Genomic DNA, 115,343 nt, shown 5'->3' on the forward strand with positions numbered 1-115,343 from the left:
TCAGAAGGATCTCCTGCTCAATTTCCTGTCTGTGGGCTTCAAGCTCGTCGATGTGTGCGAGACATTGTCGGAGTTTGACAGCCTGCTCAGGGGAAATGGCACCATCGACAGCTGACTGTATTTCTTCAAGCGGAGTTTTACAACGTCCATCGACAAAAGGAGCAACGTCAAAGCGTTCACCCGGATGGTCGAGCATGTAGTTGGTGATAGATCTGGAAGATTTACCAAATACATCGCTGAAAACATCATCAAGCTTTAGATTTGAGACAGTAAGACAGTTCTGGGCACGGTTCTTTTCACCGGACAGCATATTTGTCAGCTTAAAGCGATAACGTATCAGGTCACGCAGCTGACGAACTTCAGGGGAAGGAATAAAGCTTGGTTTGATCATATCGCACATAAAAAGATCACAGATCCATCTGGCATCCTTGACATCGGTTTTATTTCCTTTTTGAGGCTTTGTATATTTCGGATGTGCAAGGGTAACAAAACAGGTTTTCTCAAGGATGTTGAATACAGGAATCCAATACTTGCCGGAGGATTCCATACAGACATCCAAACAGGAGTATTTAGCAAGCCATTCAGCTAATTCTTTTAGACCTTTAGAAAAGGAAGAAAAACGAGCCTGTTTGTACTCAGTACGTCCATTGGTATCGGTAATTCCGATGCAGGCATAGATCCAGGTTTTGTGGACATCAAGTCCACAGCAGTTTTTACGAAAGATTTTAAACATAGAGTTCCTCCTACAAAAAGAATGGTAGGGCTGGCAGGGACTGGTCATCCGGCGAAATCGAGTCAACTTCGGAAGAGATAAGTTTACGGGCTACTGTTTTGCGCCATTCATTGATGCCTTAACGGATGACCGACCTATATAACTATACGGGGTTGCCGCTATACAGCCTCGCCACTCACCTCCTCAGGTTCTGTAGTGTGCCAGCGACCTACAAGAGAAGAATAACACAAAAAAGAGCGAAAGGAAGATGGGAGTTGAAGGGTTTCATAACCCCATCGGTGCCTTTCGCAGAAAGGTGGATTATAACTATGAATAAATTTATAATTGAGTCACAACAGCAAATTGATTTGAGAACTTTTGATCCTAACGATACTGATGGATTATCAAAGGATTCCATTAATGAAGAATACTTAAATTTACAAAAGAAGTTTGCACACCTTCAGGATATTTTCTATGCTTCCAAAAAATTTGCACTGCTTATAGTACTGCAGGGAATAGACTGCAGTGGCAAGGATGGAAGTACCAGGAAACTACTCACCGGAATAAATCCCAATGGATTCAGAGTAGAAAGCTTTAAAGAGCCAACTCAAGAAGAATTAGGGCACGATTATCTTTGGAGAATACACAAATCAGTTCCCCAAAGGGGCATCATAACCATTTTTAACAGATCATATTATGAAGATGTACTGGTTACACGCGTACACGGGCTTATAGATGATAATACAGCTTTTAATAGATTCAAAGAAATAAATATGTTTGAAAAATTTCTTGTAAACAACAATACTGTAATAATAAAATTTTTTCTGCATATATCAAAGGACTTTCAGAAGAAAAAATTAGAAGATAGATTGGAGATTCCAGAAAAGCACTGGAAATTTTCAGCATCAGATCTTAAGGAGAGAAAGTTTTGGAATAAGTACCAGCAATATTACGAAGACTTGCTATGTAATTGCAGTACCGATGAAGCTCCATGGAATATTGTTCCTGCCAATAAAAGATGGTTTAGAGACTATATTGTGTTAAAAACTACGGTGAATGTACTTAATAATCTAAAGTTAAAATATCCAGATATAGATGAAAATATAAAAGAGCTCATAAATAAAGTTAAGGAAAGCAATTAGATTAATCCATACATTTATTTTATCTATGCTGTTTCTAAGCCATTTCCATTTAATATAAAAATCATTCAATTCTTGTTTGCCTAAATTAGAAGGGCTTATAATTAAGTAGAACTTACAATATTTGGCAAAGATTTAATAGAATATACACATAACACAGGGAGATGATATTTTATATGTGCACAAAAAGAGTAAGAACAATTATTGGAGCCGTACTTATGTCCTTGAACTGGCCTGAGGGGAGTGATAATGTAGTGCTGGTGTCTGGCGAAGGTTATGCGGATGCAGTAAGTGCTTCAGTATTGGACAAGAAACTGGATGCACCAATACTTTTAACCACACCTGACACACTGAGCTCGGATACCAGGACAGCACTTGATGCATTGAAACCAAAAAACATATATATTGTTGGTGGGGAGGGCTTTTCAGACGTTCTCTCAGCAGCACCAGCAGCTGCTGCAAAAGATGAAATATTACTTTTAGCTGATAATGATAAAACTTCAACTAAATCGACAATTGATTTTATAAAAGCAAATAATTCGAAAGTCACGGTTATTGGAACTTCGAATATAATAAATGATGATATGTACAAAACTTTCGGAGCAGCTCAGAGGGTAGATGGAGAAGTATACAGATTTGCAACAAACTTGAATGTATTGAACAATTTCAAAGAAATTTTCAAGACTGATAAATTATATATTGCAAATGCAAGTTCAGCTACACCGGATAATCTGTATGCAGATGTATTGGCAGCTTCAGCAGTTGCCGGAAAGTATTCAGCACCACTGGTATTAGTTGACACTGAAGGTTCAAGTGCAACAACAGATGCAATAGCGTATATCAGGAATAATACTGCAGACAGTACTGATTTGCAAATCTAAAAAAACCGATTCAATTTTGAAAGCATATTTTTATTTTGTGCCCATTAATGATAACGAAAATTTAAAAATTGAAAAGCTTAAAATAGATGAATTTAAACGTAATGGATTTACTGTTGTTGAATGGGGTGGTATTATAGTGCTGTAAAAGCGGGTAAAGGAATATGGTCCAATATTTATGTGGATAGCATCAGCAAGACCAGTATGATATCCTATACTGAACCTATATATTTAAAGAATCAATTGGTGGGAGTTGCCGGTATAGATATGTCCTTTGATGACCTAAAAAAATTAATATTGTCTACCAAATTATATGATACAGGAAATGCTTTTTTATTAAGTAATAATTATGATTTTTTAGTGGATAAGTACAGCAAGGATACAAAATTTGTTGATAATCTTATGAAAAAATTTAACTCCACATCAGAAGAATTATTAGCCACAATAAAAGATATATTAAAAGTTATAGAAAATGTGGACAAGGCGCCAGTAATGGAACAGCTGAAACTACAGATATTGCTCAAAATTTAATCTATATAACTTCAAAAGCCAATAAAATTTTAGATCTGGCAAAGGAATCAAAGAGTTCGTCAGAAAGACTAATGAAAGCTATTTTAAAATTCAAACTTTAGTCCATCTGAGTTGTTTTCACTCCTGATTCATGCAATATTGCAGCCTATTATAATAATCTTCATCAAATCTTCATAGATTTTGTAATTGATTCTTTAAAAATTTCCTTTAAAATGGAAGTTAGAATAAAGATCAAGAGGAGGATTGTCATGGAGAAATATTATAGGAAAGCTGCTTTGCTTGGAATTTTGATGAGTATACTGTGGTTGCTTTTGGTAAATACGCAGCCATTTTCAGATTTTGCCTATTACGATGGACTGGCCAGACAGATAGCTAACGGAGGGCTTTGGGGAGACACCTACACTTCTGTTGGGTATCCCATTGTGCTGGGGTTTGTATATAGAATTTTTGGCAGCAGTCTGACTGCAGCAAAAATTTTTAATTTAATGCTTACATTCGTAAACTATGTACTTTTTTATAAAATATTAAAAAAGGCAGATTTGAGTGAAAAGAAACGTAGATTTATATATGGTCTATTTGTTGTTTTTCCCAGCAATATATTTTACAATAGTATTCTGGCTGGGGAAATACTATTTACTACAATATTGTTTTTAATAACGTATTTGTATTTCTATGATGTTAAATATAAATATATACTGATTGGGATACTGACGGCTACAGGGGCCATGATAAAACCATTTTTCCTGGGGGTTTTCCTTCTGTTTTTTATAGTGGAACTGTCCTTGAAAATAAAGTTTTTGACGGTATTGAAACATTCACTTATCATATTTATGATAAGTGCCATAGCCCTATCTCCGTGGTTGTATAGGAATACCAGACTTATGGGGCAGTTAACTTTTATATCCAACAACGGAGGAATAGTACTTTATATAAACAATAATTCCCAGAACAGATATGGCATGTGGATGGATGCCGGAAATGTGGACAATTCTATTGTTAAAAAGACTGAGTATATAAGTGCCAATGCTACACAAAAAAACAAAATGCTCTCCAGGGCAGCCTGGAAATGGATAAAAGCACATCCTGCAGAATTCATTCAGCTTGGGTTCAAAAGGCTGTTTATTACCTACATTGGTTTCAGTGAAATAGGCTATAGTTTCAACGGCTCAAACATAAATCCAATTTTAAAATTTATATTTATATTTTATGCTTATGCTGTAAGATATATGATATTTATTCCAGCTCTGATTATGCTTCTTGTATATAGTATAAAGACAATTAAGAGATTTTCAAGCAAAAAATCTGTAGATTGCTATTTGATATACAATCTTATTTGTTTCTACATGTTTGCCCTTGTGTATTTTATTTCTGAAGGTCAGCCCCGATATTCGTTTCCCTGTACCTTTGTCATGATTTACTTTTTCTCATGTTTTTTGGATAAAATTTATTCTATAAAATTCGCAGGAAAGATCAGACGTTGAAAAATGTTATAATTAAGTTGAAGTTCAAACTTTGGACTGCAGAGAGGTGAATATTGGAATGAGGGGACACACTGTATTGGTAGTAGATGATGACAAGGATATTCTGGATATAATAAAAATTTATCTCCAGAATGACAGGTTTGAGGTGATTACTGCTTGCGACGGAGGGGCAGCAATAGAAAAATTGAAAGAGCAGGATGTGGATTTGATAATATTGGATATAATGATGCCTGGCCAAGATGGTCTGCATACCTGCCTTGAAATTAGAAAAGAGAAAAAGATACCCATAATAATGCTTTCTGCAAAAGATGATCCAAGCAGTAAAATATTAGGTCTTGATATTGGGGCTGATGACTATATGACCAAGCCTTTCAACCCACTGGAGCTGGTGGCCAGGGTAAGATCCCAAATCAGAAGATATTCGGAATTCAATGGGGAAAGTACTCAGAACAAAAGTAAAATTATTATAGACGATCTACTTATAGATAATGAATCCCATCAGGTATATGTAGGAGGAAATCCAGTGGAACTTACTCCCATTGAATTTTCTATTTTGAAGGTGCTTGCAGAGAACAGGGGAAGGGTACTCAGTACAGAGATCATATATGAAAATGTATGGAATGAACCTTTTTACAATTCCAAGAATACTGTGGCAGTTCATATAAGAAACATAAGAGGAAAAATAGAGATAAATCCGGAAAAGCCAGAATACATAAAAGTGGTCTGGGGAGTAGGCTATAGAATTGATAAATAGAGTTAAAACATTTTTTCTAAAAAGCATATCCAGGCAACTTCTTATTATCAATATATTTAGTTTCATGGTGCTGGTAATTGGAATAGTTGTTTCTGTCCAGATCATAATTTCTGATAAAAATAACACCCAAAATTTTGTCAATGCGTCAAATGATGCTTATGTACAGGTTGTAAGATATGTTAAGTCCACTGATCTTCAAAATAATTGCTATATAGATAATCTGGCAAAATTGAATAATGTGAATATAGCAGTTGCCGACATGAAGGGCAATGTAGTTCTTAAATCAAATGCAGTAAAAGACAGATATATGGATTTGAATTCTATAAGAGAGTGTATGGTGAAAGATCACACTGGGAAAACAGTATATGAATTATATGATTTGAATATATCAGGAAACAAGTATGCACTTGTTACATGGAAAGTTTCAGGATCTTACTATGAAATATTCAAACATGTATTTATAATAGCATTCCCAATTGTAATTTCACTGGGAATAGTTTATCTCTGGTCCTATAAAAAAGTCAGGTATATAAAATATATTTGCAGGGGTATAGTAAAAATTTCCCGGGAAAATTTCAAGTGTAAGCTTGAGGAAAAGGGCGATGACGAACTGGTAGTTCTGGCAGAGGAAATAAATAGGATGTCCTTTAATTTGAAAAATATGCTGAATCGTGAAAAATCTCTTCAAAGGTTTAAAAATAAATTGATAACGAATATGTCCCATGATTTGAGGACTCCGCTTACAGCTTTAATTGGATATCTGTATTTGTTAAACGACGAAAACACTTCCGTAAAAGATAGAGAAATCTACAGTAAAAAATCTCTGGAAAGGGCAGAAAAGCTCAAGCTGTTGATAGACAATCTGTTTCAGTATTCAAAGCTGGAAAGCGGTGAAGTAGAACCTGAGCTTTGTAATGTGAACATAGTTGAAATTATGGAACAGATTATAGGGGAGATGTCAATTCTAGCGGAGAAATCGGGAATTGAATTTGTAAAAAAATATGATATACCGAATCTGAAATTGAATGTTGATCCCTATCTTATTAGCAGGGCTTTTCAAAATATATTGTCCAATGCTGTAAAATACAGTGTAAAAAACAGCAGTGTATACGTTGATATAACTTCAGATAAAGAAAACACAGCGGTGAGCTTTCAAAGCAAGCCCATTCAGAATTTGTCAGATGAGCAAATTGGAAAGATATTTGAAAGGTTTTATATGGGGGACAAGTCAAGAAATTCACATGAAAATAATTCAGGATTGGGACTCGCCATAGTCAAGAATATTGTGAAGCTGCATAAGGGACAAGTATGGGCGGAAAACAAAAACAATACCTTTATAATATATATCAAATTAAGAAATAATATATAAAATAACAGGGAGGATTATAATGTGAAAGATGATGTGGATTTAATAAAAAAGCCGAGTATCGGGAAAATAGTATTTAATGTATTCATAGTTTCTCTAACAATATCAGTGCTGGGACTTGTCTTTAACTTTTACTATGCATTTGGATATTTGCTTATTTTAATCATTCATGAAGCAGGGCATTATGTTTCCGCAAGATTTTTAAATTTAAAAGTTGTTTTTGAAGGGTTTACGCCTTTTGGTGCATATATTGTTACTGAAAGTATTGAAAACTGCAGGGAAAATGCAATTGTTGCAATAGGAGGACCGTTGTTTGGAGGCATACTTGGATTTATTTACTATGCAATTTATTATTTTACCGGAGATACTACATCTTTGGTGCTGGGTTCTACTGCAATAATACTGAACTTGATGAATTTAATTCCTGTAAAACCTCTTGACGGCGGACATATAGCCGAGGCAATATCTCCAATTATATGTTATATAGGTCTTCCACTTATAGTGTATTTACTTATATCTATAAAGGGTTTGAAAGGCAAAATTTTATTGTTTTTTATTCTTGGAATAGGAGTTTATGAAACATATAATTTTACTAAAAAATATAAAAATAGTTCCTATTTCAAGCTGGATAAAAACAGCAGAATAAAATTCATAGTAATTTATGGTATAATGCTAGTGCTATTGGCAGTTAGCGGTATATATCTTTATACATTATTTGATTTTAATGAATTGTTTCAAAGCATTCTTCGATATAAATAATTATTGAAGATAAATGGTTTATAGTTATGTGTCTAATAGATTTTTAACATCATTTTCTTTTTCAAATAACAGACATCCACCCTTATGTTCTCCAGTTAGCATTTTATTATCATTAAGTTTTTTGAATAATGGTGATTTTAAAGCCTCTTTTAGGCTGGATTCTTTCAAATTTACATCTGAATAGGGTGAGAGCGGGCATGGTTCTGTGTTACCATTGGCACTTATGTGAAAAAATCCTCTTCCAGCCGCCAGACATCCACCCATGTATTTCTCATCACCAGGAAATGATAAAAATACCATGTTTTCAAATGCTTGTCTTAATTCTTCCAGATTTTTTCCCAGCAAGAGGCGTTCTTTGTTTGTAGGTGCAAGTTTTTCAGTGGATTTGATTACCGGAGTATACTCTACAAATATCAGTATTTTTGTTCCTTTATTATAAAGCTCCTGCACAAATCCTTTGTTTGTGACAGTTGTTATATTTTCGGTTGTTACAGTTATAGAACATCCAAAAAAATTCTTTTTTTATTTAAATTATCCACTGCAGCCATTATTGAATTATAGGTATTTTTCCCACGCCTGGAGTCAGTTTGACACTCATTGCCTTCAATACTTATCATTGGCACCAGATTTCTATTTTTATCAAATAAATTCATATAATCTTCATCAAGCATGGTTCCATTTGTGAAAATCGGAAAAACTATTTCTTTAACAGAAGAAGCTTTTTCAATAATACTTCTTCTCATTAAGGGTTCTCCACCTAAAAGCAATATAAATGAGATCCCAAGTTCCTTTGCTTCATTGAATATATTTTCCCATCTTTCTTCTGATATTTCGCTACTCTTTAAATTATCTCCGCAGGAGTTATTGGCCCGTGCATAACATCCCTTGCAGTATAAATTGCAGTTTGAGCAAATACTTGCCATTAAAAATGGAGGAATATGTTGTCCTTCACTTTCAAGAATATTTCTTCTATTCTTTGCAGCTGTTACCGATAGCATATACTTTATTAAAAATTTAGTTTCTTTTGGATTTTTTACAGATGATTTCAAAACGTTCTTTATTATAATTTCAATACCATTGCTCATATATTCAGATAAATTAAATGCTTTTTCCATTATTAACCTCCAAAGCTTCTGATTCGATCAATAGATTCAATTCCATATCGATGAGTTCATCTCTTTCTTTTTTGTTCATAATGTCAATTTTACTGAAAGATTTAAATTCATCTGCTCTATAAAATACCAGTTGCATAAATGAAATCAATTGATATGAAATAATTCTGCACTTTTTCTCACTTTTGTTTTCTTTAAAACAACTTTTGACCAAGGGAAGTATTTCCAGAGCTTGAATAAATTTTTCCTTTAACAAAATATAGGGAAGTATCTGTTTTGTATATTTTTCATAATTGACAATCATATCACTAATACTAATCAAGAAATTTCTAAGCTTATCTTTTGGTGAACTGCTGCTGTTTGTCATATTTTGAAAATATATATCTGCGGTGTCGCCTATTAATTTATTTACTGAAATATTTACCAGTTCATCTTTGGAATTAAAGTAGTAATTTATTGTTGATAAATTCACGTTGGCTCTTTTTGTTATTTTTCTTGAGGTTATTTCTGAAATATCATCACATTCCTGCAATAATTCTATTACAGTTTTTATCAATAGAGCCTTTGTATTATTTAATTGCTTCAATTTAATACCTCGCTTTCAAACATGTTTGATACATGTTTTATTGTAACTTAATTGTAATGATATATCAATATGTCATTTGAATGATTAAGAAAAAAGTAATTTAAGATTTGGTATTTTTGTAACAGGGTTTATAGTTTTAATAGAAATATATATTAAGAAAACCTTTTATATTTAATTTTAAAGCTTTAATTATGATCAGTTTGTTATTTTATCTAGCTTATTTACAGACAAATTAGTCTTTATTATGTGATAAATAATTCGTTTAACCTTACAAAATAAAGATACATAATTAGCCTGTTATACCATTGAAAATTATGTTGAAAACGATAGAATAATAAATGGGAGGTAAAAATAATGAAAAAAATGAATATTACAAAAACAATGTACAAATCAGGTGCGCTTGCAATTGTGAGAGCCGAAACATTTGAAAGAGCGTGTGAAATTGCGGAAGGATGCATAGAAGGTGGTATTCCTGTAATGGAAATGAGTTTTACACTAAATAATGCAGGTGACATCATCAATGGCCTAGTAAAAAAATATGGTGATAGTCTATGTGTAGGATCAGGTACAGTTTTAGATTCTGAAACTGCTAGATATGCTATATTAAAAGGAGCTGAATTTATTATTGCACCAAACTATTGCCTAGAAGTTGCAAAAGTATGTAATAGATATCAGGTTCCGTATGCCCCTGGGTGTACTTCTATTTCAGCTGCTGTTGACGCATTAAGTGCTGGGGCTGCATTTATAAAGGCGTTTCCTATTTCTGATTTTTATGGGCCAAAACTAGTTAAGGTATTTAAAACTCCAATTCCAGATATGCCTATATTAGCTAGTGGTGGAATAAATTTAAATAATTTATCTAAATGGTTGGAAAATGATGTTGATATTTGTGGTTTTGGTGGTTTATTAACTAAAGGTAGTTCTAGTATGATTGCAGAAAATGCAGCTAAAATTCGAAAAATCATTGATGATTATCGTAATAAGAAATAAATAACAATATTTTATGGATTTTAGATTTGTTAAGAGAATAGTGATAGAGGTATGCCTAAGTTTTATTATATTTATATGCAGAATAATACTCTATTAATTGGATGAGTTAGTTAATGTGAATTATTTACTAGTTTGAATGAAAACTTATACTAACATCATTAATTTGGGGACGTTAGGCTGCTGTATTAGAGTAATCCTCAAGGTACATTTTACAGTGGATTTTTATGAAATAAAATAGATATTCCATTTCTATATGTGATCTTATAACCTTATTTGTGACACGGGTATTAGTAATTTATGTAGCTATTTTCCAATGGGAATACATCAATATTTACTAGCATGGTTTTCCATTAGGCAAAGATAGAAAACTAAGTTAGATAAGATTAGTATACCCTACTGGGTAGAAAATCTTAAAATAGATGAGTTGTAATGTTTGTTAGAAGTCAAGATAGTTTTCTATTGAATGTTATGACTGAATTATACAAGGAGGAATAATAAAATGAGTATTGCTTTAACAAGAGTAGACTTTAGATTAATTCATGGACAAGTAATAACTAGATGGCTCAAGCAGTGTGAAATTAATGAAATCGTTACAATAGATACTACATTAAGTAAAGATGAATTCATGCAAGAAGTATTCAAGATGGCTGCACCTAAAGGAGTGAAGATCCGAATTTTATCTGTGGAAGAAGCTGTGAAAGCTCAACAAAATAATGACTTCGAAAATAACAAGGTATTGATCTTGTTTAAGAATGTCCAAGAGTTAGATAGTGCTGTAAAAACTGGTTTAAAGCTTAAAGAAGTTCAAATTGGAGGATTAGGTGGAGGACCAGGAAGAAAAGCAGTTAATAATGCAATTACATTAGATCGCAAAGATGCCGATATTTTATTGGCTCTTGAAGAGATGGGAATTAATATTTATTTACAAACAACTCCTGATTACCCGTCCGAAACATTACAAAAAGCTGTTGCGAAGCTTTAATTAAATGAGGGGGATAAGAAATGATTATAAAAGCTGCGTTAGTCGGTTTGATTTATTGGCTTGCTATGGGTAGAGCACAATATTATTTTTCATACGCATTTCGTAATCCGGTTGTATTAGGTGTTTTTATTGGATTAGTTTTTGGAGATGTAAAGACAGGCCTAGTATATGGAGCAACAATTCAATTGATGTATATGGGTACTATTGCGGCTGGAGGTAATATTCCTAATGATCCAGGCTTGGCCGCTTGTATTGCTATTCCTGCTGCTATTGTTAACCAGCTTACTCCAACGGCTGCAGTGGCAATTGCTGTTCCTGTTGGTATATTAGGTGTTCTAATAAACAATGTTCGTCGTACAATAAATTCTTTTTACAACACAAAAGCAGATTCATTTGTAGAAAAAGGGGAATATGATAAATTATCTACGTTTTCGTTTTTATTACCTTGGCTTACAAATGGCGTGTTATATATCACTCCAGTATTTATTGCCACTTTATTTGGGCCAAATGTAATAAAAGTCTTTCTTAAAGTTATTCCAAAGTGGGTTATGAATGGGCTTGGAAATGCTGGAGGAATGTTACCAGCATTAGGATTTGCTTTAACACTAGTAGTTATGGGTAAAAAACAATATATTCCATTCTTTGTTTTAGGCTTTTTCCTGCATGCTATTTTAGGATTTTCAATGTTAACTGGTGCAGCTATTGCTCTCAGTATGGCCATGATAGTTTCATTATTTAAACAAAATGAGGAAGGAGAATCGGCATGAGTGAGATATATGAAAAAAAGAATAATATTATTACCAGGATGGATTTAATGAAAGCTTGGTTGAAATGGATTACAGCAGTTGAAGTTCCTAATAGTTTTGATAGGATGCAAGCTTTAGCTTTTGGATTTTCATTGAATAAAATACTAAGAAAAGTTTATAAGGATGATCCAGAAGAATTAAAAGAAGCAATGAAGCGTCATACGTCAATGTTTAATACTAATTGTGATTGGGGAAGTCTTATTCATGGTATTGTAATTTCACTTGAGGAAGAAAGAGCAGCAGGTAATAAGAATGTTACACCTGAAATGATTGAATCTTTGAAGATTGGACTTATGGGTCCATTAGCTGGTATTGGTGATAGTGTTGACCAGGGAATTGTAGGTACTATACCACTTGCAATTTTTGTGCCATTAGCACTTAAAGGGTCAATTATTGCTGCCTTTATGCCAGGGCTTATTTATATGGCATGGTCATATGGATTCTCATGGTTTTTGTGGCAAAAAGGATATAAATTAGGTAAAAGTGCTGTACTGGAAATTTTACATTCTGGTAAGGTTAAGAAAGTTATTGATATTGCTAGTATTGTCGGATTATTTATGATTGGATGTTTATCATCAGCGTATGTTACATTCAAATTTACGTGGGTAATCAATGCGAGTACAGCGCAAAAAGTTGCAGTACAAAGTATTTTAGATGGTATGATGCCTAAATTATTACCTTTTACTTTAGTTATGGGTATGTATCTATATATAACTAAGATAGGCCCAAAATACTTACGTCTAATCATTTATACAATGGTTTTTGCATTAGTTTTAACGTTTATTGGAGTTATTTAAATTAATGTTCTAAGTTATAAACATGAGATATTACTATTATTTTGAAATGAAGGTGAAAAATGTGAAAGTTTTAATTACACCAAGAGGATTTGCAAATTATGGTTTAGATCAAGTTAAATATATGGAATCTAAGGGATTATCTGTTCATTATAACAATACTGGAAAACAATATACAAAAGAAGAATTTCACAAATTAGCTGCTGATGCAGATGCTATTATCGTAGGTGTTGATATAATAGATCGTGAGCTAATGGAGAAATGTCCTAAGTTAAAGGCTATTTGTAAATTTGGTGTAGGAACGGATAATATTGATTTAGATTATGCAAAAGAAAAGGGAATTTTTGTAGGTAGAACAGTTGGATCTAATTCCCAAGCGGTTGCAGAACATGTCATAGCTTTAATGCTTGCAGAATCAAAGAATTTATATTGCACTATTAAGGAAGTTAAGGAACACAAATGGAACAAGCCAACAGTAAAAGAAATTAGTGGTAAAATATTAGGCATTATTGGTTTTGGAATGATAGGTAAAAAACTTGCAAATTTTGCAAATGGAATGTCTATGAAAGTGTATGCCTATGATGCTTTTGGAATTCCTGATAAAATTGCAAAAGAATGCAATGTAGAGAAAAAATCTTTTGAAGAAATTATAAGCGAAAGTGATTATATTTCTTTACATGTGCCACTTTTAGACTCTACAAAACATATGATTTCCACTGAACAATTCAAAAAAATGAAAAAAGATGCTTGCTTGATTAATGCGGCAAGAGGAGAAATTGTTGATGAAAAGGCTTTATATGGAGCTTTAGCAAATAATGAAATTCGTTCAGCTTGTTTTGATGTTTATAGTTCAGAACCACCAAAATTTGATGATAATCTAACTACATTGGATAATTTTTTTCTAACACCTCATATAGCTGCAAGAACAGTAGAATCGGAAAAAAGAACTTGTAAGATGTCAAGCAAAATTATCGTTAAATCTTTGATGGGATAGGTGGTAATATTATGGATAACGAATTACAAAGCTTTTTAAGCAATCTTAAGGAAGAATTCAACAAAAGTATCAAAAGTGTTGGCGTAGAAAATATTAAAAAAGCTGCTGAGATCATATTACAAAGTGAAAAAGAAGGTGGACGTGTTCATGTAACTGGAATTGGTAAGCCAGGTCATGTTGCAGGATATATTGCTTCTTTGTTATCAAGCACAGGTACTAGTACTTACGAATTACATGGAACAGAAGCCGTTCATGGTTCAAGTGGCCAAGTAAAGAAAGGTGATGTTGTTATTGCCATATCTAATAGTGGTGAAACATTAGAATTAAAGGCAACTGTAGAAACTCTGATAGCAAATGGAGCACATATTATTAGTTGTACAGGTAATATAGCATCATGGTTAGCAAAACATTCTGAAGTATGTTTGCCGGCACATGTGAATAAGGAAGGTGATAATTTAAATAAACCACCACGTGCTTCAATTTTATCAGAAATTCTAATTCTTCAATGTTTAAGTATTGTACTACAAAATGAAAAGAAATTAGATTTAAAACAATATGTAAAATGGCATCCAGGCGGGAGTCTTGGTAAAAGTATAAAAGAAATGAACAGAAGGTAGGAAATTTTATGGCAAAGTTAAATATAGTAGTTGGAACACATGGAAGATTTGGTGAAGAACTTATAAAATCTGCAGAGATGATTGTCGGAAAGATGGAAAATGTTACATCAGTGTCCTTATTACAAGCAATGTCTTTTGAGGATTTTATGAATCAGGTGGATTCTGTCCTAAGTAATTTTCAAGGGCCAATTTTGGCATTAGTAGATTTATATGGAGGAACTCCATGTAATGTGCTTACAGCATTAACTAAGAAATACCATTATAATGTAATAACTGGTTTGAATTTACCTATGTTGATAAATCTATATCTTAATATTGCTGATAAGGAAACAATAGATATTGACGAGGTAATTAAAAACTGTATTAATGATTTGCAATCAAGTTGTGTACATACGAACAAGATGGTTAAATAGTCCATTAGTAATATTACACTAGTTAAATAAAATAATTGATAAGGAGAAAAAATATGTTCAAAGGTATTATTACACCAATTGTTACACCATTTAATCGTGATGAAGAACAGTCAATTAACTATGAGGCTACTGAACAATTAATAAACCATTTAATTAGGAAAGGTATTGATGGTATATTTATCCTAGGTAGTAATGGTGAATTCCATGTAATTGATGAAGATGAAAAGATAGCTTTTGCTAAAAGAGTAATTGAGATTGTTGATCATCGTGTTCCGGTTTTTGTAGGAACAGGTGCGTGTTCAACTAAAGAAACTACACGTTTATCTCAAAAAATGGAAGAAGTAGGTGCAGATGCATTATCTGTTATTACTCCATATTTTATTAAACCTATGGATGAAGAGCTTTATAAGCATTTTAAAGAAGTTGCAAGCAGTGTTAAAATTCCAATCGTATTGTACAATATTCCTAAATCAACTGGTTGTAATATTCCTAAACAAGTTGTAGTACGTTTAGCTGAGATTGATAATATTCAGGCTATTAAAGATAGTAGTGGTGATATTGAGAATTTGAAGGATTATATTGAATCAAGTAAAGGTAAGGATATGAGTGTATTGGTTGGTTCAGATTCTAAGATTTCTATTGGCTATAACTTAGGTGCAACAGGTGCGATTGCAGGCACAAGTAACGTTATCACAGATGTTTTAGTAAAATTAAATAAGGCTCTTAAAATAAATGACACTGAAACTGCTAAGTCTTTACAGGCAGATATTGATGTGTTAAGAAATGTCTTAAAACTAGGTACAGTTCCCTCAATTTTGAAACGATCAATAGAATTAGCTAATATTGCATCTGTAGGACCTGCTAGAAAACCAGTTAGAGAAACAACACGTGAAGTTGATGAAAAGATTAAAGAAATGCTTAGGCATTATCAATTGATTTAAAGTAATCAAGACGAATAGAAGTGAGCTATACTCGAATTGCTGAACACATATGAGTTATCTGTAATAATCATATTAAAGGAGATAAGAAATGTCAGGTAATGATAATAGATATAATATAGAATAAAAAAAGATGCAGTAAGGGCTTATACTGGAAGAAAGAAGATCTATCATAACTGTTAGGAGTAAATGATCAGACATTAAGAAACTGGCTAAAAAACAAAAATAGGATAGAGGATCCTTCGAGCTTAAGAATTGATGAACCTGAGGAATTAGTTGATGTACTAAAAAAGGCTGCTGCACTCTTTGCCGGGACAACCGAAGGTATCTATAAGTTTATAAGAAGTTAGTGTTATAAACATTCGGTTATAAAGATTCAAGCATTACGTAGTGGATATTATTTGTGGAATAGTCCATCAAAAAGCAAAACAAAAGCTGAAAAATGAGCATATACGGAAGATAGCACAGGAAAGTGTGAATTGCTCTACCCGAAAAAATATAAAATATAGAAAGAAGCAAAGCGTGATGTATTTTGGTATATTGAAATATATTATAATAACCAGAGGAGAAACCAGGCAATTAATTATAAGGTACATGCCACTGTTGATGACAGAATTTCAGTATGAGATTTAATTTATTCTCTATCTACTGTAACTATAATAGGTGATAAAAAATATATTAGAGATAGATTTTTTTAGAACTAAAATTGTGAAAGAAAAATCAATTTTATCTCCATTATATTAAAATTAATAGATTAGTATTTATTTGAATTTTCTTAAAGATATATAATGAATTTTTAAGTATAATATAACATTGTGCGTTAGATTATAATAATAAGTTATAAACCTATTACAAAAACATGATACAATAAAGTCAATATGGATAACATATATTATGATATCCATATTGACAAGTTAATGTTAATTTATAAGTAACTATCTTATGAACGAATTTTCTTAAAAAATATACTTGCATATATTTAAAAAAAGTTATTCCTAAATTTAAGATTTTAAATTTAATTTACGTTTATTTAAAGGTAAAGCTAACCTAAAAAAATTTGTATTATAAAACTAGCTTTAATTAGAGTTAATAACTTACAGTCCGTTCATTTTAAACAGCTGTGTTGAAATTATAGTTGGCCAGGACAGGAAAGGTAAAAAATATGATGTTAATTGATATTTTTAAAGAATTCATTAATATTGTTCGACAAAATAAAAAGTATATTATTGGTTTATTAAATCAAGGTGGAAATGTTATTTGTTGTAGTAAAGAAGAATATATAGGATATCATTTTGATATTAAAGATTCCAATACCCAAAATATGTTTTATGAAATTAGAGTTAAGAATAAAGATTATGGATATATTTGGGTTAGTGGTAATGATGAAAATCTTAAAATGATCAGTACTTTATTACTTGATACTTTGAAAACACGATTAATGTATGAGATAAACACTAGAACATTAAAGCAAAAAGTTACGAAATATGATGAATTAATAAAATACTTGATTAATGACAAATATTTTGATTTGAATCATATCTTAGATTTAATTAATCAATTAGGAATTGATAAAAACAAAACTAGAATAGCTGTATATATTGTTAATAATAAAGGATTTAACTCGGAAGAGATTATGCATTTAAAATTAAAACCTGATAGTAAAGAAATGATATATTCTTTGTTAGATAGAAACAGTTTATTACTATTTAAAGATATACCTAATGATTTAGATAATGTTAAAGTAAAGAAGTACTTTCAAAAGTATATTAGAAGCCTACGAGATTGGGGATTACAGGAATGTTCATATCTAGTAGGTTCCATGCAAAATAAGTTAAGACGTTATATTATAAGTTATCAGAATTGTTTGTGGTTAGCGAAGAATATACATTCTTCTATAGATAAACCGGTGTTCTTTACAAATTATTTATTTAAGTATTTTGTTTCGAAAATTCAGCTTGATAATATTCGAAACATATTTGATTTTTATAAGGATAGAATCAAAGGTTTTGATATTGATGAGTTTATTACTATTGCAAATCAATTGTTTATAAATGATTACAATATTACTCAGACTGCAGATGATTTATTCTTTCATAAGAATACTTTAATTTATAAACTCAAAAAATATGAGAAAATTTTTGATATTAATATTAGAGGTAGTTTCCAAGGAAAGGTTTTGATGATATTGATTGCTAGTGCATTAAAGGAATATCAAAGACAAAAACAGGTTGGTGAATGAGTATGAGTACAAGAATTAAGCTTACACGTATTGATCAAAGGTTATTGCACGCAACTGTGGCTTTAAATTGGAATCAGTTTGTAAATGCAAATTATGCTATAGTAGTAGATCCGAGTTATAGTAAAGATCCATTTATTACTAAAGTAATGCAATTATGTCTTCCTGAACCAATGAAGGTTAAAATTTTCTCCGTTGAAGAGTTAATAGATTTTATAAATGAAGATAGTAAGACAAAACGTAATTTAATGGTTATATTTAAAAATTTAGCTATTGCCAAAGAGGCGGTGGAAGCAGGATTTAAAACAGTTGAAATTCAAATACCTTATCCAGCTAGTCGTATTGTGATTAAGAAACTTTCAGATTTTTTTAATGAAAAAGAAATTCAGTATATACGTTTTATTCAGAAAAAAGGAATTAAACTTTTTTTCCAAACGGCACCATTAGATAATAAAGAGTATTCAGTTTTTGAAAAGTAAAAAATAAAATATTTTTAAAAATTAGTTAGGAATATATATTTATACATATAAAAATACTCAGAATACAGTAGAAATTTTTGTCTATATTATTCAACATTTGAGCATATTTATAAAATTGAATTCAATACTTATTAATTAAAGTATGTCTAAAGAGTAAATGTCAAATAAGAAAGTGCTCGAAAAATATGAGATAATCTTCTAAAATAAGTTTTAAAGTTTTTCAAGTTGGCTTTAAAAAACTTAAAAGAAGATTTTGCATGGATGTATAAAATACAACTCAAAACTATAGAATGAATGATTAGATACTTTTTATAAAAGAAAATTAAGCTTATAATCTAAGTAGGACTTGCAGCGTTTCGCAAAGGTTTAATAGAATATTGGAATGTAAACAGAAAACTAAATAACTTTTTTAAGGTTGTTTAACCTAAGCTAATTCTTAAATTCCCGTTTAACCAGATTATCTATTTTTAAATCATAGCATTTATCCATATGTGGGTTTAGCATCAGCAAGACTAGCATGATATTCTATAAGGTATTTAATGACGGCTGATGAAATAGGAGTGCTGAGACAAGATCTATAAAATCAATAGCAATCTTCTAAAAAATGCAGAATTTATAGCAAAAGATTCTCAGAAGGCTGTAAATAAAATTTTTGAAATTAATAAAAAAGGTATCAAATCAGTGGATGAATTACTGGGATATTCTCCGCAGCTTACAAAGGAAGAGATTAAAAAAATATATAATAATCTTTCACATGAATTTTCCGTGAAGTCCTTTGATGAAGCGATAAAGCAGTGTAACAAATTAATAAAAAAGTATTATTCATGCTTCCCTTTTTTGCTCTCCATGATTCAATTGTTATTAAATTACTCCATACTGGCAAAAACGGAAGCGGTAAAAAAACAAATTTTTCAACAGTGCATATTGCTGAGCAGGAGGGTAAAAGATGAGTCTGAGAATATTTCTGATATAAAAGATGCAAATACCAAGGAAGCGTTGGCAGAAATGGCATCGGGAAACAGTGAAGAGGTCATCCGCCTGTTGGATAATGAATTGGCTCCCTACAGCGGAGATGATGTCATACTTGTCAATGCATATAGGATGCAGGGAAAAGCTGACCAGGCAAAGCTCGTGAATCAGATACTGCTTTATAACAACATAATAAACACATTGACACTTTTAAACAATTATCTTTTCTTGAATGTGGGAAAACCAGTTCTATTTGAGAAGATCTATTCCCAGGGTCTTCAAATCATCGATTCCTTTCAGCTCACGGAGATTTTGACAAATGATGTTTTTGGAATTCATATCACTGCCGCGCAGGGATATCTTACGGAGCAAAGGAAAGAAAAGGCAATTGATGCTTTAGAGCGATATGTGGATACTGTATGCAAAATTCAATTTCCATTGTATTTTAAAGGAAATGAGTATTTTAACCAGGTAGTCGAATGGTTTGAGGACAATAATTGTATCGGAACAAATACTCCAATAGATGAGATAACAATCAAGAAAAATTTTGTTGATACCATTGCCAAAAATCCTGCATTTGCACCTTTAAAAGGAGATGAACGGTACAATTTACTTGTTGAAAAATTGAAAGGGAAATTAGGTGAGACAGATGGATGCCATAAATATAGAAAATCTTAGAAAATCCTATGATGGGAAGGTCAATGCTTTGAACAATGTAAGTTTGAGCATACCGAAAGGTGAGATATTCGGCTTTCTCGGACCCAATGGATCGGGGAAAACCACCACAGTCAGAATACTAAATGGGATTCTTTCAGCCACATCAGGTCATGCTGAAATTTTCGGAAGACCTTTGGGGAAAAATAATATTGAGATTCATAGATTGTGTGGAGTCATGACTGAAAGCGCTTCTTGTTATGAAAATCTCACTGCCAGGCAAAACCTGATATTCTTTGGAAAAATGCATGAGATGGGGGAAAAACTCATTGATGAACGGGTGGACTTTATATTAAAAAGACTGGAGCTGTCAGCTGTAAAGGACAATAAGGTGAAATCCTTCAGTACAGGTATGAGAAAGAGGGTTTCACTGGCTGTGGCACTAATTCACAATCCACAAATTTTATTTGTTGACGAACCAACTTCCGGTCTGGACCCGGAAAATGCACTGAATGTTACAAGGCTCATAAAAGAACTTGCAGAGGAAAACCAGGTTACCATATTTCTCTGCACCCATCAGTTAAAATATGCTGAGGATATTTGTACACTGTACGGTTTTATAAACAATGGCAATGTTCTCGGCCTGGGTACCTTTGACCAGCTTGCTTCAAGGAAAAATGCAGCTCTTCAGTTGAAGATAAAAGGGAAAAATATTTCGAGTAAATTTGGATTTATTAATAATGGCAATGACGCATACAGCAAATCTATTTCAGGAGACAAAGAGGTGAATACTCTAATACAAAGCATACTGGCAGACGGCGGTGAAATCTATGAGGCGGTACAGCAGAAATGGTCCCTGGAGCAGCTGTACTTTAAATATATAAAAGGTGTATCCGATGATACAACACTATAAGGTTGAGGTGAATGAAAGAATGATGAATAAAAGTGAAAAGGCATTGATATATAAAGATATAAATGAAATAACAAGTTCAAAACGGGTTATTCTTCCCATGACTATCGTACCAATTGTTCTGATTGTAATCATACCTCTGGTGATGCTTATCGGTGCGAATTTTATTGGAAATGATTCAAGTACGTTTACAAAGATGGCTCCTCTTTTAAAAAAGCTGCCTTCGGAATATGGTGCATATACTCCTGCCCAGCTTTTAATAAAGGTATCGTTGAATTTTATGTTTCCGTCATATTTCCTTATAATTCCGATAATGTGTTCAGGAGTTATCGGGGCCAGCAGTTTTGTGGGAGAAAAGGAACACAAGACCATGGAGTCCCTGCTTTACACGCCAATATCCATGGAGCAGCTGCTCAGATCCAAGATTTTAGGTGTCTTTGTGCCATCTTACATAATTACCTTTATTTCATTTATAATCTTTGGCATTATATTTGATATTGGAGGCTTCATCTATTTTGGAAAACTGATTTTCCCGGATATAAAATGGCTCGTAATCATATCTTGGATTGTACCTGCAGTTAATTTACTATCGCTGACATTTACTGTGATGGTATCTGCGAAATCGGAAACCTTCCAGGAAGCACAGCAGGTAAGCGGCTTTCTTCTCATTCCGGTAATTCTTTTATTGGTAGGCCAGATGACAGGAGTACTTTTGCTCAATAATCTTGTAATGTTTATAGGAGGCGGCGTTCTGCTAATACTTGATTACATGTTGATAAAAAGGATTTCCTCCAGGTTTATTCCTGAAAAACTGATTTGAATATATGATATTAAGATAGAATATATAAAATTTGTGAGATAAATAAAGGCAACAGGTTTAATTGAATTAAAAATTATTATGATTCCCACAAAGAATCTAATCCTAAAAAGTTTCTAGAAAATGTCTGGCTACAGAAGTTAAATAATGATTTTTAAGTCTTACTATAACGATATTTGTATTTAACTGAAGTTCCGGAATCTCTTTATACTTTAGGCTTTGACTATGTGTAAGATTAGTCCAATCCTTTGGTACGATTGCCACTCCAATTCCAAGTCCTGCCAATAATAATATTGATCTGGTATCTTCAATTTTACAAAGTATTCTTGGTTTTAATCCCTTTTTGTGAAAGAAACTTAATATGTCTTTTTCGAATCTTCTGTGTACTAATAGAGGCTTAGTGGAAAGTTCTTCTAAGGATATGTAATTATCACTTTTCCCTAAGTCTATTTGATTATTTGATACTGCAGTCATTGGTTCAACAAGTAAAGATATAGATTCGAAAATGTCTGAATTTAAAGGACTGCGTACAATGCCAATTTCTATAACGCCTCTTTTTAGTAATTCCAATATTTCATCTGTACTGCATTGACGTATTTCAAAATTTATATCTGGATACTTTTTATGAAAATCATAGACTTTTTGTGTTAAAAGATTTTCAGTAGCAGAAGATAAACAGCCAATCGATAAGGTACCCTTAATTCCTTCATTAATATCTTTTAATTCTTTAATGGTCTTTTCAGTCAAATCCAGTATTTGTTTGGCCCTGTATGCAAGCATTTTACCTGTTTCTGTTACTCGAAATTTACGGGTGGTTCTTTCTACCAGTTTTACTTCTAATTCATCTTCAAGGAGTTTAAGCTGCTGACTTAGATAAGGTTGGGCCAGATGCAGCTTATTAGCAGCTTTTGTAATACTGCCTTCTTCAATAATAGTGAGAAAATAGGACATTTGCCTGTTATCCATAATAATCACTCCTGTGTGTTATTTATAATTATTTACTTATATATTATATAGTTTTTAGATATTTTTCTTATATACCATTTCTTGATACAATAATACATAAGTCGTCAGATAAAGTCAAAATTTAATCAGGAGGATCTATGAATTACATTCAAAAAGATACAAGGGAATTTCGTATGACTAGTATTGCCCTATTTGCAGGTGGGTTTAATACTTTTGCCATCTTATATAGTACACAACCTTTAATGCCATACCTATCTAGGGAATTTTCTATTTCGCCAACTGTAGCTAGTTTATCATTGTCAGTGACAACTTGCATTTTAGCAGTAAGCATGCTGATCTTTGGTTCATTATCAGAAGTATTGGGACGAAAGCCAATAATGTCTTTTGCTATATTTACATCATCAATTCTAGCAGTGTTGACTGCATTTGTTCCTAATTTTCATAGCTTACTTGTACTGAGAGGTTTGCAGGGCTTTGTTTTAGCAGGACTGCCAGCAATTGCTATGGCGTATATCAGTGAGGAAATTGATAAGGCAAGCCTAGGTATGATTATGGGACTGTACATCAGTGGAAATTCTATTGGTGGAATGAGTGGACGTATTATTATTGGGGTTATTACTGATTTCTTTAATTGGAGAGTGGCACTAGCTTGCATAGGAATTTTGGGAATTATAGCTGGTGTTGTATTTTGGAGCAAGTTGCCGGCATCCAAACATTTTGAACCACGTTCTTTTGAAATAAATGAATTATTAAAATCTATGGGCAGTCATCTGAAAAGTCCTGATTTGCCTATATTGTATTGGTTTTTTGGTTATGGGAAGTTTTGTTGCTTTATATAACTTTATTGGCTTTCAGCTAGTTGAGCCTCCTTATAGTCTTAGTTCAACCCTGGTCAGCTTTATTTTTGTTATTTATGTTGTTGGAACATTTAGTTCTACCTTTATGGGACATTTGGCAGATAATCAGGGAGAATATAAGGTTCTTTGTATTGCTCTTTTAACAATGTTTATTGGGATAGTTGTAACATTGGATATGAATCTGGTGTTAAAAATTATTGGCATTGCTCTCCTGACTTTTGGCTTTTTTGGATGCCATTCAATTATTAGTAGTTGGATTGGTAAAATAGCAACGCATGATAAGGCACAGGCTTCATCATTGTACCTGCTTTTTTATTATGTAGGCTCTAGTGTTGGAGGAACTGCGGGTGGAACCTTCTGGTCATCTTACGGATGGCATGGAGTTGTTGGCATGATTGTATGCTTTTTAGTATTAGCCTTCTTTATTTCGATCCGACTGTCATCAATTACAACAGTTGTTAATGCAGAAAATCAAAGATAATATGGATAGGTATTATCCTATGTTCAAGATACTAACCTTTCTATTTCAAAGAAGAGAGAGAACTAAAAAGACAAATAATAGAATGGGAAAGTAAGTAAAATAAATTGTCATTTTAAAATTAAATAGTATAGTGGTATTATATGTTGCTAATTAAAAAGACTAGCTGCTGATTCCATTAAATTAGTGGAACTGGTAATCTGAAAAGTCAAATAAAATAGTAACGTCCTGGAGACTATTCTAATATTCCGAATAATATTTTTATGAATAAGAATAAAAATGTTATAAGTGCGGTGAAGTTGGAGGAGAGTATATACTAACAGATAAAGCAAGGATATGATGGGAATAGTGAGATAAAAGGTGCTATGATTGTTAGCAGATTTAAAGTTAATCCCATTAACAGGTATGATGTAAATTATGATTATAGTATATCTGTAAAATCTTTAAAAAATTTGTAGGAAAAATCACAGGAATAAAAAGGAATTTAAATAGATAAAATAAGGTACTTTAATAAGCCTTCGATAAAGTTGAATTGAAGGTTTATTGGAGTGCTTTAAATTATTTTACTTTCTATATAATAGGAAATTTCAAAAAATAATGGATAATTGGTTTTTAAGGAAAAATAATAGATTTTTTGCATATTTATGGAGAAAAAACAATGCTTATACTATAATGAAGACATAAACTATAAATATTTGAGAAATGGCGGGAGTTATATGTCTGAAGATAAGATGAATTCTGTATTTGATTATTACATAGATTATGAATTTGAAACAAGAATGATGGATAATTCAATTAAAGGTAAGGGTAAAGATGAACCTATTTCTATTTTAAAGGATGTAAATAAGATAAAAGGTATAATCAATAGCAAGAAAGCTGAAGCTATATATAATAAACTAAAGAATCAAAAAAGTATTAAAGAAAGTAGTTCTAAAGATAAAGTGAAGCATGTTTATTCAAAAATTAAATATATGTTAGAGAATAAGCTTGAATTAAATGATTTTGTTGATGAATTTGATTTTGACAATAAGGATAAATTGGTAGTAGAAATACAAGCTATAAAGGAAGATAATAGAATTACCGTATGTTATCCGCTAATAGAAAGATCTGGCAAGACAAGAATAAAAAAGCCTGTTGTTACATTTAACTGTACAATAGCAGAAAATAATTTAAAAGTTGATAAATATTGTGTTAACAAAGATAGTCTATTGACAATTTTGGCATATGCCCAGGATATCTCGCGTGGTGAATTTGAACTTGCAGTTGGAAATATATTTAAAAGTACATATGAAAAGATTAATAGTTTTGATGGACAGGATTCAATCCATGAAATACTTAAACTAGTTGATGACGAGGTGTTTGCTTCATTTAATAATAATAAGATCAAATCTATATTGGATTTTAACAGATATGAATATTGGGAAAAATTAAATAGGGTATTTATTACTTTGGAGGAACTAGATGAATTAAAATCACCTATATTTAGAGATGAATTAAAAGTATGCAAAGATAAATATTTAAAAGGAAAAGATGTGCCATCCGTACTTGAAAAATATATATTTGGAAATAGTAATGCTATTGAATATGAAAGTATTAAAGATAAATTTAAATTTCATTATGGTAGTTATACAGATAAATACCCTATAAATGAAAAGCAATGGGATATTGTAAAAATTTCAGATTATAACGAGCTGATTTCTGTAAATGGTCCTCCGGGAACAGGTAAAACTACTCTTTTAAAAGAATTAATTGCAGATAATATAGTTAAGAAAACTAAATCATTAGTAGATGTGTGGAATAAAAAATGGACAAAGTGCTCAAATGGGGTCTTAATAAGTCCATTGGGAGGAAAAAATAAAAGGTCAATTGTAGTAACAAGTACAAATAATCTTGCAGTAGATAATATTGGACTTGAGCTTCTAAAAGAAATTCCTTATTTTACTGATTTAGCTGAAGATATTAAAGATGATTATAAGGGTATAATTTGTGCAAGGCTAGGAAAATATGCGAATTTAGAGTGCTTTTATAATGAGCAGTTTAATAAGTTAATAGAGAGTCTGGAAAATATAAGGAAAACCACTTTTGATGAAACATCTGTAGAAAAATTTAAAATTTTATGGGATAAATTAGGAAAAATAAAGAAGGACATTTCAACATTTTATGATGAAAGGAATAAATTATATGAACTTTTAGGAGTAAAGGATATAAATAATGATCTACTTAATAAAAATGAGAATGTCTATAAAGAAAGATTAATTGAGCAAAAAGGTATTATAGATAATATTAGTATTGAAGAAGACAAAGTTAAAGAGAATATTCATAATGTTGATCATGAAATTGAAAAATGCAAAAAGCTGAAAGATAAGTACAATGGTGATAAGAGTATTGAAAAAGATAATAATAGAAATTTATTTAAAACTTTGGAAGAGTATAGAAAAAAGTCAGTAAATGGTTTTATAAAAAAGATAATGCTTTTTATATCCAATGAATGGAAAAATTTCTTTGAAAATTATCCTTCTGAGGAATATATACGTAATGAAATAGATAAATCAGATAAAAAATTAGAAAGACTGGAGATGGAAATTGATAAATTGGCATCGAATATTGATTCCAATGAGAACGAATATAAAAAGTTAATTGAAATGGAAAGTGTTTTCCCATCTAAAATTAAAGAAGCTGAAAATCTAAGTATAGATTTAAGTAAAAAAATAGAGATTATAAACTCTTTTAAGAAAATATGCAAAAATCTTGAGCTGACTTTGAAAATGGATGATTTGTCTAGCAGAAGCTTATATAATGTTTCAAATTGCAGTGAACTTTTAAAAATGCGCAAGAATATTTTTGATACAAGCCTTAAAGTGATGCAACTATATATAGTAGAGAATAGAGAAAGTATTGCAAATAATTTAGGAATAATCTTACAGAAGAATGGTCAAATGTTTAGATGGTGTAAGCCTTTTTATAGTTCTAAGGATGAATATTGGGGGCAACATAAGGTTGGGATATTTGCACTTTGGGAAACTTTTTTTATGTGCTTTCCAGTTATTACAACAACATTGCATTCATTTAGGAAAGATATGATTCAAATGATTCCTAACTTAATCGATTTGATAATGGTAGATGAAGCCGCTCAAATATTGCCTCACTATCTATGTGCTCCCCTCTATAGAACAAGTAGATCCATAATAGTGGGTGACACAAATCAATTGGAACCGATAAGGCTTCTAAAAAATGATTTAATCGAAAACTCTGGAGTTGACGAAGATCTGAGGAAGGATATATGTATTGAGAATAACAGTGCCCAGGATTATGCTGATAGAAATTGTGATGTGTTTGAAAAGTTAAAAAATAAAAGGACAGGTATTATACTAAATGAGCATAGAAGATGTGAAGAAAGTATCATAAAATTTTCCAATAAATTTGTATACCATGATAAATTGATAGTAACCAACAAAGATAATAATGAAAAATTATTTGGAAATAATCTTATAGCCTTTGATGTTAGAGGAATTAAAGGAGAACAACATTTTAATAATCTTGAAATAAGTGCATGTAAAAAAATAGTGGAAGAATACAAAAATTCATATGGACATGAAGTTGTAAAGAGAATAGCTATAATTTCACCGTTTAATAAACAGGTTAGACAATTAAAAAATGAAATACATGAGGTTGAGATAGGTACTGTACATACATTCCAGGGAAGGCAGAAAGACGTTATTATATTTACTACAGTAATTGATGATGTAAGAGGCAATAAAGCAGGACTTTCCAATTTTATAGGTGCAAAAGGGAATTTATTGAATGTTGCTTTTTCCAGAGCTATTAAGCAATTTATTATGGTAGGAAATTTGAAGGCCATAGGAGAGGGAAGTTATTTCTTAAAAAAAGCCCTTGATACTATTATGAAGAATGGCAAAATATACAGTTTTTTCAATATGACCTTTGATAAACAAAGTGAGAAGGATATAGAAAATTGGGAAAAAGCTTTTGATGTATTGTCAGGAGGAAATACTAATATTCACATTCATAATATGGAGTTAATAAATTTTCTTAAGATACATTGCCCTAAAAATATTGTAGTTGGTTCTGCAGCACACTATGAAATCCTTAAAGAAATAATAAGACTTGCAAATAAAAGTATCTACATTTTTTCGCCATGGATATCTGATTATGTTGTGGATTATAAATTCTTGAGATTGGTAATCAGTGCAATTAGAAAAGGAGTGAAAATATATATTTGCTTTGGATACAAGGGTAAAAATATTTCGCTGGATAGTAAAGAGAATATAAAAGATGTTTTAATAGAGAACGGTGGATTTTACTACGATATTGAAAAAATAACAGAATCAATTTTTTATATGAAAGAAAAATTGGGAGTGAAAATTGTATATTCACCTCCAGTACACACAAAGCTCCTGTTAATTGACGATGTATATATGTTGATTGGTTCCCATAATTGGTTATTGAACAGCGGTAAAGGGCGTAATGATAATTATAAGGAAATGAGTTGTCTTGTTAAGAGTACAGATTCAATTGAATATGTTAAAGACAGGTATATAAATAATTTTTTATGATTATGTGATTCAAAAAAAGAGCTAAGAGTACAGGTTAAATTAAACAGCCTTGAAGATCTGGTACCAAAAGATCATTTATTGAGAAAAATAGATAAATCTATAGATTTTAATTTTATATATGATGAAGTGGAAGAACTATATTCTGATTTTGGGAGGACAAGTATTGATCCGGTGGTTCTCATAAAGATAGTACTCATCCAGTATATCTTTGGAATACTTTCAATAAGACAAACTGTAAGAGATATTCAAGACTTACCTACATTTAACAAGAACTATGAGAGAAGATTTAAAAATACTGAAATATTCACAAACATATTTGTAAAAATACTTGAGACAGTTGAAAAAGAAGGATTTTTAGTACCTGAGCAGGTGTATATTGACTCAACCCACATAAAAGCAAGTGGTAAACAAGAAAAAATTCAAAAGAGTTAATATACAGGTTGAGGTGAAAAAACACAAAGATAAACTGGACAGCGAAATCGATGCCGACAGGCAGCATCATGGTAAAAAGCCATTAAAAAAACTAAAAAAATAGAAACAAGGGAAGTTGTGCAGAGCACTACCGATAAAGAAAGTTGAATGTTCTATAAAAATGAGAAGGAGAAATGCTATGAGTGTGGAATTCCGTGCGATTAAGCTAAAACAAATTATAATCGGATGGATGAACTGCTTCAAGCTGGCAGATATGAAAAGTACACTTAAAACATTAGATAAGTGGCTGAGAAAAAGGATTCGATTATGCTGTTGGAAACAATGGAAGAAAATCAAGACAAAGTATGATAATTTAAAAAGGCTTGGTATTGATGAATATAAAGCATGGGAGTATGCCATACAAGAAAAGGCTATTGGAGGATATCCAAAGCCCTATTTTGTCCAGAACACTATCTAATAAATCTTAAAGAGCAAGACTTTATAACATTAGCCGAGAGATATCTATAATTAGGTAATTCTTATTGAACCGCTGTGTACCGAACGATACGCACAATGGTGTGAAAGGTCGCTGAATAAAATAATTATTCAGCTCCTACTCGATTGTTAAAGACATTAGCTATAGTTGTAGTTAACAATTCTTCTTTATAATCAGCATTGTAAGAAAAAACAAATGTAATGCTTTTATAATAGAGGAGCAAAAAAAGACAGGATTTACACTGGCGGCTGATATATAATATAGAAAAACTTAGAGGAGGGAGTTGATCTTAGATGAATTATAATGTTTGTATTAGGAAATCCATTGAATATATAAATAGTAATCTGGATAAAAAAATAGGGCTTCAAGATATTGCAGGGAAGGTGTTTCTGTCGAAGTTTCATTTTCATAGAATCTTTCATGCTGCTACAGGAGAATCGGTAGCCGAATATATAAGGAGAAGAAGACTTGAAGAAGCTGCGAAGGAGCTTGTAAATACGGAAAGCAAAATTGTGGATATAGCATTGAAATATCAATTTAGTTCACAGGAAGCTTTTACGAAAGCATTTAAAAAACTTTATGGAGCACCTCCCAGGAAGTTCAGAAAAAATCCAAACAACGGTATTGTTTTTATGGCAGCATAAATACAGTAAAGGAGTGGTTTGATGAGTTATGTGCCAGTTGTTGTTGAACATACACATTCGGGAGAACGTTCCTATGATATATATTCCAGACTTCTAGAGGACAGGATAGTAATGTTGAATGAGGAGGTGACGGATGCAACGGCAAGTGTCATTGTGGCACAGCTTTTGTATCTCGAATCCGAGAACCCTGATGAAGATATCAATTTTTATATAAATAGCCCAGGAGGATCAACTACCGCTGGGATGGCAATATACGATACAATGCAGTATATAAAGCCGGATGTGTCAACCATATGTATTGGTATGGCCGCCAGTATGGCATCCTTTTTACTGATGGCAGGTACAAAGGGGAAAAGGTATGCGCTTCCAAATAGTGAGATATTGATTCATCAGCCATCAGTATATGGAGGAATGCAGGGCCAGGCTACGGATATAGAAATTCACACCAGGTGGCTTCTTGAAACCAAGAAAAAAATAAATGGAATATACAGTGAAAGAACAGGGAAGCCTATTGAAAAGGTAGAAAAAGATATGGAAAGGGATTATTTTATGTCTGCAAAAGAGGCTGTGGATTACGGAATAGTAGACGAAGTGCTTTCTAAAAAATAATATGATAGTTCAATATTAAAAAAGGGCCTTGAATAAAGGCCTTTTTTGTACTTAAATGGATTTTTTGAATTACTTATTATAATATGTAGGTATAAGAATTTTTAATAAATGGAAAAGAGGTAGATACTGTTATGGGAAATAAAATTCTCGTTGTATACTATTCACTTGAAGGAAATACAAAGTTGATAGCCGAAGCTATCTCAAAAGCTGTATCAGGTGATGCACTGGAGATAAAGCCCCAAAATGATATAGATCCAAACAGCAAGATGAGATATTTGATAGGTGGTAAAAAATCTGTGACCAGGGAAAAACCGGAGCTTTTGTCCTATGATATAAAGTCGGAAGAGTATGATGTTTTATTTATTGGAACTCCAGTCTGGGCGTGGAATTTTGCTCCTGCCATGAGAAGCTTTTTTGCCAGGACTAGTTTGAGACATAAGAAGATAGCTTTGTTTAGCTGCAACGGTGGAAATAATGGAAAAACTTTTGAAAATATGATGTGATATAATTATTTATGTTAAATTTATTATAGGAAAAGGGGGGAAGTCCGCTGAATGATAAAATTCTGCATATGCAGTCAGTTTTATTATTCGACGGTATTGTTATGAATTATAAAGATGTGTTAAAAAATGCACGGGAAAACTTGGAGGGAAGCTGCAGGGTATGTCCTGTTTGTAACGGCAATGCCTGTGCCGGCGAAGTGCCAGGTATGGGCGGCAAGGGAACAGGGGACTCTTTCAAAGAAAATTTTGATGCACTTGGCAGGTATAAATTGAATATGAGAGTCATACATAATGCCAAAAATCCGGACACTTCCATAGAATTGTTTAGGAGAAAGATGGATATACCTGTTTTGGCAGCTCCAGTTTCAGGAACCACGCTTAATATGGGAGGGAAGTTTACTGAAGAAGAATATATCTCCTGGGTCATAGGCGGATGTCTCGATGGTGGAATATATCCTATAGTGGGAGATACTGCTGTGGATTCTTTTTTGATAACTAATTTGGAAAAGTTAAAGCAGTATAATGGTAATGGTATAGCTGTAATAAAACCCTGGGAAAATAAAAACGTTATAAGCAAAATAAAAATTGCAGAAGAGGCAGGGGTTTTTGCTGTAGGAATGGATATAGATGCAGCAGGACTCATAACCCTGGCACTCCATGGAAAACCTGTAGGACCTAAAACTATAGAGGAGATAAAGGAGATTGTGGAAAGTACCGAACTTCCATTTATATTAAAGGGTATAATGACACCGGATGAAGCAGAACTTGCTGTGAGGGCCGGAGTGGACGCCATAGTGGTTTCCAATCATGGAGGCAGGGTTCTAGATCAGACTCCGGGAGTGGCGGAAGTGCTTCCCAATATAGCAAAGGCAGTTAAGGGGAAGATTACAATATTGGCAGATGGCGGAATCAGAAGCGGTGTGGATGTACTTAAAATGTTGGCACTTGGTGCAGATGCAGTACTTATAGGAAGACCTTTTGTAACTGCATCCTTTGGCGGGCAGCGAGAAGGTGTAAAATTGTATGTGGAAAGTTTAAAGAGTGAACTGAAGTCAGCCATGGTTTTAACGGGTTGTAACTCCATTCGGGACGTAAGCAGCAGGATATTGTATAGCACAAAATTATAATTGACTGGGTGCTTAATCGGAAAGAAAGGATAGAACTTATGAGTATCAATATTTTGGTTGTAGACGATGAACAGTCCATAGCGGATCTGATTGAAGTTTATTTAAAAAATGAAGGTTTTACAATATATAAATTTTATAACGGTCAGGATGCGCTGCGGTGTGTTGAGTCGGAACAGTTGGAGCTTGCAATACTTGATGTAATGCTGCCGGATATTGATGGTTTTACTCTCTGCCGGAAAATCAGGGAAAGTAATAATTTCCCTATTATCATGCTGACTGCCAAAGAAGAAGAGATTGACAAGATTACCGGATTGACATTAGGTGCAGATGATTACATAACAAAACCTTTTCGCCCTCTGGAGCTTGTTGCCCGTGTCAAGGCGCAGCTCAGGAGATTTACCAAATATAATTCTGCGGAGCCAAATCAGGAAGAACACTTGATTGCCTTTTCAGGACTGGTACTGGACATGGACACCCATGAATGTACGCTGAATGAAAAAAAGCTGTCTTTAACTCCTACAGAGTTTTCAATTCTCTGGGTTCTTTGCTCCAATTGTGGACGGGTGGTAAGTTCGGAAGAATTGTTCCATGAGGTATGGAAAGACAAGTATTTCACCAACAGCAATAATACTGTAATGGTTCATATCAGGCATCTAAGAGAAAAAATGCATGACAGCGCGGAGCATCATAAATATATCAAAACGGTATGGGGAGTTGGTTATAAAATTGAAAAGTAAGATAGATAAAAGAAGAAATGATTATACCAAATTAAAAGGGAAAGTATTTTTTCAGATGCTTCTGATTACAGTTGCCGCGGCTGTGATTGTTTATCTATTGCGCCATATTCTTCGCGGACAGATCGGAGATCGTATTGTTAGATATTTGGTCAGCGCTTTTCATTTTCAAAATTCGGACGCACAGGAAATCTATCAGTTGGTGATCCGCAACAATATGGAAATGATCCTTTTCGTTGTAATCCTAATATTTTTAGCCGTCCTTTTTCGATTTTCTGTTTCCTGGTTTACCAAATATTTTGATGAAATAAGTACTGAAATGGATAAACTTACTGAGGAGTCTGATGAAGAAATTACATTATCACCGGAATTGGATTTTATGGAAAATAAGCTTAATCAGATAAAAAGCAATCTGGAAAAGCAAAAGAAAGCTGCTCTTGATGCCGAGCAGCGCAAAAATGATCTGGTAGTTTACCTGGCTCATGATATAAAGACACCTCTGACCTCCGTTATAGGCTACTTAAGTCTTCTGGATGAAGCTCCTGATATGCCTCCTGAACAGAAGGCAAAATATGTTGGCATTACCCTGGAAAAAGCTTATCGATTGGAGCAGCTTATAGATGAGTTTTTTGAGATCACAAGATTTAATCTTCAAACTATTGTTTTGAATAAAGAAAAAATCAATTTACTGTTCATGCTCCAGCAGATGGCGGACGAATTCTATCCAATGCTGACTCCACAGGGAAAGCAGGTATCCGTCAATGTGCCTGACAACCTTATTCTGTGGGGAGATGCGGACAAACTGGCCCGTGTATTCAATAATATTCTGAAAAATGCCATAGCCTACAGCCATGAAAACAGCGTCATTGACATTTCCGCCGGGCAGCAGGATAAAAATATCGTTATAACTTTTACTAATAAGGGGAATCCAATTCCACGAGAAAAACTGGGAACGATATTTGAAAAATTTTTTCGGCTGGACACATCACGTTCCACCAATACAGGTGGTGCCGGGCTTGGATTGGCTATTGCCAAGGAAATCGTAAATGCCCATGGAGGTAATATTTCTGTGCAAAGTGATACAGAAAAGACAGTTTTTACTGTGGTGCTCCCACTTATATGTTAACTCTAATTTTAAATACGAATTGCAGTAAAGGTATTAAAAATGGGTAAAACACAAACAGCATACCGGCGAATGCAATGGCCATATAAAAGCATGCTTCTTCATGAAGGAGCAGGGGTATTTTTCCCGTATTGGTACTTTGAATAGAAATCCTGTCCTGCAGTTTTGATAAATACTTTTTCAGCAGCCTGAAAGTTACCCATCCAATTAACGCTCCGAGAGTATTCATCAGTAAATCATCAATATCCGTTATTCTTCTATTGAACAATTGACTCAATTCTATTATAAAAGAGAATGTGACACCTGATAATGCTGTTTTCCATAATACTTCATACTTTTTCCAAATACATGGGAGCATAAATCCAAGAGGTATAAAAAGCAATATATTTTCCATGTATGGGCGGGCGTTCTCCGCAATCCAGCGAAATGGAATCAGATTAATCTCATCCGGTGAAATATTCAATCCCTTTGGTGTTATTATTCCAAAGCTGTTACGGACAATATCTCCTATGGAAGCAATACCAGTAAAACTCAGCACGCCAGTAAGATAGTACACAAAGATATATACGATTATAATATGTTCAATTGACAGTTTACGGCCAGTCTTTTTGCTTTGAGAGGTCAGTAGTATATGGTATGGAATCAAGAATGGCAAAGTACCAATAAAACATGTAATCGACACTATAATAATAAACATTAGATTCACCTCCGTTGTAATTGACTCGTTCATAATAGCATATAAAAAAAAGAAATGTCTTAATAAAACCTTAAGAAATTCATAAGATGGAATTACAACATGGCTCTTTTTTCTGTGGTTAAATAATACCAGTACAGAATAAGGAGCTGTTTTATATGGTACAAAAAGAAAAAATGGAAAACTCAAAAATATACATACTTGTAATATTTCTATTGATGGCTGTCATTGTTGCTGGTGTTTATAAATTCATCATTACCTCGGAAAACAAAAATATCTTTAAGATAGAACCGGATTCAACTGTCTCCATATCTCCCGATAAGCTGAACAGCCCCAATGTTATTCTGATCCGTTTAAAAGATCATGCTATCCTGATGCAAAAAAACAGCGAAGAAAAAATCTATCCTGCTTCTTTGACTAAAATTATGACAGCCGTTGTTGCAATAGAAAACTTATCTGATCTCAATGAAGAAATAAGACTTACCAAGTCCACATTTCAGGGGCTGTACAAAGCAGATGCATCGATGACAGGCTTTCAACCGGGTGAAAAGGTAAGTACCATTGATCTTTTATATGGGGCACTGCTTCCAAGCGGTGCAGAGTCCTGTATTGGGCTTGCAGATCAAATTGCAGGTTCGGAGCAGGGATTTGTAACGATGATGAATCGAAAGGCGGCAGATCTTGGTATGGACAATACCCATTTTGAAAATGCAACGGGACTTCACAATGAAAACCATTATACAACAATAAAGGATCTGGCTATTCTTCTAAACTATGCATTGAAAAATGATACTTTCCGGGAGATTTTTACTTCGTCCCGTCATTCCACACAACCTACGAACAAGCACCCCGGAGGGATAACCTTTTATAGTACCTTGTTTCAAGAACTCAACAATCAAAACATTATTGGCGGGGAAATTTTAGGAGGGAAAACTGGATATACCGATGAGGCAGGGCTGTGTCTCGCCAGTTTTGCCAAAGTGGGCAGACAGGAATATATTCTGATTTCAGCTGGTGCGAAGGGGAATCACAATTCACAGCAGTATAATATTACCGATGCATTAGCTGTATACAACAGTATAGGAAAATAATACTATAGTATTTACATGGATAGACGATAAAAATATAAAGAATATTTTACATAAGGGGGGGAACTTTGAATATGATGATAGGTTCTGTATCAACAAGATCATTTTTTAATGAAGGGACTGTGAAATCACAGAATAATATGTATGATGCTGAAATCAAATCACTTCAGGATCAGAAAACACAAATTCAAAAGCAAATTGACCAAATAAAAAGCGGCAGTGCAAATACACAGATAAAAGAACAGCTGATATCTGCACTAAAAGAGCAGATGGAACAGATAGACTCTCAGATTCAGCAAAAACAAATGGAGAGGTTCCAGCAGCAAAAAACAAATGGCGACAATGAAAATTCCAATCAGGTTAATGCTGACAATGCAATGGATAAAAACGGTACTCATGATGATTATCTACTGATGGATATGGCAGCGTCTTATAAAAGTATAAAAAAAGTAGGCGGTATAAAAACTTCTCTTGAATCTTCGGCGGCTGTTTTAAGGGAAGAAGCTAATTTGGATGAGGGAAGAGACAAATTCCATCATGCGGGGAAACAAATTGCTGAAAAGAGAGCAAAAGCCAATGAAAATATTGCACACAGCAATACATTGAATTCTGAAATTTCCAAACAGTCATCCAGGATAGATGAAGATATTAAGTATACTGTAGAATACAAGGACGATTTAACCTATGGAAGTAATATTGAAAATGAGAATGATATAAAAAGCGATGATGGTAAGGTTAATGGTTCAAGAAATCTTGAAAAAATGGATAAAAAGAGCTTAGATACCCTAGCTTAATATGAAATAACTGTGAGACTGCAGAAAGAGCTTTTTATGATATATTAAAATATCATGGAGAGCCTTTTATTATGTGGAAAATTAATCAAGTCTTAAAATAACCTCAATTGTAAATTAAATTGCAACCCTTGCGATTCCAGTTTCACATAATCCATACAAAAATAAATATTTATAATATGTGGTTGCATCTTGGATTGCAGAAGATTGGCGATTAGCCAGTCTTTTTGTTTGCTAATTGTTATAATTTCATATATCCTTTATTAGTTGGCGGCAGAAATGGAGGATATATGTCAAAGTTTTTTATTTATGAAGCGAGATTAGATTTGCAAAAGTACCTAAAGGAAGGCCTTTCATTTAAAGAAATCGCTCGCCGTATGGGAAAAGATCCAACCACTATTTCCAGAGAAGTTCGTAAATACAGTTCTGAAGTAGCAACAGGCTATCCTGGATTTCCATTTAACGCTTGCAAGAATCGCTTTAACTGTAGATTAAAAAGCATTTGTGGAAAGGACTGTAGCAGGAAATCTGTAACCTATTGTAAACTATGCTCTTCCTGTAACACGAACTGCAAAGAGTACATAGAAGAAATATGTACTGCAAAATATCGTGTTCCTTATGTCTGCAATGGCTGTGAAGCCATTGGCAAATGCACTCTCATGAAAAGTATCTATGATGCTGAACATGCTCACATCAAAGCTCACGAGAAGATTTCTAACTCTAGAAGTGGTCTTTGCGTTTCTGAAAATGAAATTAGCAGATTGAATCGTATAATTTCACCACTCATTCAAAATGGGCAGTCTGTCAATCAGATTTACATTAATCATCAGGATGAGTTGATGTGTAGTGAAAAGACCATTTATAACTATATTGATGCCTGTCTTTTTGATATTAGAAATATCGACCTTCCACGAAAAGTAAGATTTCGTGAACGCTATAAAAAGCCGGAGTTCAAGGTGGATAAAGGCTGCCGCATTAGCCGCAACTACAAAGATTTTGAAACCTTTATTAACAAGAATCCTGATACTGCAATTGTGCAGATGGATTCTGTCATGGGAGTCAAGGGCGGTAAATGTCTTTTAACTATTCACTTTGTTGACTGCAGCCTGATGCTTGCGTCCCTGAGGGATGCCAACACTTCAAAGTCTGTTACTGATGTATTTAATCATCTTGATAAGATACTTGGCCAGGAATTGTTTTCAGAGTTATTTCCTATCATTCTTACAGACAACGGGAGTGAGTTTTCCAACCCAAAAGCCATTGAATATCGGGATAGATTTCCATTTTTGCGTACACATATATTTTATTGCGATGCAGGTAGTCCTTATCAAAAAGGTGCTATCGAAGTAAACCATGAATTGATTCGTCGGGTTCTTCCAAAAGGTAGTAGCTTTAATGAACTTACACAGGATGATATCAATCTGATGATGAATCATATTAATTCCTACAAAAGAAAAAAGCTGAATAAACGCAGTCCGTACGAAACATTCAGCTTTTACCACGGAGAAGAGGTTTTGCATAAACTTGGATGTTATCCGGTTGCCGCCGGAGATATCATGCTAAAACTAGCTCTTCTTAAAAAGTAATCTTTAAATAATCAGTGCCGCCAACCTATTATCTGACCAAAGATTCAAGGGTGGATTCTCCGATTACAAAAAAATCGAGAGGGAGTTGACCTCCATTTGGCATGCTTATTTTTCACAATCATACACCAGAAATGAAGAGAAATCAAACAGCATTTGAATTACAAATGTGGCTCTTCGCTTACAAAACTGGACTTTAGGTTACAAAAACTGCGTTTCATTTACAAGGATTAAGTTTTAAATTACAAACATAGTTTTTCGTTTTACAAAGTGGCATCTCATCTTTCAATTAATCAAGTCTTAAAATAATGCAATATATATTTGACATTGTATCTAATTTATATTACAATATGTAATATAAATTAGATATGACAATCAAGAGGGGGCTATGGATGAAAAATAAGCGAATGAAAATTGCCCGTATTGAACATGACATGAAACAGGAAGATCTTGCAAAAGCCGTCGGGGTTACACGTCAGACTATTGGTATGATTGAATCGGGAAATTATAATCCATCGTTGAAATTGTGTATTTCAATATGCAAAGCACTTGACAAGACATTGGACGAATTGTTCTGGGAGGGGATTGAAGAATGAGAAAAAAGCTAATTGAAGATGAGAGAATTGCAGCTCAAAGACGTAAAATTCAAAGTGATGCCTGTGGTATATTGCTTATTGTACTGCTTGTTTCAACACTTGTTCAGCAGTATGTTTTTGATGCACCTTTTTCACAGTATGCTGTAGAATTTGTGTGCTTTGTGGGAGTTTCCATATATATTGTAATTAGAAATATCATTTTAGGAAATGATCTCTATGGAACAAAAAATAATGGTAAGAAATTAGTGATGGTGAACAGTCTTGTAACTGGTATTACAATAACTGTTATTGTAGGAATTTCAAATTATATAAGATATAGTGAAAAATTTACACCCGGTTTGCTGTTTGCAACTTTGACAGTTACATTTGTCTGCGGAACTTTTGCAGTGTTCATGGTACTTTCATTTGTATATTTTTTAAGCAGGAGAAGACAGAAAAGAATATTGGAAAAACTGGATAAAGAGGAAGACGATATGTAATATGCAGCATATATCCTCCCCTTTCTTCAATCAATCTTTCAGGTTATTGTTTACCTCTGACGACAACCTGAATTTTAATTTTTCTATTTTTAAGTAGGATTTTGAAAGTATCTTTGGCCAGCATCTAACATAATCCATTATCTTATCAAAAGATAATATGGAGAAACCAGTTTCTGAAATTTTGCGAATTAAATATTTATGCTCGTATTTTGCAAGAATACCCAATTCTTCTTCTGTAAATTCAATAATTTCAGTGTCATCCATGCTGGATACGGAGATTAAGTCATAGTAGACTTCGTATAGCATGTCAGGAATAAGCTTTATATTGTCTCTAATAAATTTCTTTTGTACCTTGTCGAGTTTTTTCCAGCACTCGTCGGGATTGAGACTCAAATTGTCCATGCCTTTCTGTATTAAAATGTAGTTATAATTAAAGTCTATAGAGAGTTCATCGATTTTCTCATTGAAAAATTCTTCTCTCATTAAATGGCGATAAAACTCATCCTCGTCAACATGCAGTCTTAATTGATCTTTAGGCGGCAGACAGGATTGCTCCCATTTTTTTGAATTTGTCAGTCGACTCATTTCCAGTATTGCTTCCATGGATCTTGATTCATGCTTATATGTGCTTATTTTCAAGAGTGCCCGTAATACGCCTCTGTCTATCTGAGCTTCTCCTCTTTCATTTATGAGATGAGGTACTTTGCGTTCCATAAGGGATCTCAGCAGCATTGCCCTTCGGATAATGAACAGCTGATCACGCCGTTCATCTGTCTGATTGAGACCCAGGGTATTTACATAGCCTCTCAGTCTGCTTATGAAATCAGGACCTTTTGCACTTTCAAATTCTCTGTTGAATTGCTTATATTCAGTTTCATCTGTGATGTTTTCCCCGCAAAATTCTTCAAAGGTACTGCTGGTTCCACCTGCAAATACAAAAATGGCTTTCCCGACAGGATGTATTGAATTGTCTTCTCTGAATATACCATCCTGCATAGGAGCTAGGAAATACTTCAACCATCCAAGCTTTTTTTCGAAGGTTGAATCGAACTCATCGAAAAACACCAATGGAATTTTGCCCATGAGAGAAATATCCCTTACTTTATGAAAGCTTATAATTAAATCCGACAATGTTTGAAACTGGGATAAATTGAAGTCCAGCTTTTTAATCAGATTTGGAGCTACACAGGAAGCAACCTCCGTTACCCCGAAAGATTTTCCGGAACCAGGTGTTCCAAACACGGCAATGCAGAGAGGACGAACTACATTTCTGGAAAGTATGTATTCCGACATGAGATTTTTAATACTCTTGTAGGCCTCAAATTCATCTCTGTCAACAGTTTTTAGTTTGCCAAATTGTGCTATTGGTATATATTTAAGGGCACTCTCCTCTCCGTTTCTAACGATGTCATAGGCTATTTCAGCAAGGTTGGTGGAAGTCTTGTCTTTTATAATGTACCAGGATGATTGATATTTGGGATTATTTGAATTAGGTATTTCAACATCCTGTATATATTTTTTATATATGAAGTCATTTTCTCCTTCACTGAAAATTGAAGGACTTGGAAAAATGTCTTCTACGATATTTCTGCCAAAACCGTGTTTGAAATATTTTTGTGTGGCAACAATTCCCTCTCTTATACCATCGTCAATGGATTCATCAATAGATTTATCTTTGCGCCTTCCCAAAACCATGGATTTTGCCAGCCCGGCAACAAAACAGGAAGTAAGTCCGTACATTTTACCGTTGATCTGCTTTATTAGATCTCCCTCAAAGGCATATGTCAAAAAATACAGCTTGGATTTGGTCTCGCCGTTATTTTTATAATATATGGCACCTTCCAAACCAAGAGGAACAATCAGGCGGCTGCATTTTGACAGAAAAGTAAGGCTTGGATTGTTTTTTATCTGCCATACAAAGTCCAGTGCCGTTCTTTCCCAGGAAAGATTCTTGCTTATATTGACCTCCTTGGAACGCAGGTCATCTCCGTTTATAACTATTAGAGTATTCTTCATATGAAACTTTTCGAGATGCTTCCATAATTTCGTGGAACTGGAAGGGTTATCCATTTTGTATATAATTGTAGGATGGCTGCCGGGATCTTTTAAAGCCGAGGGCCAGAATTCTTCATTGTCGTTAAAACCATTGTTTTCGTCATCAAGTATAATCAGGTCGGCATTTTTATTATCAGTCACAATTGGAAACAATTTTGGATTGCCAAAAAGTATATCCGTAAAACCCAGAAATGATTTTACTCTATATATTCTGTTTTTATTTTTCTCATCCGATGCTGATGGAAAGAGCCCTAATTGTATGGTGGAATTCAGAAGCCCGTCAGGCAGATGATTCTTGTCATAGTTTATTTTTGGCGAAACAACATTTGCACCTGTGGACAGAGCTACAAATTTGGCCAGAAGCAATGCTTCTCCTTCACTTAACCTGCTGCATATATGTGGATACTGCTGCCAACTCAAGTCACTAATATACTCGTTGTTGATTTGCCAGAATAGTAGGTTGACACATACATCCCCTGATACAACAATATTAAAATTCTTGATTTCCATAACTTTTAATCCTTTCTTAAACTATAGGTTGTATTCAAAATAATAATTATATTATAACTCCAATTCTTTGGATTTTATATAGATTTTACAAATCCTGTTTTTAGTATGCAGGCTGCAGGTATCTATGATAAAATGAAGACAACAAAATTTTTTGGGAGGACAAAGATGAAAAAATTTTTATTGTGCTTTTTTGTATTGATTGCTATAGTTTTTTTCCTGCCGGCTAAGGCTTTAGCTTCGGATTCGGTCAATCTGTCTAAATTTTATATATACAGTACGATAAATGAAGATGGTTCCGTTTCCATGAAGGAATTAATAACTTTTGATTTTGATGGCAGCTACAATGGAGCCTATAGAGACATATCAACGAGGAATACAGATGGCATATATGGTGTCAATGTAGCTCTTGTATCTAAAAGTGCTTCGGAAGTACCATTCAGACATGTTGAAAGTGCCGAAAACGGAGACAAGGATGTGTTTGAACTTATAAAACAAGATGACGATTTGTATAGAATAAAAATTTATACTCCTTCGCGGAATGAAAAGAGAACTTTCCAAATAACATATACAATGAAAAATGTAGCAACAAGGTACAAAGATACAGGTGAATTTTTTTATGACTATTGGTCATCCGGAAATGAAACCGAAATAGATGATTTGAAAATACACGTTGTCATTCCAAAAGTTATGGAGACAGGGGACATTAAAGCCTATTATCATGGAGTGCTGAATGGAAGGGTGTCCGTCAAAAATGAAAGTGTGGATTATGCTTTCCAGCATGTTGGTTCAAATGAACTTGTTGAAACTAGAGTGCTCTTCCCTCAAGAGGCAATATCGAAATCTGCGAATGTTAAAAATGAGGATAAATTAAAAGATATTTTAAATGAGGAATTCAATTATAAGAAGCAGCTGGAAGCAAAGATGGCACGGAGTGCCTTGGTGGCAAAAATATTCAATGCAGTAAGTACAGCATTGGGATTGCTTTTTATTATCATTGTATTCAATGTATGGAGAAGATTGAAATATGATTCCCGTGATGAATACAGTGTTTACGTTCCATTTGATATTCCTGAAGAGTGTACGCCTGCAGTAGCGGCATATCTTGTGAACGGATCAGTAAATGGAAGAACACTATATGCCACCATACTGGATTTGTGGAGAAAAGATTATTTAAGCATACGAAAAGTGGAAACTGAAAGTAAAAAACATAAGGCCGACTTTATCATGACAAAAAATAATAAAAACTTAGAAGGGCTTCTGAAACATGAAATATATTTTATGGCCTGGCTTTTCGAGACCATCGGTGATGGAGAAACTGTTGCCCTGTCATCCATAAGAAAAGCCAGCGAAAATGGAGGCTTTGACAGTAAATTTGGAGACTGGACTTATAAGATAAAAGATGAGGCCAAGTCAAGAAATTATTATGATAAGAGGGCAAACAGTGCAGGTGTAAAGCTAATTGCAATTTCTATAGCAGCCATAATCTTTTCCATAGTAGCTATTGTATTAAAGGCTTATCTTGGTGTATTCTCCATGCTTGTATCAGTTTTTGTACTGATTTGTGGGATATACTATTGTTTCAGAAGAAGCCAATACGGGAAATCCCAGTATGAAAAATGGATTAAGTTCAGGAATTATATTAAAAATACGGAATTTACTTATAATGAAGATACTGGATATATAGAAAAGTATATTCCCTATGCAGAGGCCTTGAACATGGAAAAGAACAGTATGGGAAAACTCAAATCCGTGTTTGAAAATACTTCTCCCAATATGGGATGGATATACTATTACCTTATATTTGACAGTATGAATTTAGATGAGCATGAACAATTCAGCTATTATATGTATAATTCTTTCAATACAGGATCTTCAGGAGATTCAGGTACAGGAAGCTATGGAGGCGGTTCAAGCGGAAGTTCCGGTGGTGGAGGTGCCGGTGGATTTTAAGAAAATAAGGGTTATTGGAGAATAAGCTAGAGGGGACTGGGGGAGTAGTCCCCGGTTTAAGGACCTTCTATTCATCTAGCAGTGGATATAACTCTTTTTCTTCCCTGAAAATTCTATTTGACAGGACTTTAAAAATCTTTTTAGTATCTTCATAAAATTCATCAATGCTATTTTTGATCTTATTGGGAGTATTGTATTTCGATTTATAACTATTATATATTCCGGTAACTTCCTTCATTTCTTCACTGTATTTTTTGCCGAACATATTAAGTAACTTGTTTGGACTGCTTGAAAGGTGTGGATACAGGTATTTGTCCTCATTAAACAAATGTATTCTGAGTTTACCGCTTAAAGTATTTATGCTCCTGGCAATTTCAATTGAATTTTCATCTACAGTGTGATTTTTAACATTCTGAAGCACATAATCAGTCAAATTCATTATTTCATTATGTTGCCTTTCTAAATTTTTAACATCCATATTATAAGACCTTCCTTTCATCTTTTAATATGTTAACATATGATATGGTTAATTTCTGTAACTTATGTTACAGAAATATTTTTTATTGCTCTGGCCAACCTTTTGATACCCTCCTCAATCATTTCTTCATTGGAATTTGTATAATTCAATCTTAGCGTGTTGCTTCCATTTTTATTGATATAAAATGGATCACCGGGAACGAAAGCAACATTTTCTCCTGCTGCAACTTTAAATAAATCCAGTGATGAAATTTCTTCAGGAAGAGTTATCCAGAGAAACATACCTCCTTCAGGTTTTGTACTTTTTATGTTTTCAGGAAAATATTTTTCAATCATATATACCATGCAATCTCTCTGTCCTTTATATAGTTCTCTGATTTTTCTTATATGATCTTCAAGATCATTGTCTATCAAAAACTGATATACAACTCTTTGTGAATAATAATTGGTGTGCAGATCGGCCGCCTGCTTTGCGATTATTAATTTTTCCATGATTTCATCTCTGGCACATATCCAGCCCAGTCTCATTGCAGGGGCTACTATTTTGGAAAATGAACCAAGCATGATGGAATTATCTTCAAGATATGTTCTTATAGGAGGAAGGTCTTTTCCTATAAATCTCAATTCACCATAAGGATCATCTTCAATGAGAATTGTATTGTGCTCTTTCAGGATATCTGCAGTTGTTTTTCTATTTTTTCCTGAATATGTAATTCCAGAAGGATTTTGAAAATTTGGAACCGTATAAAATAATTTGGGACTGCAGGAGTCAAGACAATCTTCAAGTGCATTGGTATCCACGCCATCATCGTTTAGTGGCACGGAATTGAAAACGGGTTCAAAAAGTGAAAAGGCCTGTATTGCACCTAAATAACCGGGACGTTCAATAAGAACATTGTCATTTTTGTTCAGAAATACTTTTCCAAGCAAGTCCAACCCTTGCTGTGAACCATTTGTTATCAATATTTCATCAGCATTAATTCTTAATCCGAATCTCTCGAAGTATCTTTTAGCTATATATTCTCTTAAAGGGAAATAGCCTTCTGTAGTACTATATTGAAGGATATTACTGCCATTTTCATCTAGGACTTTCTTTGAAGCTTCTTCAATTTCTTTAATTGGAAAAGAAGATGGATTTGGAAGTCCGCCTGCAAATGATATTATTTTGGGGTTTTCTGTTACTTTAAGGATTTCTCTTATGAATGATTTCTGAACTTTATTCATTCTTTCGGCAAATGATATATTCATTGATATTACACCACTTTCTAAAGTTTATTGTAGGTTTTGCCCAATGCGCATTTGGAGAAACCTAAAAAACCCTTCGTCCTATTATAGGACGAAGGGTAGAATCCGTGGTACCACCTAATTTTGTACAAATGTACACTCTTTGTATAGTACGGGCATATATGTGCCGATACTATCTCCCTTTTAACAGTGGGATTCTGTTAAAGTCTACTTACCTATAAGGCTTTCGGTTTAAAACTCCGTGACTACCTTCATTACATCAATCATGAGAAGTTTTCACCTGCGTTCTCTCTCTTTGTTTCAAGTATGTAATTACTCTTTCACATCAATGTATTTACTATATTATATCATATGATATTGGAATTACAATATTTTTATATCATAGTTTTCTATTAGTATTGGAATTATATTTTATTTTGATAAAATGGATACTATAGTAATAATATAGGTAGTAAGGAGAGTGAACCATGAAGAGTATTGTATTTGCAGGAGGATGTTTCTGGGGAGTCCAGGCATACTTTGACAGTAAAAAAGGAGTTTTAAATACAAAGGTAGGTTATGCAAATGGAAATGGGAAAAAACCCGGCTATGAAGAAGTTTGCAGCGGGAATACGGGATTTGTTGAAGCCTGCTTTTTGGAATATGATTCCAGAATTATAGAACTTGAAAAACTGCTTGAGGTATACTGGAGGATAATAGATCCAACGCTTTTAGACAGGCAGGGAAACGACATAGGAAATCAATATAGGACTGGAATTTATTATATAGATAAAAGTGATGTCAATATTATAGAAAAATTCATAAAAACCCAGCAGAAAAATTATAGTAAGAAAATTGTAACGGAAGTTCTTCCACTTGAAAATTTTTATGATGCCGAGGAATATCATCAGAAATATCTTGAGAAAAATCCAGGAGGCTACTGCCATATACCAAAAGAGCTGATAAACAGACGCCTATAGAAAAGTACCGTCCCATAAACATTTTTTCATATCTATTTTACCATCACTTTTAAATATAATACCTTCTGATTTCAAGATATATCTTTGAATATCAGAGTTCCCAAAAACATGGTCCGGTGACAGTTCACCGGACTTTTTTACGACCCTGTGGCAGGGAAGATGAAGATTTTCAGGAGCTTTTGACATAGCCCAGCCAACCATTCTTGCATTTCTTGGTTCCCCAAGCATCATTGCTATCTGACCATAGGTGGCAACTTTTCCTTCAGGTATTTTTGAAACTATTTCGTAAACGCGTGAAAAAAATTTTTTTGGCAAATAAATCAGCTCCATTTCTTATAATTTATGAAGTCCGCTTGACACTGGTATTATACCAAAGTATATAGTAATTATTATAATGAAGAATTACTTTTTTAGGAAGGTGATATTTTGCAAAATTTCATATATTCTATTCCGACCAAAGTAGCATTTGGAAAGGGAATGATAGATAAACTCCCGGAATTTATTAATGAATTCGGCAGTAAAGTTTTATTGGTATATGGAGGAGGAAGCATAAAGAGAACAGGACTGTACGACCGTATTATTGGACTTTTGGATAATAACGGCATTGCTCACTATGATTTATCAGGTGTAGAACCTAATCCACGTGTAAATACGGTAGAAAAAGGAATCAAGATCTGCAGGGAGAATGGTATTGATGTAATTTTACCTGTTGGCGGTGGCAGCAGCATAGATTGTGGAAAAGCAGTAGCAGCAGGATACTATTATAGCGGAAAAGTATGGGATCTGGTACTGGATAATAGCCTTGTAAAAGAGGCCCTTCCAATTATTACTGTATTGACTTTGGCAGCTACTGGATCTGAAATGGACTGTTTTTCTGTAATTTCCAATGAAGAGACCAATGACAAGATGGAAATTGAAAATTATTTGTTATATCCCAGGTATTCTATTTTAGATCCGGAAAATACTTTTTCAGTGCCGGCATATCAGACTGCCTGTGGAACTGTTGATATTATCTCCCATCTATTTGAAGTCTATTTTAATGGTGTGGAAGGTACATATTTTCAGGAACGCGTAATTGAAGGAATGCTGAAAACCTGTGTGCACTACGGACCTATAGCATGTAAAAAACCTGATGACTACGATGCAAGAGCCAATTTAATGTGGACGGCAAGCTGGGCTATCAATGGATTTATAGCATGTGGTAAAATGGGACCCTGGCCGGCACATGCCATGGAACACCAGTTAAGTGCATATTACGATGTTACGCATGGACATGGACTTGCAGTAGTTATTCCAGCTTTAATGAAATATATACTGAATGAAAAAACGGCAACGATATTTTCAAATTATGGTAAAAATGTATTCGGGATAAATTCAGAACTGACCAATATGCAAATTGCGGAGAGAGCCATAGAAAAAACCAGAAAACTATTTGAAGACATGGGATTGAAGTGCAGATTGAGAGATCTTGGTATCAATACAAAGGACAAATTTGAAATAATGGCTGAAAAGGCCAGCGAATCGGGAACTGAAGAATGTGTTGTACCTCTGTATAAAAGTGATATTATAAAAATTTACGAATTGTGTTTTTAACTGTGAATGGATGGTGTAGATAATGGGAAAAAATATTGAATTTCTATATTTGAATGAAGAAGATATGATAGATGCCGGTGTGTTGGAAGCCGAACGCTGCGTAGAAGTTATGGAGGAAGCAAATGTCCTGTTGAGTAAGGGTGATTATTTGATGGGGGGCAGAGATAACAATGAACATGGTATTGAAGTAATATTTCCTAAAAAATCAGAAATAGAGGAGTTCCCGGTTGCAGATACAAGGGACAGGCGCTTTATGGCAATGCCGGCCTATCTTGGGGGAAGATTTCACCTTGCAGGAGAAAAGTGGTATGGTTCCAATGGAAGAAATAGTGAAAAAGGATTGCCGCGTTCTATTTTGATGATGATATTGAATGATGTAGAAACAGGCAAACCGCTGGCAATCATGTCTGCCAATCTCCTGAGTGCAATGAGGACAGGTGCCATGTCGGGAGTTATAGCAAAACATCTGGCAAGAAAGGACTCCAGGGTTATTGCACTGGTTGGTGCAGGAGTAATAAACAAGGCTTGCATTGCAAGTATTCTGCCATATTTTGGACATATTGAAAATATCAAGATAAAAGGGAGTTCCAGGACATCAAAAACAGCCAGGAATCTAATGCAGTTTATTCGTGAAAATTATCCATGGGTAAAGAATGTAGAAATCTGCGGGACTTTGCAGGAAGCAGTGGAAGATGCTGATATTATTAGTGAAGCTGTATCTGCAAAACAAGATGAATGGCCTGTATTTGATGGTAACTGGCTAAAGCCGGGATGTATACTTATTTCCTCAGGAACAATGGAAATAGACAGGGATTTTATTTGTAATAGAATAACCAAAGTAGTTGACAATATCCATATGTATGAGAACTATATTACGACCTATGAACATCATGATGAGAAAACTGGGAAAAGGATATCCACCGGTACGCCGGGAATGTTTTTTGTCGACATGATACAGGACGGAAAGATAACCGTAAATGACATAAAATCATTGGGCGATATTGTCAGAGGGATTACTCCAGGAAGGATATCTGAAGAGGAGATGTTTTTGATAAGCTCCGGAGGTATGCCGATTTTAGATATTGCATGGGGATATGAATGTTATAGAAAGGCATTGCTGCTTGGAAAAGGAACAAAACTGAATCTGTGGAACGAGCCCCATTTATTTTAGACATGTATTAAAATTCAACTGTCTCCTGTTTTTATGAGACAGTTGAATTTTTAAAGTTTGTATTCAGTCTTATACGTTTTTTGACGGGATTTACGGGTATCTGTATTTCGGTTATAAATTCCTCTTCGTCCAAAGTTTCATAGCAGTCTATATGGCCTATTTCAATAGGATGTGAAATAACTTCAAGGTTATGTTCTCTTGCAAAATCGAGCATTTTAGGGACATATTTTTTAGTCTGTTTCAAGTCACCTCTGTAAAATAAAGACAGATATTTCCCGGCGGAAAGAAAATAATTTCCTGCATAATTGGCATTTTTGGAATAGAAAAATACATTTTCTGTTTTATAGTAATCAGAATTTGGATTGCTGTTTTCTAAATCAAGGGTGTAACAGTCACAGGAACCTATCATGGGAAATTTCTGTTTTGTTTTATGCATGTATTCCGTGGCTGCGTATGTAACCATGCGATCTGGAAGATTCGTTTCACTGATCATGATACAGGATCTTTCCGGAAAACTTAAAATCTTGATCCGGTAGAATTCAATGGAATTTTCCAGAATTGCTTTAATTGAAGAAAGTCTGGCATTCAAGCTTTCCTTTATCTGATACAGGTTTACAATGGATTCATTCACGACATTTATTTCATGCTCCAACAATTCCATGGATGTGTTTAAATTCCTGTTCTTGCCCAGTTCCTTTATTTGCTTTGAGGGAAAACGCAGTTCCATGAGTTCACGAATTATAGCAATTTCACGAATGTCATCGAGAGTATAAATGCGATAATTGTTTATAGGATCTCTTTTGGGAGACAAGATTCCTACTTTCTCATAATAACGCAGAGAATCTAATCCTATGTTGAACAACTTTGATATTTCTCCAATTTTATAACAATTTTCATCAATCATAAAACAATCCTTCCTTTCGCAATAAAGTGGTATTATACTATGGATTCTGGAAAATAATTTTACTATATATATTGTCAAATATATTTTAAATTTATAAATACTACAAGAAAAAATTAACTATTTATCACCTCATATTGTTTATAATTAATAATTTAATAAATAATATATCATAATATATTATTTTGTCAACAAGTTTTATCTTGAAATATGATATTTAATATTATTGACACTGGTATCATACTAGACAATATAATGTAGGCATATAAGGAAATACAGAAGTGCATAAAAACCGGAGGAGATATTTATGGAAAGTGATAAAATTGATTTTTTATATTTGAATGAACAGGATATGATAAAGGCTGGTGTATTGGATGCTTCAAGATGTATACAAGTAATGGGCGAGACAATGGCACTGCTCAGCAACGGGGATTATATAATGGGGGGACCCAACCATAATGCTCACGGAATCATGCTTGAGTTTCCAAAGAAGTCGTATATTCCGAATTTTCCGTTAAATGATTCTAAAGACAGACGATTTATTGCCATGCCTGCTTACCTGGGTGGGAGATTTCATGTAGCAGGACAGAAATGGTACGGTTCTAACGGAAGAAATACTAGGCGAGGTCTGCCGAGATCTATACTTATGGTTTCCTTAAATGATGTAGAAACGGGGGTTCCAATAGCATATATGTCTGCAAATCTATTGAGTGCGATGAGAACAGGTGCTATGCCGGGACTTGCAGCCAAGCTTCTGGCGCGAAAAGATTCCAGAGTATTGTCTATTGTTGGCCCTGGTGCCATTAATAGGGCCTGTACGATGGCTATTATTTCATGTTTTCCGAATATTGAGTCTGTAAAAATAAAGGGAAGTTCGCCTGAATCAAAAACGGCCAGGAAGATGAAGGAATTTATTAAAAAGAGGTATCCCAACGTGGAAGATATCAAAATTTGCAGTACTCTGGCAGAGGCGATCAGGGATGCGGATATAGTCAGCGAAGCTGCCTCTGTGAGGGAAGGACAGTGGCCCAAATATGAGAGGGAATGGTTCAAGGCGGGGGCTGTAATTATTTCAGCCAGTACTTTCAACATGGACCATGAAAGTATTGTAGATATCAAGAAAGTAGTGGATGACTATGGTATGTATGAAGATTATTCCAATGAAGATCCTGTGGTGTTAGATGAAAATTCAAATAGAAAACCCACGGGATGTATGGGTGAGGACTTTGTAAACATGGTTAAGGATGGACTGATAAAGAGAGAAAGTATTATTAATTTAGGTGATATTGTTACGGGAAAAGCTTCAGGAAGAACATCCGATGATGAAATTATACTTGTGGCAATTGAAGGACTTCCCATAGAAGATGTAGCCTGGGGATATGAGTGCTATCAGAATGCACTTAAGAAAGGTCTGGGTACAAAACTTAATCTTTGGGACAGGTCAACTATGATTTAGATGATTATAAAGAAGGAGATAATTATATGTTGAGAATAGACAAGCATCCGATTCTTGGAGAATATACAGAGAAAAAAAAGATCTCATTTACTTTCGATGAAAAAAAACTGGAGGGATATGAAGGGGAACCTATTGCAGCTGCATTGAAGGCTGCGGGAATCATGGTACACAGATACACCAAAAAGAGGCATGAGCCGAGAGGAATTTTTTGTGCCATTGGCAGGTGTACCGATTGCATAATGATTGTAGATGGAAAACCAAATGTTCGCACATGTGTTACTCCTCTTGTCGAGGGAATGGTCGTACAGACGCAGTACGGTGTAGAAGCAAACAAAAGTTCATTTGAGGAGTGATTGATATGCAGAGATATGATTTAATCGTTGTTGGAGCAGGCCCGGCAGGCTTGTCCGCAGCTATAGAGGCTTCAAAGGCAGGTATGAATACAATTGTTTTTGATGAAAATGCAAAACCAGGAGGACAGCTTTTTAAACAGATCCATAAGTTTTTTGGCTCGAAGGAAAACATGGCAAAGGTTCGTGGATTTAAAATAGGAGAAGAATTGCTGAAAGAAGCGGAAGAATATGGAGTCGAGGTAAAATTAAATGCTGTAGTAATTGGCTTGTATCCGGAAAAAGAAATTACAGTGAGGGTGGATGATGAAGTATTTCATTATAAAGGTGACGCTGTTTTAATTGCAACAGGCGCAAGTGAAAATGCATTGAGCTTCAGAGGGTGGACTCTGCCCGGAGTAATAGGGGCAGGAGCTGCACAGACAATGATGAATTTACATCATATAAGACCGGGAAACAAAGTTCTTATGGTTGGAACGGGCAATGTGGGACTGGTTGTAAGTTATCAATTGATGCAGGCAGGCTGTGAAGTTACGGCAATGGTAGATGCATCGCTCAGAATAGGTGGATACGGGGTACATGCTGCAAAGGTGGCAAGATGCGGAGTGCCATTTTATCTTTCACATACCATTATACGGGCGGAAGGCAAAGAATGTGTGACAGGTGCTGAAATCGGAGAAGTGGATGACAACTGGAAAATAAAACCTGGAACGGAGAAACATTTTGATGTTGATACCATTTGTATTGCAGTAGGTCTTTCACCTATGTCACAGCTGTTGAAACAGGCCGGATGCCGGATGAAGAATACCAAAGGCGGATATATTCCTGTCTGCAATGAGTATGGTGAAACCTCCATTTGTGGCATCTTCGTTGCCGGGGATGTTTCGTCAATTGAAGAAGCGAGCTCAGCCATGATTGAGGGACGTATATCGGGAATAGATATTGCATATACTTTGGGATATTTAAGTGAGGAGAAAAGGCAAAAATATTGTACAAAGTTAAATAGGGACCTGGCAAATTTGAGAAAAGGCATGTTTGCCCCGGAAAACCGTGGAAAGTTATTGAAAAAGACAGATGAGAATATTGATATATCCATGAATCTTATGAATAAAGGCTACATGCTGGATAATGAAATTTTTCGCTATCCAGGGGTAGTTAAAAAATCGGGGATACATCCTGTAATGGAATGTACGCAGAATATTCCCTGTAATCCGTGTCAGGATGTATGTCCCAAGGGATGTATAACAATTGGCGAAAATATAACATCCCTGCCGATTGTTGATTTGGACAAGACATGTATTGGCTGCGGCATGTGCGTGGCGTCATGTCCTGGACAGGCCATTTTTCTAGTAAATGAAGATTTTGAAGAAGAATATGCAAGTGTGATGATTCCATATGAGTTTTTACCACTGCCTGAAAAGGGTGAAAAGGGAAAAGCACTGGATAGAAGCGGGAAAGTAATATGTGAGGCGGAAGTAATTGGAGTGAAAGCTGCAAAACTGTTTGATCATACAAATCTTCTTACAATAAAAGTACCCAGGAATATGGCAATGAAAGCAAGATTCTACCAAAATAGGAGGCCTTAAAATGTTTGATGTAAGTGAAAATTTGAAGAGAATCGGAAAATATATTCCAGAAGTGGATGATGATATTGTGATTTGCAGATGTGAAGAAGTTACAAGAGGTGAAATAAGAAGGGCAATTCATCAGGGGATTTTTACAATCGAAGAGATGAGGCGCTATTTAAGGACAGGTATGGGATTATGTCAGGGACAGACTTGTGAAAGATTGGTAAAATCCATAATGGCAAAAGAATTAAAAATGTCTTCACTTGAAGTTGAAGCAGCTGTTTCGCGGGCTCCCATGAGGCCAATGGAGATGAAAATATTAGGAAATGACGGAGGCAATCTGTGATGAAGAAAAATGCTGATGTTGTCATAATTGGCGGCGGTATTGTTGGAAATTCAGCAGCATATTACCTTGCTAAAAGGGGCATCAAAAATGTAATTGTACTTGAAGAGTCGGAGAGTATAGGCCATGGAGGTTCAAGCAGAAATGGAGGTGGAGTCAGGCAGTCAGGCAGGGATGAACGTGAACTGCCCTATGCAATATACAGTGTTGAAAAGTTTTGGCCGAATTTGTCGGAAGAACTTGGGATGGACGTAGAGTATTTTCAATCGGGCAATTTGAGGCTTGGCAAAACGGAGGCACATATGGCAAAATTGCAAAATCTTGCAGATGGAGCACAGAAACTGGGACTTGATGTGAGGATGATTGATGGAAAAGAAGTAAAAGAATTATGTCCGTATTTATCTGATGAGATTATTGGTGCAAGCTGGTGTCCTACAGACGGTCATGCAAATCCAATGCTGGCAACTCTTGCATATTACAAGAGGGCGGTTGAATTGGGCGTTGAATTTTATACAGAGGCTAAAGTTACAGCAATCAAGAAATTTCATGGAAGGGCACGTCAGATAATATTGGAGGACGGCATGATTTTTGAAGGGGAAAATATTATTCTGGCTGCGGGATATGGAAGCCGCCAAATAGCAAGGACAGTTGGAATTGACATACCAATGACAAAATATTTTGAAGAGGCACTTGTAACTGAAATGCAGGTTCCCATGTTTGATATGATGCTTGGAACGGCTGATGCAGATTTTTACGGACACCAGTGCAAGCACGGATCTTTTGTATTCGGGTCAGAGTCCGGGCTTGAGGAGGCAAATGACATGAAATTGTATGACTTGAGGACATCTTCTCTTACCATGTCTGCCGGCTGCCGTGCCATAATGGGATATATACCTTTTTTAAAAGATGCCAGGATCGTAAGAAGCTGGGGAGGATGGTTGGACTTAAGTATTGACGGGGTACCAGTTATCAGTTATATTGATGAAGTACCTGGATTGATACTTGCATGTGCATTTACAGGGCATGGATTTGGAACAGCTCCTGCAGTTGGATATATGCTGGCACAAATGGTGGAAGGAGAAAGGACTGCAGTTGATATTACAGCGTTGAGATATGACAGGTTTAAAAGTTTGAGATAGATAAAATATTGTATTGACAATAGTATTATACGATAGTTTATAATCATTTTTATAAAAATAAAGGTGGTTATTGGGGAGGTAAGTATTGTGAAAAAAATTGAAGTGATTATAAGACCGGAAAAATTAGATGATCTGAAAAAAATTCTATCCAGGAATGAATACAGCGGACTTACAGTAATGTCCGCCATGGGATGTGGACATCAAAAAGGATTTAAAAACCCGGAGTTTGAAAAATTGGGCTTGAGTATTAATTTGATACCAAAGTTATATGTTATGACAATTGTATGGGACGAGGATTTGGAGAGCATATTGTCTCAAATGGTGGAAAGTCTGTCAACAGGCAATGTAGGAGATGGAAAAGTATTTATATCGGATGTGGAGGATGTAATGAGAATACGTACAGGTGAGCGGGGCAAGGATATTTTATAAAATTGTTGAGTCTAATAATATAAGGGGTGGTTGCTATGGATTATGAAAATGCTGTTCCTATTGTACAAGTAAAAAATGTGAGTAAATATTTCGGAGACAATCAGGTTTTGAAAAAAATAAATCTGGATATCTATAAAGGAGAATTTTTAACCCTGCTTGGATCTTCAGGTTGTGGAAAGACTACGACCCTCCGCATTATAGCGGGCTTTGAAAGGCCCACAGAGGGAAACGTCATAATTGCAGATAAAGATGCAACTGATCTGCAGCCATACAATAGGGATGTAAATACGGTATTTCAGAGTTATGCGCTGTTTCCACATATGAATGTTTTCGACAATATAGCATTTGGACTTGTGGAAAAAAAGATGAAAAAAAGTGAAATCAAGAAGAAGGTTGAAGAAATTCTGGAACTTGTTCAGCTGAGCAATTTTGAAAAGAGGAAGCCAGGTGAAATGTCAGGTGGACAAAAACAACGTGTTGCCATAGCCAGAGCGCTTGTAAACAATCCGAAGGTTCTTCTTCTGGATGAGCCCTTGGCAGCACTTGATTTAAAACTGAGAAAGCAGATGCAGCTGGAGTTAAAGCACCTTCAGCAGCAATTGGGAGTTACTTTTGTGTATGTCACACATGACCAGGAGGAAGCACTAACCATGAGCGATCGTATTGCAGTCATGAACAGGGGGACACTTGAACAGCTTGGAACTCCGAAGGAAATTTATGAACAACCGAAAACCATGTTTGTAGCTGATTTTATTGGAGAATCAAATATATTTGAAGCAACAGTTTCAAAGAAAATCGGAAAAAACCTTCAACTTGTTGCAGAAGATGGAACTGTGTCAGCTGCTGGAGATAAATTTAAAGAGAATGAAATAGTCTGTATATCAGTCCGTCTTGAACACACCAAATTGTCAAAAGAACCAATAGAAGGATTTTGCTTAAGCGGTGTTGTAAAAGAACATATATATACAGGTTCCAATATAAAGACAGTAGTTCAGTTGCCAAGTGGAAAGTGTATAAAAGTAAACAACCACCCTGATATGAAACCTGATTCCAACGGTACTCTTGTAAATGTCTATTGGGATTTGGAAAAAGCAGTTGTAATGCATACTAAAGATGACTCACTTTATAATATAATCAACGATGCAGTATTCAAGTAAAGGAGGGAAGACTCATGGTTTTACAAAAAAAGGAGAATAGAGAAAGTAATAATAGATTGACAGTTTTATCCATGGTTGGACCTATAGGAATATGGCTTTTTTTATTTCTCTTGCTGCCTCTCGTCTATGTGCTTGCAATAAGCTTTGCAACGCGGGGACAATATGGAGGCGTGGAATGGAAGTTTTCCCTGGACAGCTACAAGCAGATATTTAATCCGTTGTATATGAAAGTAGTATGGAAGTCCATAGTTCTGGCATTTAACAGCAGCTGGATATGTCTTGTCATTTCTTATCCTTTTGCATTTTTAGTAAGCAAGGTGGAACCTAAAAAGAGGGCATTTTTGCTGCTGCTCATCATGCTTCCCTTTTGGGTAAATGGTTTAATAAGGTTAAATGGCTGGTCAAATATATTAAGGGATTCCGGGATAATAAATACCTTGTTGATGAAATCCGGGATAATTTCTTCTCCGGTTAAAATGCTGTATACGGATAACTCCGTATTATTCGGCATGGTATATGAATTTTTCCCATTTATGATTTTGCCGCTTCAAACATCCATTTCAAAAATAGACCCTACTTTGATAGAAGCTGCCAATGACCTTGGGGCAAAAAAGGTGCATACATTCCTTAGAGTTGTCTTTCCTTTGACGCTGCCGGGTATTTTTGCAGGTACAATCCAGGTGTTTATTCCAAGTCTGGGAGCATTTTATGTAGCGGATGTCATGGGTGGAGGAAATTCAACCTATCTTGGAAATTTGGTTCAAAATCAATTTATGGTAGCACGTAACTGGTGTTTTGGTGCAGCATTTTCAGTGTTGTTGATTGTGTTTACTCTGGTGATTATAAAGCTGTATTCCAAAGTTGGAAACATGGATGAACTGGCATAAGGGGGGAAAATAATGAAAAATGTTAGACGCAAAGAAAAGAAAAAATTAGGATTTTTCTCCTATACTATTATGTTTTTAGTATACTTGTTTTTATACCTTCCAATTATAATGGTAGTAATTTATTCATTTAATGTAAATGACAGCAATATTGTATTTAAAGGATTTACGTTGGAATGGTACAGGCATTTGTTTCAGGGAGATCAGTTGATAGACTATATGATTTTAACAATAGAACTGGCAGTTGTGAGTACAGTCATTTCAGTTGTTTTAGGTACACTTGCGACAATATGCATGTATCGATATGATTTCAGGTTGAAAAAATTCATCAATAATCTTCTCTACATACCAATTGTAATTCCGGAACTGATAATAGGTATAGCTTCTCTGGCAGCATTTACACTGATGGGTTTCAGCATGGGGTTTGCTACTCTGGTTTTTGCACACGTTACATTTTGTGTGCCATTTGTAATTATTACATTGAGAGCCCGTATTGCCGATTTTGACAGGTCAATTGAAGAGGCGGCAATGGATTTGGGGGCAAATCAGTGGCGTACATTGAAAAGAGTTACTCTTCCTATGCTGGTTCCAGGTATTGTTTCAGGTGCATTTTTGTCAATAACATTATCTGTTGATGATGTTATTATAAGTTATTTTGTCTGTGGAGCCGGACAAATTACATTTCCAATCAAGGTATATGGCATGGTAAGAGGGAAAATATCTACTGACGTGTATGCATTATCTTCACTTGTTGTATTCGTAATTGTATTTTCATATTTAATGTACCTGTTGGTGAAAAAAGTATTTCTCAGAAAAAGGGAGGCCTGATTATGGAAGCAGATCTTATTGTGAGAGGGAAAATATTTACGGCAGACAAGTTTCTGCCATTTGCAGAGGCATTTGCAGTAAAGGACGGTAAAATAATATTTGTCGGAAAGCAAAATGAAGTTTCAAGATATTTTGGACATGATACCAAAGTTGTTGACAGCAGGGAAGGAATTGTCATACCAGGAATGACTGACGGTCACGCACATGTTACAAGCACTGCCGATATTGTATTTGGAGTAAACCTTCATGAAGTAGAAACTGCTGAAGAGTATCTGGAAAAAATAGGCCGATTTTATCAAAACAATAGAAACATCGATATAATTTTTGGACAGGGATACCAGAACGGGGCTTTTGACGAGATTGGACCTACAGCGGCCATGCTTGATAAAATTTCAGATGAAATTCCAATAGTAATGGTAAGTGAAGACGAGCATTCCTTTTGGATCAATTCCAAAGTTATGGATATGGCTGGAATAGATGAAGAAACTCCCGAGGTTGATGGTGGAATAATAGTGAGATATCCATATACTGAAAAGCCTACGGGATGGCTGAAAGAGATGGCAGGCAATCTGATACAGGATATTATGCCGGCTTATACTAAAGACAATTATAAAAAGGGTATTTTGGCATATCAGGATATGGCTCTTTCAACAGGAGTAACCAACGTATTTGAACCGATGATTGACAAGAGAAAGGATTATGATTTAAGATATGAAGCTTATGCAGAACTTGCCAGGGAAGGGAAATTGAAAATTACCTTTACAGGAGCATATGCATTGGAGCCGGATGATGATTATGAAGAAGTATTTGAAAAAGCAAAGATTCTTAAAAGTAAAATTGACTATGACAAAGTACGTCTTACAACATTGAAAATATTTGTAGATGGCGTGGTTGAAGCCCATACTGCATTCTTAAAGGAAGAATACAGTGATGCACCGGGAGATTTCGGAAGAAGCCTGTTTACTCAGTATCAACTTAATGAACTGGTAACGAGGGCCATGAAAGAAGGATATGTAGTCCATACACATGCAATAGGAGATGCAGCACTTGATTATATTTTAAATGCATATGAATATGCCCAAAATAAAACTGGAATTTCTGACAGGAGAAATGCAGTTACACATTTACAGGTAGTTAAAAAAGAACAAATAGATCGCATGAAACAGCTGAACACGGTAGCAGTAATAAATCCATACTGGCATTTTAAAAATCCGATCTATTATGGAAGTCTGGAGGTTCCATTTCTTGGACAAGAACGTGCAGACAGGGAATATCCTGCAGCTTCTTTCATAAAGAAAGGTGTTGTTACGAGCCAGGCAAGTGACTGGCCGGTTACTGTTCCCGCAGATACGATGACAAGTCTTCATCTCATGGTAAATCGTGTGGAACCTGGCAGTAAAGGAATGGAAGCACTTAATCCTGACGAGAGAATTTCTGTAGAAGAAGCACTTATGGTGCTCACAGTAAATGGAGCTTATGAAAGCAACCTTGAGACTAGAAAGGGGACAATTTCAGCTGGAAAAGATGCCGATTTTGTTGTTCTGGATAAAGACGTGCTGTCTATTGATGCTCCTGAGCTTTATAAGACAAAAATATGTCAAACATATATAAATGGAAAATTAGTATTCAATAAGGGGGAATAATTGTGAAAAAGAAAATTCTTGTTGTTTTAATGTGTTGTATCATGATTATGGGAGTTTTTTCAGGATGTAAAAATTCCGAAGCCAAAAAAAACGGATATGCGGACAAAATTTATCTGTATAATTGGTCTGAATATATGACACAGGATGTACTTGACGGCTTTGAAAAGGAATATGGAATTCAGGTTGTACAGTCAACATATGAATCAAATGATGAGATGATGGCCAAATTGACTGCAGGGAAAAAGGGAGAATATGATATTGCCGTTCCGACCAATTACTATATAAGATCGATGAAGGAAAAAGGACTTTTGGAGCCTTATGACAAAAATGCAATTACGAATCTGAAAAATATAGATCCTAGTTATAAAAATTTACAGTATGATCCTGGCAATCAGTATACAGTGCCATATATGGGAACTGTAAGTCTGTGGGTTGGGAATAAAAAAATGCTGGATAAATCAGGTATAACCATAAAAAAGATGAGTGACCTGAAAAATAATGCATTGAAGAACAATATTGTTTTGACAGATGATCCGCAGGATGATGTATGTATCGCATTGACTGGAATGGGTAAGGATCCACTGACAAATGACTTGAATACAATTAAATCCACAGCGGATTATTGGATTGATATGAAGGATTACATTAAATCAATTTCAGATGTAAGTGATGCCAGAACCATGCTTGCAAGAGGCGAAATTGCCCTGGCCAATGTATACAGTGGAGATGCACTTCAGGCCATGGAAGAGAACAAAGATCTTCAAATTGTAATGGATGATGAAAAAAAATCATTCTCTGTTGATAATTTTGTACTGCTTAAGGGAAGCAAGCATAAAAAGGAAGCAGAATTATTTATTAATTACTGTTTGAGACCGGATGTATCGGCAAAACTTACAGAAGCTTATAAATATGTGTGTATGAATAAAGCAGCAGTTTCACATTTGCCAGATAGTCTTGCGAAAAATACAGCCTGTGTATTAACGGATAAAATGAAAAAGCAGTTGTTTTATATTAATGATTTTAATCCGGAGTCTACTTCTGCAATGGTAGATGTTATGACAAAGGTAAAATCTTCAAGATAAAATTAAAAAATCGGGACTGTTACATTTGTAATAGTCCCGATTTTTTAGAAGGGAAATAATATGGATGAAAACATGAAAGCTAGGGGAATTGGATATTTACTGATTTGCAGTTTGATATGGGGAAGTTCCTTTGCAGTCGTAAAAGATTCTCTAAAATCGTTGACACCAATGTGGAATCTGGCAGCAAGGTTCATATTTGCCTCAATTTTTATGGTTTTGTTTTGTTGTAAAAGTTTAAGGGGACTTTCAAAAAGAAATATAAAAGATGGAGCAATACTAGGGAGTATCCTATTTTGTGCGATGTTTTTTCAAAGTGAAGGAATTAACAGGACAACCGCAGGGAAAAGTGCATTTATTACAAATATATATGTAATACTGATTCCATTTACAGAGTTTCTTTGGAAGGGAAAAAAATTAAGATTGAAGGATATAGTTGCTGCAGTTATCTGTATGTCGGGAATTGGGTTCATTACTTTGGACGAAGGATTGGGCATTGGTTCAGGTGATATATTGTGTCTGGTTTGTGGAGTCATTTATGCATTTTATATTATAAAAATTGATGACATCCCACAAAAAGTGTCATCAGAAGGAATCCATACGATCCAGATTATAACATGTGGTGTTTTTTCAGTTATGGCTGCTTTTTTACTGGAGCCTTTTCCAAAAAGCATAGCTGGAAAAGCTGTATTAGGAACTTTTTACTGTGGAGTATTTGAACTTGGAATAGGCTTTTTATTTCAATTGAAGGGGCAAAAAATTATTTCACCTACAATATCAGGGTTGGTTATGTCATTGGAAAGTATAACAGCATGTATTTTTTCTTATTTTATATTAGGAGAAAATGTTTCTTTTAAGATGTTTATTGGTTGTATCATGGTTTTAATTTCAATTTTGATTCCAGATCAATCGAATATTAAAAAAAGTGAAATAATATAACTCGTTTTTTTTATTTGGACTAATTCAATAAAAATGATATAATTATTACACTAAAAAGGATTTAGTATGGAGTGATAAAATGGAAAGTTGCAATTCTAAAAAAAGCAAGGTAGTATTGCTTGAATGTGCGGAATATGATGAACACAAAGTATACAGTGCCGTTAAAACCGGACTGGACCTTCTGGGAGGAATAGAAAAGTTTATAGAAAAGGATGAGAAAATTCTTTTAAAACCCAATCTTTTGAAAAAAGCACTGCCGGAACAGGCTATAACCACTCATCCTGCTGTATTTAATGCCATAGCAGAAATTTTAAGGGAAGAAGGGTACAATAGAATATATTATGGCGATTCACCTGGAAATGGCAATCCTATAAAAATATCCAATTATGCCGGAATTTCAAAAGTGGCAGAAAAATTTGGAATTGAAGAAGCTGATTTCACCCAGGGGAAAAAGGTTGATTTTACAGAGGGAAAGGTTGCAAAAGAATTTACAATAAGCAGTGGAGTCCTGGATTCCGACTGTATTATAAATATATGCAAAATGAAGACCCATGCGCTGGAACGTATTACCGGTGCTGTGAAGAATACATTCGGATGTGTATATGGCTTCAATAAGGGACTGAGTCATGCCAGATATCAAAATGCAGACCGGTTTGCAAAGATGCTCTGCGATCTGAACAAAATGCTGAAACCGCGGCTTCATATTATGGATGGAATTGTTGCTATGGAGGGAAATGGACCTTCATCAGGGACTCCTGTAAAGATGAAGGTTATTCTAATGTCCAGTGATCCTGTTGCTCTTGACAGTGTTTTCTGCAGACTTATCAATCTTGATCCTGCTTCAGTACCAACCAATGTAAATGGTGAAGAATGGAGTGTCGGCAATTGGAGGGACGATTGTATAGAAATTTTAACTCCTCAAGGAGAAAAATCAATGGATGAGGTCGTACGGGAGTACGGCAGGAAAGATTTTGACGTTTACAGAGGTGACATAAAAAAATCGGCCTTTCACAGAATAGAATGGCTTATGAAGCTTATAAGCCAGAGACCATATGTAGTTGAGAAAAAATGTATCCGCTGCGGCATATGTGTAAAAAGTTGCCCTGTTGAGGGAAAAGCCATAAGCTTGAACAAATCGAATGGAAGAGCTCCGGAATATAACTATGACAAATGTATTCGGTGTTACTGCTGTCAGGAAATGTGTCCTGAAAAGGCAATTGAAATAAAAACTCCATTATTGAGAAAAATTTTAGATAAAGTGGTGGGCTTATGATATCATATGAAGACAAAGCATTTGAGGAATTATTGGCTTGGCAGGAAAAAGTTAGAAAGGAACCTGGTCTGGCAAATGAATTTGCAAAAAATATTCAAAATAAAATGACAGGTATAATTCCGGAAAAAGTCAACGATGCAATCACTGATTCTATAAAAAGCATGGTAAAGGCAGTCATATATGGCAGCGGATATAGAGCAAAAGCTCCTCTTCAGAGGATGGATCTGAAAACCAGGGAAGATCTGGTTCGGCAAAAGATAAAATTCTACAAAAAGACCGCCGCTTTAAGCGGTGCCGGGACAGGTGGAGCTGGAATTCTGCTTGGATTGGCCGATTTTCCAATACTTTTGGGGTTGAAGATAAAATTTCTCTTTGATACGGCAGGTATTTATGGTTTCAACATGAAAAACTACAAAGAGCGTCTGTATATATTGTATATATTTCAAATAGCTTTCTCAAGTGACAAGAGAAGAATTGCGATTTATAATATTGTATCTGATTGGGAGAAGTATTCCCAATCACTTCCTGAGGATAAGGATAGTTTTGACTGGAGAACCTTTCAACAGGAATACAGGGACTATATCGATATTGCGAAAATGCTGCAGCTGGTACCTGGAATTGGAGCAGTGGTCGGCGCATATGCCAACTATAAGCTTATGGATAAACTCGGTGATACGGCTATGAATGCTTATAGACTTAGAATTTTTAAATACTAGCTCTGATATAAACAGGGCTAGTATTTTATTTTCTCTGTTTTTATATGATGTTTTTTTGTCTTTTTTTCGATGCTCCATACACCTTTTGGATTGTAATTTATTTTAACATAGGACATTACACTTGGGGCTCCCTGCTCTATGCATATAAGCTGACATTTTTTTACTATGTCCATCAATTCATCATAGTCACCTTCAATAGTTGTCTCAAAAGGGCCTACAAACATGCTTACACCTCTGGATTTAATATAGGAAATAACCTTGTCCACAATAGGAATAACATTTTCATCCTCTACATTTGGTAATACTTGAATTGCTACGCTTGCATTCATTTTAAAAATCCTCCTTTATTTATTTTGTCTATTTAGCAAAACACCTAGATTACGGGAAAGCAAATAATAATATTCTATAAAATTGATTAACTCTAGTTTATTGTATGTTGTTTGTGAAAATTTATTTAATGGAGTTTTTGATAATATCATTTGTGTCTCCTGTTCATCGAATTCGGTCAAATTTTTTATGTGATTGATATGTTTTCTATTTACAGGACAGATAATTTGACACCTTATACATCCTATTACAGAGTTGTTCCATTTCGGGTTCAACCATTCAGGAAAATCTTTTTCACTTTCATTTTGCAGTGTAATGCAATTTCCCGCATGCACTATAAATCTATTCCTCTCAAGTGCTTCCGTTGTATTTCTTTCATATGCCTAATGGAAATAACTCTTGCTTTAAAACCATAAGATTCGATTTGTTTTATAAAATTACCAACATAATTTTTCATTTATTCCTCTTTTTATTACGGCTAGTATAACTGTTTATTTTGCATAATGTGGTTACATTGTTATAATAAAATAATAGCATGCATCTATGTAACGGTCAATATTATAAATGGGGGTTACAAAAATGGAATTCTTATGTATTGATTTTATTAATAGTCAGTGGTATAAAACGCATAAAATTTTTAAAGAACCTTTAAAGGACAAAAACTGGTTCAAAAATTTTTGCGTAAAGTGAAATTTATCATTTAACTATATAAATTATGAAGAAATAATTGATACATTATTGGAAATTAGAGATTTTTTGAGCAGTGCTGCAAATGATATATGTTCGAGAAACACAATAGATTTTAGAAGATATTAATAAAATAAATGAATATCTTAAAAATTTCTCATTTTGTAAAGTATTAAAAAAGGATAAAAATAAATTGTTTTTAAGAACAATTCCAATTGGTTCTGATTTAGATTTGATTATATTTGAAATTGTTTTTTCTTTTGCTGAGTTAATAACTAAATATGACATAAAAAGAGTTAAATTTTGTAAAAATCTTGAATGCAGATGGATTTTTTATGACGAAAGCAGAAATCATACCCGAAGATGGTGTGACAATACGTGTGCAACACTTATGAAAGTTCGAAGGTTCCGAGAAAATCGGAAATATGGAAAAGGAAAAAATTCAAACGAAACTTAAATTATATTGGGAGTATACACCAGAAAATTTAATTTCCCAATTGAGGGACTATGGAAGTGGCTAAAAGCTGACATAATTAACAATACCTTTAATTAAAATTCTGATGAAATATATAGTATTATATTGATTCTATCCGCAATTATGATATAATAAAATTATCACTTATATAAAAATTATATATACTTTAACTATATCATAAAAGAAAGAAAATGTCAAGCACTCAAAATTAAAATTTTAATGGGGGAAAATAATGTATTTGCCGGAAATTTTTAATTCAATAAGCATGTCTCGATACGACAGGACAAATGAAATTATAAAATTAAACAAACAATTGAAGAAAGAAGGTATTGTACTTACTGTAAAAGATGCAAAAGAAATAATTACAGAAAGAGACAAAACTTTAAAATCTACAGGCAGGATGGAAATCAATATGGATGTTATCCACTCTATTATAAAAGAAGTTGGAAAATCACCCTATGTAAATCAAGAAAATGCTGTGGAAACTGTAAATGATATTTATGAAGTTTTTCACTATTTAAAAAATTCCACATCTGATCTTCTGTCTGATAGTGAAATTCTTGAGAGTATAATGTTTTTTTATAATGAAATTTATAGAGGATCAATTGAACTTGTAATGGGAAAGGGAGTTGAAAAGATAGTATGCAATTTTAAAAATGGCAGAGATCTTATCAACACGAAAGAGGAGGAAGATTAATATTGAAAGAATCCATTTCATTTATTCTTCAGAATTTGATAAAAAGATATACGAAAGGAAAGTGCAGTTCTTTGAAAGAGGATACTGTTTTTCATATGTTAAATTCGATTTATTATACTATTGAAGCAGGAAAGAGAGAAAAGATATATGCTGAAGCTTTATATCCATCACATTTACAAGATGAATTTGATCTCTACAATAGAGGAATTAAAGTTATTGAAAAGACTGTAGATGAATGTAAATTGCTCTATGAGGATATAAAGGAGAACAGGCTTAATGTTCCCGTTCTTATATATAATGACACAATAGATAATGCACTTCCCGAGTTTTTCAAGAATTATGATATAGTTTTTGCAGCCCAGGACACAGTTTCCAGCATGGATTATCCTCTGATCTTTGATGATATGAGTATAAAAGGCATTTTTTATATAAAACAGTATCTTGAAGAGTTGAAACTTGAAACAGATTTCTGCAGACTTTTTGGAGATTGCCTTGTTAAAAAAATACTTTTGAATTATGGGAAAAAGTACAGGGCAGATGTTTTTGAATTACCGGTTAATATATTTCAAGTGGTTTTTGACCAGTGCTTTTTTCTGACTTTATGCGGAAGTTTTGAAAAAAGGACTGCGGTATCCATAGTTGAATTTAATATGTTAGAAAAGATTCTCTCAAGTAAAAATCAAGATAAGCTTCTTAATGCTGCAGATAATGTTTTAAAAAAAATTATAGACAAATATCATATTAAAGATTCATTACTTGTGGATTATCTGAATAAGTATGGAAATTCATTTAGGATAAGATTCTCCAAAACCTGCAGCAGTGGTAATCTTTCCAGTATGGTTATTGTAGAGGAACAGGAAAGCGTAGAGAAAAAATTTATTTTTCAAGATGGAGCGAGGATGAGTAATTATGAATTCAACAAAGTTGTAGATGAAATCTCAAAATCTCAGGATGTAAAAAACAAAGTTGCCATTATACAAGAAAATGTACATTCCCTGGAAGATTATATAGACATTTTGAATTCTGAATGCTTCTTTGGAGATGAATACAGTATTGTCATGCGAAATGCTGATGACATTTATCTTGCCTTGCTTGGTGCAAATGTATTCTATGATGATCTGGAAGATGACGATTTTAAGCTTTCCTTTGAGTACTTGACAAACTACAGGGAAAGTTTTGAAGATGAATGGAAAAATTACTACGTGGATTTTTTGCTGGTACAGAAAGAGGAGAGAATAGAGAATATATCAAAAATTATTATGGATATTCACACATAAAAAGTTAGAAGACTGCATCATTTTATCGACAATATATGGATATAAAGCTAATTTGCGATAAAAATAGGCAGAAGATCAATGAATTCATAAGGAATAACTGGTTTTCAACAGATATGGTAGTTAGAGGAAAAATAATAGATATGACAACGCTGAATGGTTTTGTTATGTATGACAATGAAATAATTGTTGGGCTTGTAACCTATAAAATTGAAAATTGCGAGTGTGAAATAATATTCCTGGACAGTTTAAGAGAAAATCGTGGAATTGGAACTACTCTTTTGAAGAATGCAATTCAAGCAGCAGTGAAACAAAAATGCAGAAAATTGAATTGGAAATAAATCTGCTGGAATAGAAACTATTTTGAATGGAGAATGAAAATATGATTGACTATGGTAAAATTTTAAAAGATGACTGGATGCAAATGATATAGTTGAAAAGGGGAATTGCTGATGGAGATTAATTTTAGTTTGCTTGAAAAGGAAATTTTTAACTTGCTTGATGACAAGAGAGTAATGGTTCTTGCAACGAGTTGCAATGATCTAGTCACAGCTGGAAGCATGAGCTGTGTAATAATTAAAAATAAAATTTACTTTCAAACTGATAAAACATTTTTAAAATATAGGCAGATACTTGAAAATCCCAATGTGGCATTATGTGTAGATAATGTTCAAGTTCAAGGTGTTGCATCCATAAAGCAGCATCCTTTTTTAGGTGAAAACAGAGAATTTATTGATAAATTCAGAGAAAGGTATAGAAGTTCCTATGATAAATATTCACATATGACAAATGAAGTAGTTATAGAAGTTGAACCTACGTTTATAGTTGTTTGGAAATATGAAAATAATCAGCCTTTCAGGGAGTTTTTAGATATTAGAAATCATAAAGCATACAGAAAAAATTATGATATTACTGTTTAAATTTAGAAAAGAAGGTTAAAATTTATGTGGGAAAAATTAAAAATAAAATTATTAGAGAAAAAATTCTGTGTTTGCAGGTTAAATAAAAATGATACTGTCCCTGAATGGACAAGAAATAACGACTTTTGTTCAATAACAAGAACTTCAGAAGAGTTATCTATCGTTTGTATGCAAAATAATGTTCCCGATGATATAAAATGTGAAAAAAATTGGAGAATTTTAAAAATTGAAGGACCACTTGATTTTTCATTGGTAGGTATTTTAGCTTCAATTAGTGAAATATTGTCGCAAAGCAAAATAAGTATATTTGCAATTTCTACATATAATACAGATTATATTCTTGTCAAGGATTCAGAAATATCAAATGCTGTGAATGAACTTTCAAAGTCGGGATATGAAATTATACAGAAATATTGATAAAGGTAATACACAATAACATAAACTAGGGGTTAGTTTGATTTTAAAATTAAAAGATGTTGAAGGGAGATTTTATAAATGAAATACTATGTAGTTGATGCGTTTACCGATCGTGTTTTCAAAGGAAATCCTGCAGGGATATGTGTACTTGATAGAGCAATAGATGAAGAGTTGATGCAGAAAATTGCATATGAAAACAATCTGTCGGAAACAGCATTTGTAGTTAAAAACGGAAACAGCTATGACTTGAGGTGGTTTACACCAAAAGCTGAAATAGATTTATGTGGACATGCAACCCTTGGAACGGCGTATGTTATATCCAATTATGTTGATGTTGGAATAGATGAAATGAAATTCAATACTGTGAGTGGAGTTCTTGGAGTTAAGAGAATAAACGATCTTTATGAGATGGACCTCCATTCAAGGGAACCCAGAAAAGTTGAAATTTCCAGAGTAGAAATTGAAGATGTTTTGAAGACAAAAGTTGAAGGCATATATTTGTCCAGAGATTTATTTGTCCTGCTTCAAAATGAGCAGCAGGTAAAAAATATTTCACCGGATTTTTCTAAAATGATAAAAGTGAAGGAAGGACTTGGGGTTATTGTTACTGCGAGGGGAAATGATGTGGACTTTATATCACGATGCTTTTACCCGAAACTTGGAGTAAATGAAGATCCTGTAACAGGTTCCGCACACAGCAGCTTGATACCATTTTGGTCGAAGAAACTGGGAAAAGAAAAAATGCTGGCACAGCAAATTTCAAAACGCGGTGGAATGCTATATTGTGAAATGGCTGAAAGCAGGGTCAAAGTCAGCGGGAAAGCTGCAATATACATGGAAGGGAATATAAATATCTAGAAGGAAAAAATCCTATGGTATTTATATTTTAAGGAGGAGAGAAATTGAGCAACATAAAAGCATGCGATGGTATCCACAAAGCTGAAATAACAGACTTGGCCCGATTAACAGAAATCTATAACCAGGCAATTTTAACACAGCGCTGTACCTGCGATATACGAACTTTTACAGTGAGAGAACGTCAACTGTGGTTCAGCGAACATCAAACAGGCAGGTTCCCAATTTTTGTTTATGAAATGAAAGGGAAAGTTGTAGGTTATTCATATATTTCTCCATATCGTCCCGGTCGGAAAGCATTATGTGATGTTTGCGAAATAAGTTATTATATCGACTTTGACTACCATAGAAGAGGAATTGGAAGCCGATTGATGGAGTATACTATTCAGAAGGCCGTGGAGAAAGGTTTCGTAAATATGATAGCCATTTTATTGTCATGCAATAGTGGAAGTATTGCCCTCCTGAAAAAATTTGGGTTTTCAGAATGGGGTGCATTGCCTGAAATTGCACAGATGGACAATGCTTTGTATTCGCATCTTTATTATGGTAAGAAACTTAAAAAATAAAGGAGTTATTGAAATGGCCAATAGTAAGTATCATTATTTAGTTCAGTATATGAGAATGCTGATTGGATGTATAATAGTGGCATTGGGGTTCAATTTGTTTTTAAAACCCAATCAGATAGCTGGTGGTGGAATTGTGGGAATATCTTTGCTGACACAAAGATTATTCAATATAGAACCTGCAATTGTACAATGGAGTGGAAATATTCCAATACTTTTTTTGGGACTATTTATAATGGGTAAAAAGTTCACTGCAAGGAGTGTATTTGGATCATTGATTTTGCCGTTATGTATATTTTTTACAAGAAATATGCATTATGTAACCTTGAATCCACTTTTGGGAACTATATTTGGAGGACTGCTTTCTGGAATAGGGCTTGGACTTGTATTTAAAAGCAATGGCTCTACCGGGGGTACTTCCATAATAGCCAGCATTGTCAATAAATATACGGGAATAAGTATGGGAAATTCTCAAGGAATAATAGATGGCATTGTAGTAGTTGCTGCAGGATTTGTATTCGGTGCAGACAGGGCACTATATGCCATAATAGCATTGTTTATAACCAGCAGGTCCATTGATTTGATACAATTGGGATTTACAGCATCAAAAATGGCTTTTGTAGTTTCCGACAGAATAGAAGATATAAGAATTGCAGTATTGAAGAATTTAAATAGAGGAGTTACAAAGATTTCAGGTTTTGGAGGATATACCGAAGAAAAACGTATGATACTAATGGTTGTTATGAGTCAATCAGAATTAAATAAATTTGAGGAATTGATAAAAAGTATTGATCCAGGTGCATTTGTAATAATAAGTAACACCCATGAAGTGCTGGGACAGGGATTTAACATAAGTAGAAAAAGCAGCCCGGAAAATTAAGTTACCTTCATAATATCTCCATATCTTTTTGATAAAATCCTACTGTAATTAATACTTAAAATTGTTGGAGGTTAATAATTATGAATATGACACACTATATGTCACTGCTGATGGACAACCAGCCCTGGAATTTGATTATATTTATGGCTGTGCCTGTAATATGTGCGGAAGCTCTTACTATTACAGAATTTTTCATAATATACAATAGGGTTGAATCAGGTGGAATAAGAACCCTAAATAAAATTGTGGGAATTTTTGATGGTTTCTATTTTACAGGAATATTCATCTATTTATTTATAAATGCAGTTGTACCGCTTACAAGCGGGGGTGGATGGCACACTTGGGTTGATGTGGTTGCAGTAGGATTTTATTTAAGTGGAGTAGTCTTCCTGCTGCCAATAGCACTTATGGAATTGGGTATAATATATAGAAACAGGACCAGTGAAGAAAAACTGAAAATCCATTTTATCCTTGTAGGAGGATTTTTAATAGTTGCACATGTTGCAATGATATTTGGAATGGTAAATCCTGAAATTATAGGTACCATGCCGGGTATGCACTAATATATAGGAAATAAATGAAAAGTTAAAATAAAAGGTCATAAGCAGCTTGAACTGCCAATGGCCTTTTATTTATGTCAAAAACTTTTATTGAGGATGTTGTAGGTGTTATAATAATTATATATTTTTTGTATTTAATCTGATTACACAAGAAGATTTAAAAATGAGAAGATTTAAATGGAAGAGAGAAAAATTATGGAAAAACAATTGACTGTAGTTAATCCCAAGATACTTTTGCTGTTTGGTGTGTTTGGAGTATCATTTTCATCTATATTTATAAAATATTCAGAGGCTCCAAGTCTGGTAATAGCAACCTACCGTCTGGGCTGGACGGTTTTCATCCTGCTTCCGATAGTAGTAACAAAATTTCGAGGTGAAATCTCGAAGTTAGAAAAAAATGATGTGCTTTGGAACATACTGAGTGGATTTTTCCTTGCAATTCATTTTTCGGTATGGTTTGAGTCCCTGAAATTTACATCAGTTGCCAGTTCAACAATATTGGTAAGTACAGAGGTTATTTTTGCTGCTATTGGATTTGTAGTTATATTTAAGGGTAAAATAAATAAAAAGGGAATACTTGCAATGGCAATTACTTTTGCAGGCAGTGTTGTAATTGCCATGAATGATTGCAGCGGCGGTAAAAATGTATTGTATGGAGATTGCCTGGCATTGTTGGGGGCTGTTATGGTTGCAGTGTATACATTGATCGGGAAAAAACAGAGGGATCATATTAGTACAACTGTATATACATTTATAACCTATAGTGCATGTCTTGTGACACTTTTGTTATTCGACTTTTTCACTGATACAGCAATTTATGGATACGGAATCAAGGAAATTATTCTTGGACTTTTGCTTGGAATTTCCTGTACATTATTAGGACATAGTGTATTCAGCTGGTGTCTCAAATATTTAAGCCCTTCTTTTGTATCTTCCACTAAATTATTGGAGCCGGTATTTGCTTCTGCTTTAGCAGTTCTTATTTATGGAGAGGTTCCGGGTGTTTTGCAGATTATAGGAGGTATAGTGGTCATTGGTGGAGTGTATTTGTATTCCCAATATGAGTAAATTCTATTCAAATATTTTTATAACATTTTTCAATTCCCTGCGAATTGATATATTTTGTGGACAATGACTTTCACAGATTCCGCATTCTATACAGTTTGATGCTTTTTCTCGTTGCAAAAGAAATCGATCATAATCTTCTTTTTTGCCGAACATATTATAGTTGTTGTAAAAAGTAAAGCACCTGGGAATACAGACTCCGTTGGGGCATGGCATGCAGTATTCGCAGCCAGTGCAATTTACTTTGATTTTTTTCATAAATATGGTTTTGACTTTATCAACTATATCAAGTTCTTGTTTTGTCAATGAATTTGGACAGGCTTCATTTGCTGAATTTATATTCTCTTTAATTTGATCCATTTCATTCATGCCGCTTAAGACTACTGATACCTCGGGATGATTCCAGACCCATCTCAACGCCCATTCTGCCGGAGTCCTTTTTATATCCGATTTATTAAAAATCATTTTGGCTTTTTCAGGCAGGCTATTGACAAGATTACCTCCCCTTAAAGGTTCCATGATTGTGATTCCAAGTCCCTTTTGAGACGCATACCTTAGGCCTTCCGTCCCGGCCTGGAAATTTTCATCCAGATAATTGTATTGTATCTGACAGAAAGACCAGTTGTAATGATCTATTACTTCTTTGAAGAGATTCAATTTATCATGAAATGAAAATCCTGCATAGCTTATTTTCCCGTCTTTTAATGCTTGATCCAGAAATTCATTAATTCCGGCCTTTTTTAGTGTGGACCACACTTTGCTGTTTATATTGTGTACAAGATAAAAATCTATGTGGTCTGTTTCCAATCTTTCCAGCTGCTCATTTAAATATTTATCCATGTCCTCCCTTGTCTTTATAAGCCAGCTGGGAAGCTTGGTGGCCAGGTTTATTTTTTCCCTATAACCATCCTTTAATACTTTTGCGACGAAAGGCTCACTTTGACCTCCTTTGTTCATACCTGTGCCGTGATAAGGATACGCAGTATCTATATAATTTACTCCATGATCAATTGCATAGCGGATAAGCTCTTTTGATTTTTCTTCATCTATTTTGCTCGGGTTTCCTCCGGACAGTAGAGGAAGCCTCATACATCCAAAGCCTAGAATTGAAACCATTTCATTTGTGTTGCCGAATTTTCTATACAGCATTATATTCCTCCTTTAATTTATTCATCATGTATAATTCTAACCGGTAAATATTGCTTAAGTCAATACTATTGACAGTGTAAAAAAAGTAGTATAAAATCAAGTAAACTAATAGTTTACTTTACAACACTCAAGTAAATCAAGAGAGGTGTATATTATTGGGAATCAATGAGCGCAGGGAGAAAGAAAAGGAGATTCGCAGAAAAGATATTATTGAAGCAGCCGAGAGAATTTTTTTTGCAAAAGGATATGACAATACTACCATGGATGATGTGGCCAAAGAGGCTGAGTTCAGTAAGAGAACAGTGTATGTGTATTTTAATAGCAAAGAGCAGATTTATTTTGAAGTTATGACAAGAGGATATAAGTTATTGATTGATATGCTTCAGAAGAAATTAAAGGAAGGAGAGAAATGTAATGCAATTGGAGAAATTAAAAGGATGGCTCTTATAATATATAAATTTAGTAATGATTATCCAGAATATTTTGATGCAATTATGGAATATGAAAATGGTGAAATGGACTTTCAAAAGGGGATTCCAGACCAATCACGAGAAGAATGTTATGCTCTTGGGGAAAAAATACTGGGATATTTGACAGGAACATTGAAAAAGGGTATTTTGGAAAAATCCATCCTCAGTGATCTGGATGTTGTAAAAACAGCTCTTGTCTTGTGGGCTTGTATGCTGGGGGTATACAATACTGCAAATAAAAAGAAGAACTATATTGAAAATTATCATGGGACAAAACCTGAAGAGTTAATATCATTCGCCTTTGAGCTTATTATGAGGTCAATAAAAACTGCAAATGGAGGAATTGTCAATGGATAGAAAGAAGGTTAAAAAAATGATAACTATTATATTTTCCTGTTTTGGAATAATACTTGTTGGTGCCTTTGCTTCCTTATTTTTGGTAAGTGGAATTTTTGAAAAGCCAAAATACTTGGAGCCGTGGCAAAAGACCTATTCCCAGAAATTTGATGATCCCAGGATACGTCTTGTGGCTCATGGACTGTTATCCTCAAATGGGCATAATATGCAGCCGTGGAAAATCAGGCTGGACAAAAATAACGACAGGATATTTTATTTATATGCTGATAATGAAAGATTGACGAGTGCAGTGGACCCTCTTGCTCGGCAAATGATGATTACACAGGGAACATTCCTGGAGTATGTCAGTGTGGCAGGAGATGAGCTGGGATACAGAACTACAATAGATTTATTCCCTGAAGGCGGTTATGATGAAAAGGAATTATTGAAAAGCATGGCAAACAAACCGGTTGCAAAAATCACATTGACAAAAACAAATCCTATAAATAATTCTTTGTATAAATTCATGTTTTTACCTGATACTAACAGGCTGGCATATTTGTCCGCCAAGTTGTCCCCTGAACAAGTAGATCATTTGGAAAGAATCAATGGCAATAATGAAATGTCGGTAAAAGTTTTTCAAGATAAGAAAAATGTTGAAAAATTAAGTAATTATGTAATGAGGGGAGCAGTCATCGAAGCAGGTGTAACTGATGCAATGAAAGAATCACAAATTATATTTCGTCCCAATGAATACCAGAAAAACAAATATCGCTATGGCTTTTCTGTTGAAGGTCAGGGAACTTCTGGAATTATGAAGCACCTTGTTCAGGGGGTGGTTACTATTTTCCCGGGGATGAATACTGGAAAAGCTGCATCGGATAATTTTATCAAGTCTACCCGTGTATCTGTTGATAATACGCCCGCTTATGCAATGATTATTACAAAAGACAACAGCCGTTTGAGCCAGGTAAAAAGTGGCATGCTTTACAGCAAATTAATACTGGAAGCTCATGGAATTGGACTTGTCATGCAGCCGCTCAGTCAGGTACTAGAGGAATATCCTGAAATGAAAGAGCCATATAAAAGTATTCATCAAAGCTATGCTCCGGATGGATATACCATACAGATGCTTGTGCGCTTGGGTAAACCGTCAAAAGAAGTTCCTCAAAGCATGAGAAGGGATGTGATGGATCTTATTATAGCGAAATAAATTTTACATTGTTTTAACGCATATTGAATTTTTAAATGATACAATGATTTAAAGGGAATTCATTATGTTGGAGGTTAAGATAATGATGGTATTGATGCATGAATTTGATATGTGCATAATGCTTTTTATAAGCAAATATTTAAAAAACAAATATATGGATGTATTTATGCGGATGATGACAAAGCTGGGAAATGCGGGAGCTGTCTGGATTGCCATATCCAGTTATCTATTAATGAACAGGCAGTATAGATATGAGGGAAAAGTTGTACTGATAACCTTGATAATAAGTACAATTATTGGAGAGGGAGTGCTGAAAAATTTGATAAAACGTTCCAGACCTTTTAATGTGTCCAACAATATCAAGTTGATAATTGCAAAACCAATAACCTATTCTTTCCCTTCCGGGCATACTTTATCATCTTTTGCTGCAGCAGGAGTTCTTTCCGAATATTTTGCAGAGTATGGACTGATTTTCATGAGCCTGGCATTTTTTATATCCATTTCAAGAATATACCTATATGTTCATTATCCTACTGATATTATAGGGGGTATTATAATAGGAACGGTAGTATCAAGGGTCATTCTTGCATTCTTGTAGTATCAGGTTTAAAATGATATTACAATATTATTGATTAAGGAGAATTTTATGAAAATTGTGGCAGTGTACGGCACGGAACATCGGGGAAGTACCTATAATATTTCACGACTATTTTTGGAAGAATTAAAACCGGAAACAAGTGAAGTTATAGAATTTTTTCTTCCTAAAGATATGTCTGATTTCTGTTGTGGATGCAGCTCATGTTTCACCATAAGTGAAAAATCATGTCCCCATTACAGTCAGGTTAATCTAATAAGGGAAGCAATTGAAAAATCGGATCTCATGATTTTTGCGAGTCCCGTATATGTTTTTCATGCAAGTGGACAGATGAAAGCACTGCTCGATCATTTTGGCTTTCAATGGATGGTGCACCGTCCCAATAAAACTATGTTTTCCAAAATTGCTCTGGTTGTTTCAACGGCTGCCGGAGGGGGTATAAAATCGACCAATAAAGATATAGTGGATAGTCTGACATTTTGGGGTGTGGGCAGGATATTTACCTATGGTAAAGCAGTTGCAGCTGTAAATTGGCAGGGAGTAAGTGAAAAGAAAAAGGCCGGAATTAAAAAAGATGTAGCAAAGCTGTCTGCCAAAATTCTACGTAAATCCAATAATGTAAAACCGAGTACGAAAGTAAAAATTCTCTTTTATATAATGCGTTTTGTGCAGAAAAAATTTACTATCAATCCTGTTGATAAAGAATACTGGCAAAATCAAGGATGGCTGGGAAATAAACGTCCATGGAAATGATATGGTAAATTGATGAAGTGTTGTTATTATGGTATTATTGATTTATAGTATACAAATACATGTATAAGGTTTGGAGGATGATATTATGGGCTTTTTTTCAAGATCATCGGATAGACGGCGCTATGGAGATTATAAGAAAGGCAGCAATTATTACAAACGAGAAGGATTTTTAAGACGGCTTTTGAGTGGCTTTGCCTCATTTTCTAGGTCCTATTCTGATGATTCCACAAGAAGACGTAGAAGGTACTACAGAAGTTCACGGTCATGATTTCGTTTTTTAAGAAAAAGATATGCCCACCAGGTTCTTTTTATGGTGGGTATGTAATTGTAAAGTTTTTAGGAGAAGGACGGTTTGGAATATGTTATCTGGTTGAATTGAATGGAAGACAGTATGTACTTAAAGAAATAAAACCTAAAATAATGAAAAGGCAAGAGTACAAGATCCTGCTCGAAAAGGAGATACTTGCCTCAATAAATCATCCTTCAATTCCCAAAATATTTGATATAATAAAAAATGGTAGAACCTATGCCTATATTATGGAATATAAGAAGGGAAAAACTCTGGAAGATATGATATTTAATGATATGTATAAGTTTAACCAAAGAGAGATTTATAAAATAGGAATTGAAATAATAAATATAATGCAGTATCTTCACGAAAGGAATATTGTGCACAGGGATATAAGAATACCCAATGTAATTATAGATAAGAATAGAATAAGTCTTGTAGATTTTGGGCTTGCAAGACACGTTGATAATATAAAATATAAATTTTATGATGATTTCTCATATTTTGGGCATTTACTTCTTTATTTATACTATTCTTCTTTTGTAAAAAAGTCGAGAATAAAAAAACCCTGGTATGAAGAATTGGAATTGTCACACCGTCAGATAAATTTCCTGAAAAAATTATTTGATTTGAATGGGGGATACAAAAGTATTTATGGTATAAAGGAAGAATTCTTAAAACTGTACTCAATGAGCTAAAAACAATTATTTATTATAAATCTGTATATATGTGTTATCATTTAATATTATCAATACAGCCTGCAGTCCTCCACAGACGTCTTTGGTGCAATTTTTTATAGAAGATAATTCCACCTCAAATTTATTATCTTTCTTTACCGAATCCACTATAATACTAGTATCGTCTTTATAAAATACAGGATTGTCATAGGATAATAATCTGCTTGATTCGCCCTCTATACTTATGCTTATATTCTTGTCTTTAAAATATTCAAGGTATTGTTCCAGTTTTTTAATTATATTTTCATTCTCAACCAAAATGGTTCCTCCGCAAACATAGACATATTAATTTTATATCTATTATATCATACTTTGAATATTGACTTAAAGTATTTATTTCACTATATTTTAGTATATATTTATATTGTGATTGGGGTAGTAAAATGAAATTATTGATACATGATTTGAAAGTTAATGAGTTTGAAAAAATATTTTTTAAATTATCAGATGAAGTAAAAGTTGTTTCAAATGATGATATGATACATCACTGCATAGGATGTTTTGGATGCTGGGTAAAGACACCAGCAAAGTGTGTGATACGTGATAAGTATAGTGATATGGGAGAATATCTTTCAAAATGTAAAAATTTTATCATTATAAGCAAGTGCTGTTATGGTGGATATAGTCCATTTGTGAAAAATGTGCTGGACCGGAGTATTTCATATCTGCACCCGTATTTTGTGGTGAAGAATGGAGAAATGCATCATAGAAGGCGCTATAACAACCATATGGATATGAAGGTATGGTTTTATGGTGAAGATATAACGGAAAAAGAAAAATGTACCGCACAAAAGCTGGTGAGGGCAAACTCCATTAATCTGGCTTGCAGTGCAAATGAAGTTACATTTATTCATGACATTAATGAAATGAAAGGACAGATATTATGAAAATAGCTCTTATTAATGGAAGTCCCAAAATTGAAAATAGTGCCTCTGGTTGTATATTACAGGATTTGAGGCCACTTTTAGATTGCAGCAACAGTATAATTTCTGAATATCACTTTAACAAAGGACAATTGGCTGTTAAAGAAATGAAAAAATTAGCTGACTGTAATATTCTTGTATTTGTTTTTCCTCTATATGTAGATGGAATTCCATCTCATTTGTTAAGCTGTCTTGTTCAGCTGGAAATGTTCTTTGCATCTATAGGGGAAAAAGAAATTACAGTTTATTGCCTGGTGAATTGTGGATTTTACGAGGGCCATCAAAATAAGCTGGCAATTGAAATAATGGAGAATTGGTGCATGAAATCAGGGCTTAAATGGGGACAGGGGATTGGAATCGGGGCAGGTGGAATGCTTATATCGTTAAAAAATGTCCAAATTGGACATGGACCTAAAAAGAACCTGGAGAAAGCATTTAAGCAGCTTGCAGATAATATATTGAAATGTACTTCAGAAGAAAGTATATTTATTACAGCAAATTTTCCAAGATTTTTGTACAAACTTGCTGCTGAAATGGGGTGGAGAAGGTTAATCAGGGCAAATGGGTTAAGTACACGATATTTGTTCCTGAAAAAATAAAGCTAAATGAGTGGCAGGGGAACTACAAGATATGATACTTCAAAAAATGATTGCAGATAAAGTTGGAAAAAGTTCTTGAGTAGTGAAAAAAGGTTACTGCAGCTATAAATTAAGATTATTGTAATTTTGCTGTAATTTTTCTTGACATGTTTCCCCAAAAATCAATAGTTCTTATTTCATATTTTGATTTTAATGGAGCATTCTTGTATATAAATTCTCCCCAGGGCTGCTTTTTATTGCCGCCGTAGTTTCTTTGGACTGTGGAAGAGTAAATTTCCTCCCCGTTGCAATACAATTTGTAGCCTGCTGCATTTCTGGATATTTCCCATTGAATCAAAGTGTTGTTATTTACTTTGCCGATTTTAAACCACTTTGGTGTTTCAGGACGTCCGTCATAAATTTTATGCTGGTATATGTATGTTTTATAGGCTCTATGGAAACCGTTTTTTATATTATTCGGGCTGTAGTAGTGGCTATAGGAAAAGGTAATTATATTGTCTACAAAGGGATTTTCAATTCTCATCTGTCTTATGAATCTCTTCATGGGTGCACTGCACCAGTTATTATGATCAAAGGTTTCAACATTAGCCCAGAATAAGAGTTCCTTTGTTGATCTTACAGCTTTATTAAGATGTTTAAACCATTCTCTCAATTCTGATATATTCAGACCACCTCCTCCTATGGAATCCTGGGGACAGAAGATGTCTCCTTCTTTAAAATTGCACAGTTTGAAAAAATATCTCCAGTTGTCGGCATAAGTTTCTGGAGATGAATATTTTGAGTTCATAAAAGGTGATATCATAACGGGCAGTCTTGTATTACTTTTTCCCATATAATTCAAGTTTATATTGACAGCATTGGCCAGTATCTTAAAATCATTCCGCTTTTTAAAATTGAGATTATCAACTTCATACACCCAGTACCAGCCAAAGAAGGCATTTTTATATTTTTTATGGTATTTTTCGTATAATTCCTGAATTGCAAAATTATCCTTTCTCATTTGTTTATACAGCCAGGTGGGTTTCCTGGGTCCTATTTTCCACCACATGGTATTATAATTGATTCCAAGGAATACTTTAAATCCAGATTTTTCACAGTTTCTTAGACATATATCCACTGTATCAAGGGAACCCGTTTCAGATTCATCTTTTATTGAAGTCTTGTATACTCTTCTAATACTTTTATTCTGGACGATAAAAGTATTTATGACAATGTATTTCATTCTGACTTCCTTTAAATATGAAAGCTCCTTCTGCCACTTTGAATCATCCCAGTCCAGTACCATGTCCGGCTGAATAAATGTACCGGATGCTTGTGGAAAATGTTTATTTATTAATGCATTGAGAAATTTATTAAACATATCATGCCCTTCGGATAACCTTTCAATTAATTTATATCTTCTACAATATAAATATTACTTTTATTGATGTTATAGAACACAATTTAACTTTAAATCAATGTATTTATGGTATAATTTAACTAATAGATAACCTTTAAATCCGGATGTATGAAAAATAAATGAGGAGATGGACTGTTGTTTGCAATTATAGTATATTTGATAATAGTATTTATAATACTTGCTGTTATTTCAATTATATCAAACTTAAGAAATAATGGTGAAATAAGACGAAAAATAGAAGAACAGTGGGGCAAAAGATCGGATAAAAAGTATAATAAAGAAGAAATCAATGATATATCTGGATATTTTAAAAATATGAGGCTTTATAAAAAGGATAGTTTTTTTATTGATGAAATTACATGGAATGACCTGGGGATGGATGAAATATTTAAGGATATAGATACTACATTTAGTACACCTGGAGAGGAAGTACTCTATCTCATATTAAGAAAACCCATATATAATGATGAAAATTTCAAATATAGAAATAAAATTATACAATATTTCATAGAAAATCCTGACAAGAGGGAAAATATACAGTATATACTTGGTAAACTCGGAAGGAAGAGAGGAATTTCCATAACCAACTATTTTTATAATGATAATAGTTATGAACCCAGGCGTTCTTTTCTGCATATGTTTAGATTATTTAGGCTTCTGCCTATTGTTTCAATTGCACTGATCTTTGTAAATGTATATCTTGGAATATTCTGTGTAATTACATGCTGTTTTATAAATTTAGCAATTCATTATTTTTTTAAAAGGAAATTGGATTATAAGCTTAGAGATTTTGCCTACATAATCAATATGGTAAAGTGCTCCAATTCAATATTGAAAGCGCAGGTGGAAGAATTGGGGCAATGTGTCACTAAGCTCAAAAAAGCTACTGATTCAGTAAAACAAATCAGGAAATTCTATTTTAATTTATTCAACGATGGCACAGATGTTGCAATGTTAGTGGAATACAAAAATATATTGTTTTTAACTGATTTAATAAATTATGAAAAAATGAGTTCTATACTTATGAGAGAGAGCGATGAATTCAAAACCATTCATTCTGTAATTGGAAATATAGACAGCTGCATAGCAATTGCTGCATACAGAGTTAGAATAAAAAACTATGCTATCCCCAAACTACATATGTGCAATAATAAACAAAATCAAAACATTATAATTAAAGAGGCAGTTCATCCACTTATAGAAAAAGCAATACCTAATTCTTTGAAAATTGCAGATTCTATTTTGATTACAGGTTCCAATGCATCAGGCAAATCTACTTTTTTGAAGACTGTAGCTTTAAATATAATATTTGCACAGACTATATGTACATGTACCGCCAGTTATTTTGAGGGCTTTTATGTAAAAATCTACACATCAATGGCTTTGAGGGATGATGTATTGAGTAGGGAGAGTTACTATGTAGTGGAAACCAAATCATTAAAAAGAATTATAGACAATATAGATGAATCACTGCCGACTATTTGTTTTGTAGATGAAATACTTAGGGGGACAAACACCGTTGAAAGAATAGCAGCTTCATCACAGCTGCTTAAGTATATCACCTTGGAAAATTGTATATGTGTAGCTGCAACTCATGATGTGGAATTGACTTATATACTCGAGAATTATTTTGAAAATTATCATTTTCAGGAAAATATCGTGGACAATAAAATATTGTTTGACTACAAAATTTACAGAGGAAGATCCATGACTCAAAATGCCATAAAGCTTTTAAGTATTTTGGGATATAAAGATGATATAGTAGATAGAGCACAGAAAAAAGCTGAAGATTTTTTGAAAAGCGGCATATGGAAAGTGGAATAAGATTTATTAAAAGATAATTAATTTAAATTAATCATATTGGGTTTAAATAGAAAAGAAGATACTGTATAATTAACTTATGAGGGGAGATGATTTCAATGAATTTTAAGTTAAACGATGAACAGAATGCAATTAAAAATACTGTGAGGGAATTTGCTGAGACGAAGATACAGCCTATTGCTTTCCAGCTTGATGAAGAAAATATGTTTCCAGAAAAAATTGTAGAAGAAATGGGACGATTGTCTCTTATGGGGATTCCATATCCGGCAAAATATGGCGGTGCAGGTAAGGATGTGCTGAGTTATGCTATTGCTGTGGAGGAATTATCACGAATAGATGCAGGTGTGGGTGTTATTTTATCTGCACATGTTTCCCTGGGGTCATGGCCGATTATGGAGTTTGGGACAGAAGCTCAAAAAGAAAAATATCTTGTACCACTGGCCTCCGGGAAGAAAATTGCCGCTTTTGGTCTGACTGAAGACAATGCCGGAAGTGATGCCGGTGGAACCGAGACTACAGCTGTTCTTGAAGGTGACCACTATGTTCTTAACGGTTCAAAAGTTTTCATAACAAATGGTGGCTATGCAGATACTTATGTTATATTTGCAGTTACAACTCCCGGAATAGGTACAAAGGGAATCAGTGCATTTATAGTTGAGAAAGGCTGGAAAGGATTCACTTTTGGAACACATTATAACAAGATGGGAATCAGATCTTCTGCTACTGCAGAATTGCTTTTTCACAATGTAGAAGTTCCAAAGGAAAACCTTCTTGGGAAAGAAGGAGAAGGTTTTAAAATTGCCATGCAGACCTTGGAAGGCGGACGAATTGGTATTGCGGCCCAGGCGCTTGGAATTGCACAGGGAGCTTATGAGAAGGCACTTGATTATGCTAAAAGGAGAATTCAATTTGGAAAACCTATTGCGAGACAACAGGCTGTTGCATTCAAGCTTGCGGATATGGCAACCAAAATCCGTGCAGCAAGGTTTATGGTGTACAGTGCAGCTGAATTAAAAGAGGAACATACATCATATGGAAAAGAATCTGCCATGGCGAAATTATATGCTTCGGATATTTGTCTTGAGGTTGTCAATGATGCTGTACAGATATTCGGAGGATCAGGATACATAAAAGGATTTGACGTTGAACGTATGTATCGTGATGCTAAAATATGTACGATATATGAAGGTACGAATGAAATTCAAAAATTGGTTGTTTCAAACTTTATTATAGGAAGACCCAAGAAAAAGCAGCCTGAAAAAGCAGCCAAGACAGGTCCGAAGGCTATAACCGGAGACCGCAAAAAGGTTGTTATAAAAGAAGGATCGCCAGAAGAAAGAGTAGCTGAATTCCTGAAATATCTTCAAAATGAAAATATCAAGGTTAAATCGGATTCAACTGTAGATGGAAGTATAAGCAGTGCTGATATAGTTTGCAGTGCAGGACGGGGATTTGCTTCAAAGGAGGATCTGCCTATAATACAAAAATTGGCTGAAACCATGGGAGCGGCAGTCGGGTGCTCAAGACCTGTTGCAGAGCAGAACAAATGGATGCCGCTTGATCGTTTTGTAGGTATATCCGGTCAGAAATTCAAGGGGTCATTATACATTGCTGTAGGTATATCCGGCCAGATTCAGCATCTGGGTGGTATTCGTGATGCAGGTATAATTGCTGCCATCAACATTGATGAAAACGCCCCGATATTTGCCCAGGCGGATTATGGCATTGTAGGTGATTTGTATGAAATTGTGCCTCTCCTTACCAAAGCTTTGACGGATAAAGGATTATAAAATATCTGCTGCCCAAAATAGCTGTATGATTATATTCATGCAGCTATTTTGATTATTTCAATTGTTCTCTTTATTCAGGAGGCTGTTTTTCATTCCATACAGAAAATAAATGGCAAGGCCTGCACCTGTCCAGATCAGAAATCTTATCCAGGTAACTGATGGCAGACTTATCATAAGATATATACAGAACAATATTGTAAGTATTGGAGTAAATGGTACACCGGGACACCTGAATTTTCTCTGTATATCAGGCATTGTTTTTCTCAGGACAATGATACCGGCAGATACGAACAAAAATGCCGACAGCGTACCAATATTGCAAAGCTCTATTATTATATTAAGCGGGAAGAAACCACATATGAGAGCCGTTATACATCCTGTCACTATAGTACAAATACCTGGAGTTCTGTGGCTTTCATTTATACTGGAAAAGACTTTGGGAAGCAGTCCGTCTCTTGCCATCACCATAAATATTCTGACCTGCCCGTATAGTATTACGAGGATAGTGGAAATCATTCCTATGACGGCACCCGTACCGACCAATGCGGAACCCCAGTTGATGCCTATTTTTGCTAATGCTCCTGGTAGAGCATTGTTTACATCTATGTATTTAAACGGAACCATTCCTGTAAGTACACATGCTACAGCTATGTACAGTATGATTGTAAGTCCCAGGCATATAGCCAGTCCGATTGGCACATCTCTATATGGATTTGATGTTTCCTCTGCTGCAGTGGATATAGAATCAAATCCTATAAAAGCAAAAAATATAATTGCAGCACCCGACATTATTCCATTTATGCCATAAGGGGCAAAAGGATGATAGTTTACAGGATTTATATGTGTCACACCAATGAATATAAAGACCAGTATTACAAATATTTTTATAAATACTATTATTGTATTTATTTTACTACTTTGTGTTACACCTATGTATAATATCCACGTTATTATGGCTACAATTAACATTGACGGTAGATCCACAATGCCGCCTGAAAATGGAGAATGTGTCAGTTGTTCCGGTAAATTGACACCACCTGATTTCAAAAGATCCACGAAGGTACTTGACCATCCTGAGGCAACTGCTGATCCTGAAACGAGATATTCAAGCATTAGATTCCATCCAATAATCCAGGCAATGATTTCACCAAATGCCACGTAACAATAAGAGTAGGTACTTCCTGCAACAGGAAACATGGTTGCAAGTTCCGAATAGGTGAGTGCACAGAGAGCACATGTCACAGCGGCAACTATAAATGATATTATGACTGCGGGACCGGCCAGCTTGGCACCTTGTCCGGTAGAAACAAAAACACCCGTACCGACTACCGAACCAATACCGAGGCATGCGAGATCAATGTAGTTCAATTCCTTTTTAAGATGACTTTTTTTAATGGAAGTTTTAAAATCATCTATACTTTTTTTCCTAAATAAGTTCATGTTTAATCCCCTTCTGATTATGTAGTGATTTAAAATGATAAAGTTATGATGCTTTACTACACAATTATATTATTAATATGTACAAGTGTAAATATTTCAATCTGTATTTTATTTATACTTGACATTAACAAAATAATCTAATAAAATTATATTGTAATAAGGATGCTATAATTATTTTATGTGGAGGTATAAATATATGTTAATGGAAAAAATGTATATGGAAAAAGAAAATAATTGTAGTTGCTGTATGTGTTGTTGTGAATTGTTTGTTGACTGTAGTAGTATTTGTATTTTCTTATAAATATGAATATTGCTGCAGTTTTTGCGCTTGAATTAAAACGGCTGACTAGAAAAACTAGAGGCCTAACGATATAAAGAGTATGATGTTATTGACTAGAAAAACTAGAGATAAACTTACTGGATGTGCCAGAGGTAAAGTTATACTTGTGATTATGAAAATATAATAAACAGTATAATTCTATAGTGATTGAAATAAACTAGTCGTGAATTGTACTGGAAAGTAAAATGGAAAGTGAAAGTATAACGGGTAAGCTGACTGGATATACCAGAGGTAAGAACTATTTATACTTCAAACAAATTAAATTTGTAGGAGGAATAAAAAATGGAAATGACAAAAATGAACATGATGATGGGAAAGAGAATGATGATGAACAATAATATGGGTATGGATATGTCGATGCCTATGAATCAGATGAACATGATGATGATCCCACGTGCAACCATGAAGATGGAAAAATGCGAAAATGGAATGAAAATGATGTGCATGACTAAAGATGAAACTGCGGCTGCAATGATGCAGAACCTGTGCTCTATGTTAAATGGCGGAATGACAAGCGTATGCATGATGATGAACGGAATGAAAATGATGGAATGCAATATGATGATGGGAATGTGCAAATGCGAAATGACCATGGACGGTATGATGATTACATGGACTAGTGGAGATGAAATGATGTGCAACATGATCCAAAAATGCTGTGACTGTATGATGAAAATGATGGAATGCGGCTACACTGCAGTAATGTGTATGAATAATACACCGGTTTGCTGTTGTTGTTAATGAAACATAATGTGGTTTTGAAATATGATTATTGATTTAAGAAATTAAAGGGGTTTCTTACTTGTAATGGCAAAGTATTGGCAGATACTTTGCCATCTTTTTTTATCAAAAAACAACAGCAAACTTAAAACTAAATAAATTGCAAATTAAAAAGTGCTATCTCCATATAAGGAAATAGCACTAAATACCCGTACCAATAAAAGTATTATTACTAATATCCTTATCTGTCAGGAATAATATCCTGCAGGAATTGACACCACTGCATTCTAATGAAAAATGCTGGTTGTCGGGTTTCATCGGGCCAGTCCCTCTACCTCTCTTGATAAGTTATTTTGTTTATGAACTGATTATATAATAATTATTTTATAATGTCAATACTTAAAAAGCAATTTGGCAGGGCATAAATTATTATAGCAGTGGCCAATATGATATAATTTATTTATAAATTAATTTACAGCAGTAAGATTGTTGTGTTATAGAATAGGAGGTAACAGGATATATGGGAAATAAACTTAAAATATCAATAACTATAATAATAATTTTATTATTAGGTTTAATAAGTTTCAGAATTAACTCTTTCAAAATATCCAATCAAAGTCCAGAAGCTAAATCACAAGCTAAAACCTATGATTTGATTAAATACAAAGACTCATATGTAGGCGATAATAGCTCTGTAGGTAATATAATATCAAGGTTACCTGCTAATGCTTATAATACAGGATTTAGTCTGCAAACCAGTAAAAAGCCCTATGGAATAACTATAAATTATAAAGCAATCCAAGATTTGAAGGAAAAGGATTATAATAATTTTTTAGAGAAAAATGCAGCAGTATTATTTTTTCTTATACAAAATGCTGATTTTGTAGAATTTAATGTAGAAAATATAAATGAAAAATCTTATAAATATAATAGAAAAAATTTAGAAGAAAAATATGGTATCAATTTGAAAAAATTATTCACAGATGATATTTCAATTAAGAAATTTTTAAATAGCTAATAGTTCATGGTGTTGTAGATGGAGAATTGTATGGGAGGGTGGAGATTATGAAAGAAGTAATCGGCATAGTAATGTTTATGATACTTGCAATTTATTTTTTTATAAGATTTGTTGAAAGTAAGAAAATATATAATCTATTCATAGTAGGTACTTCACTATGTGCTGTATTTATCAATACACCATTTGCAAAAAATATAAGTGAATTTATTGAAAATATAATAGTTTCTGGTGTACTCATATTTGGATTTCTTGCTATATATTTAAAAAATCAAGAAGATAAAAGTTTATAATTTTAAGGTGGGATTATTAGTCTAAAAGTATTAAGCAAAAAGCAGTTAAGGACATATAGTATCAAGTTAGAAAATCTGTATGAAGGTGAAAAATAATGAAGCACATTCCCAACTTAATTACACTAATGAGAGTATTAGGAACAGTGGTTTTAGTGTTTATAGAACCATTTTCAGGATTGTTCTTTATTATATATTTTATATGTGGTATCAGTGATGTTTTAGATGGAATTATTGCACGAAAAATGAATCTGGTAAGTAAAAAGGGGCAAATCCTTGATAGTATTGCAGATTTTTTCATGGTTATAGTATTGTTGTTCATATTTGTGCTTAATTTTAAGTTTCCTTTATTAATCATATATTGGGTAATTATTATTGCGGTTATTCGCTTGACATCGTTGGGTATTGGTTTTATGCGTTATAAGCAGCTTGCCTTTTTACATACTTATGCCAATAAGCTGACAGGAATGATTTTATTTTGCTCACCATTTATGTATATTGGATTAGGATTGTATACAACAACTGTTTTAGCTTGCTGTATTGCAAGCATTTCAGCGCTGGAAGAATTAATTATCAACGCTGTTTCTAAAAAATTACATAGAGATATTAAATGTATATTTTCAGTTTTGAAGGGAAGGGGAATATGAAAATAGTTGATGGAAGAATATATCTGACACAAATAAAAGATTTAATTATCGAATATACAAAATCACTTAATAGGGACTTGACTTTTCAACACCTGACAGAGGAATTAAATGATTTGAAAAGCAAATATACAAAGCCTAATGGAGAAATTTTGGCAGCTATTTCTGATAAAGGAAATGTAGTTGGCTGTGTTGCATTTTACAAGCATACTGATAAACGCTGTGAAATGAAAAGATTATATGTAAAACCGGAATATAGAAAATTGAAAATTGGTCAGAAACTAATAAAAGATATAATTGAATTAGCTTCTAAAGATGGATTTGAAGAAATAGTTTTAGATACAATAAGACCATTAAAGAGAGCCATTTATTTATACAAAAAATTTGGCTTCCGAGAAATTCCAGCATATTATGATAATCCAATGGATGATGTTATATATATGAGGCTAGTCCTGAGTTAGTAATTCTTAATAATGAAAGAAATTGAAATTTATTTTACAAGGAGATGTAAATGAAGATTAAAAAGAATAAATACGACATTGTCGTTAATTTTTTAAGTTTACTGTGTCTGGTAGGAACAGTTATTTTCTTGATTATTTCATGGGAAACAATACCAGCTGAAATACCAGGACATTATAATGGTGCTGGTGAGGTTGATAAAATAACAGATAAAAATTCCCTGATTGTGCTTTTGGCGGTTGAATGGATTATGTTTATTGGATTATCCGTTGTAGAAAAATTTCCGCAAATATGGAATACGGGAATACAAGCAACGGAGCAAAACACGGAAAAAGTATATAGAATTTTAAAAACCATGATAGGTACTATAAAATTGTTATTTGTCCTGGTATTTTCATATTTAACGATACACTCAACCACCGGGGAAAATTTATCATTCTTATTCTTACCGGTTGTTCTAATTTTGATATTTGGAGCGATGGCATTTTTTATATTTCAACTAGGAAAAGAAAAGTGGATAAATGTTTAAATCTCAAGCAGTTTAGCTATATTCTCCCCCAATACTGCATCTTTAGGATGGTATGTGGTTTTTTGTGATATACTATCGTAAAGGAGAGTAATAGTATGCCGCAGAAATTATGTTATTTGGGAAACAAAGAACCATTCGAATATACGCTATCTGTCATAGGAGGAAAATGGAAACTCAAAATCATTTATGTTCTTGCATGCATGGAAACTGTGAGATATGGTGTTTTGAAAAGAAATATCGGTGGAATTACACATAAGATGTTAAGTTCACAGCTTAAAGAGCTGCAGAGTGAGGGTGTCATATCAAGGAAACAATACTCACAAATTCCACCTAAAGTAGAATATTCACTTAGTAAAAAGGGAGAAAGTCTTATTCCTATTGTAAAATCCATATGTAAGTGGGGAAAAGAATATAATACGGTGAATCATTGAATTCAATTGACGAAGGGGATGTGAATTAGCGAAAGGAGTAATATTAGGTTGTACGGAAATACCTTTATTCATAAAACAACAGGATGTTAGTATTCCGATTTTTGATACGACAACAATACATGCTGTTGTTGTAGCTGAATTTGCTTTGGATTTGATATTAGAGGGCTTAGAAAATATGCTGGATTTTGAATTATAAAAATAGTAAAAGTATTTGTTGATAATATGAAAGTCAATGAATGCTTTATTTTTTTATTTGGATGAGGGTAGGTGTGTTGACCTTATAGAATCCTTATAATTATCTGTTATCATCTTTGTACAGGAAAGGATGATTGAAATGGATAATTTGATTTTGGAAACCAGTGATCTCTGTAAAGCCTTCAAGGGAGAATATGCGGTGAAGAACATATCCCTCAAGATAAAGAAAAATTCCATCTATGGACTTCTGGGACCCAATGGGGCGGGAAAATCCACCACACTGAAGATGCTGACAGGCATGCTGCGTCCCACAAGCGGGAAGATCTTATTTGAAAACAAGTCCTGGAGCAGGAGCAATTTAAAGGATATAGGGGCACTTATTGAGTCCCCGCCTCTTTATGGAAACCTTACTGCCAGAGAAAATCTCAAGGTGAGAACTACAGTTTTGGGACTGCCGGAGAGCAGAATTGACGAAGTTCTGGGTATGGTTGACCTTGAAAATACGGGAAAAAAGAGGGCACATCAGTTTTCCATGGGTATGAAGCAGCGCCTTGGTATAGCTCTGGCCCTTATAAACCATCCGAAGCTTTTAATTCTGGACGAGCCCACCAACGGACTTGATCCTTTTGGAATACAGCAGTTAAGAGAGCTTGTAAGATCATTTCCAAAGCAGGGTATAACAGTTATACTGTCAAGTCATATACTTAGTGAAGTAGAACAGGTGGCCCGGGAAATAGGAATTATTTCAGGTGGAGTTTTGGGATATCAGGGAGATATGAAAGCAGGAGAGGATCTGGAAAAACTTTTTGTGGAAGTTGCAGGAAAATACAGAAGGGAGGGCGAATAACATGGCAGCATATTTTAAGTCCGAGTCTTTAAAGATAAAGCACGGATTTTCAAAAAAACTTGTTTTTTTGGCACCTGTTTTTACAATAATAGTGTCCCTTTTTCTTTCTGCAGCTTATTTCCATGAGACTGTCTATAACTGGTGGTATGTAATGATACTTCCGGGAATGATGTCCATACTGTGCACCCTTGTGGCGAAACAGGATGGCAGAATGAAAAACATGGCGGTGATACCACTGTCGGTGGATCTTAAAAAAGTGTGGATGTCAAAGATATTTTTGTGCATGATTATTATGGCGGAGGCTTCAGCTGTTGTTCTGGCAGGTGCTGTAGTTATCGGCAACCTCCTGGGTATAGGTGTTTTCAAATTGCCTCTTTTAAATCAGTTTGAAGGAATTTCAGTGCTTGCACTCACTTTTTTGTGGCAGATTCCACTCTGCCTTTTTCTTGGAAGCAAAATAGGAATGTTCCCCACAATTATCATAAATATGGCAGCTTATATGGTGCTTGGGATATTGTGTGCGGTAAAAGGTTTTCTCTGGATGATACCATATGCCATTCCCGCAAGGCTCATGTGTCCCATTTTAAAGATTCTTCCAAATGGCCTGCCGACTGTTCCGGGAAATCAGACCTTCAGGCCGGAGCTTCTTTCAAAGGGTGTCATTTTACCTGGAATTGCAATTTCTCTGGTTTTGTTTTTAGTACTTGCATTTGCAACTTCAAAGTGGTATGAAAGACAGGAGGCAAAATAGATGGTTCAGTTGTTTAGGCTTGTCAGGGCGGATTTCCAGAAAATAAAGAGGAGCTCTCTTTTGTGGATTCACGTTCTTGTACCATTTTTTATATCGGCGGCATTTGTGGCCTACTATTCAAATTCCACTGTAAATACAGTTTCGAAGATATCCGGATATTTCCAAGTATTCTCCATAGGGTTTCCTCTCATAATAGGAATAGTGACAGGTAGTGCAGCGGAGCAGGAAGCAGATGCGGCAAATTTTCAGCAGCTTTTGACGGCAGAGTACAAGACGGCCGGATTTTTAAGCAAAATAGTCATGCTTTTCTTGCTGGAGTTATTTTCCCTGTCCATTGCAGCAGGTGTTTTTGCAGCTGGAATGAAGTTTTCAAAGGTTGATAATCTCATTTCTGCAGCAATTTATGGAAAAATTGTTTTACTGCTTTTTTCAAGCATGGTATTCCTATATTTTCTCCATGTACTCTGCAGCCTGAGATTCGGCAGCGGGGCGTCCATAGGTCTTGGAATCGGGGAAAGTCTCATTTCAGCTCTGATGCTCACAGGCCTTGGAGATGGAATATGGAAGTGGATTCCCTGTGCCTTTGGAGTGAGATTTTCCTATTATTATATTGGTTTAAATGCAAATACTGCAAACAGTGCCTATATTATAGAAGATTTTAAAAGTGGAATTTATACCTGCACTGCAATGACAATTGCTATAATTATAATAAGTGTGGTTTTCTTTCATTCTTTTGAGGGAAGAAACGGAGATTGAGCAGATGAGGTGATAAAATGGCTAGGATACTGGCAATTGACGATGAAGAGGGTATTCTTGAAATTATAAAAGCTGCACTTTCCAGGGAAGGACATGAAGTTACTGCTGTCAGCAATTTTTCAAATTTTACGGTGGAAAAATGTCAGGATTACGATCTGATACTTCTGGATATAATGATGCCGGATATGGACGGATTTACCCTCTGCAGGAAGATCCGGGATATGGTGGATTGCCCTATTATATTTTTGACGGCGAAGACCTCTGAAGAAGACATTATAAAGGGACTTGGACTGGGTGGAGATGATTATATTACAAAACCTTTTGGAATTGGAGAGCTCAGATCCCGTGTGGCAGCTCATCTAAGAAGAGAGCACAGGGAGAAACACAACAGTTTTGCCCTGGGAAAAATTAAATTTAAAATGTCCGCAAAAGAAGTTTATGTAAAAGACAAACTGGTGTCTCTGACAAAGGGCGAGTATGAAATCAGTGAATTTTTAGCACTAAACCACAGCCAGGTGTTTTCCAGGGAGAAGATATATGAGTCCGTATTTGGATTTGACGGGAAAAGTGACAGCTCTGCCGTAGTGGAGCATATAAAAAACATAAGGGCAAAGTTTGGCAGCGTTAATTGCAATCCAATAAGGACAGTCTGGGGGATTGGTTACAAATGGGTTTAAAGAATAGTAAAAGCTTTAGAAGTTTATTTGTGGAATATATTATATATTTTATTTTCAGCACTTTTATACTCTTTCTGTTTGTCTTCTTTGGATTTGATTTTATGCTGAAAGCAAATATTGTATTTCCAGCCAATTATTTTGAAAAGAAAATCCAGCAAAATGGGAATGAAATTGCAAGGGCGGAGAAGGTAACTGAAGCTCTGGTGCCTGAAGGCTGCCAGTATGGTGTTTACAGCAGACAGGGCAAAGTTCTCTATGGAAATTTTAAAGCCGGGGAATTTCAGGAGGTCTGGAGGGATTTTAAAAACAATAAAATGAATTCAGGGAGAAATGGCTATTACAAGTTTTTTTACAGAAATGATGAAATCTGTATTGTCAGATATCCACTGACGGTGCAATTTACAAATTTATTTCTCAGGAAATATTTTCCTAATGTTGAAAATGTCTCATATATTTTTGTATTCTTAATTTTTATAGTGGGGATACTTTTACTCTCCGGGAAATTTGGCAGGTATTTCTCAAAAGAGATGGATATACTGATGAAAATTGTAGAGCGGATAAAACAGCATAATCTTGATTTCAATCCCCGGCATTCAAGAATCCATGAAATTGATAAGGTCATAAATTCTTTGGATGAAATGAAAAGGACACTGAAGGATTCACTGGAAAAACAGTGGGATATGGAAAGTGCAAGAAAAAATCAAATATCTTCACTGGCCCATGACATAAAGACACCACTTACCATTATAAAGGGAAATGCAGAACTTATGAAAGAGAGCTGCAGTGATTCTGCGGCTATGAAATACAACCAGCATATTCTTGAAAGTGCCGGTGAAATTGAACGTTATCTGGAATTGCTTATGGATATGATAAAATCGGAAAGCAGTATTGATTTTAATCCGGTTAAAATAGACACGAAAACATTTTTTAAAAAGTTGGAAAGCCAGGGGAAGGCTCTTGCAGCTAGGAGGGATCTTCAATTTGAGATCAGCAAAGGGGAAAATGTACCGGAATTTTTTCGTGGAGATGAAAATTTACTGTACAGGGCCCTTTTAAATGTTATATCAAATGCAGTTGAATATTCTTCAGAAGGTGGAAAGATTAATTTCAAACTGGAGAGAAAGGATCACAGGATAAGTTTCTCAGTTGAAGATAGTGGCATGGGATTTTCAAAGGAGGAGCTGCAGCTCGCCGTGGAACAATTTTACAGGGGTGACAGCAGCAGAACCTCAAGAACTCATTATGGCATGGGGCTTTTTATTGCAAAGTCCTTTATGAAACTTCATGGGGTCTGTATGAAGCTGTTGAATTCTGAAATTACAGGGGGAGCTCTTGTAATACTCGAGATGCCACTTGATGTACCAGAGTAAAATTTTACTCTGGTTTTTGTCTTCCAATGAAAAAACGATTTCACATACAATCACATATGCCAGAATTATTGACAAATATATTAAAAAAGGATATTATTATAATAAATCATACAAATCATACTTATCACACCAAAAAATAAATTTTAGGGGGAATAAAGATGGCAGGACCAAAGGGAAAATATGCGTGGACAGTTAAAGTTGGAGAAAAAGGGCAGATTGTAATACCAAAAGAAGCAAGAGATGTTTTCAACATTAAACCAGGTGACACACTGATTTTGCTGGGGGATGAAGAGCAGGGGATTGCAATTCCACCTCAAAGTATGTTTTCAAAGCTTACACAGATGATTTTTGACGGAAAACTGCCCGATTCCCACAAGGAGGAGAAAAAATGAGCATTTTATCAGTTATGGATTTAAATAAAAAATATGAACGCTTTGAACTGAGCAATGTTTCGTTTAGTTTAGAAAAGGGGACAATTACCGGTTTTATAGGTCGTAATGGTGCAGGAAAAACCACAACTCTGAAGTCACTTCTGAATTTTGTCCATCCGGATAGGGGTGAGATCGTGTTTTTCAGCAGGAAATTTAAAGACAGTGAATTTGAAATAAAGCAAAAAGTAGGGTTTGTTTCAGGGGGAATTAATTATTATCCCAAAAAGAAGATAAAGGTAATTTCAGCAACTACCCGCCGTTTTTATAAGCAGTGGGATAATAGGGCATATAGTCATTACATGGACATGTTCAAACTGGATGAAAATAAAACTCCTGATGAGCTATCAGAAGGGATGAAAGTAAAGTATTCACTTGCTCTGGCGCTTTCACATAATGCTGAGCTTTTAATTCTTGATGAACCCACAAGCGGGCTTGATCCTGTATCAAGGGATGACCTGCTTGGTGTTTTTCTGGAACTTGAGGCAAAGGGTATTACAATTTTATTTTCTACTCATATTACCTCTGACTTGGATAAATGTGCAGACAATATCCTATATATTAAAAATGGAAAAATTCTTGCAAATGCCCATATGAATTCATTTTTATCACAATATAGAGTATTGGAGCTTACAGAGGAACAATTGACGGATGACCTCAAATTAAAATTGATTGGGTGCAAAAAGAGCAAGTATGGATATAGTGCTTTAATTAAAACTGCAGATTGCAGGAACGTAAACGCAAAAATGTCAGATGTTGATTTGGAATCAGCTATGGTCCACTTGGAAAGGGAGTGATCAAGATATGAAAAATATGCTTTACAAAGAATTTAATCTTGCCATGCATCCAACATCCATTATGTTTCTATTGCTGTCAGCGATGCTGCTTATACCCAATTATCTTTATTATGTGACATTCTTCTATACTGCTCTGGCAATTTTTTTCACTTGTTTGAGCGGCAGGGAAAATAACGATATATTTTATTCCATGACACTTCCTGTGCGTAAAAGGGATATTGTGAAATCCAGGTTTTTACATGTTGTCATACTGGAGCTTGTTCAGATTTTAACTGCTGTTCCCTTTGCGTTGATTAGGAGAACATATACTTTGCCTGGAAATATTGCCGGTATTGATGCCAATGTTGCATTTTTCGGGTTTTCATTTATGATGCTTGGTATCTTCAATCTTGTTTTTTTCACCAGGTATTATAGGAATACAGATAAAGTCGGAACAGCCTTTGCTGTGGGGAGTACTGCAATTGCCGTATTTATGCTGGCTGCAGAATCAGGTGTTCATATTGTACCTTTTATGAAAAATGTTCTTGATACCAGAGATCCGGATTTCATTTTATACAAGGTTGCAGTGTTAATTGGAGGAATCATTTTATATGTGCTGATGACATTCTTCTCGTATATGAAATCCGCCAGGTCTTTTGAAAAATTGGACCTGTAAGTATATTTTGACAATGAAGAAACACCAGAGTAAAATTTTACTCTGGTGAAATTTTAAAATCACAGTTTTTTGTCATCTATTAAATTGAACCAGCCATTTATGGAGTTCATGATTGAATCTATGAAGAAAGAATCGATGATGACCTTGAGAAAGTCAATAATTACTGCTGTATTTAAAGCAGATATTAAAAAAGAAACTGGGAGAATAAATTTTATACAAGGCCATTTTTATAAAAGATCCGTACATCGAATAACGGTGCACGGAGAAATTATGGTATGTTTCAAGCAATTATGCTATAAATCTTTACATCCGGATCAGCATTCCAGAGTGTCTTGAGACCAGCAAAGACATTATTTTTGAACAGTGAGCTAGATAAGTAAGCCTGTGCATGTTCTACGCTGTCGAAGCCGTGAAGTACCTGAACATCTTCGGTACGAATCAGTAGGTCTTTAGTCAGAGCACCTTCAATTGTTTTCAGAAACGGGCCGCGATAATCAGTATAAACCTTGGCAGCATCTGCACGGTTGGATTCTTCGATTTTCATTGTAATTTGCAAATAAGCATTTACTTTCATAAATTTACCTCCAAGTTTGTGATATGACTCATTTTGTCCATCTGAGCCTGATATAATTATACTTCAATCGCTTCAAAAGAAAAATATATTTACAAATTTATGAGTTACTAATAAATTTCATAGTTACTTGCTAATATGTATACAGCCTTCTATAATAATATTACATTTGTTTTAACACAGGAGGTTAAAATGTCACTAGCAGTTTTTTGGACAATGTTGATATATATGCTGATTTGTTCTTTTACACCTGGTCCTGGGAATATTTTAGCTCTAAATACTACAACTCACTTTGGCTGGCAAAGAGGAAAACGACTAATATTTGGTATTTGTGCAGGTTATGCCTGTGTACAGATTCTTTGTACCTTGGCAATATACGGATTGAATACTTTCCTCACGCCAGCACTTCATATTCTCAAATATATTGGGAGTATATATATGGTATGGCTGGCAGTACATATTCTTTCGAGTAAGCCATTAAAAAATGGGGAGAACGAACAAGCATCATTTAGAGATGGATTCTCTCTTCAATTTGTAAATGTAAAGATCTATTTTTATATTATAACTTTGTTGATGAGTTATCTTGTCCCCTATATTAGCACTTTGTATGTCTTACTTTTGGCAGGTATCGGGGTGGTTGCTGTTGGAGGCACAGCTTGTTTAACATGGGCATTACTTGGAATTAAGATGCAGCGTATTTACGAAGAACACTACAAATTTATTAATTCTATATTGAGCCTGTTTTTGCTGTATTGTGCTTGGGATATTGCAAGGGGGTGAAATTTGATGTATCAACATAAAATGCAGAAGGACATTCGATGTCCTCTTGAATATGGTCTTGAAATTTTTGGCGGAAAATGGAAATCACGAATCATATGTGTTTTAGCTGAAAAAGGCACTTTACGATACAGTGTACTTCGAAAAGAAATGAGCAATATAACGGATACAGTTTTGACATCTACTCTCAAGGAACTAATTGCAGATGGTATTGTACATAGAAAGTCATTTGATGAGATTCCGCCTCATGTAGAGTATTGCCTTACAGAAAAGGGCAATTCTGTAATTCCTATTTTACAGAGCATCTGTAAATGGTCTGGAGCTTATCACAAGGAGGATAATGAAAATACAATGGCACACTGTAAAAAATGTGACTATAAATAATAAAAAGGAGAGATTCTCTAATAATGATTACTTATACAAAGGAAAAAAAATTTAACCAAGAAGAAGTACAGCAATTATTCTTATCAGTTGGATGGATATCTGGACAGTACCCAAGTCGATTGTATAAGGCATTGATGAATTCTTCCACAGTACTGACAGCTTGGGATGGAAATAAACTTGTAGGTCTCATACGTGTACTGGATGACAGCGAAATGGTGGCATATATGCACTATGTTTTGGTGCATCCCGATTATCAAGGACAGAAAATTGCAGGAACAATGATTGAAATGATTAAAGAGAAATATAAGGATTATTTATATATTGAAATTATGCCAGAACAGAGCAAAAATTCAGTTTTTTATGAAAAGTTTGGTTTCAAAATTATGGCAGATGGTGTAGCAATGCAACTTTGTAATTTTAATAATCAATACTAGCAGATATAGAAAAGCCCTAATTATTGAATTCTATACAATACAAATGATAAATAAGCATGGTAGTAAAAACTCTGTAGTCATACTTGCTGGAATAAATTTTATGATGTAACTTCGTAAATTTCTTAAAATGAGGAACAAAGATTATTTAAAAGTAATATACAGACAAATAATAGAGTTAGAGTCTAGTATTATAAATAGTAAGAAGATTATATTTCGCCTATATGGCCAGAAGAAGAAGGCAATATTTCAATTTGGTGGAAGTGAATGGGTTACTATGATAGATCCTGCAGGACACCCTTTTTGCCTTTGTGCTCAAGAAAATAAAGCATGATTATAGCTAATTTCAATTAAGTCATTTGAGAAAATTTCCAATTTAAGTTTGAGTAATATAAAATAGTAAATTTCAAAGGAAGTTTTATTATGTTTGAAGGGATAACCTATTGCTTACCAAAAAATCGGCACTATCGTCATTGTAAAAAATAAGATGCAGTGATGATAGTGCTTATTTTTTGGATTAAATTCCAAGCAGCTTAGCTATATTCTCTCCCAATACTGCATCTGCAATAAATTTGGATTCAGCAGTTTTAAGTATGGCTTCTATGGAAAGTTCAAGGTCACCAAAAGGTCTGTCTACTCCAAAGATACATTTTTCAGGGATTTCATTGATTACAGTTTTCAGTACGAATGTAGAATAGTATGCAGAAGTATCAAGAAATAAATTGGAAGTTTCTTTTACAATATCCATTGTCTCAAGCCAGTTAACTCCTCCCAGATGTCCTAGAATAACAGGTACCGAAGGATAGTTGTGTGCAAATATAGATATGGATTTAATATCTTCAAGTGTAGTCGGGAAAAAGGCATGTATCCAAATAGGAAGGTTATTGAATTCACTTGATACTTTGAATATATTTTTTAAAAGATGAGACTGTCCGCTTCCCAAAGTAAATTCTCCAATACCAGCTAAATGATTCTTGAAAATAGTATTATTTACATATTCAGTTGTATCTTTTAAATTTAAAACTGGAGGTACGGCACCAAATCCAACATAACGATCTGGGTATTTTTTTATAGCATTTACTAATTCATGGACTGATTTTTTGCGTACTTCAGTCATATTTCCTTTCCTGCCAGCTAATAAGTCATTTAGATATTGCATTGAATCTTTCACCTGTATTGCATTTTTAGCTAATTCAGGATGAAAAGATGTAGAAAATAGCACTGTTTTATCGACTCCTGCCTTATTCATGGTTTCTATATGATTTTGGATAGGTAGAGTAAGATGAGAATGTCCGTCAATAATCATAAAATCTCATTCCTTTCTTAAATTGAAGTTATCTTAATTATAGCTAATGTAAATATAATTAATAGTATGCACTTTTTTGTAATATACTATGGCAAAGGAAAGTAATAGTATGCCGCAGAAATTATGTTATTTAGGAAACAATACTCACAAATTCCACCTAAAGTAGAATGTTCACTTAGCAAAAAGGGAGAAATCTCGACCTTCAATATTTTTGTAATGCATCCAAAAGATACTTCAGATACTTATGTGCCTTAGTCTTAGAACATACACTTCCTCGAAAAAAGCTCCATTCTAAAATGAGAAATACGGTATTGCTGTAATGATCTGCAATAATCTCATAGGGAATTTCATAGTGATCCTTGCACGAAGACTGCCGAAAAATTTCCCGCATTTTGGTACTCAGATATCCACGGAAATGATTCAGCAAGAAACTTTCCGTGGAATTGAATTTCAGAATGCATTGGATATTTTTCAGATAAGTAGATGCAAAATCATATGCACGGTTGAAAATGATATATAGACATTCCTTAGGATCAAGCTCTGCATATTGCTCAAGATGGATCTGCCTGCCGATGGTGTACCAGCAATAATTCAGTAAATCATATTTATCATCAAAATAGTTGTAAAACGTAGCGCGGGGATAATTGCTTTTCTCACAAAGCTCGTTTACCGTGATCTCCTCAAAAGGTTTTGCCGTGAGCAGTTCAAACATCTTATCTGAAAATGCACTTAATGTCCTTTCTGCTCCTTTAGTTGATTTTTTTGTAATATCATATTTCATAAATATATCCCCTTTGCAGATTCATAATTTTGTCTAAATTTAAACAAAAACTATTATCTGATTCTTGTTATCTTTTGTAAATTAGTTTATCATAAAGTACAAAAAGTTTGCAACTGACTAAAATTTTTCACATGAAAATTATTTATAATTGCACCAATTTTCCATCTGTCCCGATCTGATACAAAATTTCACGTCGATGACAAATGCATGGCTGTTTGTCTATATCCAATATTCGGATGGAGAATGACAGACTCGTCTGGTATTTAGGTACTGTGGGAAAATGAAGAAATTAAAGTTATAAAGAACAGAAAGGAGTCACTACAGATGTCTATTGTAGTTATAACTGCTTTGCCAATGTGATTCGCCGCTGAATAGTCCTATAATTTTGGTGTTATATTAGAAAGATAAGGAGGATACAAGTATGATCTTTTATTTTTCAGCAACAGGAAACAGCAAATATGTAGCTTTAAAAATCGTAGCAGGGACAGAGGAAGAAATCATTGACATTGCAGATTGTGTTAAAAATTGGAGGTTCACATTTGCGATAAGGGATAAAGAAAAAATTGGATTTGTTACACCAACCTATTTTTGGGGAGTACCTTCCATTGTATATGAGTTTCTTGAAAAATTGAAACTATGGATTCCGGATTCATACGAACCTTATATTTATCATGTGGCGACATTTGGAACCACAACTGGGCAGGTGGGACGTATGGTCAATGAGCTTCTAAAAAAAAGAGGCTTGTACTTAAACAGCAGGTTTAGTGTGCGGATGCCTGATACATGGACTCCGGTCTTTGATCTTACCGATAAAAAGAAAATAGAGAAAATCAATCACGAGGCCGAGAAGCAGATTGAGGAAGTGGTCGGGAAGATCAAGCGGGAGATTGACGGAGATTTCAGTCACCGAAAGATGCCTATGCTAGCGGTCAAATTATTATATCCCCAGTATGAAAAAAAGCGGCAGACAAAGTATTTTACAGTGGATGATAGTTGTATCAGCTGCGAGCTCTGTGCTAAAAAATGTCCGATTGCGGCTATTGAGATACAGAATGGCAGGCCGGTATGGGTTAAGGAAAAGTGCACATTATGTCTTGGGTGTCTGCATCGCTGCCCGAAGTTTTCAATTCAATATGGAAATAAAACTAAAAATCACGGCCAGTATGTCAATCCAAATGTAACAATATAAAATTCTTCCCCATGATTTGATGGCTTCGTTTGCAAAAGGGTAAATTAACTGTCACAAAAAGATCAGAACATGGAGGTTCATATTATAAATGGAAAATAAATCACAAGATAATAATATTATGAAGAAAATTTCAACATTTATTGTGGATAAACGGCATGGATTTTTTCTGATGTTTATCGTTGCCATAATCTATTGCATTGTTTCGATTCCAAAAGTCTCGATTAACAATGATATTACCAGCTACCTGCCGGCTGATTCTGAAACACGCCTTGGCCTGAACGTAATGAACAAAGAATTTACTACATTTGGTACAGCCAGTGTAATGGTATCTAATATCAGCTACGATCAGGCAGAAGAACTCAGTAAAAAAATAAAGGAAACAGAAGGGGTTTCTTCTGTTGATTTCGATAACAGCAGCAAGCATTTCAAATCGGCATCTGCCCTGTTTGACATTACATTTGACGGACAGGAAAAGGATAAAATAAGCATTGATGCCATGTCCAATATCAGAAAAATGCTTTCAGGATATGATTTTTACGTATCAAGTACTGTGGGGGCAGATAGTGCGAAGGACCTGGCAAAAGAAATGACCTCTGTCCTCATAATTACGGTTATAATTGTTTTGGGAGTTTTGCTGTTTACCTCCAAGACATATATGGAAATTCCTGTTCTATTAATTGTATTCGCTGTTGCAGCTGTTCTGAATATGGGGACCAATTATTTATTGGGCACAATATCTTTCATTACAAATTCCATAGCTATTGTGCTGCAATTGGCCCTTGCTATTGACTATGCTGTTGTTCTATGCCACCGTTATACCGAAGAAAGAGAAACAAAAGAACCAAGGGAGGCCACTATTACAGCATTGAGCAAGGGTGCTATAGAAATTGGCTCCAGCAGTCTTACCGCTATCGTAAGTTTGGCTGCTCTAATGTTTATGCGATTTCGACTGGGTTATGATATGGGAATTGTCATGATCAAGGCCATTGTATGCAGTCTTATGAGCGTTCTTCTTTTAATGCCTGGATTACTCATGCTTTTTCATAAAGGAATTGACAAAACCGGCCACCGGACATTTGTACCTACAATAGGTTTTATTGGAAAGCTGGCTAACACGACAAAGTATATCGTGCCTTTGTTATTCATACCTCTTCTGATTGTAACTTTTTATCTGAGCCGTCAAACTGAATTTGCCTTTGGTCAGAAGGACATCCCGACAATTAGACAAAGTGAAACACAGATTGCCGATCGGAAAATAAAAGAAACTTTCGGGCAGCCGAATATTCTGGCAGTGGTTGTTCCTTCCGGGGATTATGAAAAAGAAGGGGAGCTGCTTACTGCTCTGAGCAAAATAAAACATGTCACAGCAGTCACTGGTCTTGGAAATATAAAAGTAGACGATTATGTGCTGACAGATAAGATGACTCCGAGAATGTTTGCCGAACTTACAAATATGGACATTAATGACACAAGACTGCTTTATGCAGCCTATAGCCTCGAGCATGAAGAATATGGGTATCTGGTAAACGAGTTTAATAATCGGAGTGTAACACTTTATGAAATTTTCATGTATGCATATCAAAAGGTTCAGGAAGGCTATGTGACACTGCCTTCCGATACAGGAGAAAATTTAGATGAAATCCATAAGCAGCTTGTAATGGCGACAAAACAACTGCAGGGTAAAAATTATTCTCGAATGGTTATTAAACTGGATCTGCCGGAAGACAGTGAGGAAACCTTTGAGTATCTGCCGACCATACGGAAGGTGGTATCGGAATTTTACAAGGAAAATACTTTCCTTGTAGGAGAGTCAATTAATAATCATGATCTGGCAACCTCATTTGAAATTGACGATATAGTTATATCTGTATTGACTTTATTGTTTGTTGTATTTGTTTTGCTGTTCACATTCAAGTCTGCAGGATTACCCATACTTTTGGTCACTACGATTCAGGGAAGCATTTGGATTAATTTTGCGATTCAGGCATTATCCCATAATCGTGTTCATTTTATAAGTTATCTGATTGTTTCAGCGATTCAGATGGGGGCCACCATCAACTATGCTATTTTTATAACAAACAGATATCTTGTGGCAAAGAAACATATGTCTATTTCGGAAGCAATCGGCGAGGCAGTCAATGGAGCCTTTCCAACGATTATGACGTCGGGTTCTATCCTCTCGTCAACTGGAATTCTGATAGGCCTCCTCAGCTCGGACCCTGTCATCTCTGCCATAGGCAGCTGTCTTGGGAGGGGAACAATCATTTCCATTTTTCTTGTTTTATTTGTTCTGCCTCAGATACTGCTCCTCGGTGATATTATTATCGAAAAAACAAGATTCACACTACAAGCGGACACTTATCAAAAAGTCCAAAGCGGCAATGTACGTCTGAACGGGCATATTAGAGGCTATGTTTCGGGTATGATAAATGCCAACATCAAGGGAGACTTGAAAGGAAAAATTGATGCGGTGATTGACAGCCAAAATACATCAGTAGAACGTATTGATGAAACCGAAAGTACAGCACAGGAGGAGAAAAATCAGGATGAAACTTAAAAAGAGAATTGCAGTTTTATTGATAATTATTGCAGTATTTATTAATATTGCCGGTATTCCTGCAATGGCGGCACAGGATGAAAAAACTATTTATATAAATTCCGTAGAGGATCTTGTCAAACTCAGCAATGACTGTTCTTTGGATACATATTCGCAGGGAAAAACGGTATATCTGAAGCATGATCTGGATGTTTCCAATAGTAAATTTGCCGCCATTCCGACGTTTGGAGGAACTTTCAATGGTGGCGGGCATACAATCAGCGGATTGAAGATTACAAAAGCAGGTTCTGTACAGGGGTTATTCAGATATATACAGAACAGCGGCAAAGTTATTAATTTAAATGTATCGGGAACTATCCAGCCATCTGGAAGCAAGCAGGAATTGGGAGGAATTGCCGGAATCAATTATGGAGAAATACTGAAGTGCTCTTTTTCAGGATCTATTGTAGGGAGTAAGTCTGTTGGAGGCATTGTAGGTGTAAATGAAACTACAGGCTCAATCAAAGGCTGCAGCTCCTCTGCTTCGATTACGGCTGACCGTTGGGCGGGAGGCATTACAGGTAAGAATTTGGGTTCTGTTTTTTATTCCGCCAATAAAGGCAAAGTTAATGCAGTCTATACGCAAAAGCGCACTCCCAATACGACTGTCGATTCTAAAAACAGTAATTCTGATATTCTTCCAAAGTTTGGTGTGGGAACCGATGCTTCAAAAAATCAAACATCGGAAACCGATACAGGAGATTTGCTGAATGAGCCGGGAAGTTATATGGATGCCGGTGGGATTGCTGGGCATTCTTCCGGAATAATACAGTATTGTAAAAACTCAGGGAAAATAGGCTATCCACATGTAGGCTATAATGTAGGTGGTATTGCGGGCAGACAAAATGGTTATCTTACAAACAGCAGCAACCAGGGAGAAATTCAGGGCCGTAAAAATATAGGCGGTATCGTGGGGCAGATGGAGCCTAACCTTTCTCTTCAATATTCAGAGGATACCTTTCAAAAAATAGGAAGCCACCTTCAGAAGATGTCAGGTCTGTTTGACAACCTGCTGGATGATGTACACGGCAGCTCGAATTCCATATCAAATCAGATTACTGACACTATGAGAGCGGTTGACAGTGCTTTGACGACAACAAACACCCTGGCCCATCAGACAACCGACTTGATTTCGGAAGGTAGTGAGTCCATCAATAACTCAAGCGAGAGAATAACAAACTCCCTGGCAAAATCAGAGCAGGTTTTCGAACAACTGGAAAGCGCAGCAGACAACATGTCGGCTGCTGCCAAAAACGCTGCAGATGGATTTGATAGTTTTAAGGGAGGCAGTTCCAAGGCAGCTGAGGCAATGGATGATTTATCAGATGCTTTCGATAAATTCGGAGATGGTTCAGATAAGCTTCAGGATGCTTCGGATAAAGTTGTTGAAGCTCTTGATAAACTGATAGCAGCACCAGACGAGGACGAAAGAAAAGCTGCCCTGGAAAATCTGCAAAATGCTCTGGCTAGTGCCCAGTCTGCTGCTGAAGATATGAATTCCGCTCTTCAGAATGCAGTGACTGCTCTACAAAAAATACGCGAAGAAGATCCTGAAGCTTATGATGAACTCAATCAGGCGCTTGCCGATTTGTCTTCCGGTACTACGAAGCTCATTACAGCTTTTTCACAGATTAGTGCCGATTTGTCCGCTGTTATTGGCAATTCATTACCCTCAATCGATCTTGATGGTTTTGCAAGTAGAATGGCTTCTGCTTTGGAATCTTTTAATGAAGCGGTTGATAATGTGACCGAAGGTTTCGATAAAATTAGTGGTGCTTTTAATGAAATGTATAAGGCAAGTAATGATCTTGGTGAAGGTCTTGGATCTTTTAAGGACGCATCAAACAACCTGTCTTCCGCACTTGCCGATTTGAGTGATGCCTCTGCAAAAATGGAGCAAATTATTTCAGAATTGACAGAAGAGCCGATTATTCAGCTTCCAGTTCCTGATGAATCCTATTCTGATCATCTGGATCAGCTTTATGAATCCCTTTCTGAAATAACCTCCGGCATTGAAACAATAAACAACCTTGCGGCAGATGCTGGCACTGCGGTAACAAATGATCTAAAAGCGATTACTGCGGAGATGAATAATATTGGTGAAGAATTAGCCAGCTCCAATGAACAAAAGGAGGATGCCAACCTTTTTCAAGACATTTCGGATAAAGAACTGGCCGATGCTAAGGAAGGAAAGGTTGCCTTCTCTGAAAACACCGGTGTTGTGAGCGGAGATGTTTCTGCAGGTGGGATAGCGGGTTCCATGTCAATATTTTATGAATTTGACCGGGAGAATGATGTTCTCAATCCTCAAACTACTGGAACAAAATCACTGAATTTCGCATACAAAACAAGAGCTGTCATTTATCAATCCTATAACAGAGGAGAGATTACTACAAAAAAGAACTGCGCCGGCGGAATTGCAGGAGAAGCAGATTTAGGAACGGTATATGGCTGCCAGAATTATGGTAATATTAAAAGCACCGATGGAAATTATGCAGGAGGCATTTCTGGCAGTTCCCTGTCCACAATTCGCCTTAGCTATGCTCTCACGGAGATTTCCGGAAAAAGCTATGTTGGAGGCATTGCAGGTTCGGGAGAAAATATTGATAACTGTTATGCTTTCGTTAGAATAAACAGTGATGGAGAGCACACGGGATCTATTGCAGGAGCTGGTGACGGGAACATTACTGATAACTATTTTGTTGAAAATCAGTGGAATGGGGTTGACGGAATAAGCTATAGTGGAAAAGCGGTTCCTCAGGAATATAATAATTTTATCATGGCAGAAGACATGCCGACTGAATTTAAAAATCTAAAACTCCGCTTTCTGGTGGACGGCAAGGAAATAGCCGTAATTCCATTCCATTATGGGGAGTCTATCTCCACCAAGATGCTGCCTGAAATCAAACTAAAATCCGGGTATTCTGCGAAATGGCCTGATTATGATTACAGCAATTTGACTTTTAATGAGACATTTGAAGCAGAGTATGACCCTCTGGTTACTGCCATTGCCAGCAAGCGAACTCGAGGGAAACCTGCACGCCCAATTCTTATAGCGGAGTCCTCTTTCGAGAAGGGCGCAGTCATTACCCTGTCTAAAGCAGAAACGAAAAGCAAAATGATTTCAGTAAATGATCAGAGTATCCTGGAGTCTTGGAAGGTGGCGGTCAACGGCCTACACGTAAGTGCAACAAAAATCAAATTTCGATACCTTGCACCCAAAACAAGTGGTAAAATTCATATTTTGGTCAAAAAGGGTTCTGGTTGGGAAGAAGAAGCTTATAAAGCGGATGGCAGCTATCTAGTTTTTATGATGGAGCCACAGAGCGTGTTTGCTGTTACGATGCAGCCCAATATTTTTCTGGAATATCTGGCTGCCTGGATAGCTTTAGCTAGTTTGTTCATCATTATTACGATACTGTTCCTGTTGTATCGCAGAGGAAAATTGATTCAGATAAAGGCCTATTTTAAGAAACTAATAAAAAAAATGGGAAATAGATAAAGTCATAGGAGTATTGAAGTATTTTTTATGGGTTGGGGAATAAGTTTAACTACAAAAAGAGTGTTGTAAAAATTATTGTTTATAAATTGAGAGCAAAGGATACTGAGATTATTTATAGGTGGGTGAGAAAGATGTATAAGATATTAATTGTAGAGGATGATCCTGAAATCAATAAAATGCTGCAAACTTTGTTGAGAAAAAATAAATACACAGCGGAAGCTGCATTTTCTGGCACAGAGGCGCTTTTGTTATTGGGAAAAGAGTCTTTTGATTTGATTTTATTGGACTTGATGCTGCCCGGATTGAGCGGGGAAGAGATTTTAACGAAAATTAACGAACAATTCCCAATTCCTATTATATGTGTATCTGCAAAAGATGATTTAGACACTAAACTTGGACTGATTCGAGATGGGGCAGATGATTATATAACAAAACCCTTCAATAATGAGGAATTAATTGTGAGAATAGGCGCAGTATTGAGAAGAGTGAACAAGGATACAAACATAGATAAATCCAATATATTTCAATTCAAAGATATGATTTTGGACAGTGAAAATCATATCGTAACTGTCAAGGGCCAGCCCATTGAACTTACAATGAAAGAATATAGTATATTGCAATTGTTAATTAGTAATCCCAGGAAAGTATTTACCAAACAGAATATATTTGAAAGCGTCTGGTCTGAGGAATGTATTGTGGATGAAAGAGTAGTTACGGTACATGTCAGTAATTTGCGCAATAAATTAAAACATGGAGAAGTATACATAAAAACAGTTTGGGGAATAGGATATAAAATGCAGGACAGTTAATTTATAAACTTTATACTTTCTTGATAAATTCTAAACCCTATTTTAATATCTTTTATTTATTATTTAAATGTAGGCTTAAATAATATTTTGATTACAGAAAATAGGAGGCAAAATATATGGGGTTGGTATTACAGACTGATGGACTGACTAAAAAATATGGAAAACAAACAGCTGTAAACAAGGTTGACTTGAATATTGAGAAAGGTGATATCTACGGACTAATAGGGAAAAATGGTGCAGGCAAAACAACAATTATGAAAATTGCCTGTGGATTGATTTACCAGGATGAGGGTGACATCCAGCTGTTTGAAAGCAGTAATTTAGAAAAAAGCAGAAAAAGAATGGGATGTGTTATTGAACAGCCGGCACTTTATCCTGACATGACAGCAGGGGAAAACCTGATTTATTATGATAAACTGCTTGGTATTACGGACTATGGAAATGTGGATGAGGTTCTAAGCCTGGTTGGTTTACAAAATACAGGCAAAAAGAAAACTAAAGCCTTTTCTCTTGGCATGAAGCAGCGTTTATCTATTGCAATTTCCTTATTGGGCAGTCCTGATTTTCTTATTCTGGACGAGCCTATCAATGGATTGGACCCTTCTGGTATCAAAGAAGTTAGAGAACTGCTGTTAAAACTCAATAGTGAAAATGAAATTACTATATTGATTTCCTCTCACATTTTAGGAGAGCTTGCCAGGATCGCAACAAAATATGGAATTATAGATAAAGGAGTACTTGTGGATGAGTTTCAAGCAGTGGAATTGGAAGAGCGCTGTAAAAAATGTCTTGCCATTTCGGTAAATGATTCTGAAAAAGCAGCCTACATTTTAAAAAACAACATGGAAAGTGAAGATTTCAAAGTATTTGATGAAGGGAAAATCTGTATTTATGACTGCCTGGATACACCTGAACAGATCAATAAGGAATTGGTTGAAAATGGTGTTTTAGTATCAGAAATTTGCCTGGAAGGAAATGATACAGAGGCATATTTCCTTAAGATGATGGGAGGCAGTCAATAATGATGAATGTTGTTTCCAGTGAATTCTATAAAATATTTAAAAGCAGGGTCTTTTATGCCATATCAATTATATTGCTGGCAATGAATTGTATTTCTTTTGCAGCCTCTGTTTCTCTCAAGGTAAAAGGGAAGATGTCAGGAACGGGATTTTCCAATTATCAAGGATCCTATAGTGCAGATTTTATCTTCTATATCATCCCTATTTTTATAGCCTGCCTAATTACTGCTGAATATTCAAATGGCAGTATACGGCAAATGGCCTGTCATGGAATAGCCAGATGGAAATTGGTTCTTGGACAGTATATAGCCATGTCTTTTGTTATTACGATAATTCTATTGGGGTTTGGAATTTTAAATTTATTATCATGTACAATATTATCTGAATTAGGAGAAGTTGATACAGCTGCATTTATTCGGATGAATATTGGGGTGATTTGCATGTTCTGGGGTACTGCAGGAATTGGCACTTTCTTATCTTATCTATTAAAAAACGAAGGTATTGCAATTATAGTTTCTATTTTACTAGTTACAGGCAGTAATTTTATAGCAAATCTGCTTGCTTTATTAACCAGAAATGATGTTTTTACAAGATACTCTCTTACAAATATGCGTAAGACTATAATTGATTTCACTTCAAAACCAGAGGAGGTTATGAAGTATTCAATTGTATTTTTCTTAATTGGAATAATTACAATTCTGGGGTCCAGTTTGTTGTTCTCAAAAAGAGATGTAGATTGACTGACAAGAAAAAGAGAGGAGAGAATATTTTGAACATATTAAAAACAGAAAATCTTTCAAAAATCTATGGAATTGGTGATACAAAGGTTACTGCATTAGATAATCTAAATTTAAAAATAAGTAAAGGTCAATTTGTTTCAATAATTGGACCAAGTGGATCAGGTAAATCTACACTTCTTCATATATTAGGAGGTGTTGATCGTCCTACAAAAGGGAAAATATATATAGAAGGAACAGATATTTCGTCAATGAATGAAACTGAATCAGCTTTATTTCGACGAAGAAATATAGGATTAATTTATCAGTCTTATAATTTAATTCCTACACTTAATGTGGAAAAGAACATACTATTACCCATGCTGTTAGATGGTGTAAATCCTAAACAAGAAGACTTTGATAAAATTGTAGATATGCTTGGTTTAACACAAAGACTTAATCATTTGCCAAACCAACTTTCTGGTGGACAGCAGCAAAGAGTTGCTATAGGACGAGCATTAATTCATAAACCGGCCATTATTTTGGCTGATGAACCTACTGGTAATCTCGATAGGAAAAATACCAAAACAACTCTTGACTTGTTGAAACTTTCAAACAAAGAATATAATCAAACAATTGTGATGATTACACACGATAAAGAAATTGCCTTATCAGCTGATAGGATAATTAAAATTGTTGATGGAAAGATAGTGTCAGACGAGGTGAACAAGAAATGAATATTATGAATGAATACACATATCACCAAATAAAAAAAATAAAAGACATACTATTTCCATATTAGTTGCTATAATAATTGCTTCTGCATTATTGTGTTCATTATGTATATTTATGTATTCTATATGGGATGCGAAGGTAACATCAACAGTTGAAAAAACAGGTTATTGGCATGGAGAATTATGGGACTCTATATCTGGTGATAAATTAAAATATATTACAAAAAATCCAGATGTTGAAACTACGATGATTAAAGGAAATTGGGTCACTGCTGAACTTTCTAATTCCAAACGTCCATATCTGTTAATGAGAGATGCAGATAAAAATTTCTGGAGTGACATGAATTTGAAAAATACGCTTACAAAAGGTCATATTCCTAAAAAATCCGGCGAAATTGTTGTATCAAAATTATTCTTTACAGATAATCCCACACATAAAATTGGTGATAAGTTAACACTTCCCATGGGAAATCGTATGTTAAATAATAAAGTAATTAAAACTCAAGATTATAAACAGACAGGTGAAACTTTTAAGATAAAAGAAACTAAGACTTATACAATAGTTGGTGAATTAGACATTTCTGGAATTTCAGCTTATCCAGGATATATTGCTATGGGCTATTTAAATGTTTCAGACATTCGACCTACTGATGAACTTACAGTTTATATGCGTTTTAAGAATCCTCGTAAAATATATAAGACATTACCTAATATTGCAAAATCTGTTGGATTAACCAAAGACGAATATGGACAGTATGGAGTTATGTATAATACCCAGTTATTAACTTTATATGGAATTAGCGATAAAAGCAATACAAGTACTCGGCTTATTATAATTTTAGCTATAGTAGCAATCCTATTTTTACTAGTTATGGGTGCATTTGTTCTTATTATTTATAATGCATTCTCACTATCTGCTAACAGTCGGATTAAAGAATTGAGTATTCTAAAAAGTCTAGGAGCAACTCCAAGACAAATCAAGTATTCTGTCCTTTATGAGGGATTCTTGCTATGGATTGTTCAATTACCAATTGGTTTAATTATAGGATATATATTTAGTTATATTGTCTTCTCTAAAGTTAATAGAATCCTCAGCATTACAGAAAATTATAATAATATACATGTTTCCTTCTCATGGATAGTAATTGCTTTTTCCGTAATAATGTCATTAATTACTGTTTTACTATCAGCATATATTCCTGCAAGAAAAGTGTCAAAAGTGTCAGCTATTTCTGGAATACGTCAGAATAGCCAAATTATAAAAATCAAAAAGCTAAAACGTCATTCAATAATCAAGAAAATATTTGGTATAGAAGGTGAACTGGCAAGTTCTCAATTTTCAGCTAATAAAAAAAGTTTACGTACAGCTGTCCTATCTATTTCAATATGTTTTATCTTAATAGCAGGTTATATTAATATTATTTCAATATATAATTTAGCCGACTCTAAGAATGATAAAGAAGTCAGTCATGATATTACACTTAATCTAGATATTGTTGATGAACCAAGTGATAAAATGATTAATGAGATTATATCATTGCCCGAGATTAAAGATAGCGTAATTAGAAGAAAGGTACGTACTTCAACCTATGTGACATCAAATCAAGAGTCAGCTATTTTTGCTAAATCTGGTGGATTTGCTGGAGTAGACTTCAATAAATACAATGTATTAAAAGAAAATGGGAAGTATAGAATTATAGTAAATTTAGTAGGATTAAGCGATAAATCATTTAAAAAATATTGTGGAGATATTGGAACTGATGCTGAACAATATTATAAAAAAAGTAACTCAACAGGCATATTGTTAAATAGCTCATATCATAAACCCGCCAATTCAAAAGTTGTACAAAAAATACCCTTGTTAAATACAAAACAAGGAAGTAAAATGCTTTTATATGAAAAAGTAGACGATGATATGAAAACAAACAATAAATTTTATGTTAATATAGGTGACGTTACAGAAAAATCTCCCAGTGACCTGGATGGTAATAGATACAGCTTAGCATTTATTGTTCCTATGAAAAATTATAAACGGATAATTGGTGACTTTTCATCAGATCGTAAGCTTGAGTCTAATATAATGTCAATTGATTTGTTAGTTGGAGATAAGGCAAGTCCAAACGTAAATAAAAAATTAACACGAATCTGTAATTCTTACCTAGGATCACAAGATTTTAGAATATGGAGCTTGTTGGAAGAAAAGAATCATAAAGAACTTGTTCAGAGAGCTGTTGCATTTGCTGTTTTTGCTGTTGCATTAATGATTGGAATAATTGGTATTTTTAATGCATTTTCTACTATATCAAATAATATCAGACTGCGTAGGAAAGAGTTTGCCATGCTTCGGTCAGTAGGATTAACACCCAGAGGATTAAATAAAATGTTGATATTGGAAGGTCTGTTATTTGCATTAAAACCAATTATTATTGGCATTCCAGTCGTACTTGTTATTTGTTGGTCAATGTTAAGATTAACATTGATAACATGGAATGAGTTTATAGCTGTTTTTCAAGGCAAAGCAATTTCAATTTATATTACACTAATATTTATAGCTATATTTTTGTCATATTGGTTTTCTGCTAAATCTGTTAAACAAAGTAATATTATAGAAGCAATGAAAGACGAATTAGGGTAATTCATATAAAGGAGTCAATATGGAATATATCTGGGTAATCACAACTTTTTTATTGATATTTATGTTTATCATACTTGTTTTTTATCATCTGTATTACCGCATGAATATTAAATATATTACAAAACAGCTAGAGGAAATTATGAATATAAAAGATACCAACCAGCTGCTGACAGTAACAGCAAAACAAAGGGATATTACAGAGATGGTTAATCAGCTCAATAATTTAATTCGGGATGTAAGACTGTCCCGCATAGGGATTAAAAGGCTGAACAGGAATTTCAGACAAAGTATAATTAATATTTCACATGACTTGCGTACACCGCTTACAACTGCCAGTGGGTACGTTCAAATGCTCCAGGCAAGTGCTGCAGATAAAGAACAGCAAGAGTATCTGGCAATAGTACTGGAACGGCAGAATAT

117 protein-coding genes, 4 pseudogenes, 1 riboswitch and 1 other annotated feature (2 of these 123 running past the window's edge) are annotated in these 115,343 nt (G+C 34.5%); of the genes and pseudogenes, 103 read left to right on the forward strand and 18 right to left on the reverse strand.

All coding sequences use genetic code 11. The features are described from left to right. Positions 1-733 carry the 5' portion of an IS110 family transposase gene (locus tag LKE46_RS03370; protein ID WP_291718422.1) on the reverse strand. Its footprint begins 521 nt before the window's first position, so the window shows 733 of its 1,254 coding nt (coding positions 1-733); its start codon is at positions 731-733; its stop codon lies beyond the left edge, outside the window. Between the two features lie 308 nt (positions 734-1,041). On the opposite strand from LKE46_RS03370, the gene LKE46_RS03375 reads away from it, so the two are divergent. The 7 genes from LKE46_RS03375 to LKE46_RS03405 all read left to right on the forward strand — a co-directional run bounded on the left by LKE46_RS03375 (position 1,042) and on the right by LKE46_RS03405 (position 7,620). Next, entirely contained in the window at positions 1,042-1,854 is an 813-nt protein-coding gene (locus LKE46_RS03375) for a PPK2 family polyphosphate kinase (protein ID WP_291718424.1), read from the forward strand. Positions 1,855-2,027: 173 nt separating this feature from the next. Beyond that, positions 2,028-2,732, forward strand: coding sequence for a cell wall-binding repeat-containing protein (locus LKE46_RS03380; RefSeq protein ID WP_291718426.1), 705 nt, complete (start codon positions 2,028-2,030; stop codon positions 2,730-2,732). A 177-nt stretch (positions 2,733-2,909) separates the two neighbouring features. Further along, positions 2,910-3,260, forward strand: a complete 351-nt coding sequence (locus LKE46_RS03385) for a hypothetical protein (protein ID WP_291718428.1) — start codon at positions 2,910-2,912, stop codon at positions 3,258-3,260. A gap of 248 nt (positions 3,261-3,508) precedes the next feature. Further along, complete coding sequence (locus LKE46_RS03390; RefSeq protein ID WP_291718430.1) at positions 3,509-4,741, forward strand: hypothetical protein; 1,233 nt, start codon at positions 3,509-3,511, stop codon at positions 4,739-4,741. 58 nt (positions 4,742-4,799) lie between these two features. Beyond that, the gene (locus tag LKE46_RS03395) at positions 4,800-5,495 is read left to right on the forward strand and encodes a response regulator transcription factor (protein ID WP_291725551.1); all 696 of its coding nucleotides are present in this window, start codon (positions 4,800-4,802) and stop codon (positions 5,493-5,495) included. Continuing rightward, entirely contained in the window at positions 5,485-6,864 is a 1,380-nt protein-coding gene (locus LKE46_RS03400) for a HAMP domain-containing sensor histidine kinase (protein ID WP_291718432.1), read from the forward strand. The genes LKE46_RS03395 and LKE46_RS03400 overlap by 11 nt, the downstream gene beginning before the upstream one ends. Before the next feature lie 21 nt (positions 6,865-6,885). Next, positions 6,886-7,620 (forward strand): site-2 protease family protein, encoded by a 735-nt coding sequence (locus tag LKE46_RS03405; RefSeq protein WP_291718433.1) that lies wholly within the window; start codon positions 6,886-6,888, stop codon positions 7,618-7,620. Between the two features lie 24 nt (positions 7,621-7,644). Here LKE46_RS03405 and LKE46_RS03410 read toward each other — a convergent pair. After that, positions 7,645-8,735, reverse strand: a pseudogene (locus LKE46_RS03410) (radical SAM protein). Beyond that, positions 8,719-9,318 (reverse strand): TetR/AcrR family transcriptional regulator, encoded by a 600-nt coding sequence (locus LKE46_RS03415; protein WP_291718435.1) that lies wholly within the window; start codon positions 9,316-9,318, stop codon positions 8,719-8,721. Before LKE46_RS03415 ends, LKE46_RS03410 begins: the two are co-directional and overlap by 17 nt. A gap of 354 nt (positions 9,319-9,672) precedes the next feature. On the opposite strand from LKE46_RS03415, the gene LKE46_RS03420 reads away from it, so the two are divergent. From LKE46_RS03420 to LKE46_RS03480, 14 genes and pseudogenes are all read left to right on the forward strand, one after another. After that, on the forward strand, positions 9,673-10,308 hold the full coding sequence (locus tag LKE46_RS03420) for a ketohydroxyglutarate aldolase (RefSeq protein ID WP_291718437.1): 636 nt from the start codon (positions 9,673-9,675) through the stop codon (positions 10,306-10,308). Positions 10,309-10,807: 499 nt separating this feature from the next. After that, positions 10,808-11,290 (forward strand): PTS system mannose/fructose/N-acetylgalactosamine-transporter subunit IIB, encoded by a 483-nt coding sequence (locus LKE46_RS03425; RefSeq protein WP_291718439.1) that lies wholly within the window; start codon positions 10,808-10,810, stop codon positions 11,288-11,290. Positions 11,291-11,310: 20 nt separating this feature from the next. Further along, positions 11,311-12,057: a PTS mannose/fructose/sorbose/N-acetylgalactosamine transporter subunit IIC gene (locus tag LKE46_RS03430; protein ID WP_291718441.1), complete on the forward strand. Its 747-nt coding sequence runs from the start codon at positions 11,311-11,313 to the stop codon at positions 12,055-12,057. After that, entirely contained in the window at positions 12,054-12,893 is an 840-nt protein-coding gene (locus tag LKE46_RS03435; protein ID WP_291718444.1) for a PTS system mannose/fructose/sorbose family transporter subunit IID, read from the forward strand. Before LKE46_RS03430 ends, LKE46_RS03435 begins: the two co-directional genes overlap by 4 nt. A gap of 46 nt (positions 12,894-12,939) precedes the next feature. Further along, positions 12,940-13,884 carry a phosphoglycerate dehydrogenase gene (locus tag LKE46_RS03440; protein ID WP_291718446.1) on the forward strand — a complete coding sequence of 315 codons (945 nt, stop codon included), beginning with the start codon at positions 12,940-12,942 and terminating at the stop codon, positions 13,882-13,884. A gap of 11 nt (positions 13,885-13,895) precedes the next feature. Beyond that, positions 13,896-14,501: an SIS domain-containing protein gene (locus LKE46_RS03445; protein WP_291718448.1), complete on the forward strand. Its 606-nt coding sequence runs from the start codon at positions 13,896-13,898 to the stop codon at positions 14,499-14,501. Between the two features lie 8 nt (positions 14,502-14,509). Further along, positions 14,510-14,914, forward strand: a complete 405-nt coding sequence (locus LKE46_RS03450) for a PTS sugar transporter subunit IIA (RefSeq protein ID WP_291718450.1) — start codon at positions 14,510-14,512, stop codon at positions 14,912-14,914. Positions 14,915-14,967: 53 nt separating this feature from the next. Beyond that, positions 14,968-15,855, forward strand: coding sequence for a 4-hydroxy-tetrahydrodipicolinate synthase (gene dapA, locus LKE46_RS03455; RefSeq protein WP_291718452.1), 888 nt, complete (start codon positions 14,968-14,970; stop codon positions 15,853-15,855). A gap of 458 nt (positions 15,856-16,313) precedes the next feature. Next, positions 16,314-16,478: pseudogene (locus LKE46_RS17780) on the forward strand (IS3 family transposase); the annotation flags it as partial. Between the two features lie 509 nt (positions 16,479-16,987). Then, positions 16,988-18,091 (forward strand): PucR family transcriptional regulator, encoded by a 1,104-nt coding sequence (locus tag LKE46_RS03460; RefSeq protein ID WP_291718453.1) that lies wholly within the window; start codon positions 16,988-16,990, stop codon positions 18,089-18,091. 2 nt (positions 18,092-18,093) lie between these two features. Continuing rightward, positions 18,094-18,567, forward strand: coding sequence for a PTS sugar transporter subunit IIB (locus LKE46_RS03465; protein WP_291718455.1), 474 nt, complete (start codon positions 18,094-18,096; stop codon positions 18,565-18,567). 678 nt (positions 18,568-19,245) lie between these two features. Then, positions 19,246-20,214: pseudogene (locus LKE46_RS03470) on the forward strand (transcriptional regulator); the annotation flags it as partial. Further along, entirely contained in the window at positions 20,186-21,103 is a 918-nt protein-coding gene (locus LKE46_RS03475) for an ABC transporter ATP-binding protein (RefSeq protein ID WP_291718457.1), read from the forward strand. The pseudogene LKE46_RS03470 and the gene LKE46_RS03475, both read left to right, overlap by 29 nt. A gap of 22 nt (positions 21,104-21,125) precedes the next feature. Beyond that, on the forward strand, positions 21,126-21,920 hold the full coding sequence (locus tag LKE46_RS03480) for an ABC transporter permease subunit (protein ID WP_291725553.1): 795 nt from the start codon (positions 21,126-21,128) through the stop codon (positions 21,918-21,920). A gap of 102 nt (positions 21,921-22,022) precedes the next feature. Here the strand turns inward: LKE46_RS03480 and LKE46_RS03485 are convergent, their stop codons facing one another. Continuing rightward, positions 22,023-22,883 carry a LysR family transcriptional regulator gene (locus tag LKE46_RS03485; protein ID WP_291718459.1) on the reverse strand — a complete coding sequence of 287 codons (861 nt, stop codon included), beginning with the start codon at positions 22,881-22,883 and terminating at the stop codon, positions 22,023-22,025. Positions 22,884-23,020: 137 nt separating this feature from the next. Here LKE46_RS03485 and LKE46_RS03490 point away from each other — a divergent pair. The 10 genes and pseudogenes from LKE46_RS03490 to vanS all read left to right on the forward strand — a co-directional run bounded on the left by LKE46_RS03490 (position 23,021) and on the right by vanS (position 34,442). Then, positions 23,021-24,221: pseudogene (locus tag LKE46_RS03490) on the forward strand (MFS transporter). Positions 24,222-24,934: 713 nt separating this feature from the next. Beyond that, a complete protein-coding gene (locus tag LKE46_RS03495) occupies positions 24,935-28,792 on the forward strand; it encodes an AAA domain-containing protein (RefSeq protein WP_291718461.1) in 3,858 nt (1,285 codons plus the stop codon). Between the two features lie 78 nt (positions 28,793-28,870). Beyond that, the gene (locus tag LKE46_RS03500; protein WP_291718463.1) at positions 28,871-29,224 is read left to right on the forward strand and encodes a transposase; all 354 of its coding nucleotides are present in this window, start codon (positions 28,871-28,873) and stop codon (positions 29,222-29,224) included. A gap of 178 nt (positions 29,225-29,402) precedes the next feature. Further along, on the forward strand, positions 29,403-29,681 hold the full coding sequence (locus tag LKE46_RS03505) for a group II intron maturase-specific domain-containing protein (RefSeq protein WP_291718465.1): 279 nt from the start codon (positions 29,403-29,405) through the stop codon (positions 29,679-29,681). A 311-nt stretch (positions 29,682-29,992) separates the two neighbouring features. Then, positions 29,993-30,343, forward strand: coding sequence for a helix-turn-helix transcriptional regulator (locus LKE46_RS03510; RefSeq protein ID WP_291718467.1), 351 nt, complete (start codon positions 29,993-29,995; stop codon positions 30,341-30,343). A 21-nt stretch (positions 30,344-30,364) separates the two neighbouring features. Beyond that, positions 30,365-30,952, forward strand: coding sequence for an ATP-dependent Clp endopeptidase proteolytic subunit ClpP (clpP, locus tag LKE46_RS03515; protein ID WP_291718469.1), 588 nt, complete (start codon positions 30,365-30,367; stop codon positions 30,950-30,952). Positions 30,953-31,083: 131 nt separating this feature from the next. Continuing rightward, on the forward strand, positions 31,084-31,455 hold the full coding sequence (locus tag LKE46_RS03520) for a flavodoxin family protein (protein WP_291718471.1): 372 nt from the start codon (positions 31,084-31,086) through the stop codon (positions 31,453-31,455). 101 nt (positions 31,456-31,556) lie between these two features. Next, positions 31,557-32,582, forward strand: coding sequence for an alpha-hydroxy-acid oxidizing protein (locus LKE46_RS03525; RefSeq protein WP_291725554.1), 1,026 nt, complete (start codon positions 31,557-31,559; stop codon positions 32,580-32,582). Between the two features lie 38 nt (positions 32,583-32,620). Beyond that, positions 32,621-33,319 carry a VanR-ABDEGLN family response regulator transcription factor gene (gene vanR, locus LKE46_RS03530; RefSeq protein ID WP_291718473.1) on the forward strand — a complete coding sequence of 233 codons (699 nt, stop codon included), beginning with the start codon at positions 32,621-32,623 and terminating at the stop codon, positions 33,317-33,319. Then, positions 33,297-34,442 carry a vancomycin resistance histidine kinase VanS gene (gene vanS, locus LKE46_RS03535; protein WP_434735207.1) on the forward strand — a complete coding sequence of 382 codons (1,146 nt, stop codon included), beginning with the start codon at positions 33,297-33,299 and terminating at the stop codon, positions 34,440-34,442. The genes vanR and vanS overlap by 23 nt, the downstream gene beginning before the upstream one ends. Here the strand turns inward: vanS and LKE46_RS03540 are convergent. Beyond that, entirely contained in the window at positions 34,432-35,136 is a 705-nt protein-coding gene (locus LKE46_RS03540) for a VanZ family protein (RefSeq protein ID WP_291718477.1), read from the reverse strand. The genes vanS and LKE46_RS03540 overlap by 11 nt on opposite strands. Before the next feature lie 155 nt (positions 35,137-35,291). Between LKE46_RS03540 and LKE46_RS03545 the strand changes: the two genes are divergently transcribed. The 5 genes from LKE46_RS03545 (at position 35,292) to LKE46_RS03565 (ending at position 39,670) form a co-directional block, all read left to right on the forward strand. After that, positions 35,292-36,224, forward strand: coding sequence for a D-alanyl-D-alanine carboxypeptidase family protein (locus LKE46_RS03545; protein WP_291718479.1), 933 nt, complete (start codon positions 35,292-35,294; stop codon positions 36,222-36,224). Between the two features lie 71 nt (positions 36,225-36,295). After that, complete coding sequence (locus LKE46_RS03550; protein ID WP_291718481.1) at positions 36,296-37,015, forward strand: FlxA-like family protein; 720 nt, start codon at positions 36,296-36,298, stop codon at positions 37,013-37,015. Between the two features lie 287 nt (positions 37,016-37,302). Continuing rightward, on the forward strand, positions 37,303-38,598 hold the full coding sequence (locus tag LKE46_RS03555) for an IS30 family transposase (RefSeq protein WP_291725556.1): 1,296 nt from the start codon (positions 37,303-37,305) through the stop codon (positions 38,596-38,598). 389 nt (positions 38,599-38,987) lie between these two features. Beyond that, positions 38,988-39,191 carry a helix-turn-helix transcriptional regulator gene (locus LKE46_RS03560; protein ID WP_291718483.1) on the forward strand — a complete coding sequence of 68 codons (204 nt, stop codon included), beginning with the start codon at positions 38,988-38,990 and terminating at the stop codon, positions 39,189-39,191. Next, positions 39,188-39,670, forward strand: coding sequence for a DUF6773 family protein (locus LKE46_RS03565; RefSeq protein WP_291718485.1), 483 nt, complete (start codon positions 39,188-39,190; stop codon positions 39,668-39,670). Before LKE46_RS03560 ends, LKE46_RS03565 begins: the two co-directional genes overlap by 4 nt. 30 nt (positions 39,671-39,700) lie before the next feature. Here the strand turns inward: LKE46_RS03565 and LKE46_RS03570 are convergent, their stop codons facing one another. Then, positions 39,701-42,235, reverse strand: a complete 2,535-nt coding sequence (locus LKE46_RS03570; protein WP_291718487.1) for a Ryanodine receptor Ryr — start codon at positions 42,233-42,235, stop codon at positions 39,701-39,703. 165 nt (positions 42,236-42,400) lie between these two features. Between LKE46_RS03570 and LKE46_RS03575 the strand changes: the two genes are divergently transcribed. After that, complete coding sequence (locus LKE46_RS03575; RefSeq protein ID WP_291718489.1) at positions 42,401-44,185, forward strand: DUF2207 domain-containing protein; 1,785 nt, start codon at positions 42,401-42,403, stop codon at positions 44,183-44,185. 67 nt (positions 44,186-44,252) lie between these two features. Here the strand turns inward: LKE46_RS03575 and LKE46_RS03580 are convergent, their stop codons facing one another. Beyond that, positions 44,253-44,663, reverse strand: a complete 411-nt coding sequence (locus tag LKE46_RS03580) for a hemerythrin domain-containing protein (protein ID WP_291718491.1) — start codon at positions 44,661-44,663, stop codon at positions 44,253-44,255. Between the two features lie 62 nt (positions 44,664-44,725). Next, positions 44,726-45,910 carry a PLP-dependent aminotransferase family protein gene (locus tag LKE46_RS03585; RefSeq protein WP_291718493.1) on the reverse strand — a complete coding sequence of 395 codons (1,185 nt, stop codon included), beginning with the start codon at positions 45,908-45,910 and terminating at the stop codon, positions 44,726-44,728. Between the two features lie 81 nt (positions 45,911-45,991). Next, positions 45,992-46,245: a binding site (T-box leader), on the reverse strand. 129 nt (positions 46,246-46,374) lie between these two features. On the opposite strand from LKE46_RS03585, the gene msrA reads away from it, so the two are divergent. Beyond that, positions 46,375-46,866, forward strand: a complete 492-nt coding sequence (gene msrA, locus LKE46_RS03590; RefSeq protein WP_291718494.1) for a peptide-methionine (S)-S-oxide reductase MsrA — start codon at positions 46,375-46,377, stop codon at positions 46,864-46,866. On the opposite strand, the gene LKE46_RS03595 is transcribed toward msrA, so the two are convergent. Beyond that, positions 46,861-47,181: an MGMT family protein gene (locus tag LKE46_RS03595; protein ID WP_291718496.1), complete on the reverse strand. Its 321-nt coding sequence runs from the start codon at positions 47,179-47,181 to the stop codon at positions 46,861-46,863. The two genes, msrA and LKE46_RS03595, sit on opposite strands and share 6 nt — an antisense overlap. A 111-nt stretch (positions 47,182-47,292) precedes the next feature. Between LKE46_RS03595 and LKE46_RS03600 the strand changes: the two genes are divergently transcribed. Both LKE46_RS03600 and LKE46_RS03605 read left to right on the forward strand, forming a co-directional pair. Next, a complete protein-coding gene (locus LKE46_RS03600) occupies positions 47,293-48,459 on the forward strand; it encodes an iron-containing alcohol dehydrogenase (RefSeq protein ID WP_291718498.1) in 1,167 nt (388 codons plus the stop codon). 22 nt (positions 48,460-48,481) lie between these two features. Next, entirely contained in the window at positions 48,482-49,630 is a 1,149-nt protein-coding gene (locus tag LKE46_RS03605) for a tyramine oxidase subunit B (RefSeq protein WP_291718500.1), read from the forward strand. 31 nt (positions 49,631-49,661) lie between these two features. On the opposite strand, the gene LKE46_RS03610 is transcribed toward LKE46_RS03605, so the two are convergent. Then, positions 49,662-50,534 (reverse strand): MerR family transcriptional regulator, encoded by an 873-nt coding sequence (locus LKE46_RS03610; protein WP_291718502.1) that lies wholly within the window; start codon positions 50,532-50,534, stop codon positions 49,662-49,664. A gap of 304 nt (positions 50,535-50,838) precedes the next feature. Between LKE46_RS03610 and LKE46_RS03615 the strand changes: the two genes are divergently transcribed. The 14 genes from LKE46_RS03615 (at position 50,839) to LKE46_RS03680 (ending at position 64,335) form a co-directional block, all read left to right on the forward strand. Next, positions 50,839-51,987, forward strand: coding sequence for a tyramine oxidase subunit B (locus LKE46_RS03615; RefSeq protein WP_291718504.1), 1,149 nt, complete (start codon positions 50,839-50,841; stop codon positions 51,985-51,987). A 26-nt stretch (positions 51,988-52,013) separates the two neighbouring features. Continuing rightward, positions 52,014-52,340: a (2Fe-2S)-binding protein gene (locus tag LKE46_RS03620; protein WP_291718506.1), complete on the forward strand. Its 327-nt coding sequence runs from the start codon at positions 52,014-52,016 to the stop codon at positions 52,338-52,340. Between the two features lie 5 nt (positions 52,341-52,345). Next, positions 52,346-53,923 (forward strand): FAD-dependent oxidoreductase, encoded by a 1,578-nt coding sequence (locus tag LKE46_RS03625; protein WP_291718508.1) that lies wholly within the window; start codon positions 52,346-52,348, stop codon positions 53,921-53,923. 1 nt (position 53,924) lies between these two features. After that, complete coding sequence (locus LKE46_RS03630; protein WP_291718509.1) at positions 53,925-54,251, forward strand: (2Fe-2S)-binding protein; 327 nt, start codon at positions 53,925-53,927, stop codon at positions 54,249-54,251. Next, on the forward strand, positions 54,251-55,387 hold the full coding sequence (locus LKE46_RS03635; protein WP_291718511.1) for an NAD(P)/FAD-dependent oxidoreductase: 1,137 nt from the start codon (positions 54,251-54,253) through the stop codon (positions 55,385-55,387). Before LKE46_RS03630 ends, LKE46_RS03635 begins: the two co-directional genes overlap by 1 nt. A gap of 87 nt (positions 55,388-55,474) precedes the next feature. Beyond that, complete coding sequence (locus tag LKE46_RS03640) at positions 55,475-55,816, forward strand: P-II family nitrogen regulator (RefSeq protein WP_291718513.1); 342 nt, start codon at positions 55,475-55,477, stop codon at positions 55,814-55,816. Positions 55,817-55,851: 35 nt separating this feature from the next. Further along, positions 55,852-56,973 (forward strand): ABC transporter ATP-binding protein, encoded by a 1,122-nt coding sequence (locus LKE46_RS03645; protein ID WP_291718515.1) that lies wholly within the window; start codon positions 55,852-55,854, stop codon positions 56,971-56,973. Positions 56,974-56,987: 14 nt separating this feature from the next. Then, positions 56,988-57,860, forward strand: a complete 873-nt coding sequence (locus tag LKE46_RS03650) for an ABC transporter permease (protein WP_291718517.1) — start codon at positions 56,988-56,990, stop codon at positions 57,858-57,860. Between the two features lie 12 nt (positions 57,861-57,872). Next, positions 57,873-58,685 (forward strand): ABC transporter permease, encoded by an 813-nt coding sequence (locus LKE46_RS03655; RefSeq protein WP_291718519.1) that lies wholly within the window; start codon positions 57,873-57,875, stop codon positions 58,683-58,685. A gap of 2 nt (positions 58,686-58,687) precedes the next feature. Next, positions 58,688-60,328, forward strand: coding sequence for an amidohydrolase (locus LKE46_RS03660; protein ID WP_291718521.1), 1,641 nt, complete (start codon positions 58,688-58,690; stop codon positions 60,326-60,328). 2 nt (positions 60,329-60,330) lie between these two features. Beyond that, on the forward strand, positions 60,331-61,410 hold the full coding sequence (locus LKE46_RS03665; protein WP_291718522.1) for a polyamine ABC transporter substrate-binding protein: 1,080 nt from the start codon (positions 60,331-60,333) through the stop codon (positions 61,408-61,410). 60 nt (positions 61,411-61,470) lie between these two features. Then, positions 61,471-62,346 (forward strand): DMT family transporter, encoded by an 876-nt coding sequence (locus LKE46_RS03670; protein WP_291718524.1) that lies wholly within the window; start codon positions 61,471-61,473, stop codon positions 62,344-62,346. Between the two features lie 79 nt (positions 62,347-62,425). Further along, complete coding sequence (locus LKE46_RS03675; RefSeq protein ID WP_291718526.1) at positions 62,426-63,619, forward strand: DUF362 domain-containing protein; 1,194 nt, start codon at positions 62,426-62,428, stop codon at positions 63,617-63,619. Further along, the gene (locus tag LKE46_RS03680; protein ID WP_291718528.1) at positions 63,616-64,335 is read left to right on the forward strand and encodes an EcsC family protein; all 720 of its coding nucleotides are present in this window, start codon (positions 63,616-63,618) and stop codon (positions 64,333-64,335) included. Before LKE46_RS03675 ends, LKE46_RS03680 begins: the two co-directional genes overlap by 4 nt. Positions 64,336-64,352: 17 nt before the next feature. Here LKE46_RS03680 and LKE46_RS03685 read toward each other — a convergent pair whose 3' ends face one another. Continuing rightward, positions 64,353-64,664 (reverse strand): thiamine-binding protein, encoded by a 312-nt coding sequence (locus LKE46_RS03685; protein ID WP_291718530.1) that lies wholly within the window; start codon positions 64,662-64,664, stop codon positions 64,353-64,355. A gap of 917 nt (positions 64,665-65,581) precedes the next feature. On the opposite strand from LKE46_RS03685, the gene LKE46_RS17670 reads away from it, so the two are divergent. The 11 genes from LKE46_RS17670 (at position 65,582) to LKE46_RS03735 (ending at position 73,058) form a co-directional block, all read left to right on the forward strand. Then, positions 65,582-65,806 carry a CGNR zinc finger domain-containing protein gene (locus LKE46_RS17670; RefSeq protein WP_363316085.1) on the forward strand — a complete coding sequence of 75 codons (225 nt, stop codon included), beginning with the start codon at positions 65,582-65,584 and terminating at the stop codon, positions 65,804-65,806. 250 nt (positions 65,807-66,056) lie between these two features. Continuing rightward, a complete protein-coding gene (locus LKE46_RS03690; RefSeq protein ID WP_291718532.1) occupies positions 66,057-66,521 on the forward strand; it encodes a DUF6323 family protein in 465 nt (154 codons plus the stop codon). A 2-nt stretch (positions 66,522-66,523) separates the two neighbouring features. Further along, positions 66,524-67,798 (forward strand): DUF6179 domain-containing protein, encoded by a 1,275-nt coding sequence (locus LKE46_RS03695; RefSeq protein ID WP_291718534.1) that lies wholly within the window; start codon positions 66,524-66,526, stop codon positions 67,796-67,798. A 35-nt stretch (positions 67,799-67,833) separates the two neighbouring features. Beyond that, positions 67,834-68,136, forward strand: coding sequence for a GNAT family N-acetyltransferase (locus tag LKE46_RS03700; RefSeq protein WP_291718536.1), 303 nt, complete (start codon positions 67,834-67,836; stop codon positions 68,134-68,136). 111 nt (positions 68,137-68,247) lie between these two features. Then, the gene (locus tag LKE46_RS03705; RefSeq protein ID WP_291718538.1) at positions 68,248-68,715 is read left to right on the forward strand and encodes a pyridoxamine 5'-phosphate oxidase family protein; all 468 of its coding nucleotides are present in this window, start codon (positions 68,248-68,250) and stop codon (positions 68,713-68,715) included. 24 nt (positions 68,716-68,739) lie between these two features. Further along, entirely contained in the window at positions 68,740-69,132 is a 393-nt protein-coding gene (locus LKE46_RS03710; protein WP_291718540.1) for an ACT domain-containing protein, read from the forward strand. A gap of 78 nt (positions 69,133-69,210) precedes the next feature. Then, positions 69,211-69,990, forward strand: coding sequence for a PhzF family phenazine biosynthesis protein (locus LKE46_RS03715; RefSeq protein WP_291718542.1), 780 nt, complete (start codon positions 69,211-69,213; stop codon positions 69,988-69,990). A 44-nt stretch (positions 69,991-70,034) separates the two neighbouring features. Beyond that, on the forward strand, positions 70,035-70,553 hold the full coding sequence (locus LKE46_RS03720; protein WP_291718544.1) for a GNAT family N-acetyltransferase: 519 nt from the start codon (positions 70,035-70,037) through the stop codon (positions 70,551-70,553). Positions 70,554-70,566: 13 nt separating this feature from the next. Continuing rightward, the gene (locus tag LKE46_RS03725) at positions 70,567-71,430 is read left to right on the forward strand and encodes a YitT family protein (protein WP_291718546.1); all 864 of its coding nucleotides are present in this window, start codon (positions 70,567-70,569) and stop codon (positions 71,428-71,430) included. An 80-nt stretch (positions 71,431-71,510) separates the two neighbouring features. After that, a complete protein-coding gene (locus tag LKE46_RS03730; RefSeq protein WP_291718547.1) occupies positions 71,511-71,993 on the forward strand; it encodes a DUF6803 family protein in 483 nt (160 codons plus the stop codon). Positions 71,994-72,167: 174 nt separating this feature from the next. After that, positions 72,168-73,058, forward strand: a complete 891-nt coding sequence (locus LKE46_RS03735; RefSeq protein WP_291718549.1) for a DMT family transporter — start codon at positions 72,168-72,170, stop codon at positions 73,056-73,058. A 3-nt stretch (positions 73,059-73,061) separates the two neighbouring features. On the opposite strand, the gene LKE46_RS03740 is transcribed toward LKE46_RS03735, so the two are convergent. Next, positions 73,062-74,204: an aldo/keto reductase gene (locus tag LKE46_RS03740; RefSeq protein ID WP_291718551.1), complete on the reverse strand. Its 1,143-nt coding sequence runs from the start codon at positions 74,202-74,204 to the stop codon at positions 73,062-73,064. 155 nt (positions 74,205-74,359) lie between these two features. Between LKE46_RS03740 and LKE46_RS03745 the strand changes: the two genes are divergently transcribed. The 6 genes from LKE46_RS03745 (at position 74,360) to LKE46_RS03770 (ending at position 78,558) form a co-directional block, all read left to right on the forward strand. Beyond that, entirely contained in the window at positions 74,360-75,031 is a 672-nt protein-coding gene (locus tag LKE46_RS03745; protein WP_291718553.1) for a TetR/AcrR family transcriptional regulator, read from the forward strand. Beyond that, a complete protein-coding gene (locus tag LKE46_RS03750) occupies positions 75,024-76,223 on the forward strand; it encodes an Acg family FMN-binding oxidoreductase (RefSeq protein ID WP_291718555.1) in 1,200 nt (399 codons plus the stop codon). Before LKE46_RS03745 ends, LKE46_RS03750 begins: the two co-directional genes overlap by 8 nt. An 82-nt stretch (positions 76,224-76,305) precedes the next feature. Then, positions 76,306-76,821 (forward strand): phosphatase PAP2 family protein, encoded by a 516-nt coding sequence (locus LKE46_RS03755; protein WP_291718558.1) that lies wholly within the window; start codon positions 76,306-76,308, stop codon positions 76,819-76,821. Between the two features lie 48 nt (positions 76,822-76,869). Continuing rightward, positions 76,870-77,571 carry a flavodoxin family protein gene (locus tag LKE46_RS03760; protein WP_291718560.1) on the forward strand — a complete coding sequence of 234 codons (702 nt, stop codon included), beginning with the start codon at positions 76,870-76,872 and terminating at the stop codon, positions 77,569-77,571. Between the two features lie 85 nt (positions 77,572-77,656). Continuing rightward, positions 77,657-77,839: a hypothetical protein gene (locus LKE46_RS03765; protein ID WP_291718562.1), complete on the forward strand. Its 183-nt coding sequence runs from the start codon at positions 77,657-77,659 to the stop codon at positions 77,837-77,839. Then, the gene (locus tag LKE46_RS03770; protein ID WP_291718564.1) at positions 77,836-78,558 is read left to right on the forward strand and encodes a serine/threonine protein kinase; all 723 of its coding nucleotides are present in this window, start codon (positions 77,836-77,838) and stop codon (positions 78,556-78,558) included. The genes LKE46_RS03765 and LKE46_RS03770 overlap by 4 nt, the downstream gene beginning before the upstream one ends. A gap of 6 nt (positions 78,559-78,564) precedes the next feature. On the opposite strand, the gene LKE46_RS03775 is transcribed toward LKE46_RS03770, so the two are convergent. Next, positions 78,565-78,855, reverse strand: coding sequence for a hypothetical protein (locus tag LKE46_RS03775; protein ID WP_291718566.1), 291 nt, complete (start codon positions 78,853-78,855; stop codon positions 78,565-78,567). Between the two features lie 125 nt (positions 78,856-78,980). Here LKE46_RS03775 and LKE46_RS03780 point away from each other — a divergent pair, with 125 nt between their 5' ends. Both LKE46_RS03780 and LKE46_RS03785 read left to right on the forward strand, forming a co-directional pair. Then, positions 78,981-79,484, forward strand: coding sequence for a flavodoxin family protein (locus LKE46_RS03780; RefSeq protein ID WP_291718568.1), 504 nt, complete (start codon positions 78,981-78,983; stop codon positions 79,482-79,484). Then, positions 79,481-80,119: a hypothetical protein gene (locus LKE46_RS03785; RefSeq protein ID WP_291718570.1), complete on the forward strand. Its 639-nt coding sequence runs from the start codon at positions 79,481-79,483 to the stop codon at positions 80,117-80,119. Before LKE46_RS03780 ends, LKE46_RS03785 begins: the two co-directional genes overlap by 4 nt. A 115-nt stretch (positions 80,120-80,234) precedes the next feature. Here the strand turns inward: LKE46_RS03785 and LKE46_RS03790 are convergent, their stop codons facing one another. Further along, positions 80,235-81,479, reverse strand: a complete 1,245-nt coding sequence (locus LKE46_RS03790; RefSeq protein WP_291718572.1) for a DUF4434 domain-containing protein — start codon at positions 81,477-81,479, stop codon at positions 80,235-80,237. A gap of 174 nt (positions 81,480-81,653) precedes the next feature. Here LKE46_RS03790 and LKE46_RS03795 point away from each other — a divergent pair, with 174 nt between their 5' ends. Both LKE46_RS03795 and LKE46_RS03800 read left to right on the forward strand, forming a co-directional pair. Further along, positions 81,654-83,342 carry a MutS-related protein gene (locus LKE46_RS03795; protein ID WP_291718573.1) on the forward strand — a complete coding sequence of 563 codons (1,689 nt, stop codon included), beginning with the start codon at positions 81,654-81,656 and terminating at the stop codon, positions 83,340-83,342. A 95-nt stretch (positions 83,343-83,437) separates the two neighbouring features. After that, a complete protein-coding gene (locus LKE46_RS03800; protein WP_291718574.1) occupies positions 83,438-85,129 on the forward strand; it encodes an acyl-CoA dehydrogenase family protein in 1,692 nt (563 codons plus the stop codon). 57 nt (positions 85,130-85,186) lie between these two features. Here the strand turns inward: LKE46_RS03800 and LKE46_RS03805 are convergent, their stop codons facing one another. Beyond that, positions 85,187-86,569: an amino acid permease gene (locus tag LKE46_RS03805; protein ID WP_291718575.1), complete on the reverse strand. Its 1,383-nt coding sequence runs from the start codon at positions 86,567-86,569 to the stop codon at positions 85,187-85,189. A gap of 525 nt (positions 86,570-87,094) precedes the next feature. Here LKE46_RS03805 and LKE46_RS03810 point away from each other — a divergent pair. From LKE46_RS03810 to LKE46_RS03885, 16 genes are all read left to right on the forward strand, one after another. Further along, a complete protein-coding gene (locus LKE46_RS03810; protein WP_291718576.1) occupies positions 87,095-87,247 on the forward strand; it encodes a hypothetical protein in 153 nt (50 codons plus the stop codon). Continuing rightward, positions 87,192-87,650 carry a hypothetical protein gene (locus tag LKE46_RS03815; RefSeq protein ID WP_291718578.1) on the forward strand — a complete coding sequence of 153 codons (459 nt, stop codon included), beginning with the start codon at positions 87,192-87,194 and terminating at the stop codon, positions 87,648-87,650. Before LKE46_RS03810 ends, LKE46_RS03815 begins: the two co-directional genes overlap by 56 nt. Before the next feature lie 217 nt (positions 87,651-87,867). Continuing rightward, a riboswitch (SAM riboswitch) is annotated at positions 87,868-87,979 on the reverse strand. 170 nt (positions 87,980-88,149) lie between these two features. Beyond that, on the forward strand, positions 88,150-88,647 hold the full coding sequence (locus LKE46_RS03820) for a DUF4825 domain-containing protein (RefSeq protein WP_291718580.1): 498 nt from the start codon (positions 88,150-88,152) through the stop codon (positions 88,645-88,647). Between the two features lie 47 nt (positions 88,648-88,694). Continuing rightward, on the forward strand, positions 88,695-88,937 hold the full coding sequence (locus tag LKE46_RS03825; RefSeq protein ID WP_291718582.1) for a hypothetical protein: 243 nt from the start codon (positions 88,695-88,697) through the stop codon (positions 88,935-88,937). 95 nt (positions 88,938-89,032) lie between these two features. Next, on the forward strand, positions 89,033-89,581 hold the full coding sequence (locus LKE46_RS03830; RefSeq protein ID WP_291718584.1) for a CDP-alcohol phosphatidyltransferase family protein: 549 nt from the start codon (positions 89,033-89,035) through the stop codon (positions 89,579-89,581). Beyond that, complete coding sequence (locus tag LKE46_RS03835; protein ID WP_291718586.1) at positions 89,578-90,039, forward strand: GNAT family N-acetyltransferase; 462 nt, start codon at positions 89,578-89,580, stop codon at positions 90,037-90,039. The genes LKE46_RS03830 and LKE46_RS03835 overlap by 4 nt, the downstream gene beginning before the upstream one ends. Positions 90,040-90,089: 50 nt before the next feature. Further along, positions 90,090-90,566: a DUF1648 domain-containing protein gene (locus tag LKE46_RS03840; protein WP_291718588.1), complete on the forward strand. Its 477-nt coding sequence runs from the start codon at positions 90,090-90,092 to the stop codon at positions 90,564-90,566. Between the two features lie 95 nt (positions 90,567-90,661). Beyond that, entirely contained in the window at positions 90,662-90,997 is a 336-nt protein-coding gene (locus LKE46_RS03845) for a winged helix-turn-helix transcriptional regulator (protein ID WP_291718590.1), read from the forward strand. A gap of 334 nt (positions 90,998-91,331) precedes the next feature. Beyond that, on the forward strand, positions 91,332-92,039 hold the full coding sequence (locus LKE46_RS03850; protein WP_291718592.1) for a lantibiotic protection ABC transporter ATP-binding protein: 708 nt from the start codon (positions 91,332-91,334) through the stop codon (positions 92,037-92,039). Position 92,040: 1 nt separating this feature from the next. Then, positions 92,041-92,790: a lantibiotic immunity ABC transporter MutE/EpiE family permease subunit gene (locus LKE46_RS03855; protein WP_291718594.1), complete on the forward strand. Its 750-nt coding sequence runs from the start codon at positions 92,041-92,043 to the stop codon at positions 92,788-92,790. Then, positions 92,791-93,546 (forward strand): lantibiotic immunity ABC transporter MutG family permease subunit, encoded by a 756-nt coding sequence (locus LKE46_RS03860; RefSeq protein ID WP_291718596.1) that lies wholly within the window; start codon positions 92,791-92,793, stop codon positions 93,544-93,546. Between the two features lie 17 nt (positions 93,547-93,563). After that, entirely contained in the window at positions 93,564-94,223 is a 660-nt protein-coding gene (locus LKE46_RS03865; RefSeq protein ID WP_291718598.1) for a response regulator transcription factor, read from the forward strand. A 101-nt stretch (positions 94,224-94,324) separates the two neighbouring features. Beyond that, positions 94,325-95,593: a sensor histidine kinase gene (locus LKE46_RS03870; protein ID WP_291718600.1), complete on the forward strand. Its 1,269-nt coding sequence runs from the start codon at positions 94,325-94,327 to the stop codon at positions 95,591-95,593. A 158-nt stretch (positions 95,594-95,751) separates the two neighbouring features. After that, on the forward strand, positions 95,752-95,985 hold the full coding sequence (locus tag LKE46_RS03875; protein WP_291718602.1) for an AbrB/MazE/SpoVT family DNA-binding domain-containing protein: 234 nt from the start codon (positions 95,752-95,754) through the stop codon (positions 95,983-95,985). Beyond that, positions 95,982-96,818, forward strand: coding sequence for an ABC transporter ATP-binding protein (locus LKE46_RS03880; RefSeq protein WP_291718604.1), 837 nt, complete (start codon positions 95,982-95,984; stop codon positions 96,816-96,818). Before LKE46_RS03875 ends, LKE46_RS03880 begins: the two co-directional genes overlap by 4 nt. 7 nt (positions 96,819-96,825) lie before the next feature. After that, positions 96,826-97,473 carry an ABC-2 transporter permease gene (locus LKE46_RS03885; protein WP_291718606.1) on the forward strand — a complete coding sequence of 216 codons (648 nt, stop codon included), beginning with the start codon at positions 96,826-96,828 and terminating at the stop codon, positions 97,471-97,473. A 280-nt stretch (positions 97,474-97,753) separates the two neighbouring features. On the opposite strand, the gene LKE46_RS03890 is transcribed toward LKE46_RS03885, so the two are convergent. Then, entirely contained in the window at positions 97,754-98,047 is a 294-nt protein-coding gene (locus LKE46_RS03890; RefSeq protein ID WP_291718608.1) for a hypothetical protein, read from the reverse strand. Positions 98,048-98,236: 189 nt separating this feature from the next. On the opposite strand from LKE46_RS03890, the gene LKE46_RS03895 reads away from it, so the two are divergent. From LKE46_RS03895 to LKE46_RS03905, 3 genes are read left to right on the forward strand one after another with little or no spacing between them, the layout of a single operon-like run. Beyond that, positions 98,237-98,824 carry a LysE family transporter gene (locus LKE46_RS03895; protein WP_291718610.1) on the forward strand — a complete coding sequence of 196 codons (588 nt, stop codon included), beginning with the start codon at positions 98,237-98,239 and terminating at the stop codon, positions 98,822-98,824. 6 nt (positions 98,825-98,830) lie between these two features. Further along, complete coding sequence (locus LKE46_RS03900) at positions 98,831-99,205, forward strand: winged helix-turn-helix transcriptional regulator (protein WP_291718612.1); 375 nt, start codon at positions 98,831-98,833, stop codon at positions 99,203-99,205. Between the two features lie 23 nt (positions 99,206-99,228). Next, positions 99,229-99,639 carry a GNAT family N-acetyltransferase gene (locus LKE46_RS03905; RefSeq protein ID WP_291718614.1) on the forward strand — a complete coding sequence of 137 codons (411 nt, stop codon included), beginning with the start codon at positions 99,229-99,231 and terminating at the stop codon, positions 99,637-99,639. 514 nt (positions 99,640-100,153) lie between these two features. Here the strand turns inward: LKE46_RS03905 and LKE46_RS03910 are convergent. Both LKE46_RS03910 and LKE46_RS03915 read right to left on the reverse strand, forming a co-directional pair. Next, on the reverse strand, positions 100,154-100,942 hold the full coding sequence (locus LKE46_RS03910; protein ID WP_291718616.1) for an amidohydrolase family protein: 789 nt from the start codon (positions 100,940-100,942) through the stop codon (positions 100,154-100,156). A 202-nt stretch (positions 100,943-101,144) separates the two neighbouring features. Further along, the gene (locus LKE46_RS03915) at positions 101,145-101,723 is read right to left on the reverse strand and encodes a TetR/AcrR family transcriptional regulator (RefSeq protein ID WP_291718618.1); all 579 of its coding nucleotides are present in this window, start codon (positions 101,721-101,723) and stop codon (positions 101,145-101,147) included. Positions 101,724-102,144: 421 nt separating this feature from the next. On the opposite strand from LKE46_RS03915, the gene LKE46_RS03920 reads away from it, so the two are divergent. The 9 genes from LKE46_RS03920 to LKE46_RS03960 form a co-directional block, all read left to right on the forward strand. Continuing rightward, positions 102,145-102,912 carry an EFR1 family ferrodoxin gene (locus LKE46_RS03920; protein ID WP_291718620.1) on the forward strand — a complete coding sequence of 256 codons (768 nt, stop codon included), beginning with the start codon at positions 102,145-102,147 and terminating at the stop codon, positions 102,910-102,912. 88 nt (positions 102,913-103,000) lie between these two features. After that, on the forward strand, positions 103,001-105,469 hold the full coding sequence (locus LKE46_RS03925; RefSeq protein ID WP_291718622.1) for an MMPL family transporter: 2,469 nt from the start codon (positions 103,001-103,003) through the stop codon (positions 105,467-105,469). Next, the gene (locus tag LKE46_RS03930; RefSeq protein WP_291718624.1) at positions 105,459-109,010 is read left to right on the forward strand and encodes a GLUG motif-containing protein; all 3,552 of its coding nucleotides are present in this window, start codon (positions 105,459-105,461) and stop codon (positions 109,008-109,010) included. The genes LKE46_RS03925 and LKE46_RS03930 overlap by 11 nt, the downstream gene beginning before the upstream one ends. A gap of 131 nt (positions 109,011-109,141) precedes the next feature. Next, entirely contained in the window at positions 109,142-109,819 is a 678-nt protein-coding gene (locus LKE46_RS03935) for a response regulator transcription factor (RefSeq protein WP_291718626.1), read from the forward strand. Between the two features lie 116 nt (positions 109,820-109,935). Next, a complete protein-coding gene (locus LKE46_RS03940) occupies positions 109,936-110,841 on the forward strand; it encodes an ABC transporter ATP-binding protein (RefSeq protein ID WP_291718628.1) in 906 nt (301 codons plus the stop codon). After that, entirely contained in the window at positions 110,841-111,578 is a 738-nt protein-coding gene (locus LKE46_RS03945; RefSeq protein ID WP_291718630.1) for an ABC transporter permease, read from the forward strand. Before LKE46_RS03940 ends, LKE46_RS03945 begins: the two co-directional genes overlap by 1 nt. A 29-nt stretch (positions 111,579-111,607) precedes the next feature. Next, positions 111,608-112,291: an ABC transporter ATP-binding protein gene (locus LKE46_RS03950; protein WP_291718632.1), complete on the forward strand. Its 684-nt coding sequence runs from the start codon at positions 111,608-111,610 to the stop codon at positions 112,289-112,291. 112 nt (positions 112,292-112,403) lie between these two features. Then, positions 112,404-114,923 carry an ABC transporter permease gene (locus LKE46_RS03955; protein ID WP_291718633.1) on the forward strand — a complete coding sequence of 840 codons (2,520 nt, stop codon included), beginning with the start codon at positions 112,404-112,406 and terminating at the stop codon, positions 114,921-114,923. A 139-nt stretch (positions 114,924-115,062) separates the two neighbouring features. Then, positions 115,063-115,343, forward strand: the start of a protein-coding gene (locus LKE46_RS03960; RefSeq protein ID WP_291718635.1) for a sensor histidine kinase. 520 nt of this gene lie beyond the right edge of the window; 281 of the gene's 801 nt are visible here — the first part of the coding sequence; it begins with the start codon at positions 115,063-115,065; its stop codon lies beyond the right edge, outside the window.

The organism is Clostridium sp., assembly GCF_022482905.1.
Lineage (GTDB): Bacteria > Bacillota > Clostridia > Clostridiales > Clostridiaceae > Clostridium_B.

Excerpts from the sequence above, each read along its gene's own strand:
- LKE46_RS03510 (WP_291718467.1), top strand. The coding sequence starts at position 29,993 with ATGAATTATAATGTTTGTATTAGGAAATCCATTGAATATATAAATAGT.
- LKE46_RS03675 (WP_291718526.1), top strand. The coding sequence starts at position 62,426 with ATGGAAAGTTGCAATTCTAAAAAAAGCAAGGTAGTATTGCTTGAATGT.
- LKE46_RS03630 (WP_291718509.1), top strand. The coding sequence starts at position 53,925 with ATGTTTGATGTAAGTGAAAATTTGAAGAGAATCGGAAAATATATTCCA.
- LKE46_RS03935 (WP_291718626.1), top strand. The coding sequence starts at position 109,142 with ATGTATAAGATATTAATTGTAGAGGATGATCCTGAAATCAATAAAATG.
- vanR (WP_291718473.1), top strand. The coding sequence starts at position 32,621 with ATGAGTATCAATATTTTGGTTGTAGACGATGAACAGTCCATAGCGGAT.
- LKE46_RS03650 (WP_291718517.1), top strand. The coding sequence starts at position 56,988 with ATGGTTTTACAAAAAAAGGAGAATAGAGAAAGTAATAATAGATTGACA.
- LKE46_RS03620 (WP_291718506.1), top strand. The coding sequence starts at position 52,014 with ATGTTGAGAATAGACAAGCATCCGATTCTTGGAGAATATACAGAGAAA.
- LKE46_RS03910 (WP_291718616.1), bottom strand. The coding sequence starts at position 100,942 with ATGATTATTGACGGACATTCTCATCTTACTCTACCTATCCAAAATCAT.
- LKE46_RS03940 (WP_291718628.1), top strand. The coding sequence starts at position 109,936 with ATGGGGTTGGTATTACAGACTGATGGACTGACTAAAAAATATGGAAAA.
- LKE46_RS03475 (WP_291718457.1), top strand. The coding sequence starts at position 20,186 with ATGGATGCCATAAATATAGAAAATCTTAGAAAATCCTATGATGGGAAG.
- LKE46_RS03760 (WP_291718560.1), top strand. The coding sequence starts at position 76,870 with ATGAAAATTGTGGCAGTGTACGGCACGGAACATCGGGGAAGTACCTAT.
- LKE46_RS03900 (WP_291718612.1), top strand. The coding sequence starts at position 98,831 with ATGTATCAACATAAAATGCAGAAGGACATTCGATGTCCTCTTGAATAT.
- LKE46_RS03845 (WP_291718590.1), top strand. The coding sequence starts at position 90,662 with ATGCCGCAGAAATTATGTTATTTGGGAAACAAAGAACCATTCGAATAT.
- LKE46_RS03465 (WP_291718455.1), top strand. The coding sequence starts at position 18,094 with ATGAGTACAAGAATTAAGCTTACACGTATTGATCAAAGGTTATTGCAC.
- LKE46_RS03565 (WP_291718485.1), top strand. The coding sequence starts at position 39,188 with ATGAGAAAAAAGCTAATTGAAGATGAGAGAATTGCAGCTCAAAGACGT.
- LKE46_RS03435 (WP_291718444.1), top strand. The coding sequence starts at position 12,054 with ATGAGTGAGATATATGAAAAAAAGAATAATATTATTACCAGGATGGAT.
- LKE46_RS03735 (WP_291718549.1), top strand. The coding sequence starts at position 72,168 with ATGGAAGAGAGAAAAATTATGGAAAAACAATTGACTGTAGTTAATCCC.
- LKE46_RS03425 (WP_291718439.1), top strand. The coding sequence starts at position 10,808 with ATGAGTATTGCTTTAACAAGAGTAGACTTTAGATTAATTCATGGACAA.
- LKE46_RS03690 (WP_291718532.1), top strand. The coding sequence starts at position 66,057 with ATGTATTTGCCGGAAATTTTTAATTCAATAAGCATGTCTCGATACGAC.
- LKE46_RS03680 (WP_291718528.1), top strand. The coding sequence starts at position 63,616 with ATGATATCATATGAAGACAAAGCATTTGAGGAATTATTGGCTTGGCAG.
- LKE46_RS03610 (WP_291718502.1), bottom strand. The coding sequence starts at position 50,534 with ATGATTGATGAAAATTGTTATAAAATTGGAGAAATATCAAAGTTGTTC.
- LKE46_RS03875 (WP_291718602.1), top strand. The coding sequence starts at position 95,752 with ATGGCAGGACCAAAGGGAAAATATGCGTGGACAGTTAAAGTTGGAGAA.
- LKE46_RS03930 (WP_291718624.1), top strand. The coding sequence starts at position 105,459 with ATGAAACTTAAAAAGAGAATTGCAGTTTTATTGATAATTATTGCAGTA.
- LKE46_RS03670 (WP_291718524.1), top strand. The coding sequence starts at position 61,471 with ATGGATGAAAACATGAAAGCTAGGGGAATTGGATATTTACTGATTTGC.
- LKE46_RS03495 (WP_291718461.1), top strand. The coding sequence starts at position 24,935 with ATGTCTGAAGATAAGATGAATTCTGTATTTGATTATTACATAGATTAT.
- LKE46_RS03750 (WP_291718555.1), top strand. The coding sequence starts at position 75,024 with ATGGATAGAAAGAAGGTTAAAAAAATGATAACTATTATATTTTCCTGT.
- LKE46_RS03390 (WP_291718430.1), top strand. The coding sequence starts at position 3,509 with ATGGAGAAATATTATAGGAAAGCTGCTTTGCTTGGAATTTTGATGAGT.
- LKE46_RS03780 (WP_291718568.1), top strand. The coding sequence starts at position 78,981 with ATGAAATTATTGATACATGATTTGAAAGTTAATGAGTTTGAAAAAATA.
- LKE46_RS03805 (WP_291718575.1), bottom strand. The coding sequence starts at position 86,569 with ATGAACTTATTTAGGAAAAAAAGTATAGATGATTTTAAAACTTCCATT.
- LKE46_RS03580 (WP_291718491.1), bottom strand. The coding sequence starts at position 44,663 with ATGGATGTTAAAAATTTAGAAAGGCAACATAATGAAATAATGAATTTG.
- LKE46_RS03450 (WP_291718450.1), top strand. The coding sequence starts at position 14,510 with ATGGCAAAGTTAAATATAGTAGTTGGAACACATGGAAGATTTGGTGAA.
- LKE46_RS03375 (WP_291718424.1), top strand. The coding sequence starts at position 1,042 with ATGAATAAATTTATAATTGAGTCACAACAGCAAATTGATTTGAGAACT.
- LKE46_RS03550 (WP_291718481.1), top strand. The coding sequence starts at position 36,296 with ATGATGATAGGTTCTGTATCAACAAGATCATTTTTTAATGAAGGGACT.
- LKE46_RS03815 (WP_291718578.1), top strand. The coding sequence starts at position 87,192 with ATGGAAATGACAAAAATGAACATGATGATGGGAAAGAGAATGATGATG.
- LKE46_RS03525 (WP_291725554.1), top strand. The coding sequence starts at position 31,557 with ATGAATTATAAAGATGTGTTAAAAAATGCACGGGAAAACTTGGAGGGA.
- LKE46_RS03545 (WP_291718479.1), top strand. The coding sequence starts at position 35,292 with ATGGTACAAAAAGAAAAAATGGAAAACTCAAAAATATACATACTTGTA.
- LKE46_RS03890 (WP_291718608.1), bottom strand. The coding sequence starts at position 98,047 with ATGAAAGTAAATGCTTATTTGCAAATTACAATGAAAATCGAAGAATCC.
- LKE46_RS03605 (WP_291718500.1), top strand. The coding sequence starts at position 48,482 with ATGGGAAAAAATATTGAATTTCTATATTTGAATGAAGAAGATATGATA.
- LKE46_RS03660 (WP_291718521.1), top strand. The coding sequence starts at position 58,688 with ATGGAAGCAGATCTTATTGTGAGAGGGAAAATATTTACGGCAGACAAG.
- LKE46_RS03790 (WP_291718572.1), bottom strand. The coding sequence starts at position 81,479 with ATGTTTAATAAATTTCTCAATGCATTAATAAATAAACATTTTCCACAA.
- LKE46_RS03855 (WP_291718594.1), top strand. The coding sequence starts at position 92,041 with ATGGCAGCATATTTTAAGTCCGAGTCTTTAAAGATAAAGCACGGATTT.
- LKE46_RS03655 (WP_291718519.1), top strand. The coding sequence starts at position 57,873 with ATGAAAAATGTTAGACGCAAAGAAAAGAAAAAATTAGGATTTTTCTCC.
- LKE46_RS03740 (WP_291718551.1), bottom strand. The coding sequence starts at position 74,204 with ATGCTGTATAGAAAATTCGGCAACACAAATGAAATGGTTTCAATTCTA.
- LKE46_RS03540 (WP_291718477.1), bottom strand. The coding sequence starts at position 35,136 with ATGTTTATTATTATAGTGTCGATTACATGTTTTATTGGTACTTTGCCA.
- LKE46_RS03835 (WP_291718586.1), top strand. The coding sequence starts at position 89,578 with ATGAAAATAGTTGATGGAAGAATATATCTGACACAAATAAAAGATTTA.
- LKE46_RS03770 (WP_291718564.1), top strand. The coding sequence starts at position 77,836 with ATGATTTCGTTTTTTAAGAAAAAGATATGCCCACCAGGTTCTTTTTAT.
- LKE46_RS03785 (WP_291718570.1), top strand. The coding sequence starts at position 79,481 with ATGAAAATAGCTCTTATTAATGGAAGTCCCAAAATTGAAAATAGTGCC.
- LKE46_RS03800 (WP_291718574.1), top strand. The coding sequence starts at position 83,438 with ATGAATTTTAAGTTAAACGATGAACAGAATGCAATTAAAAATACTGTG.
- LKE46_RS03395 (WP_291725551.1), top strand. The coding sequence starts at position 4,800 with ATGAGGGGACACACTGTATTGGTAGTAGATGATGACAAGGATATTCTG.
- LKE46_RS03870 (WP_291718600.1), top strand. The coding sequence starts at position 94,325 with ATGCTGAAAGCAAATATTGTATTTCCAGCCAATTATTTTGAAAAGAAA.
- LKE46_RS03915 (WP_291718618.1), bottom strand. The coding sequence starts at position 101,723 with ATGAAATATGATATTACAAAAAAATCAACTAAAGGAGCAGAAAGGACA.
- LKE46_RS03895 (WP_291718610.1), top strand. The coding sequence starts at position 98,237 with ATGTCACTAGCAGTTTTTTGGACAATGTTGATATATATGCTGATTTGT.
- LKE46_RS03715 (WP_291718542.1), top strand. The coding sequence starts at position 69,211 with ATGAAATACTATGTAGTTGATGCGTTTACCGATCGTGTTTTCAAAGGA.
- LKE46_RS03575 (WP_291718489.1), top strand. The coding sequence starts at position 42,401 with ATGAAAAAATTTTTATTGTGCTTTTTTGTATTGATTGCTATAGTTTTT.
- LKE46_RS03445 (WP_291718448.1), top strand. The coding sequence starts at position 13,896 with ATGGATAACGAATTACAAAGCTTTTTAAGCAATCTTAAGGAAGAATTC.
- LKE46_RS03880 (WP_291718604.1), top strand. The coding sequence starts at position 95,982 with ATGAGCATTTTATCAGTTATGGATTTAAATAAAAAATATGAACGCTTT.
- LKE46_RS03885 (WP_291718606.1), top strand. The coding sequence starts at position 96,826 with ATGAAAAATATGCTTTACAAAGAATTTAATCTTGCCATGCATCCAACA.
- LKE46_RS03555 (WP_291725556.1), top strand. The coding sequence starts at position 37,303 with ATGTCAAAGTTTTTTATTTATGAAGCGAGATTAGATTTGCAAAAGTAC.
- LKE46_RS03730 (WP_291718547.1), top strand. The coding sequence starts at position 71,511 with ATGAATATGACACACTATATGTCACTGCTGATGGACAACCAGCCCTGG.
- LKE46_RS03560 (WP_291718483.1), top strand. The coding sequence starts at position 38,988 with ATGAAAAATAAGCGAATGAAAATTGCCCGTATTGAACATGACATGAAA.
- LKE46_RS03725 (WP_291718546.1), top strand. The coding sequence starts at position 70,567 with ATGGCCAATAGTAAGTATCATTATTTAGTTCAGTATATGAGAATGCTG.
- LKE46_RS03765 (WP_291718562.1), top strand. The coding sequence starts at position 77,657 with ATGGGCTTTTTTTCAAGATCATCGGATAGACGGCGCTATGGAGATTAT.
- LKE46_RS03645 (WP_291718515.1), top strand. The coding sequence starts at position 55,852 with ATGGATTATGAAAATGCTGTTCCTATTGTACAAGTAAAAAATGTGAGT.
- LKE46_RS03685 (WP_291718530.1), bottom strand. The coding sequence starts at position 64,664 with ATGAATGCAAGCGTAGCAATTCAAGTATTACCAAATGTAGAGGATGAA.
- LKE46_RS03625 (WP_291718508.1), top strand. The coding sequence starts at position 52,346 with ATGCAGAGATATGATTTAATCGTTGTTGGAGCAGGCCCGGCAGGCTTG.
- LKE46_RS03955 (WP_291718633.1), top strand. The coding sequence starts at position 112,404 with ATGTATTCTATATGGGATGCGAAGGTAACATCAACAGTTGAAAAAACA.
- LKE46_RS03485 (WP_291718459.1), bottom strand. The coding sequence starts at position 22,883 with ATGGATAACAGGCAAATGTCCTATTTTCTCACTATTATTGAAGAAGGC.
- LKE46_RS03825 (WP_291718582.1), top strand. The coding sequence starts at position 88,695 with ATGAAAGAAGTAATCGGCATAGTAATGTTTATGATACTTGCAATTTAT.
- LKE46_RS03520 (WP_291718471.1), top strand. The coding sequence starts at position 31,084 with ATGGGAAATAAAATTCTCGTTGTATACTATTCACTTGAAGGAAATACA.
- LKE46_RS03920 (WP_291718620.1), top strand. The coding sequence starts at position 102,145 with ATGATCTTTTATTTTTCAGCAACAGGAAACAGCAAATATGTAGCTTTA.
- clpP (WP_291718469.1), top strand. The coding sequence starts at position 30,365 with ATGAGTTATGTGCCAGTTGTTGTTGAACATACACATTCGGGAGAACGT.
- LKE46_RS03810 (WP_291718576.1), top strand. The coding sequence starts at position 87,095 with ATGGAAAGTGAAAGTATAACGGGTAAGCTGACTGGATATACCAGAGGT.
- LKE46_RS03505 (WP_291718465.1), top strand. The coding sequence starts at position 29,403 with ATGAGTGTGGAATTCCGTGCGATTAAGCTAAAACAAATTATAATCGGA.
- LKE46_RS03755 (WP_291718558.1), top strand. The coding sequence starts at position 76,306 with ATGATGGTATTGATGCATGAATTTGATATGTGCATAATGCTTTTTATA.
- LKE46_RS03615 (WP_291718504.1), top strand. The coding sequence starts at position 50,839 with ATGGAAAGTGATAAAATTGATTTTTTATATTTGAATGAACAGGATATG.
- LKE46_RS03635 (WP_291718511.1), top strand. The coding sequence starts at position 54,251 with ATGAAGAAAAATGCTGATGTTGTCATAATTGGCGGCGGTATTGTTGGA.
- LKE46_RS03585 (WP_291718493.1), bottom strand. The coding sequence starts at position 45,910 with ATGAATATATCATTTGCCGAAAGAATGAATAAAGTTCAGAAATCATTC.
- LKE46_RS03440 (WP_291718446.1), top strand. The coding sequence starts at position 12,940 with ATGAAGGTGAAAAATGTGAAAGTTTTAATTACACCAAGAGGATTTGCA.
- LKE46_RS03820 (WP_291718580.1), top strand. The coding sequence starts at position 88,150 with ATGGGAAATAAACTTAAAATATCAATAACTATAATAATAATTTTATTA.
- LKE46_RS03380 (WP_291718426.1), top strand. The coding sequence starts at position 2,028 with ATGTGCACAAAAAGAGTAAGAACAATTATTGGAGCCGTACTTATGTCC.
- LKE46_RS03430 (WP_291718441.1), top strand. The coding sequence starts at position 11,311 with ATGATTATAAAAGCTGCGTTAGTCGGTTTGATTTATTGGCTTGCTATG.
- LKE46_RS03830 (WP_291718584.1), top strand. The coding sequence starts at position 89,033 with ATGAAGCACATTCCCAACTTAATTACACTAATGAGAGTATTAGGAACA.
- LKE46_RS03420 (WP_291718437.1), top strand. The coding sequence starts at position 9,673 with ATGAAAAAAATGAATATTACAAAAACAATGTACAAATCAGGTGCGCTT.
- LKE46_RS03840 (WP_291718588.1), top strand. The coding sequence starts at position 90,090 with ATGAAGATTAAAAAGAATAAATACGACATTGTCGTTAATTTTTTAAGT.
- LKE46_RS03700 (WP_291718536.1), top strand. The coding sequence starts at position 67,834 with ATGGATATAAAGCTAATTTGCGATAAAAATAGGCAGAAGATCAATGAA.
- LKE46_RS03860 (WP_291718596.1), top strand. The coding sequence starts at position 92,791 with ATGGTTCAGTTGTTTAGGCTTGTCAGGGCGGATTTCCAGAAAATAAAG.
- LKE46_RS03945 (WP_291718630.1), top strand. The coding sequence starts at position 110,841 with ATGATGAATGTTGTTTCCAGTGAATTCTATAAAATATTTAAAAGCAGG.
- dapA (WP_291718452.1), top strand. The coding sequence starts at position 14,968 with ATGTTCAAAGGTATTATTACACCAATTGTTACACCATTTAATCGTGAT.
- LKE46_RS03865 (WP_291718598.1), top strand. The coding sequence starts at position 93,564 with ATGGCTAGGATACTGGCAATTGACGATGAAGAGGGTATTCTTGAAATT.
- msrA (WP_291718494.1), top strand. The coding sequence starts at position 46,375 with ATGAAGAGTATTGTATTTGCAGGAGGATGTTTCTGGGGAGTCCAGGCA.
- LKE46_RS03570 (WP_291718487.1), bottom strand. The coding sequence starts at position 42,235 with ATGGAAATCAAGAATTTTAATATTGTTGTATCAGGGGATGTATGTGTC.
- LKE46_RS03705 (WP_291718538.1), top strand. The coding sequence starts at position 68,248 with ATGGAGATTAATTTTAGTTTGCTTGAAAAGGAAATTTTTAACTTGCTT.
- LKE46_RS03905 (WP_291718614.1), top strand. The coding sequence starts at position 99,229 with ATGATTACTTATACAAAGGAAAAAAAATTTAACCAAGAAGAAGTACAG.
- LKE46_RS03480 (WP_291725553.1), top strand. The coding sequence starts at position 21,126 with ATGAATAAAAGTGAAAAGGCATTGATATATAAAGATATAAATGAAATA.
- LKE46_RS03850 (WP_291718592.1), top strand. The coding sequence starts at position 91,332 with ATGGATAATTTGATTTTGGAAACCAGTGATCTCTGTAAAGCCTTCAAG.
- LKE46_RS03710 (WP_291718540.1), top strand. The coding sequence starts at position 68,740 with ATGTGGGAAAAATTAAAAATAAAATTATTAGAGAAAAAATTCTGTGTT.
- LKE46_RS03925 (WP_291718622.1), top strand. The coding sequence starts at position 103,001 with ATGGAAAATAAATCACAAGATAATAATATTATGAAGAAAATTTCAACA.